General features: G+C 74.0%; 21 protein-coding genes (2 of these 21 running past the window's edge). 9 read left to right on the top strand and 12 right to left on the bottom strand.

The window, feature by feature from the left end; all coding sequences use genetic code 11:
• The 4 genes from AB0878_RS21750 to AB0878_RS21765 all read left to right on the top strand — a co-directional run.
• Window positions 1–23,786 carry the 3' portion of a type I polyketide synthase gene (locus AB0878_RS21750; RefSeq protein WP_366582064.1) on the top strand. The gene continues 3,619 nt to the left of window position 1, outside the view, so 23,786 of the gene's 27,405 nt are visible here — the last part of the coding sequence; its start codon lies beyond the left edge, outside the window; the stop codon is at window positions 23,784–23,786.
• 30 nt (window positions 23,787–23,816) lie between these two features.
• Complete coding sequence (locus tag AB0878_RS21755; RefSeq protein WP_366582065.1) at window positions 23,817–33,449, top strand: type I polyketide synthase; 9,633 nt, start codon at window positions 23,817–23,819, stop codon at window positions 33,447–33,449.
• A gap of 32 nt (window positions 33,450–33,481) precedes the next feature.
• On the top strand, window positions 33,482–40,558 hold the full coding sequence (locus AB0878_RS21760; protein ID WP_366582066.1) for an SDR family NAD(P)-dependent oxidoreductase: 7,077 nt from the start codon (window positions 33,482–33,484) through the stop codon (window positions 40,556–40,558).
• 148 nt (window positions 40,559–40,706) lie between these two features.
• Entirely contained in the window at window positions 40,707–41,171 is a 465-nt protein-coding gene (locus tag AB0878_RS21765) for a hypothetical protein (protein WP_366582067.1), read from the top strand.
• Window positions 41,172–41,222: 51 nt separating this feature from the next.
• On the opposite strand, the gene AB0878_RS21770 is transcribed toward AB0878_RS21765, so the two are convergent.
• Genes AB0878_RS21770 through AB0878_RS21785 form a run of 4 tightly spaced genes read right to left on the bottom strand, consistent with a single transcriptional unit; the run spans window position 41,223 to window position 45,115 of the window.
• Window positions 41,223–41,405 (bottom strand): (4Fe-4S)-binding protein, encoded by a 183-nt coding sequence (locus AB0878_RS21770; protein ID WP_366582068.1) that lies wholly within the window; start codon window positions 41,403–41,405, stop codon window positions 41,223–41,225.
• Window positions 41,406–41,419: 14 nt separating this feature from the next.
• Complete coding sequence (locus AB0878_RS21775; protein WP_366582069.1) at window positions 41,420–42,589, bottom strand: cytochrome P450; 1,170 nt, start codon at window positions 42,587–42,589, stop codon at window positions 41,420–41,422.
• A gap of 27 nt (window positions 42,590–42,616) precedes the next feature.
• Window positions 42,617–43,675, bottom strand: a complete 1,059-nt coding sequence (locus AB0878_RS21780) for a DegT/DnrJ/EryC1/StrS family aminotransferase (protein WP_366582070.1) — start codon at window positions 43,673–43,675, stop codon at window positions 42,617–42,619.
• A 27-nt stretch (window positions 43,676–43,702) separates the two neighbouring features.
• Window positions 43,703–45,115, bottom strand: a complete 1,413-nt coding sequence (locus AB0878_RS21785; RefSeq protein ID WP_366582071.1) for a glycosyltransferase — start codon at window positions 45,113–45,115, stop codon at window positions 43,703–43,705.
• A 223-nt stretch (window positions 45,116–45,338) separates the two neighbouring features.
• Here AB0878_RS21785 and AB0878_RS21790 point away from each other — a divergent pair, with 223 nt between their 5' ends.
• Complete coding sequence (locus AB0878_RS21790; protein ID WP_366582072.1) at window positions 45,339–46,745, top strand: class I adenylate-forming enzyme family protein; 1,407 nt, start codon at window positions 45,339–45,341, stop codon at window positions 46,743–46,745.
• Window positions 46,742–47,707: an ACP S-malonyltransferase gene (locus AB0878_RS21795; RefSeq protein ID WP_366582073.1), complete on the top strand. Its 966-nt coding sequence runs from the start codon at window positions 46,742–46,744 to the stop codon at window positions 47,705–47,707. The genes AB0878_RS21790 and AB0878_RS21795 overlap by 4 nt, the downstream gene beginning before the upstream one ends.
• A 99-nt stretch (window positions 47,708–47,806) precedes the next feature.
• Here AB0878_RS21795 and AB0878_RS21800 read toward each other — a convergent pair whose 3' ends face one another.
• Window positions 47,807–49,459, bottom strand: a complete 1,653-nt coding sequence (locus AB0878_RS21800) for an NAD(P)/FAD-dependent oxidoreductase (RefSeq protein ID WP_366582074.1) — start codon at window positions 49,457–49,459, stop codon at window positions 47,807–47,809.
• A gap of 174 nt (window positions 49,460–49,633) precedes the next feature.
• Here AB0878_RS21800 and AB0878_RS21805 point away from each other — a divergent pair, with 174 nt between their 5' ends.
• The 3 genes from AB0878_RS21805 to AB0878_RS21815 are packed head-to-tail and all read left to right on the top strand — an operon-like array spanning window position 49,634 to window position 107,005.
• Window positions 49,634–80,782 carry a type I polyketide synthase gene (locus tag AB0878_RS21805; protein ID WP_366582075.1) on the top strand — a complete coding sequence of 10,383 codons (31,149 nt, stop codon included), beginning with the start codon at window positions 49,634–49,636 and terminating at the stop codon, window positions 80,780–80,782.
• 15 nt (window positions 80,783–80,797) lie between these two features.
• Complete coding sequence (locus AB0878_RS21810; RefSeq protein WP_366582076.1) at window positions 80,798–86,206, top strand: acyltransferase domain-containing protein; 5,409 nt, start codon at window positions 80,798–80,800, stop codon at window positions 86,204–86,206.
• Between the two features lie 54 nt (window positions 86,207–86,260).
• Complete coding sequence (locus AB0878_RS21815; RefSeq protein ID WP_366582077.1) at window positions 86,261–107,005, top strand: SDR family NAD(P)-dependent oxidoreductase; 20,745 nt, start codon at window positions 86,261–86,263, stop codon at window positions 107,003–107,005.
• 783 nt (window positions 107,006–107,788) lie between these two features.
• Here AB0878_RS21815 and AB0878_RS21820 read toward each other — a convergent pair.
• The 7 genes from AB0878_RS21820 to AB0878_RS21850 all read right to left on the bottom strand — a co-directional run.
• Entirely contained in the window at window positions 107,789–108,622 is an 834-nt protein-coding gene (locus AB0878_RS21820) for an ABC transporter permease (protein ID WP_366582078.1), read from the bottom strand.
• 17 nt (window positions 108,623–108,639) lie between these two features.
• Entirely contained in the window at window positions 108,640–109,590 is a 951-nt protein-coding gene (locus AB0878_RS21825) for an ATP-binding cassette domain-containing protein (protein WP_366582079.1), read from the bottom strand.
• Between the two features lie 162 nt (window positions 109,591–109,752).
• Window positions 109,753–110,853 carry a serine hydrolase domain-containing protein gene (locus AB0878_RS21830; RefSeq protein WP_366582080.1) on the bottom strand — a complete coding sequence of 367 codons (1,101 nt, stop codon included), beginning with the start codon at window positions 110,851–110,853 and terminating at the stop codon, window positions 109,753–109,755.
• Window positions 110,850–112,433 (bottom strand): ABC transporter ATP-binding protein, encoded by a 1,584-nt coding sequence (locus AB0878_RS21835; protein WP_366582081.1) that lies wholly within the window; start codon window positions 112,431–112,433, stop codon window positions 110,850–110,852. The genes AB0878_RS21830 and AB0878_RS21835 overlap by 4 nt, the downstream gene beginning before the upstream one ends.
• Window positions 112,430–113,329 (bottom strand): ABC transporter permease, encoded by a 900-nt coding sequence (locus AB0878_RS21840; protein ID WP_366582082.1) that lies wholly within the window; start codon window positions 113,327–113,329, stop codon window positions 112,430–112,432. Before AB0878_RS21840 ends, AB0878_RS21835 begins: the two co-directional genes overlap by 4 nt.
• Entirely contained in the window at window positions 113,326–114,282 is a 957-nt protein-coding gene (locus AB0878_RS21845) for an ABC transporter permease (protein WP_366582083.1), read from the bottom strand. The genes AB0878_RS21840 and AB0878_RS21845 overlap by 4 nt, the downstream gene beginning before the upstream one ends.
• Window positions 114,279–115,343 carry the 3' portion of an ABC transporter substrate-binding protein gene (locus tag AB0878_RS21850; protein ID WP_366582084.1) on the bottom strand. 531 nt of this gene lie beyond the right edge of the window, so only the last 1,065 of its 1,596 coding nucleotides appear in the window; its start codon lies beyond the right edge, outside the window; it ends in the stop codon at window positions 114,279–114,281. Before AB0878_RS21850 ends, AB0878_RS21845 begins: the two co-directional genes overlap by 4 nt.

Genomic DNA, 115,343 nt, shown 5'->3' on the forward strand with positions numbered 1-115,343 from the left:
TGGACGAATCGAATGTCGTGCTCGTGCCGATCGAGGGCACCGGCGACCCGATCGGCGACGCCCACTCGCTGACCGCCCACGCCCTGCGGCTGCTCCAGGACGCGGCTTCGGGCGACCAGCGTCTGGTCTTCGTGACGCGCGGTGCCGTTTCGGTGGCGGGGGAGCCGGTCACCGACCCGGCGGCCGCGGCCGTGCGGGGACTGGTGCGCGCGGCCGAGAGCGAGCTGCCGGGCCGCTTCGGCCTGCTGGACCTGGACGCGGACGGTGAGCCGCCCGCCGAGGTCTACTCCGGTGACGAGCCGGACCTGGCCGTGCGCGAGGGCGTCACCTACGCCGCTCGGCTGAGCCGCGCCGCGCTGCCGGTCGCCCCCGACGTGCTCACGTGGGATCCCGAGGGCACCGTGGTCGTCACCGGCGGCACCGGGGGACTGGGCGCGGTGTTCGCTCATCACCTCGTGGCCGAGTACGGCGTGCGGCACCTGCTGCTGCTCAGCCGTCGTGGCCCGGACGCCCCCGGCGCGGCAGAACTGGTCGCGGACCTGACCGAGGAGGGCGCGGAAGTCACTGTCCTCGCCTGCGACGCGGCGGATCGCGAGGCCCTCGCCGCGGCCCTGGCGTCGGTCGAACGCCCGGTGCGCGCCGTCGTGCACACCGCGGGCGTGCTGGACGACGGTGTCCTCGCGTCGCTCACACCCGAGCGCCTCGACACCGTGCTGCGCCCGAAGGCCGACGCAGCCTGGAACCTGCACGAGCTCACGAGCGACCTCACCGCGTTCGTCACGTTCTCCTCGTTCGCCGGCGTCTTCGGCGCGCCGGGCCAGGGCAACTACGCGGCCGCCAACGCTTTCCTCGACGCGCTCGCCGAGTACCGCCGGGCCCAGGGCCTGCCGGCCGTGTCACTGGCGTGGGGTCCGTGGGCGAGCACCGGCGGCATGACCGGCACGCTGTCCGAAGAGGACCTCAGCCGCATGGCCCGCGCCGGGACGCCCGCGCTGCCGGTGGCGCAGGGCGTGGCCCTGTTCGACGCCGCGCTCACCGCCGGCGACGCCGTGCTCGTGCCCGTCCGCCTCGACCTGCCCGTGCTGCGCTCGCAGGGCGCGGTGCCCCCGTTGCTGCGGGGGCTGATCCGCGGCCCGGCCCGGCGGTCCGTCGTCGCGGGGTCGGCCGCGGTCGGCCTGGCGGAGCGGCTGAGCGGGCTCGGCGAGGCCGAACGCGCCGACGTCGTGCTGGAGCTCGTCCGCGCCCAGGTGGCCGCGGTCCTCGGCCACGGCGGCGCCGACGCGATCGACCCGGCCCGCGCGTTCTCCGACCTCGGCTTCGACTCGCTGACCGCGGTCGAGCTGCGCAACCGCGTGGGGTCCGTGACGGGCCTGCGGCTGGCGGCCACGGTCGTGTTCGACTACCCGACGGCGGCCGCGCTGGCCGCGCACGTCGTGGAGGAGCTGCTCGGTTCGGCCCCGGCGGCGACCGTGGGCACCACTCGCGCCGCGGCGGCCGACGACCCGATCGTGATCGTCGGCATGAGCTGCCGGTACCCGGGCGGGGTGACCTCGCCCGAGGAGCTGTGGCGGCTCGTCACGTCCGGCACCGACGCGATCACCGGCTTCCCGGACAACCGGGGCTGGGACCTGGCCGGGCTGTACGACCCGGACCCCGACAGGACCGGCACCACCTACGCGCGCGGCGGCGGCTTCCTGCACGACGCGCCCGAGTTCGACCCGGCGTTCTTCGGCATGAGCCCGCGCGAGGCCCTGGCCACGGATTCGCAGCAGCGCCTGCTGCTCGAGACGTCGTGGGAGGCGATCGAGCGGGCCGGCATCGACCCGGTGTCGTTGCGCGGCAGCCAGACCGGCGTGTTCGCCGGCGTGATGTACAACGACTACGGCGCGGTCCTCGCGGGTGGTGACTTCGAAGGTTTCCAGGGCAGCGGCACCTCGCCCAGCGTGGCGTCCGGCCGGGTTTCCTACACGCTCGGGCTCGAAGGCCCGGCCGTCACGGTGGACACGGCCTGCTCGTCGTCGCTCGTCGCGATGCACTGGGCCATGCACGCGCTGCGGTCGGGCGAGTGCTCGCTCGCGCTGGCCGGTGGCGTCACGGTGATGTCCACGCCGGCGTCGCTGCTGGAGTTCTCGCGCCAGCGCGGCCTTTCGCCCGACGGGCGCTGCAAGGCGTTCGCCGAGTCCGCCGACGGCGTCGGCTGGGCCGAGGGGGCCGGCATGCTCGTGCTGGAGCGGCTTTCCGACGCGAAACGCCACGGCCACCCCGTGCTCGCCCTCGTGCGGGGCAGCGCGGTGAACCAGGACGGTGCGTCCAACGGCCTGACCGCCCCGAACGGCCCTTCACAGCAACGCGTGATCCGCGCGGCCCTCGCGAACGCGGGCCTGGACACCGGCGACGTCGACGTCGTCGAGGCCCACGGCACCGGCACCACGCTGGGCGACCCGATCGAGGCGCAGGCCCTGCTGGCCACCTACGGACGCGACCGCGAGACGCCGCTGCTGCTCGGGTCGGTGAAGTCCAACGTCGGCCACACACAGGCGGCCGCGGGTGTCGCCGGCGTGATCAAGATGGTCGAGGCCATGCGCCACGGCACGGTCCCGCGAACGCTGCACGTCGACACACCGTCGTCCCATGTGGACTGGGAAGCCGGCGCGGTCGAGCTGGTGCGCGAGGACACGGCGTGGCCCGAGTCCGCCCGGCCGCGGCGGGCCGGGGTGTCGTCCTTCGGCATCAGCGGCACCAACGCGCACCTCATCCTGGAGCAGCCGGCCGCGCCGAAGGCGATCGAGGCGCCGACCACCGACCGGGTGCTGCCGTGGCTGGTCTCCGGCCGCAGCGGAAAGGCGCTGTGCGCGCAAGCCGCCCGGCTGCGGTCCACTGTGGACGGGGCGCACGTCGCCGACGTCGCGCATTCGCTGGTCACCACGCGGTCGGACTTCGAGCACCGCGCCGCCGTGCTCGCCACCGACGCGGAGACCGCGGCCCGCGCACTCGAAGCGCTCGCCGACGGGCGTTCGGACTCCGCGCTCGTCACCGGCGAGACCGGGGCGGCCGGACGGCTGGCGTTCCTCTTCACCGGCCAGGGCAGCCAGCGCGCCGGGATGGGCCGCGACCTGGCCGAGCGGTTCCCGGTGTTCGCACAGGCGCTGAACGAGGTCTGCGGTGCGTTCGACGAGTACCTGGACCGGCCGCTGCGTGAAGTCCTGGCGGCCGGCGACGGCTCGCTCGACGAGACCGGCTGGACGCAGCCCGCGCTGTTCGCGTTCGAGGTCGCGCTCTACCGCCTGGTGCGCTCGTGGGGCGTGAAGCCCGCGTTCCTCGCCGGGCACTCGATCGGCGAGCTGGCCGCCGCGCACGTCGCCGGCGTGTTCTCCCTCGCCGACGCCGCGGCGCTCGTCTCCGCCCGGGCCCGGCTCATGCAGGCGCTGCCCACCGGCGGGGTGATGGCCGCGCTGCAGGCGACCGAGGACGAGGTGACGCCGCTGCTCACCGACGGTGTGGCGATCGCGGCCGTCAACGGTCCCGCGTCCGTCGTGATCTCCGGCGACGACGAGGCCATGACGCCGATCGTCGAGCACTTCGCCGCGCTCGACCGCAAGACCAAGCGCCTGCGGGTGAGCCATGCGTTCCACTCGCCGCGGATGGACCCGATGCTGGCGGAGTTCCGCGCCGTCGCGGCGAACCTGACCTACTCGCCACCGCAGCTGCCGGTGGTCTCCAACCTCACCGGCACCGTCGCGACGGCGGAGCAGCTGTGCTCGCCGGACTACTGGGTGGACCACGTCCGCGGCACCGTCCGCTTCGCCGACGGCGTCCGCGCGCTGGCGGCCGAAGGCGTCGGCACGTTCCTGGAGCTCGGCCCGGACGGCGTCCTCTCCGCGATGACCCAGGAAACCCTGCCCGACGTCGAAGTCGTCGCGACCCAGCGCGCGGACCGGGACGAGGAGCTCACGCTCGTCACCGCGCTCGCCCGGTTGCACACGCGCGGCATCGCCGTGGCGTGGCCGGAGTTCTTCACCGGCGTCGGCGGCCGGCGGATCGATCTGCCCACGTATGCGTTCCAGCACGAGTTCTTCTGGCCCGACACACCCTCGGCTTCGGTGCCGGCGGACCCGGCCGACGAGCGGCTCTGGGACGCCGTGGAACGCGGCGACGCCGGCGCGCTGGCCGGGATCCTGGGTCTGCAGGACGAGCAGCACGCCTCGCTCTACGCGTTGCTGCCCGCCCTCTCGTCGTGGCGCCAGACGCGGCACGAGAAATCGCTGCTGGACTCGTGGCGCTACCGCGTCGAATGGCTGCACCTGCAGCCCTCGGCGCTGCCCGCGCTCGAGGGCACCTGGCTGGTCGTCAGCCCCGCCGACGCGCCGCAGGACGTGGTCGACGCGCTGACCGAGCACGGCGCCGAGGTGCGCACCGGCACCGTCGAGAACCTGGGCGACCTCGACGGGGTCACCGGGATCGTGTCCACGCTGGCCTCGGCCGAGGACGACGCGCTGGCGTTGACGGTCGCGCTCGTCCACGCGCTGGAGGACCACGGCCCGCTGCCGATCTGGACCCTGACCCGCGGCGCGGTCGCCACCACGCCGGACGAGACCGTGACCAGCGCCGCGCAGGCCGCGGTGTGGGGGCTGGGCCGTGTGGTCGCGCTGGAACAGCCCCACCGCTGGGGCGGTCTGGTCGACCTGCCGTCCACTCTGGACCCGGCCGCCGCCCGCCGGCTCGTCGCGGTCCTGGCCGATGCGGAGAGCGAGGACCAGCTCGCGATCCGAGCGAACGGGGTCGCCGGCCGGCGGCTCGTGCGGCACGCGGCGCAGGACCTGCCGCCGGAAGGCGCGTTCACCGCGTCCGGCAGCGTGCTGGTCACCGGCGGCACGGGCGCGCTGGGCGCGGAGGTCGCGCGCTGGCTGGCCCGCAGCTGCGCCGAGCACGTGGTCCTCACCAGCCGTCGCGGCGCCGAGGCACCGGGCGCGGCCGAGCTGGCCGCGGAGCTGGAGGAGCTTGGCGCGCGCGTCACCGTGGCCGCGTGCGACGTCGCCGACCGCGACGCCCTCGCCGGCGTGCTCGCGGAGCTGCCGGACCTGACGGGCGTGGTCCACGCGGCCGGTGTCGGCCAGGCGACGCCGCTGAACGAGATCGATCAGGCCTACTTCGACCAGGTCCTGTCGGCGAAGATCGCCGGCGCCGTCAACCTGGACGCCCTGCTCGGCGACCGTCCGCTCGACTTCTTCGTGCTGTTCTCTTCGATCGCCGGAGTGTGGGGCAGCGCGGGCCAGAGCGCGTACGGCGCGGGCAACGCCTACCTCGACGCGCTGGCCGAGCAGCGCCACGCCCGCGGCCTGGCCGCGACGGCCGTCGCGTGGGGTCCGTGGGCCGAAAAGGGAATGGCGACCGACGACGCGGTCGCGGGTGACCTGCGCCGCCGCGGCCTCGGGATGATGGCGCCCGCCCCGGCCATGGCCGAGCTGCGCCGCGCGGTCGTCGCGGGCGGGCCGGTCGTGACCGTCGCCGACGTCGACTGGGATCGGTACGTGCCGGTGTTCTCGGCGATGCGGCCGAGCCCGCTGCTCGCGGGCCTGGCGGCCGTGCGGGCCGACGAGCCGGAGGCCGAGGCCGGCGAGTTCGCCGCCCGCCTGAGCGCGCTCGGCGAGCCCGAGCAGCTGCGGCTGCTCCTCGACCTGGTGCGAGGCGAGGCGGCGGCCGTGCTCGGCCACGCGTCCTCGGACGAGGTGGGGGAGCGCCGGGCCTTCCGCGAGGCCGGCTTCGACTCGCTCACGGCGGTCGAGCTGCGCAAGCGGCTCGGCGCGCTGACCGGCCTGACGCTGCCCGCGACCCTGGCCTTCGACTACCCCAACCCGACGGCGCTGGCGGAGTTCCTGCGCGCCGAGGTGCTGGGCACCGCCGCCACGGCGAACGTCGTGGCCGCCGCGGGCGCGAGTGACGAGCCGATCGCGATCATCGGCATGGCCTGCCGGTTCCCCGGCGGCGCCGACACGCCGGAGGAGTTCTGGCGGCTGGTCGCCGACGGCGTCGACGCGATTTCCGAGTTCCCCGCCGACCGCGGCTGGGAGATCGACGGCCTCTACGACCCGGACCCCGACCACCTCGGCACCACCTACTCGACGCAGGGCGGTTTCCTGCACGACGCCGGCCGGTTCGACCCCGCGTTCTTCGGGATCTCGCCGCGCGAGGCGCTGTCGATGGACCCGCAGCAGCGGCTGCTGCTGGAGACCTCGTGGGAGGCCTTCGAACGCGCCGGCATCGACCCGGCGACCCTGCACGGCAGCCCGACCGGCACGTTCATCGGCTCGACCTTCCAGGACTACGGCGCCGGGGCCGGCGACGCGGGTGAAGGCCACGTCGTCACCGGCACCCAGCCGAGTGTCCTTTCCGGACGGTTGTCGTACACCTTCGGGCTGGAAGGACCCTCGGTCACCGTCGACACCGCCTGCTCGTCTTCGCTGGTCGCGCTGCACCTGGCGTGCCAGTCGCTGCGCGGCGGGGAGAGCACGCTGGCGCTGGCCGGCGGCGCGACCGTGATGGCCAACCCGGGCCCGTTCGTCGCCTTCAGCCGCCAGCGCGCGCTGGCGCTCGACGGGCGCTGCAAGGCGTTCGGCGACGGCGCCGACGGCATGACGCTCGCCGAGGGCGTCGGCATGCTGCTCGTGGAGCGATTGTCGGACGCGCAGCGCAACGGGCATCCGATCCTCGCCGTGGTGCGCGGTTCCGCCGTGAACCAGGACGGCGCGTCCAACGGCCTCTCGGCTCCCAACGGCCCCGCGCAGCAGCGCGTGATCCGCCAGGCGCTGGCCAACTCCGGCGTGCGCACCGAAGACGTGCAGGTCGTGGAGGCGCACGGCACCGGCACCGCGCTCGGCGACCCGATCGAGGCGCAGGCGCTGCAGGCCACCTACGGCCGGGACCGCGACCCGGAGCAGCCGCTGCTGCTCGGCTCGGTGAAGTCGAACATCGGCCACACGCAGTCGGCGGCCGGCATGGCGAGCGTGATCAAGATGATCATGGCGATGCGGCACGAGGTCCTGCCGCGGACGCTGCACGCCGGTGACCGGTCGGCCCACATCGACTGGACGCCCGGCACGGTGCAGCTGCTGACCGAGGCCGCCGCGTGGCCGCGCGGCGGCCGGCCGCGGATCGCGGCGATCTCGTCGTTCGGCATCAGCGGCACCAACGCGCACACGATCCTCGCCGAGCCGCCCGCGACGGAGGTCCCCGACCACGCGGACGAGCCCGAACGCCTGGTTCCGCTCGTGGTGTCGGCGCGAAGTGACGCGGCGCTGCGCGAGCAGGTCGTGAACGTCGCTTCGACGCTCGAAACCGCCGACCCGCGTGACGTCGCCGCCTCCCTGCTGACCACGCGGGCCCGGTTCGAGCACCGCGCCGTGGTGCTCGGCACGGGCCGGGACGAGCTGCTCGCCGGCCTGCGGGGCGACCTGCCCACCGCGGTGCGCGGGGTGGCCGACGTCGAGGGCAAGCGGGTGTTCGTGTTCCCGGGCCAGGGTTCTCAGTGGGCGGGCATGGGTGCGCAGCTGCTCGCCGAGTCGCCGGTGTTCGCGGAGCGGTTGCACGAGTGCGCTGCGGCCCTTTCGTCTTTTGTGGATTGGTCGTTGCTGGATGTGCTGCGGCAGGTCGAGGGTGCGCCGACGTTGGAGCGCGTGGATGTGGTGCAGCCGGCGTCGTGGGCGGTCATGGTGTCGCTGGCTGCGTTGTGGCAGGCCCACGGCGTGGAGCCCGACGCTGTGGTCGGTCACTCGCAGGGCGAGATCGCCGCCGCGTGCGTGGCCGGTGCACTGTCGCTCGAAGACGCGGCCCGCGTGGTGGCGCTGCGCAGCCAGGCCATCGCGCGGACACTCGCGGGCCACGGCGGGATGATGTCCGTGGGCCTGCCCGTGTCCGAAGTGGAGCCGCGCCTGCCCGAAGGCGTTTCGATCGCCGCGGTCAACGGGCCGACGTCCGTCGTGGTGGCTGGCGACCCGGACGCGCTCGACCGCCTGCACGCCGAGCTGACGGCCGAGGAAGTCCGCGCCCGCAAGATCGCCGTGGACTACGCGTCGCACTCCGCGCACGTCGAGGCGATCGAGACCGACCTCGCCGAGGCGCTGGCCCCGATCACGCCGCGGGTTTCCGCCGTCCCGTTCTACTCGACGGTGACCGGCGGCTGGCTCGACACGACGGAGATGGACGCGAGCTACTGGTACCGCAACCTGCGGGGCCGCGTCGGCTTCGAGCCCGCCATCCGCGCGCTCGCCGAGGACCAGCACCGCGTGTTCGTGGAGATCAGCTCGCACCCCGTGCTGACCATGCCGGTGCAGGAGACCCTGGAAGGCGCGGGCCGCACGGCCGTGACCGGGACGTTGCGCCGCGACCAGGGCGGGCTGCAGCGCTTCCTGACCTCGGCCGCGGAGGTCTTCGTCCGTGGCGTGCCGGTGGACTTCACGCCGTACACCGGCGGCGGCCGGCCCATCGAGCTGCCGACCTACGCCTTCCAGCACCAGCACTTCTGGGCCGTCCCGGCCGAGCCGGAGCCCGTGGTGCACGCCGACCCGGCCGACGCCGAGTTCTGGGCGGCCGTGGAGGGTCAGGACCTCGACTCGCTCACGGCGAGCCTCGACGTCGACGGCGCCTCGCTGGCCGCCGTGCTGCCCGCGTTGTCGAACTGGCGCCGGCGCCGGCAGGACGCGTCCACAGTGGACTCCTGGCGGTACCGGCCGGTCTGGAAGCCGCTGACCGGGCTGCCGAGCGGCATCCTGTCCGGCACCTGGCTGCTGGTCACGACCGAGGACCACGAGAGCGCCGAGATCGCCCGGGGCCTGCACGCCGCCGGCGCGCGGGTGCGGACGCTGGTGCTCGACGAGTCCTGCAGCGACCGCTCCGTGCTCGCCGGACGGCTGCCGGTGGACGAGGAGATCACCGGCGTCGTCTCGCTGCTGGCGCTCGCCGAAGCGCCCCACGGCGAGTTCCCGGAGCTCGCGAGTGGCCTCGCGCTCACCGTCGCGCTGGTCCAGGCGCTCGGGGACGCCGGGCTCGACGCTCCGCTGTGGACGGTCACCACCGGTGCCGTCGCCACCAACCGCGCCGACACCGTGACCCACCCGGCCCAGGCGCAGGTGCACGGCGTCGGCTGGACCGCCGCGCTGGAGCACCCGGATCGCTGGGGCGGTGTGGTCGACGTTCCGGAGCAGCCGGACGAACGCGCGGTCGCGCGCCTGGTGACCGTGCTGTCCGGCGCGACCGGGGAGGACCAGCTGGCCGTGCGCGCGTCGGGGGTCTTCGCCCGCCGAGTCGTGCGGGCTCCGGCCGGGACGACCGAACGCGCGTGGACGCCGGCCGGCACCACGCTCGTCACCGGCGCGACCGGGACGCTCGGCCCGCACCTGGCCCGCTGGCTCGCCCGCGAGGGCGCGCCGCACGTCGTGCTCACCAGCCGCCGCGGCCTCGACGAGCCCGGCGCGCGCGAGCTGGTCGCGGAGCTGGCCGAGCTGGGCACCGAGGCCGACGTCGTGGCCTGCGACATCAGCGACCGCGCTCAGGTCGAGGCAATGCTCGCCGGGCTGCGCGACGCGGGCCGCGAGATCCGCAACGTGCTGCACACGGCCGCGTTCATCGGCCTGCAGACGCTGGCCGAGACGTCGATCGAGGCGTTCGCGGAGGTCATCCGCGCGAAGGTCGTGGGCGCGCGGCTGCTCGACGAGCTGCTGCCCGAGGACCTCGACTCGTTCGTGCTCTACTCGTCCACCGCCGGTATGTGGGGCAGTGGCCAGCACGCCGCCTACGTGGCGGGCAACGCGTTCCTCGCCGCGCTCGCCGAGCACCGCCGCGCCCGCGGCCTGCGGGCGACGTCGGTCTCGTGGGGCATCTGGGCCGACGACCTGCAGCTCGGCCGCGTCGACCCGGCGCAGATCCGCGGCAGCGGCCTGGTGTTCATGGACCCGAAGCTCGCGCTCTCGGGCCTGCGCACGGCGCTCGACGGCGACGACACCGTGGTCGCCGTGGCCGATGTGGACTGGGACCGCTACCACGCGGTGTTCACCGCGATGCGCCCGACGAACCTGTTCGCCGAGGTGCCCGAGGTCAAGCTGCTGCAGGCCGCCGAACAGGAGACCGCCGGCACGGTGGCGGAAGGCGAGTTCGCCGCGCAGCTGCGCGCGCTGAGCCCGGCCGAGCAGGAAGACCGGCTCCTGGCGCTGGTCCGCACCGAGGCGTCCGCCGTGCTGGGGCTGGCCGATCCGGCGGACCTGGCCGAGGAACGGGCGTTCCGCGACGTCGGCTTCGACTCGCTCACGGCCGTCGACCTGCGCAACCGCCTCGCGACCGCGACCGGGCTGACGCTGCCGACCACGATGGTGTTCGACTACCCGAACCCGTTGGCACTGGTGGAGTTCCTCCGCACCGAGGTCGCCGGTGCCACCGTGGCGACCGGCGGACCGGCGGCCGCGATCGCGACCGACGAGCCCATCGCCATCATCGGCATGAGCTGCCGCTACCCGGGCGGCGTCGGTTCACCCGAGCAGCTGTGGGAGCTGGTTTCCCAGGGCCGTGACGTGATCTCCGGCTTCCCCGCCGACCGCGGCTGGGACGCCGACGCGATCTTCGACCCGGACCCCGACGTCAACGGCAAGACCTACTCGACCCAGGGCGGGTTCCTGCACGACGTCGCCGACTTCGACGCGGGTTTCTTCGGGATCTCGCCGCGGGAGGCGCTGTCGATGGACCCGCAGCAGCGGCTGCTGCTGGAGACCGCGTGGGAGGCGTTCGAACGCGCCGGTCTCGACCCGTCGGCCCTGCGCGGCAGCCTCACCGGCACGTTCATCGGCGCCAGCTACCAGGACTACGGCGAGAGCGCCGCGGCCGGTGCCGAGAACTCCGAGGGCCACATGATCACCGGCGCGCTCTCCAGCGTGCTGTCCGGCCGGCTGTCCTACCTGTTCGGGCTCGAGGGCCCGGCGATCACGCTCGACACGGCCTGTTCGTCGTCGCTGGTCGCGCTGCACCTGGCGTGCCAGTCGCTGCGCGGCGGGGAGAGCTCGCTCGCGCTGGCGGGCGGGGTGTCGGTGATGTCGACGCCGAACGCGTTCATCGGGTTCAGCCGCCAGCGCGCGATGGCGCCCGACGGCCGTTGCAAGGCCTACTCCGACTCGGCCGACGGCATGAGCCTCGCCGAAGGCGTCGGCCTCGTGCTGGTGGAGCGGCTGTCCGACGCACGGCGCAACGGGCACCCGGTGCTCGCCGTGATCCGCGGCTCGGCGATCAACCAGGACGGCGCGTCCAACGGCCTGACCGCGCCCAACGGTCCCGCGCAGCAGCGCGTGATCCGCGCGGCGCTGGCGAACTCGGGCCTGACGGCCGGCGAGATCGACGCGGTCGAGGGCCACGGCACCGGCACGGCGCTCGGCGACCCGATCGAGGCCCAGGCGCTGCTCGCGACCTACGGCCAGGACCGCGAGCGGCCGCTGCTGCTGGGGTCGATCAAGTCGAACATCGGCCACACCCAGATGGCGTCCGGCGTCGCGAGCCTGATCAAGGTCGTGAAGGCGATGGAGCACGGCGTGCTCCCGCCGACTTTGCACGCCGACGAGCCTTCGTCCCATGTGGACTGGGGCACGGGTGCAGTGCAGCTGCTGACCGAGACGACGCCGTGGCCCGGCGGTGACCGGCCGCGCCGCGCCGCGGTGTCGTCGTTCGGGCTCAGCGGCACGAACGCGCACACCGTGGTGGAGCAGGCACCGCCGGTCGACGTGGTCGTGGAGCCGGGTGTCGAGCAGGCCGTTCCGGTCGTCCTTTCCGGACGGTCGCAAGACGCCCTGCGCGCCCAGGCTTCTCGGTTGCTGGACCGGCTCACGGACGAGCCCGGCCTGCGGCTCGCGGACGTCGCGTACTCGCTGGCCACCGCGCGCTCGGCGTTCGACCACCGCGCGGGCCTGGTCGCGGGCGACCGGGCCGAGCTGCTCGCCGGCCTCACCGCCGTGCGCGACGGAGCGCCTGCGGGGAACCTGGTGACCGGCCGCAGTGCCGGACGCGGGCGCACGGCGTTCCTGTTCACCGGACAGGGCAGCCAGCGCTTGGGCATGGGCCGTGAGCTGTACGAGCGGTTCCCGGTGTTCGCCGACGCCTTCGACGCCGCGTGCGCCTGCTTCGACGCGGAGCTGGACCGGCCGCTGCGCGAGGTCATCTGGGGCGCCGACACCGAGCTGCTCGACCGGACCGGCTCCACGCAGCCGGCGTTGTTCGCGGTCGAGGTCGCGCTCTACCGGCTCGCCGAGTCGTGGGGCGTGCGCGCGGACTATCTCGCCGGGCACTCGATCGGTGAGCTGGCGGCGGCCCACGTCGCCGGGGTGCTGACGCTGGAGGACGCGTGCAAGCTGGTCGCCGCGCGTGGCCGGCTGATGGAGGCGTTGCCCGCCGGAGGCGCGATGATCGCGCTGCAGGCGACCGAGGACGAAGTGACGCCGCTGCTCACCGAAGGCGTGTCCCTGGCCGCGATCAACGGGCCGCGCGCGGTGGTCATCGCCGGTGAGGAGGCCGAAGCCGGGGCCATCGCGCGGCACTTCGCCGAGCTGGACCGCAAGACCCGCCGCCTGCGCGTGAGCCACGCGTTCCACTCGCCGCGCATGGACGCCATGCTCGACGACTTCCGCCGCGTCGCCGGATCCGTGAGCTTCACGGCGCCGGTGATCCCGTTCGTCTCGAACGTGACCGGCAACATCGCGACCGAGGAGCAGGCGTGCTCGCCGGAGTACTGGGTGGACCACGTCCGCCGCGCCGTGCGGTTCGCCGACGGCGTGTCCTGGCTCGCGGGTCACGGCGTCACGACGTTCCTGGAGCTCGGGCCCGACGGGGTGCTGTCGGGGATGGCGCAGGAGTCGCTGACCGAAGCGGCGCTCGTGCTGCCCGTGCTGCGCCGCGACCGCGACGAGGTCGCGACCGCGCTCGGTGCGCTCGCCCGCCTGCACGTCCACGGCGTGCCGATCGGGTGGGACGGCGTGTTCGCCGGCAACGGCGCGCGGGTCGTCGACCTGCCCACCTACGCGTTCCAGCGCAAGCGTTACTGGCCGGAGCCCGCGGCTCTCGCTCCCGTCGCGGCCGATCCCGCCGACGCCGACTTCTGGTCCGCCGTCGAGCAGGAGGACGTGACGGCGCTGGCCGAGCAGCTCGGCCTCGACGGCGAGACGCTCCAGCCGATGGTGCCCGCGCTCTCGGCCTGGCGTCGTCGCCGCACCGAACGGGCCACGGTGGACGGCCGGCGTTACCGCGTGGACTGGAAACCGTTCCGGCCCGCCGAACGACGCCTGTCGGGCACGTGGCTCGTGGTGGTCCCGGCGGGGTCCGGCTGGACCCGCGGCGTCGTCGAAGCGCTGGGCACGGACACCGTTGTGGTACCGAGCATCGACGAGATCGGCGCCGGTCCCTACGCCGGCGTGATCTTGCTGCCGGAGCCCGGCGAGACCGGCGAAGGTCATACTCCCGCCGGGGTCCTCACCGCTGCGGCGCTGGTCCAGGCGCTCGGTGCCGCGAACGTCGATGCTCCACTGTGGATTTTCACCCGCGGCGGGATCTCCGTCGGCCGCGCCGACGCCGGCGTGAGCCCGGACCAGGCCGCGGTGTGGGGCCTCGGCCGGGCAATCGGCCTGGAACACCCCGACCGCTGGGGCGGCTTGATCGACCTGCCCGCGGAGCTGGACTCCGCTGTCGCCGCACGGCTCGTGGCCTCGCTTGCCGGGTCCGGCGACGAGGACCAGCTCGCGGTGCGCGCGTCGGGCGTTTTCGTCCGGCGGCTCGCGCACAGTGCCACCGACCCGAAGACGACGTTCACGCCGACCGGCACCGTCCTCGTCACGGGCGGCACCGGCGGTCTCGGCCGTCGCGTGGCCCGCCGGCTCGCCGCGGAAGGCGCAGAGCACCTGCTGCTGACGAGCCGCCGCGGCCCCGATGCGCCAGGTGCGGCCGAGCTCGCCGAGGAGCTGGCGGAGCTGGGTGCCCGCGTGACGATCGCCGCGTGCGACGTCGCCGACCGCGCCGCCCTTGCGGACCTGCTCGCCGAACACCCGGTGCGGTCCGTCTTCCACACCGCCGGCGTCGTCGACGACGGCGTGCTCGACACCCTGACCCCCGAACGGTTCGACACAGTCTTCGCCGCCAAGGCCACGGCCGTGCGGAACTTGCACGAGCTGGCCGGCGACGTCGACGCGTTCGTCCTGTTCTCCTCAGTCGCCGGCACGCTCGGTGCCGCGGGGCAGGGCAACTACGCCGCCGCCAACGCCTACCTCGACGCGTTCGCCGCCCAGCGCCGCGCCTCGGGCCGGCCGGCGACGTCGATCGCCTGGGGCCCCTGGGCCGACGACGGCATGGCCGGCGACGCGGAGATCGCGAACCGCGTGCGGCGCGGCGGCTTCGGCCTGCTCGACCCCGCCGCGGCGATCACCGCGATGTGGCATGCGATCGAGGCCGGCGACACCGCGCTCGCGGTGCTGGACGTCGACTGGCCGCGCTTCGCGACCGTGCGCCCGGACCCGGTGATTGCCGACCTGCCGGAGGTCCGTGCCCTGGCCCGGACCGACGTCGCGGAGCAGCAGGACGAGAACGCCCTGCGCCGCACGCTCGCCGGGTTGCCCGAAACCGAGCGCGTCCGCGCCGTGCTCGACCTGGTGCTGGTGCGGGTCGCGGCCGTGCTCGGTCACGACGGTACGGGCCAGGTCGAGGCCGACCAGCCGTTCGCGGACCTCGGTTTCGACTCGCTGACCACGGTCGAGCTGCGCAACTCGCTCGCCGCCGCGACCGGGCTGACGCTGCCGTCGACGATCGTGTTCGACCACCCCAGCCCCCGCGCGCTGGCCGCGTTCCTGCTCGGCGAGCTGCTGGGCACGCTCGACACCCCGGTGTCGTCGGCCCCGGCCGCACGCGCGGTGGACGACGACCCGATCGCCGTCGTCGGCATGGCCTGCCGGTACCCGGGCGGGATCCGCTCGCCCGAGGACCTGTGGCAGCTGCTGGTCGAGGGCCGTGACGCCGTGGCGCCGTTCCCGGCCGACCGCGGCTGGGACCTCGAAGCGCTGGCCGCCGGAGCCTCCGCCACGCTGCAAGGCGGGTTCCTCTCCGACGCGGCGGACTTCGACGCGGGCTTCTTCGGCATCTCCCCGCGCGAAGCCCTCGCGATGGACCCGCAGCAGCGGCTCCTGCTGGAAACCACGTGGGAGGCGCTGGAACACGCGGGCATCGACGCCGACGGGCTGCGCGGCAGCGACACCGGCGTGTTCGTGGGCACCAACGGCCAGGACTACGTGCAGCTGCTGCAGAACGCGTCCGCCGACATCCAGGGGCACATCGCCACCGGCACCACGGCGAGTGTGCTGTCCGGCCGCCTTTCCTACACACTCGGGCTGGAAGGCCCGGCCGTCACGGTCGACACGGCCTGCTCGTCTTCGCTGGTCGCCCTGCAGTGGGCGGCGCAGGCGCTGCGCAGCGGCACGTCGTCGCTCGCGCTCGCCGGCGGTGTGTCGGTGATGGCGAGTCCGGGCTCGTTCCTCGAGTTCAGCACGCAGAACGGTCTCGCCGCCGACGGCCGCATCAAGGCGTTCTCCGAGGACGCCGACGGCACGGCCTGGGCCGAAGGCGTCGGCGTGCTGGTGCTGGAGCGCCTGTCCGACGCGATGCGCCACGGCCACGAGGTCTGGGGCGTCGTGCGCGGTGGCGCGGTCAACCAGGACGGCGCGTCCAACGGCCTCACCGCACCCAACGGGCTCGCGCAGCAGCGGGTGATCCGCCAGGCACTGGCCGACGCCGGACTGTCCACTGCGGACATCGACGTCGTCGAGGCCCACGGCACCGGCACGAAGCTGGGCGACCCGATCGAGGCCGGCGCGGTCCTGGCGACCTACGGCCGCGACCGGACCACGCCGTTGCTGCTCGGCGCCGTGAAGTCGAACCTCGGTCACTCGCAAGCCGCCGCGGGCGTCGCCGGCGTGATCAAGGTGCTGCTCTCGATGCGCCACGGCGTGCTGCCGAAGACGCTGCACAGCGAGCGCCCGACCTCGCACGTCGACTGGACCGGCGGCACGATCTCGCTGCTGGACGACGTCACGCAGTGGCCGGAGACCGGCCGCCCGCGCCGCGCCGGGGTGTCCGCGTTCGGCGTGAGCGGCACCAACGCCCACGTGATTCTGGAGCAGGCGCCCGAGCTGGCGCCGGCCGAGCCCGCCGTGATCGAGCCGGTGGCTGTGCCGTGGCTGGTCTCGGGCCGCACCGAGCAGGCGCTCGACGCGCAGATCGCCCGGGTGACCGCGGCCGCCGGTGAGCTGTCGCCGGTGGACGTGGGCTACACGCTCGCGACCGGCCGCGCCGCGCTGCGCCACCGCGCGGTGCTGGTGTCCACTTCGGACGGTGTCGCCGAGGCGGGCCGGACGAAGGCCACGACCGGCCGCACCGCCGTGCTGTTCTCGGGTCAGGGCGCGCAGCGCGCCGGCATGGGCCGCGAGCTCTACGACCGGTTCCCGGTGTTCGCCGAGGCCTTCGACGAGGTGCTCGCGCACTTCGATCGCGAGCTCGACCGGCCGCTGCGCGACGTGGTCTTCACGGATTCGGAGCTGCTCGACGAGACCGCGTACACGCAGCCCGCGTTGTTCGCGATCGAGGTGGCGCTGTTCCGCCTGGCCGCCTCGCTCGGGATCCGGCCGGACTTCGTGGCCGGGCACTCGATCGGCGAGCTGGCCGCGGCGCACGTCGCCGGGGTGTTCTCGCTGGCGGACGCGTGCACGCTGGTCGCCGCTCGCGGCCGGCTGATGCAGGCGTTGCCGGCCGGGGGCGCCATGGTGTCCGTGCAGGCGACCGAGGCCGAGGTCACGCCGCTGCTCTCGGGTGACGTGGCGCTCGCCGCTGTCAACGGCCCGGACGCCGTGGTGCTCTCGGGTGCCGAGGACGCGGTGCTCGCGGTGGTGGCACGGCTGACGGGCCGCAAGACCAAGCGGCTCACCGTCAGCCACGCGTTCCACTCGCCGCTGATGGACCCGATGCTGGACGAGTTCCGGGCCGTGGTCGCCGGATTGACCCTGGCCGAGCCGGAGATCCCGGTCGTGTCCACCGTGACCGGTGCGGTCGCGGCCGCCGGGGAGCTCGCGTCGCCGGAATACTGGGTGCGCCAGGTGCGCGAGCCGGTGCGGTTCGCCGACGGCGTCGCGACGCTGACCGGCCAGGGCGTGACGACGTTCCTCGAGCTCGGTCCCGACGGGGTGCTCACCGCACTCGCGCAGGCCGGTCTCGGGCAGGACACCGAAGCCATCGCCGCGCTGCGCAAGGGCCGGGGTGAAGAAGCCGCGTGGGCCGGCGCCCTCGGCCGGCTGCACGGTCGCGGGGTCGCCGTGGACTGGGAGACCTACTTCGCCGGCACCGGCGCCCGCCGTGTCGTGCTGCCGACGTACGCGTTCCAGCGCGAGCGCTACTGGCCGGAGTTCGACGCGCAGGTCGCGCCGGATCCGGCGGACGCCGGGTTCTGGGCCGCGGTCGAAGACGCCGACCTCGAGACGCTGTCGGCGAGCCTCGACCTCGACGGCGACCAGCTCGCCGCCCTCGTGCCGGCGCTGGCGCGCTGGCGCCGCGGCCGGCAGGACGAGGCGCGGGTGCCGCAGTGGAAGTACGACGTGGTGTGGCGGCCGATCACGCCCGACGGCGGTGCGGAGGGGCGCTGGCTCGTGCTCGTCCCGGCGGAGCGCGACGAGTACGTGACCGCGATCCTGGCCGCCCTGGGTGACACGGCCGTGGCCGCCGAGCTCGACGCGCTGCCCGCGGAGACGGACTTCACCGGAGTGCTGTCGCTGCTGGACGTCGCGCCGGCCGGCCTGCTGGACCGCGTCGACGCTCCACTGTGGTGCGTCACGCGAGGTGCCGTGGCCGTCGGCGACGACGAAGACCTCGACCCGGCGCAGGCCGCGGTGTGGGGGCTCGGCCGGGTGGCCGCGCTCGACGCACCCGAACGCTGGGGTGGCCTCGTCGACCTGCCCGCCGAGCCCGACGACCGTGCCCTCGCCCGGCTGGCCGCAGCGCTGGCGGGCGGCGAAGACCAGGTCGCGGTCCGCTCCGGCGGCGTGTTCGCCCGCCGGATCGTCCGCGCGGTCGCGGGGGAGCGGTGGACGCCGCGGGGCACCGTCCTCGTCACCGGCGGGACGACCGGCACCGGCCTGGCCGTGGCCGGGTGGCTCGCCGAGCACGGCGCCGAGCGGCTCCTGCTCAGGGCACCGTCCCTTGTGGACGCTCCGGAGCTGGGCGTGCCGGCCGAGGTCGTCACCGAGCTGTCGGCCGAGCTGGTCGCGGACGTGACCGCCGTGGTCCACGCCGACGACGGCACCGGCCACGGCGACCCGGTCGCCGCGGTGCTCGGCGGCGCCGAAACCCTCGACACCCTGTTCGGCGACCGCGAGCTCGACGCGTTCCTCGTGTTCGGTTCCCTCGCCGGAGCCTGGGGCGCGGCCGGCCGCGCCGACGAAGCCGCGATCGGCGCGCAGCTGGCCGCGATCGCCGAACGCCGGCGCCTGCGTGGCCTGGCCGGGCAGGCGATCGCCTGGGGCGCCTGGGCCGGCACCGACGACGCTCTCGCCGGGCACCTGCGCCTGTCGGGTCTTCCCGCGATGCCAACCGCGGCCGCGGTGACGGCATTGAGCGCCCCGGCCGCGATCGTCGCGGACGTGGAGTGGGAGAAGTTCGCCCCGGCGTTCACCCGGACGCGCCCCACGAACCTGTTCACCGAGCTGCCCGAGTTCACCGAGGCGGTCACGCAGAAGACGGCTGGTCTCGCCGGGGAACTGCGCGAACTGCCGCAGGCGGACCGCATCCGGCGGCTGCTCGCCGCCGTGCGGGAGAAGGCGGCGCTGGTCCTCGGCCACGCGAGCGCCGACGCGGTGGCCGCCGACCTGCCGTTCAAGGACCTCGGATTCGACTCGCTCACCGCGGTCGACCTGCGCAACCAGCTCGGGGACGCCACCGGCTTGGCGCTCCCGGCCACCCTCGCATTCGACCACCCGACCCCGCAGGTGCTGGCGGCTTTCCTCGACGCCGAGCTGTTCGGCGCCGACGACAGCGGCGCCGGCGTGGTGACCACGGCGGCGGTCACCGACGACCCGATCGTGATCGTCGGCATGAGCTGCCGCTGCCCCGGTGGCGTCCGGTCGCCGGAAGACCTGTGGCGCCTCGTCTCCGACGGGGTCGACGCGGTCGGCGACATGCCCGCCGACCGCGGCTGGCCGATGGACGAGCTGTTCGCCGGCGGCCCGGAGACGCCGGGCACGAGCGTGACGCGCCAGGGCGGTTTCCTCTACGACGTCGCGGACTTCGACCCCGGCTTCTTCGGGATCTCGCCGCGCGAGGCCGTGGTGATGGACCCGCAGCAGCGCATCGTGCTCGAAGCCGCGTGGGAGGCGCTGGAACGCGCCGGGGTCGACCCGGCCGGCCTGCGCGGCACCGACGCGGGCGTGTTCGTCGGCGGCGGCAGCGGCGACTACCGGCCCGTGCTCGGCGAAGAGGGCGGGCACTGGCAGACGGCGCAGTCGTCGAGCCTGCTCTCCGGGCGCCTGGCCTACACGTTCGGCCTCCAGGGCCCGACCGTGTCGGTCGACACGGCGTGCTCGTCTTCGCTGGTCGCGATGCACCTCGCCGCCCAGGCCCTGCGCAGCGGTGAGTGCTCGGTCGCGCTGGCCGGCGGGGTCACGGTGATGTCGACGCCGGTGAACTTCGTCGAGTTCAGCGACCTCGGCGCCTTGTCGCCGGACGGACGGTGCAAGGCCTTCTCCGACGAGGCGAACGGCACCGGCTGGGCCGAGGGCGTCGGCATGCTGGTGCTGGAACGCCAGTCCGATGCCGTGCGCAACGGCCACCGGATCCTCGCCGTGGTGCGGGGTTCGGCCATCAACTCCGACGGCGCCTCCAACGGCCTGACCGCGCCCAGCGGTCCGGCGCAGCAGAAGGTGATCCGCAAGGCGCTCGCCGGCGCCGGCCTGCAACCGTCCGAAGTGGACGCGGTCGAAGCCCACGGCACCGGCACGAAGCTGGGTGACCCGATCGAGGCCCAGGCGCTGCTCGCGATCTACGGAGGGGAGCGGGAACACCCGCTGCTGCTGGGGTCGGTGAAGTCGAACCTCGGCCACACGCAGTCGGCCTCGGGTGTCGCGGGCGTGATCAAGATGGTGCTCGCGATGCAGCACGGCGTGCTGCCGAAGACCCTGCACGCCGACGCGCCGACGTCCCAGGTGGACTGGAGCGCGGGGGCGATCGAGCTGGTCGGCGAGTCCCGGGCCTGGCCCGAGGTGGGCCGGGTGCGGCGCGCGGCGGTGTCGTCGTTCGGCGCCAGCGGCACGAACTCGCACGTGATCCTGGAGCAGGCGCCCGAACAGCCCGCGGTCTCGGCCGAGGAGTCCGCCGGGCCGGTGCTGGTGCCGGTCTCGGGCCGTACACCAGCGGCGCTGAAGGCGCAGGCCCAGCGGCTGCGCGACCGCCTGCTCGACGAGCCGGGCCTCTCGCCCGCCGAAGTCGCGTACGCGCTGGCCACCACCCGTGCGACGTTCGAGCACCGCGCGACGGTGCTGGCGTCGGACACCGCCGAGCTGCTGGCCGGGCTGACCGCGCTCGCCGAGGGCGCGCCGTCCCCGTCGGTGAGCGAGGGCCGGGCGCGGTCACTGGGCCGCACCGCGTTCCTGTTCACCGGCCAGGGCGCGCAGCGCGCGGGCATGGGCCGCGAGCTCTACGACCGGTTCCCGGTGTTCGCCGAGGCCTTCGACGAGGTCGTGGCCGCGCTGGACGAGCACCTCGAGCGCCCGCTGCGGGAGATCGTGTTCGCCGAGCCCGGCACGGCCGAGGCCGAGCTGCTCGACCGCACGGGCTACACGCAGCCCGCGCTGTTCGCGGTGGAGGTCGCGCTGGTGCGGCTGGTCACCTCGCTCGGCATCCGGCCGGACGTGGTGGCCGGGCACTCGATCGGCGAGCTGGCCGCGGCCCACGTGGCCGGCGTCTTCTCCCTCGCCGACGCCGCCCGCCTGGTCGCCGCCCGCGCGACGCTGATGGACGCGCTGCCGGGGGCCGAGTCGGCGATGGTGTCGATCGAGGCCCGCGAGGACGAGGTCACGCCGCTGCTCACGCCGGGGATCTCGGTGGCGGCGGTCAACGGCCCGGCCGCGGTGGTGGTGGCCGGGGACGAATCGGAGGCCGAAGCGCTCGCCGCGAGGTTCGCGGCCGAGGGCCGGAAGACTAGGCGTTTGCGGGTCTCCCATGCGTTTCACTCACCTCATATGGACGCGATGCTGGACGACTATCGCCGGGTGGCCCGGAGCGTGGCTTACGCCGCTCCGGTGGTGCCGCTCGTGTCCACGGTCACCGGCGCGCCGGCCGGCGACGAGGTGCTCACCCCGGAGTACTGGGTGCGCCACGTCCGCGACGCGGTCCGCTTCGCCGACGGTGTTGCCGGCCTGGCCGAGGCCGGTGCCGATGTGTTCGTGGAGATCGGTCCCGACGGGGTCCTCTCCGCGATGGCGGCGGCGACCCTCGACGACCGCGCGACGCTCGTTCCGGTGCTGCGCAAGGACCGCGGTGAACCGGGCGCGCTGCTCGGGGCGCTGGCCCGGCTGCACGTCGCCGGCCTGAGCCCCGACTGGCGGGCCTTGCTCGGCCGCCACCGCGTGGTGGACCTGCCGACGTACGCCTTCCAGCACGAGCGGTTCTGGCCCGAGAGCCAGGCCCTCGGCGCCGCCCCCGCCGCCGAGTCCTCGCGTGACGACGCTTTCTGGTCGGCCGTGCGGGAGGAGGACTTCGAGCACCTCAGCAGCACGCTCGACGTCGACGCCGGTGCGCTGGGCCAGGTCCTGCCCGCGCTGCTCGGCTGGCGCAAGACCGTCGCCGACCGGTCCACAGTGGACTCCTGGCGCCACCGCGTCACCTGGTCGCCGCTGACCGGCGCGGCCGAGGCCGCTCCGGCGGGCACCTGGCTCGCGGTCGTCCCCGAGACGCACGACGGCGACGCCTGGACGGACGCTGCGGTCGCCGCGCTGGGCACCGACGTGGTTCGCCTGGCTGTCGGCGGCCAGGACCGGGCCGCGCTCGCCGAGGAGCTGCGCGCGGCGGGTCCGGTGACCGGAGTCGTCTCGCTGCTCGCCCTCGACGAACGCACGACGTCCGGCGTGCCGCACGGGCTCGCGGCCACCACGACCCTGCTGCAGGCGCTGGGCGACGCGGGGACCACCGCGCCGCTGTGGGCGGTGACGCGGGGTGCGGTGCCGGCGGGCGGCACGGACGTGACCAGCCCGCTGCAGGCCGCCTGCTGGGGGCTCGGCCGCGTCGCCGCGCTGGAACACCCCGACCGCTGGGGCGGGCTCGTCGACCTGCCGGAGACGCTCGACGAGCGTTCGGCCGCCCGCTTCGCCGGTGTCCTCGCCGGCCCGGCGGGGGAGGACCAGCTCGCCGTGCGTCCGTCCGCGGTGTTCGGGGCGCGCCTGGCTCCGGCTCCGGCCGGCGGCGAAGCCCGGACTTGGGATCCGACGGGCACGGTGCTCATCACCGGTGGCACCGGCGGACTCGGGGCGCTGGTCGCGCGCCGGCTCGCCGAGGCCGGGGCCGGGCACCTGCTGCTCGCCAGCCGGCGCGGTGCGGCCGCGCCCGGGGCGGCCGAGCTGGCTGCCGAGCTCGAAGACCGGGGTGCCCGCGTGACGATCGCCGCCTGCGACGTCGCCGACCGGGCCTCGCTCACCGAGCTGCTGGCGGGGATCCCGGCCGACGTGCCGCTCACCGCCGTGGTCCACACCGCCGGTGTGCTCCACGACGGTGTGCTCGACGGACTCACGCCGGACCGGTTCGAAGCCGTGTTCCGCGCCAAGGTCGGTTCGGCGCTCCTGCTCGACGAGCTGACCCGCGACCACGACCTCGCGGTGTTCGCGCTGTTCGCCTCGGCGTCGGCCGTGGTCGGCAACCCGGGGCAGGCCAACTACTCCGCCGCCAACGCGGTGCTCGACGCCCTCGCCGAACGGCGCCGGGCCGAAGGGCTCGCGGCCACGTCGATCGCGTGGGGCGCCTGGGGCGGAGCCGGGATGGCGACCGGGGCGGCGGCCGAGGTTGCCGCGCGCCGCAGCGGGATCGCCGCGATGGACCCGGATCTGGCCGTGCTCGCCCTGCGGCAGCTCGTCACCGAACCACGTCCGACGGCGGTGGTGGTCCAGGTCGACGCCGGGGGCTTCAGCGGCGGACCCGCGCGGCCCAATCCATTGCTGCGCGACCTGCCGGGTTACGTCGAACCGGCAGCGGCCGCGCCGGCCGAGGAGACGTCCGCGTTCCGCGAGCGCCTCGCCGGCCTGCCCGCCGACGAGCGCGAAGAGGCCGTGCTGGACCTCGTGCGGGTGCGGGCCGCGGAGGTGCTCGGGTACGCCGACCTCGACGTGGTGGGACCGGACAAGCCGTTCCGGGACCTCGGGTTCGACTCGCTCGGCGTGGTGGAACTGCGCAACCGCCTCACGGCGGCGACCGGGCTGACGATGCCCTCCACGCTCGTGTTCGACCACCCGACGCCCGAGGCGCTGGCCGCGTACCTCCTGGAGCAGCTGGCTCCGGAAGCGGCCGAGGCCGGCGACGAGGAGACCCGGGTGCGGGCGCTGCTCTCGGCGGTGCCGCTGGCCAAGCTGCGCGAAAGCGGCGTGCTGGACACCTTGCTGCGCCTGGCCGAAGGCGGCGAGGCGGACGCGGGTGCGGACATCGACGACATGGGCGTGGACGACCTCGTGCGGGCCGCGCTGACCGGGCAAGAGCCGACCGAGTGACCCAGCCGAGCGAGTGACGGAGCTGAAGAGATGACCACGCCCAGCGAAAAGGTTGTCGAGGCGCTGCGGGCTTCCGTGAAGGAGGCCGACCGCCTCCGCCGGCAGAACCGGGAGCTGCTGGCCGCGGCGGCCGAGCCGATCGCGATCGTGAGCATGAGCTGCCGGTTCCCCGGTGGCGTCCGGTCGCCCGAGGACCTGTGGCGGCTCGTTGCCGAGGGCCGCGACGCGGTCGGCGGCTATCCGGCCGACCGCGGCTGGGACCTGCGCGCGTTGCAGACGAGCGAGGTCGACGCGCGCGGCAAGGAAGTGAGCCGGCGCGGCGGGTTCCTCGACTGCGTCGCCGACTTCGACCCGGGCTTCTTCGGCATCTCGCCGCGTGAGGCGCTCTCGATGGACCCGCAGCAGCGGCTTCTGCTGGAGACGTCGTGGGAAGCGGTGGAACGCGCGGGCATCGACCCGGTGTCGTTGCGCGGCAGCCGGACCGGAGTGTTCGTCGGGACCAACGGCCAGGATTACGCGTACCTCATGGTGCGCTCACTGGACGACGCCGACGGCAGCGTGGGCACCGGCATCGCCGCGAGCGCCACGTCGGGCCGGATCTCCTACACGTTCGGGCTGGAAGGCCCGGCCGTCACGGTGGACACGGCGTGCTCGTCCTCGCTGGTGTCGCTGCACCTGGCGGCGCAGGCGCTGCGCTCGGGCGAGTGCACGCTGGCGCTGGCCGGTGGCGTGAACGTGATGTCCACGCCGGGTTCGTTGCTGGAGTTCAGCCGCCAGGGCGGCCTGGCGCCGGACGGGCGCTGCAAGGCGTTCTCCGACGACGCCGACGGCACCGGTTGGGCCGAGGGCGTCGGCGTCCTGGTGCTGGAGAAGCTGTCGGACGCGAAGCGCAACGGACATCCGGTGCTCGCGCTCGTCCGCGGCTCGGCGGTGAACTCCGACGGCGCGTCCAACGGGTTCACCGCGCCCAACGGGCGTTCGCAGCAGCGCGTGATCCGCCAGGCGCTGGCGGCGGCGCGGCTGGAACCGTCCGAAGTGGACGTGGTCGAGGCCCACGGCACCGGCACACCGCTGGGCGACCCGGTGGAGGCCGGGAGCCTGCTGGAGACCTACGGCCGGGAGCGCGAGCACCCGCTGCTGCTGGGGTCGGTGAAGTCGAACTTCGGGCACACGCAGGCCGCCGCCGGGGTCGCGGGGGTGATCAAGCTGGTCGAGGCGATGCGCCACGGAGTGGTGCCGAAGACCCTGCACGTGGGCACGCCGTCGTCCCATGTGGACTGGAGCTCCGGCGCGGTGACCCTGCTGGCCGAGCAGGTGGCGTGGCCGCAGACCGGCCGCCCGCGGCGCGCGGCCGTGTCGTCGTTCGGGGTGAGCGGCACCAACGCGCACACGATCCTGGAGCAGGCGCCGGCGAGCGACCCGGTCGAGACCGAGCCGGCCGGGGGAGTAGTGCCGTGGGTGCTGTCGGCCAAGACCCCGGAGGCGTTGCGCGGGCAGGTCCGCGCCCTGGTGGGCCACGACCTGGGTTCCGCGGTCGACGTCGGGTTCTCGCTGCTCACGGGCCGTTCCGCGTTCGAGCACCGGCTGGCCGCCGTCGGGTCCGACACCACGGCGCTGCGGGAGGACCTGGCGCGCTGGCTGAGCGACGGTTCGGCGCCGGGCGTCACGACCGGGCTCGCGGGGCGGCGGGTCAAGCTCGCCGTGGTCTTCTCCGGCCAAGGGGCGCAGCGGCTCGGGATGGGGCGCGAGCTCTACGGGCGGTTCCCGGCGTTCGCGGAGGCGTTCGACGCGGTCGCGGCGGAGCTGGACCCGAAGCTGGACCGGCCCGTGCGCGACATCGTGTGGGGTGCGGACGCCGGGCTGCTCGACCGCACCGGGTGGACGCAGCCGGCGTTGTTCGCCGTCGAGGTCGCGTTGCTGCGGCTGGCCGAGTCTTTCGGTGTCCGGCCTGACGTGCTGGGCGGGCATTCCGTCGGCGAGATCGCCGCCGCGCACGGCGCCGGCGTGCTGTCGCTGCCCGACGCCTGCACCCTTGTCGCCGCCCGCGCGCGGTTGATGGACGCGTTGCCCGAGGGCGGCGCGATGGTGTCGGTCCGCGCGACCGAGGCCGAGGTGACCCCGGAGCTCACCGACGGCGTCTCGATCGCGGCCGTGAACGGGCCGGACTCGGTGGTGCTCGCGGGCGCCGAGGCCGACGTCACGCGGATCGCGGAGACGTTCGCCGCGCGCGGGCGCCGGACCAAGCGGCTCAGCGTGTCGCACGCGTTCCACTCGCCGCTGATGGACCCGATGCTGGCCGGCTTCCGCGCCGCGCTCGACGGGATTTCCTTCGCCGCGCCGAAGATCCCGCTCGTGTCCGCACTGACCGGCGCTCTCGCGGGTGACGAGATCCGCACCGCCGACTACTGGGTGCGCCACGTCCGCGAGCCGGTGCGGTTCGCCGACGCCGTGGTCGCCGCGCACGAGGCCGGAGCGGGGGCGTTCCTGGAGCTCGGCCCCGACGCCGTGCTCACCGCGATGGCGCGCGAGAGCGTCGGCGACGCGATCCCGGTCGTGCCCGCGCTGCGCCGCAACCTCGGCGAGGAAGAGACGTGCGTGGCCGCGCTGGCCGCACTCCACGTCGCCGGCGCGCGCGTGGACTTGGGCGGGTTGCTGGCCGGAGCCCAGCGGGTGGACCTGCCGACGTACGCCTTCCAGCACGAGCGGTTCTGGCCCGAGTCCGACGTCGAGAAGTCCACCGTGGACTCCTGGCGGTTCCGCGAGGTCTGGCGCCCGGTCACCGCGATCCCGGGCGCGCCGCGTCGGTGGCTCGCCGTCGTGCCCCCGGACGCCGGCGCGTGGGTGGACCTGGTGCTCGAGGCCGCGGGCGACGTGGTCCGCGTCGAACCGGATGAGCTCGGTGAGACGGATCGTGACGCCGTGCTGTCCTTCCTGCCGGACGCCCCGGCGACGGCCGCATTGCTGCGCCGCGTCGACCTGCCGGTGTGGGTTGTCACGCGGGGCGCCGTCGCGGCCCAAGCCGACGCCGAGGTGACGGATCCGGCCGCGGCCGCCCTGTGGGGTCTGGGCCGGGTCGCCGCGCTGGAGCAGCCGCGCGGGTGGGGCGGTCTCCTCGACGTGCCCGCCGAGCTCGACGACCGGACGACCGGGCTGCTGGCGCAGGCGCTGCGCCAGTCCGAAGAGGACGAACTGGCGGTCCGCCCGTCCGGGATCTTCGGCCGCCGCCTCGTCCCCGCGCCGGCCACCACGGCCGAGGAATGGCAGCCGCACGGCACCGTGCTCATCACCGGCGGCACGGGCGCCCTCGGCGCGCACGTCGCGCGGTGGCTGGCCGAACACGGCGCCGAGCACCTCGTGCTCACCAGCCGCCGCGGGCCGGACGCCCCCGGCGCGGCCGACCTCGCCGCGAAGCTGGAGGCACTCGGTGCGCGCGTCACGCTCGCCGCGTGCGACGTCGCCGACCGCGACGCCGTGGCCGCGCTAATCGAACCCCTGCCGCTGACCGCGGTCGTGCATGCGGCCGGTGTCCTCGACGACGGCGTGCTGGAAGCCCTGACGCCCGAACGGTTCGAGACCGTGTTCCGGGCCAAGGCGACCTCCGCGCTGGTGCTCGACGAGCTGACCCGCGGCAAGGACCTCGAAGTCTTCGCCTTGTTCTCCTCGGTCGCCGGCACCCTCGGCAACCCCGGCCAGGGCGGGTACGCCGCCGCCAATGCCGTGCTCGACGCTCTCGCCCGGCGGCGCCGCGCCGCGGGACTGCCCGCGACCGCCGTCGCGTGGGGTGCCTGGGCCGGCGACGGAATGGCGAGCCAGGGCGTGGCCGCGGACCGGCACACCGACTCGACCGCCCTCGACCCCGCGCCGGCCGTCACCGCCCTCGCGCACGCGGTCACCGAACCCGAAGCCACCGTGGTGGTCGCCGACCTGCGGCAGCCCCGGTTGCTGTCGGCGCTGCTTTCGGCACGGCCCGGCCCGCTGCTCGACGAGCTGCCCGGCGCCCGCGACCTGCGCCGGGAGCAGACGTCCGAACCGGACTTCGGCCGCACGCTGCGCGCACTGTCCGAAGCGGACCGTCCGGCCGCCGTCCTCGAGCTGGTCCGCACCCGTGCCGCCGCCGTGCTCGGCCACTCCGGAGCGGGCGCGATCGGCGCCGACAAGGCCTTCCGTGACCTCGGGTTCGACTCGCTCAGCGCCATCGACCTCAGCAACGCCCTCGGCGCGGCCACGGGGCTCACGCTGCCCTCGACGCTGGTGTTCGACCATCCGACCCCCCACGACCTCGCCGCGCACCTGCTCGCCGAGCTGACCGGCGGCGACGCGGCCGGCAGCGAGATCGTCGCGGCCACCGCGGCCGGCACCGAACCCGTCGCGATCATCGGCATGGCCTGCCGGTTCCCGGGCGGCGTCCGGTCGCCCGGGGACCTGTGGTCGCTGCTGACCGCCGGCGAGCACGCCATCACCGACTTCCCCGACGACCGCGGCTGGGACCTCGCCGCGCTGGCCGGCGACGGCCGGGGCCGCAGCGCCACCGCGCGCGGCGGGTTCCTCGACGACGCCACCGGCTTCGACGCCGGCTTCTTCGGCATCTCCCCGCGCGAGGCCCTCGCGATGGACCCGCAGCAGCGCCAGCTGCTCGAAACCTCCTGGGAGACCTTCGAACGCGCGGGGCTCGACCCCGCCACCCTGCGCGGCAGCCGCACCGGCGTGTTCGTCGGCACCAACGGCCAGGACTACGCGAACCTCGTCACGATGGCCCGCGAGGACATGGAAGGCCACGCCAGCACCGGCCTCGCCGCGAGCGTGGTGTCCGGCCGGCTGTCCTACACCTTCGGGCTCGAAGGCCCGTCGCTCACGATCGACACGGCGTGCTCGTCCTCACTGGTCGCGCTGCACTCGGCCGCGCAGGCCCTGCGCAGCGGCGAATGCACCCTCGCGCTGGCCGGCGGCGTCACGGTGATGTCCACGGCCATCGGGTTCGCCGGCTTCACGCGCCAGGGCGGGCTCGCCGAGGACGGCCTGTGCAAGGCGTTCGCCGACGGCGCGGACGGCACCGGCTGGTCCGAGGGTGTCGGCATGCTGCTGGTCGAACGGCTGTCGGATGCGAAGAAGAACGGCCACCCGGTCCTCGCCGTCGTGCGCGGGTCGGCGGTGAACTCCGACGGCGCGTCCAACGGCCTGACCGCGCCCAACGGCCCCTCGCAGCAACGCGTGATCCGCCAGGCCCTCGCGAACGGTGGACTGTCCACTCAGGACGTCGACGCCGTCGAGGCCCACGGCACCGGCACGGTGCTCGGCGACCCGATCGAGGCGCAGGCCGTGCTCGCGACGTACGGGCAGGACCGCGCGACGCCGGTCTACCTGGGCGGCATCAAGTCCAACCTCGGCCACACCCAGGCCGCGGCCGGTGTCGCCGGGATCATCAAGATGGTCCTCGCCCTGCGCCACGGCGTGCTGCCGAAGACGTTGCACGTCGACGCGCCCTCGTCGCACGTGGACTGGGCGGCCGGGTCGGTCGAGCTGCTCACACGGCAGCGGCCGTGGCCCGAGGTGGGCCGGCCGCGCCGCGCCGGGGTGTCGTCGTTCGGGCTGAGCGGCACCAACGCGCACATCGTGCTGGAGCAGGCGGAAGAGGTTTCGACGCAAGAACAGCGCGCCGAGGACGTCGTGCCGTGGACGGTGTCGGCGAAAACGGCGGCGGCGCTCGACGAGCAGGTCGGGCGGCTGCGCGCCTTCGCGGCCCGGGACGGCGCGCCGAGCGCCCTCGACATCGGCGCCACTCTCGCGGCCCGCCCGCACTTCGGCCACCGCGCCCTGCTGCTCGCCGGACCCGACGGGATCACCGAAGCCGGCCGCGGGCTCGCCACCGAGCAGTCGACGGCCGTGCTGTTCTCCGGCCAGGGTTCGCAGCGCCCGGGCATGGGCCGTGAGCTGCACGAGCGCTTCCCGGTGTTCGCCGCCGCGTTCGACGCGGTGACGGCCGAGCTGGACCGCCACCTGGGCCGCCCGCTGCGTGAGATCGTCTTCGCCGCTGACGGCACACCCGAGGCCGGCCTGCTGGCCACCACGGGCTACACGCAGCCGGCGCTGTTCGCGTTCGAGGTCGCGCTCTACCGGCTGCTGGAGTCGTTCGGGCTGCGGGCCGCGCAGTTCGCCGGGCACTCGATCGGCGAGCTGACCGCCGCGCACCTGTCCGGCGTGCTGACGCTGGAAGACGCTGCGACGCTCGTCGCCGCGCGCGCCGGGCTCATGCAGGCGCTGCCCGCCGGTGGCGCGATGGTCGCCGTCGAGGCGACGCCCGACGAAGTGACGGCGGAGCTCACGGCCGAGGTGTCGATCGCCGCGGTGAACGCGCCCGCTTCGGTGGTCGTCGCCGGGGCCGAGCAAGCCGTGCTGGCGCTGGCCGACCGGTTCGCCGAACGGGGCCGCCGGACCAACCGGCTCACCGTTTCCCACGCGTTCCACTCGCCGCTGGTCGAACCGATGCTCGACGAGTTCGCCGCGGTCGTGCGCGGACTTTCGTTGTCCGCGCCCGAAATCCCGATCGTCTCGACGCTCACCGGCGAGCCCGCCACCGCCGAGCAGCTGACCGATCCGGCCTACTGGGTGCGCCACGTCCGCGAGGCCGTGCGCTTCGGCGACGGCGTGCGCTCGCTGCGTGCCGCGGGCACGACCACGTTCGTCGAGGTCGGCCCCGGCAGCGTCCTGGCCGCGCTCGCCCAGCAGAACGTGAACGACGTGACCGTCGTCGCGACCCAGCGCAAGGATCGCGACGAGGCGACCGCGCTGCTCACGGCGCTGGGCCGGCTGCACGTCGCGGGGGTGGCCGTGGACTGGTCACCGATGCTGGCCGGCGGCCGGCACACCGAGGTGCCCACCTACGCGTTCCAGCACCAGCGCTACTGGCCGACGCTCGCCCCGCTCGTCGCGGACGCCGCGGGCCTCGGGCTGGCCGTCGCCGGGCATCCGCTGCTCGCGGCGGAGGTCCCGCTCGCGGGCTCGGCCGACGCGGTGTTCAGCGGGGTGCTCTCGGCGCAGACCGTGCCGTGGCTGGCCGACCGGCTCGTCGACGGCGAGACGGTGTTCCCCGAGTCCGGCTTGCTCGACCTGTTCGCGTGGGCGGGCGAGAAGACCGGCTGCGACCGCGTCGACGAGCTGACCGTGGCTGCCCCGCTCGTCGTGGACACCGCCGTGGCGGTGCAGGTCCGCGTGGGCGAGCCGGCGTCCGGCCGCCGCCCTGTCACGCTCTACGGCCGTCCGGCCGACGACCCGGAAGCCGCCTGGACGGTGCACGCGCGCGGTCACGTCGCCGACGGTGCCGTGCACAGGGGCTCGCTCGGCGAGTGGCCGCCCGCCGACGCCGCGGCCGTCGACCTCACGGGGTTCCACGAACCGCACGAGGGCGACCGCGTGGAGCACGGGCCCGCGTTCCAGGGCATCACGGCCGTCTGGTGCCGCCGCGACGAGGTCTACGCCGAGGTCACGCTGCCCGAAGAGGTCCCGGATGCCGCGGAGTTCGGCCTGCACCCGGCGCTCGCCGACGCGGTGTCGCGGCTCGCCGCGTTCGCGGACCTCGACGTGGAGCCGGACCCGGTGCCGCACGTCTGGCGCGGCTTCACCCTGCACGCCGCCGGGGCGTCGGCGGTGCGGGCGCGGCTGATCCGCACGGGACCGGAGTCCGTGGCGCTGGCGCTGTTCGACGTCGAAGGCCGGCTTGTCGCTTCCGTCGACACCTGCGTGTACCGGGCGCTGCCGGAGCCCGAGCACCACACGCACGACACCCGGCACGACTCGCTGTTCCACCTCACCTGGACCCCGGTGCGCGGCGAGCACACCGAGGGCGACCGCTGCACGGTGCTGGGGGCCGACGGTCTCTGCCTCGCCGGCGTGCTGAGCGCCGGCTCCGCCACCGCACTGTCCGAAGTGGACGAAGTACCCGAGGTGCTGCTCGTGCCGATGGCCGGCCTCGGCCCGGACCCGCTCGCCGCCACGCGTGAACTCGGCGGACGCGCGTTGAAACTCGTGCAGGAGCTCTCGGCCGAAAAGTACGCCCGCACCACCGTGGTTTTCGTGACGCGCAACGGCGTCGCCGCCGAGGACGGCGACCCCATCGAGGACCCGGCCGCCGCCGCGCTGTGGGGCCTCGTGCGCGCCGCGCAGCTGGAGAATCCGGGCCGGTTCATGCTCGTGGACGTTGACGCCGACCCCGCTTCGGTCGCCGAGGTCGCGAGCGCACCGAAGCTGCTGGCCGTGGGGGAGACGCAGCTCGTGATCCGCGGCGGCGAGGTCCTCGCGGGCCGGCTCGCGCGCCTCGGGGAGACCGCGACGTGGGGCCGGCCCTGGGACCCGGACGGCTCCGTGCTCGTCACCGGCGGCACCGGCGGTCTCGGGCGCGAGCTGGCGCGCCACCTCGTGCGCGAACGAGGCGTACGGCACCTGGTCCTGGCGAGCCGCCGTGGTCTCGAAGCCCCCGGCGCGCCCGAGCTCGAGGACGAGCTGACCCACCTCGGCGCGACGGTGCGCTTCGTCGCGGCGGACGTCGCCGAGCGGCGCGAAGTCGCCCGCGCGCTGGCGGAGGTCGACCCGGCCCACCCGCTCACCGCCGTCGTCCACACCGCCGGGATCCTCGACGACGGCGTGCTCGGCTCGCTGACACCCGAGCGTGTCGCCGCGGTGCTGGCGCCGAAGTCCGACGCGGCCTGGCACCTGCACGAGCTGACGTACGGCGCGGACCTGGCGGCATTCGTCGTCTACTCCTCGATCGCCGGCACGATGGGCAGCCCCGGTCAGGCCAACTACTGCGCCGCCAACGCCGCCCTCGACTCGCTCGCGGCCCGCCGCGTGGCCCACGGCCTGCCTGCGACGTCGCTCGCGTGGGGTCCGTGGACCGAGACCGGCGGCATGACGGGCACGCTCGGCGAGACCGACCGGCGCCGCATGCGCTCGACCGGCCTGCCGCCGCTGGAGGTCGCCGAAGGGCTCGCGCTGTTCGACGCGGCCGTCGCCTCGGGGGCCGGCCGGATCGTGCCGCTGGCCGTCGGGCGGGGCGGGTTCGCGAGTGTCGAAGGCGACGTCCCGGCCGTGTTCCGCGGGTTGATCCGCGGCACCCGACGGCGGGCGGCGGCCGCGCGGGCGGTGCCGCGCGAGTCGCTGGCCGAACAGCTCACCGGGCTGCGAGAGAACGAGCAGATCCGACTGCTGGTGGACCTCGTCCGCACCGCGGCGGCGGCCGTGCTCGGTCACGACAGCGCCGAGGCGATCGACGCCGGGCAGGAGTTCCGCGAGCTGGGCTTCGACTCGCTCACCGCGGTGGAGCTGCGCAACCGCCTCACGGAGGTGGCCGGCACCCCGCTGCCGTCGACGCTCGTCTTCGACTACCCGACTCCGGTGGTACTCGCCGAGCACCTGCGCGAGGAGCTCACCGACGGCGCGGCGCCCGAGGCGGCGCTGGACGCCGAGCTGGACCGGCTCGAAGCGAGCCTGCGCGCGGCGGCGCCCGACGGCGTGACGCGCGGCGGCATCGCCGCCCGGCTGCGCCGGATGCTCTCGGCGCTCACGGAGACCGAAGAGGCGGAAACCGGCGTCGCCGACCGGCTCAGCGACGCGAGCGCCGACGAGGTCCTCGACTTCATCGACCACGAACTGGGCCGGCTGACCGACCGCTGACCCGCGCGAACGCCCACAGGAAGGTGCGCACCATGCCGGAGGACCGCAAGCTCGTCGACTACCTGAAGTGGGTCACGGCCGACCTGCACCAGACGCGGCAGCGGCTGGCCGACGCCGAGGCCGGCCGGGGCGAGCCGATCGCGATCGTCGGCATGGCCTGCCGGTTCCCCGGCGGTGTCCGCTCGCCGGAGGACCTGTGGCGCCTGGTGGCCGACGGCGCCGACGGCATCGGCGAGTTCCCGGCCGACCGCGAGTGGAACCTGGCCGTGCTCGCCGGCGACGGCCGCGGCCACAGCGCCACCGACGTCGGCGGGTTCCTCTACGACGCGGCCGAGTTCGACGCGGCGTTCTTCGGCATCTCGCCCCGCGAGGCCACCGCGATGGACCCGCAGCAGCGCCTGTTGCTGGAGACGAGCTGGCAGGCGTTCGAACGAGCCGGCCTCGACCCGGAGACGTTGCGCGGCAGCCGCACCGGCGTGTTCGTGGGCACCAACGGGCAGGACTACGCCGAGCTCGCGCTGGGCGCCGGCGAGGACGTGGAAGGCCACGCCGGCACCGGGCTCGCCGCGAGTGTCGTGTCGGGCCGGATCTCCTACGTCTTCGGGCTCGAAGGCCCGGCGATGACGATCGACACGGCGTGCTCGTCCTCGCTGGTCGCGCTGCACCTGGCCGGGCAGGCGCTGCGCAGCGGCGAGTGCACGCTCGCGCTGGCGGGCGGCGTCACCGTGATGTCGACGGCCATGGGCTTCGCCGGCTTCACCCGCCAGGGCGGGCTCGCCGAGGACGGGCGCTGCAAGGCCTTCTCCGACGACGCGGACGGAACCGGCTGGTCCGAGGGCGTCGGCATGCTGGTCGTCGAGAAGCTCTCCGACGCCAGGAAGAACGGCCACCCGATCCTCGCCGTCGTCCGGGGTTCCGCGGTGAACTCCGACGGCGCGTCCAACGGCCTCACCGCGCCGAACGGGCCGTCGCAGCGGCGCGTGATCCGGCAGGCGCTGGCCAGCGGCGGCCTGTCTGCTCAGGACGTCGACGTCGTCGAAGCGCACGGCACCGGCACCGTCCTCGGTGACCCGATCGAGGCGCAGGCCGTGCTCGCGACCTACGGGCAGGAGCGGGAGACGCCCGTCTACCTCGGAGCCGTGAAGTCGAACCTCGGGCACACGCAGGCCGCCGCCGGCGTCGCCGGGATCGTGAAGATGGTCATGGCGCTGCGGCACGCGACCTTGCCGAAGACGCTCAACGTCAGCACGCCGTCGTCCCATGTGGACTGGTCGGCCGGTGCCGTCGAGCTGCTCACCGAGCAGCGGCCGTGGCCCGAGGTCGAGCGCCCGCGCCGGGCCGGGGTGTCGTCGTTCGGCATCAGCGGCACCAACGCGCACGTGATCCTGGAGCAGGCACCGGATCCCGAACCCGCCGAGGTGCCGGCGCGACCCGCGCCCGCCGCGGTGCCCTGGGTGCTGTCGGGCCGGACACCCGCCGCGCTGAAAGCGCAGGCGAAGCGGTTGCACGGCGTTGCCGGGGACGCCGATCTGCTGGATCTGGCCCATTCGCTCGTGACCACGCGGTCGGCGTTCGCGCACCGCGGCGTGGTCGTCGGGGCGGAGCGGGCCGATCTGACCGGCGGCCTGGCCGCCATCGAGGAGGGGCGGCCGGCTCCCGAGGTCGTCGAGGGTGTGGCCGACGTGTCGGGCAAGACCGTGTTCGTGTTCCCGGGCCAGGGCGTGCCGTGGACGGGGATGGGCGGGCGGCTGCTGGACGAGAGCCCGGTGTTCGCCGCGAAGATCGCCGAGTGCGCCGAAGCGCTGCGCCCGTACGTGGAGTGGGACTTGGCCGAGGTGCTGCGCGGCGGGCCGGACGCGCCGTCGCTGGAGCGCGTCGACGTGGTGCAGCCGGCGTCGTTCGCGCTCACCGTCGCGCTGGCCGCGGTGTGGCGCTCCTCCGGGATCGAGCCCGACGCCGTGGTCGGGCACTCGCAGGGTGAGGTCGCGGCCGCCGTCGTCGCGGGCGCGCTGAGCATCGCCGAGGGCGCGCGCGTGGTGGCGCTGCGGGCGAAGGTGCTCACGCGCACGATCGCCGGCCGCGGTGGCATGCTCGCGATTCCCCTGCCGCTCGACGAGGTCGAGGAGCTGCTGGCCGGCACGCCGATCGCGGTCGCCGCGGTGAACAGCTCCGGGTCCGTGTCGGTGTCCGGTGAGCTCGGGGCCCTCAACCGGCTGTTCGACGACCTCACGGCGCGCGACGTGCGCGTGCGCCGGATCTCGATGGGCTACGCGTCGCACTCGCCCGAGGTCGAGGTGCTGCGCGACGAGCTGCTCGCCGAGCTGGGCGAGGTCACCGCGAGCACCCCCGAGATCCCGATCTACTCGACGCTGACCGGCGCGAAGCTCGACGAGCCGATGACCGCGGACTACTGGTACCGCAACCTGCGCGGCGTCGTGAGGTTCGAGGACGCCGTGCGCGCGCTGCTCGCGGACGGCTACCGCGCCTTCGTCGAGACCAGCGGCCATCCGGTGCTGACCGCCAACGTCACCGGCGTCGTCGAGGACACCGAGACCACCCGCACTCTTGTCACCGGCACGCTGCGCCGTGACGACGGCGGCCTGGTCCGCGCGCTCAAGTCGCTCGCCGCCGCGTACACGCGGGGCCTGCCCGTGGACTGGCGGCCGTTGGTCGACGGCGCCCGCACGATCGAGCTGCCGACGTATGCGTTCCAGCGCGAGCGCTACTGGCCGCGCAAGGCCGCGATGACCGGCGACGTGACCTCGGCCGGGCTGTTCCCCGGCGCGCACCCGCTGCTCGGTGCGACGGTGGCGCTGGCCGGGTCCGACGGTGTCGTGTGCACCGGCCGGATCTCCGCGCGCACGCACCCGTGGCTCGCCGACCACACGCTCGGCGGCGTGATCCTCTTCCCGGGCACGGGTTTCCTGGAGCTCGCCGTGCGGGCCGGCGACCACGTCGGCGCCGGGCGCGTCGAGGACCTCACGCTGGCGGTGCCGCTGGTGCTCGGCCCGGAGGACGCCGTGACGATCCAGGTGAGCGTCGGCGCGGAGGACGAGCAGGGCGGGCGCCCGGTGACCGTCCACTCGCGACCGGCCGACGACCCGGACGCGGCCTGGACCGAGCACGCGAGCGGCCTGCTCACCGAGGACGCACCGGCCGCAGCCTTCGACGCCTCGGTGTGGCCGCCTGAAGGCGCTGAATCCGTCGATGTGACCGGCTTTTACGAGAACTCCTCTTACGGTCCGCTGTTCCAGGGCCTGCAGGCTGTGTGGCGCCGGGGCGACGAGGTGTTCGCCGACGTCGTCCTGCCCGGCCGGGGCGACGGCGCCGACGCGTACGGCGTGCACCCGGCCCTGCTCGACTCCGCGCTGCACGCCGCCACCTTCGTCGGCTCGGGTGCTGCGCGCGGCCGGATCCCGTTCGCGTGGAGCGGTGTCACGCTGCACGCGGGCGGCGCGTCTGCGCTGCGCGTGCGGCTGGCCGGCGACGACACCGGCACGATCAGTGTGGTCGCTGCCGACGTGACGGGCCGTCCGGTGCTGGCTGTCGAAGGTCTCGCGTTGCGGGCGGCTTCGGCGGTCCCGGCCGCGAAGCCGGACGTCGCGGGCGAATCGCTGTTCCGGCTCGACTGGGTGCCGGCCGAGGTGCCGGCGGTCGCGGGCGGGCGCCGCTGGGCCGTGGTCGGGGCCGACCCGTTCGGCGTCGCCGACGAGGTGGTGGTCGCCGGGGAGATCGTGTCGGGCTATGCCGAGACGCTCGCGGGCACCGTCGCCGGGACGAGCGCGCCGGATGTCTGCCTCGTGCCGTTGACCGGCGCCGAAGGGCCGGCGGCCGTGCACGAGCTGACCGCCCGGGCCCTCACGGTGCTGCAGGACTGGGCGGCCGACGACCGGTTCACCGACACGCGGCTGGTGTTCGTCTCGCGCGGCGCGGTCGCCGCGGCCGCAGGCGAAGCCGTGCCCGACCCGGCCGCCGCCGCGGTCTGGGGCCTGGTGCGCTCCGCGCAGGCGGAGAACCCCGGCCGGTTCCTGCTCGCCGACATCGACAGCGCGACGACCTCGCTCAGTGCTCTCGCCGGCGCCGTCGGGCTGCTCGACAGCGGCGAGACGCAGGTCGTGCTCCGTGACGGCGCCGTCCGCGTGGGTCGCCTCGCGCGCCTGGCGACGGGCACAAGCCTCGTGCCGCCGTCGGGTGGGGTGCCGTGGCGGCTCGCCACCACCGGCAAGGGCAGCCTCGACACCCTGGTCCTCGAACCCCGGCCCGAGTTCCTCGACGAGCCGGCCGGGCGCGACGTCCGCGTGCGCGTGACGGCCGCGGGCATGAACTTCCGCGACGTGCTCAACGCACTCGGCATGTACCCCGGCGAAGCGGGCGCGTTCGGCGCCGAGGCCGCCGGCGTCGTCGACGCGATCGGTCCGGCCGTGACCGACCTCGAGGTGGGCGACCGCGTCTTCGGCATGCTCGGCGGCGGTTTCGGCACCCACGCCGTGGCCGACGAGCGCTTCCTGGCCCGCACACCCGACGCCTGGTCCGAAGTGGACGCCGCGTCGGTCGCGCTGGTGTTCCTCACCGCCTACTACGCCCTGGTGGACCTCGCGAACCTGAGGCCGGGGGAGTCCGTCCTGATCCACGCCGGCGCGGGCGGCGTCGGCATGGCCGCGATCCAGCTGGCGCAGTACCTGGGTGCCGAGGTGTTCGCGACGGCGAGCGAGTCCAAACAGGACACGCTCCGGGAGCTCGGGATCGCCGAGGACCACCTCGCCTCCTCGCGCACCACCGAGTTCGAGGAGAAGTTCGCGCGCGCCACCGGCGGCCGCGGCGTGGACGCCGTGCTCAACGCCCTCACCGGCGAGTTCCTCGACGCGTCACTGCGGCTGCTCGCCGACGGCGGCCGGTTCCTGGAAATGGGCAAGAAGGACCTGCGCGACCCCGCGACGCTGGGTGACATCGCGTACCACCCGTTCGACCTCGGCCAGGTCGACCCGCACCGCGTGCAGGAGATGCTGCAGAGCCTGCTCGCGCTGTTCGCCGAGGGCGCGCTCGAGCCGCTGCCGGTCCGGACCTGGGACGTGCGCGACGCGCGGGAAGCGTTCCGGTTCATGAGCCAGGCCAGGCACATCGGGAAGCTCGTGCTCACCGCGCCGCCCGCGTGGAACCCCGAAGGGACGGTCCTGATCACCGGCGGCACGGGCGTGCTGGGCGGCCACGTGGCCCGCCACCTGGTGCGTGAACGCGGCGTGCGGAACTTGCTGCTCGTCAGCCGCAGCGGCGCGGCCGCGAACGGCGCCGACGAGCTGCGGCAGGAGCTCACGGGCGCGGGCGCGGCCGTGCGGATCGCCTCGTGCGACACCTCCGATCGGGCCGCACTTGCCGAGCTGCTGGCCAGTGTGCCGGTCGACCATCCGCTCACCGCGGTGGTCCACACCGCCGGGATCCTCGACGACGGGGTGATCCCGTCGCTCACGCCGGATCGCCTGAGCGCCGTGCTGCGGCCGAAGGCCGACGCCGCGTGGCACCTGCACGAGCTCACCCGCGAGAGCGACCTGGCCGCGTTCGTCCTGTTCTCGTCGTTCGCCGGCGTGAGCGGCGGGCCGGGCCAGGGCAACTACGCGGCGGCCAACGTCTTCCTCGACGCCCTCGCCCAGCACCGCGCGGCCCTCGGCCTGCCCGCGACTTCACTGGCCTGGAGCCTGTGGGCCGAGTCGAGCGGCATCACCGGCAAGCTGTCCCGCGCGGATGTCGAGCGCATCGACGCCGCCGGGCTGCCGACGATCGGCACCGGACAGGGACTCGCGATGTTCGACGCCGCCCTCGCGGCACGCGAACCGCTGATCGCGGCCCTGCGCGTCGCCGGTGGCGGCAAGCCGCAGGGCGAGGTGCCGGCGTTGCTGCGGGGACTGGTGAAGACGCCGCGCAAAGCGGCGGCGAAGGCCTCGTCCTCGGCGTCGTCGGTCCGCGACCGCCTGGGCGGACTGGACGCGGCCGCCCAGCGGCAGCTGCTGCAGGACCTGGTGTGCGACTTCGCCGCGGCGCTGCTCGGGCACCGCGACGCGAGCTCCGTCGACCCCGAACGCGACTTCCTCGAGGCCGGGTTCGACTCGCTCATCGCGGTGGAGCTGCGCACGAAACTCGGCGAGGCGACGGGCCTGCGGCTGCCGTCCACGGCGGTGTTCGACAACAAGACCCCGGCCCGGCTGGCCGAATGGCTGCGCGACGAGCTGGCCGGCTCCGTCGCGGCCGCCAACGCGCCTACGCCCGGCACTGCGGCCCCGGTCGCCGGCGACACGCTGGACCGGCTGTTCTTCCGCGCCGCCAACGGCGGCAAGCTCACCGAAGCGCTCGGCATGCTCAAGGCCGTCGCGGCTATCCGCGACACCTTCGAGACACCGGCGGAGCTCGAGGACCTGCCCGAGGCCGTCACCCTCGCCGACGGGCCGGCCTCGCCGCGGCTGATCTGCGTCAGCTCCCCGGTGGTCACCGGCGGCGTGCACCAGTACGCGCGGATCGCGGCGCACTTCCGCGGCAAGCGCCACGTGTCCGCGCTGCCGCTCGTCGGCTTCGCGCTCGGCGAGCCGCTGCCGGCTTCGGCGACGGCGGCCGCGCGCGTGGTCGCGGAAAGCGTGCTGCACGCCAGCGACGGGGACCCGTTCATCCTGGTCGGGCACTCGTCCGCCGGCTCGCTGGCCTACGCCGCCGCGGGCGTGCTGGAGCAGACGTGGGGCGTGCGCCCGGACGGCGTGGCGCTGCTGGACACGCTGAGCATGCAGCACCGCGCGGGCGAGAACGTCGACTTCGTGGAGACCACGCGGTTCTACCTCGCGGAGATCGAGAACCCGACCGTGACGCTCAACAGCGCCCGGCTCTCGGCCATGGGCCACTGGTTCAGCAAGATGGCCGACCTCGAGACGCCGACGACGACCGCGCCGACGCTGCTCGTGCAGTGCGCCGTGGACCTCTTCGGTGACGAGATCGAGCACGACCAGGACGACCTGCTCTCCCGGGTCCCGGCCGACGTCGTGACGACGGTCGCCGCCGACCACTTCTCCCTCGCCAAGGAGGACTCCGCCCTGACCGCGCAGGCGGTCGAGGAGTGGCTCAGCACGCTCTGAGCCGCGCCACCCCAGCTCGGGCCTGGTCATCGCCGTTTCGACCCCGGCGGCGACCAGGCCCGGCCCAGTTCCGGGCTTTTCGCGTCGCGGGGTTTTCCCCGGCGGAAGAACGGGTAGAGATCACGGACACGCGACGACGGGAGGCCTCATGACCAGTGCCGTGGCGGTGCTGCCCGGGTGGCTGCGGATCCGGTCGGCTCAGGCGCCCGGCTGGGTGCGCGCGCCGTGGCCCGCCGAGGACGACCGGTCGCTGGCCCTGGTCTTCCGCGTCGCCCGCGGTGCGGGGATCTCCCGGCGCTCGGCCGCGCGCCTGTGCCGCCGGCTGGTCCGGGAAGGCCACCTCGCCGAAGGCCGCGATCGGCTGCTCGCCGCGTTGCACGACACCCTGCGGCCGCGCGTGCCGGCGGAACGCCTGGCCAAGGCGACGGCCGACGCCTTGCTGCTCGACGCGTTCCAGACCCTGCCCCACGGTCGCCGCGGCCTGCTCTGGTCCGCGTTGCGGGAGCGGCGCACCGCGGCGGAGCTGGCCGTCGAGTCCGGGCTGCCCGCGCAACGCGTGCACGAACAGCTCCGCGACGCGCTGCGCGAGCTCGCCGCCTGCCGGCCCGCCTGATCGCACGAAAGAGCCGCCCCACGGCGTGTGGGGCGGCTCTTCGGAAGAGCTTCAGTCCTTGAGGGACAGTGCTCCGGACGGGCAGGTCTGCACCGCGTCGCGCACTTCGACGCCCGACCCGGGTTCCGCGACGACGGTGACGATCCCTTCGTCGTCCTGGTCGAACACGTCGGGCGCGTTCAGCACGCACTGGCCGGCGCCGACACAGCGGCCGCGGTCCACCTCCAGCTCCATCACGGTCTCCTTCCTCACCAGCGCACCGGCAGGCCGTGCAGGCCGAAGAGCACGCCGTCGTACTTGAAGGGCAGCTCGGCCACCGGCGCGTCGAGCGCGAGCGTGGGGATGCGCTCGAACAGCGTCCGGTACGCGATCTCCAGCTCCGCCCGCACGAGGTTCTGCCCGAGGCACTGGTGCACGCCGTAGCCGAACGCCACGTGGTGGCGCGCAGAGCGGTTGGGGTCGAACTCGGCCGGGTTCGAGAACGGGCAGCCGTCGTGGTTGGCGGCGGCGATGAGCGGCACGATGCCCTCGCCCTTGCGGATCAGCTGGCCGCCGATCTCGACGTCCTCGGTCGCCACGCGCAGCGCGACCAGGTCCGCCACCGAGTGCAGCCGCAGCATCTCCTCGACCACGCGGTCGTCGCCGATCCAGTCCGGGTTCAGCAGCAGCGTGACCACGCCGAGGGCGATGTTGTTGGCCGTGGTCTCGTGCCCGGCGATGAGCAGCAGCATCGACACCCCGGACATCTCGGCCGGGCTGATCGCTTCGCTGGCCAGCAGCTGCGTGATCAGGTCCTCGCCGGGGCGCTTCTTCTTGATCGTGATGAGCCGGCCCAGGTAACGCAGGATCTCCTTGCCCGCCTTCTCCTTCTCCTCATCGGTGGAGAAGAACGAGACCAGCGTGCGCGTCTTCGACTCGAAGAACTCGTGGTCGGCATACGGCACCCCGAGCAGCGCCGAGATCACCAGGGACGGCACCGGCAGCGCGAACTCGGCCACCAGGTCCGCGGAGTTCCCGCCGGCGAGCATGGCGTCGATGCGACCGTCGACGATCTCCTGGATGGCCGGGCGCAGCTCGCGGATCTTGCGCACGGTGAACTCGGGGATCAGCGTCTTGCGGAACCGGCCGTGCTCGGGCGGGTCGAGGGCGACGAACCAGCCGGGCACGTCGGGCACCCCGCCCGTGCGCCCGATGCGAGGGAAGCCTTCGTGGCCCGGGTTGGAGCTGATCCGCGGGTCCGTGAGCACGGCGCGCACCTCTTCGTGGCGCGTCACGAGCCACACGGTGTTCCCGCCGGGCAGCTGCGACCGCACCAGCCCGGGCTGCTCGCGCAGCCGCGCGTATTCCGGCGGCGGGAACGGCGCTCCCTCCCGGCGGGCGGGGAACTCGACGAGGGTCGTCGACTCGGCGCTCGGCATGGCAGGTGTCTCCCTTCGGACGGGCGCTCAGCCCGCCTGGTAGAACTCGCGGACCTTGCCCGTGATGTGGTCCTGGTCGGCCTCGGTCAGCCCGGTGTGCGTGGGCAGGTAGAAGCCGTCTTCGGCGAAGGTGTTCGCCTTGAGCTGGGGCCAGACCGGGTCGAGGTACAGGGGCTGACGGCTCATCGGCTTGAAGAACAGCCGCGTCTCGATCCCGTTGTCGGCCAGGAACGCGCGCAGCTCCTCGCGGCGGGTGGCGCGCAGGTCGTACATCCACAGCACGTCGCGCGGGGGCATCAGCGTGATGCCGTCGATGCCCGCGAGGCCGGCGTCGTAGCGGGCCTCGATCTTGGCGCGCTCGGCGAGGATTTCGTCCAGGCGCTCGGTCTGGGCGAGCGCGACGGCGGCCTGCATGGCCGTCATGCGGAAGTTGTAGGCGAGCTTCTTGTGCAGGAAGCTGTGGTCGCTCGTGAACGCCATCGCGCGCAGGTGCGCCATCTGGCCGGCCAGGTACGCGTCTTCGGTGAGGCAGATCCCGCCCTCGCCGGAGGTGATGATCTTGTTGGCGAACAAGGAGAAGCACGCGATGTCGCCCACCGGCTTCACGCCGTGGGCCTCGGCGGAGTCCTCCACCACGCGCAGGCCGTACTGGTGCGCCAGGTCCATGATCGGGCCCATCGCGCAGGCGCGGCCGTAGATGTGCACCGGCATGATCACCTTGGTGCGCGGGGTGATCTTCTCCTCGATCAGGGCCGGGTCGATGTTGAGGTCGTCACCGCAGTCGACGAACACGGGCGTGGCGCCGGTGTAGGTCACGGCCCACGCGCTGGCGATCATCGTGAACTCCGGCACGATCACCTCGTCGCCGGGACCGACGCCCAGCGCCCGCAGCGCCAGCGTGAGCGCGGTGGTGCCCGACGAGCACGCGACACCGTGGGCGCTGCCGTTCCAGGCGGCGAATGCCTCCTCGAACCGCCGGACGAACGGGCCCTGGGAAGAGATCCAGCCGTCGCCGATGGTCTCGGTGACGTAGTCGAGCTCGTGGCCGGTCAGGTGCGGCCGGGACACCGGGTACTGGTACGCCATGGAGAGTCCTCGCTCGGGGTTCGGGGGTCAGGGGCGCGCGAGCAGCGCGAGCACGGCGTCGGCGGCGGCTTCGCGGCCGCCGGCTTCGCGTTGCGCGCGGGAGAAGTGCTCGGCGCGCGTGCGGTAGCGCGACTGCTCCAGCACGCGGGTCAGCTTGTCGGTGACGTCGTCGGGGTCGAAGGTGTCCGGCCGGTCGAGGGTGAGGCTCACGCCGGCGTCGGCGCCGCGGACGGCCTGGTCGTAGCAGTCCACCCAGAGCGGGCGGATGACGAGCGGCTTGCCGAAGTAGATGCCTTCGTGGAACCCGTTGCCGCCACCGTGGTTGAAGAACACCTTCACGCTGGGATGTGCCAGCACGTCGAACTGCGAGGGCACCCAGTCCTCGATGCGCAGCGTCGGCGGCAGGTCGGCGGGCAGGAAATGCTGCTGCTCGCTCGGCAGCTTCCACAGCACCGAATGCCCGCGCGAGCCGAGGCTGCGCGCCACCTCCACGAGCGAGGCGACCTGCTCACGGGTGAGCCGCGTGATCGTGCCGAATCCCATGTAGACGACGGAGTCCTGCGCGTCGAGCCACGCCGGGAGCTCCTCGGCGCCGGGCGCCTGCGGCAGCGGCGGCACGAGCGCGCCGACGAGCTTCATGTGCTCCGGCACGGGGAAGGGGTAGTCGAGGCCGGCGACGGAATAGCACAGCACGAGCTGTGCGTGGTCGATGCGGGACATCACGCCGCCGGCCTCGGGCGCGATGCCCAGCTCGGCGCGGACCTCCTTGTCCTTCGCCAGCTGCTTCGCCATCTCCGGCTTGAGGAACATCGCCAGCGTGCGCAGCTTGAACAGGCGGTTCTCCCAGCGCTGGCGCGCGGTCATGCGGTAAGGCAGGCCCGAGTGCGGCACGGGGAAGTCGCGGCCGGTGTAGCTCTTGGCGAACGGCGTGTAGGCCGTGAGCATGGTGCTCGCCATGAACGGCACGCTGAGCACGTAAGGGATCCCGCGTGTGATCGCCAGCTCGAACGCGAACTGCGACATGCTCTCGATCACCATCAGCGCCGGCTCGATCTTGTCGACCGCGGCCTCGAGCTTGCGGTACTTCGCCACCCGCAGCCCGGGGTCGAGCGTGTGCTCGATGACCGCGCGGTGGGCCCTGAACCGCGAGCGCTGCGTCACGGCGCGGTAGGTCTCGTCGCCCCACGTCACCGCCGACATCTCGGGGACGACGTCGCCGAGGGAGGCGAACTCGACGATGCTGCGCGCGCCGTGGCCGCCGAGCTCTTCGACGGCGCCGCGCCGGTTCTCGTCGGTGGCGAACCAGAGGTCGGGCACGCCGCGGCGGGCGAGCTCGCCGGCCAGCGTGAGCACCGGGTTCAGCAGCCCCGCCTCGGGTGAGCTGACGAACAGGATCGGCCGCCGGACGTCCGGGTCGGCGGGGTCGTCGGTCTCGTGCACGGGTTTCTCCTCGGCTCGGTGCTGCCCACGTCCGGACTCTGTGATCCCACGCGGGGGCCGGGAAAATCCCTAGAACCGGCGGCGAAACGCGTCCGGGAGCGCGGTTTCTGGGGGTTTCCCTTGATCGCCGCGCGGAAACTGGGCTTCGGGTGGGGCCGTCCGGTGACGGCGCCCGGGGGGAGCAACCCATTCCACGCAGGGTCGAGGAAGAGGTTCACCGAACATGGCGATGATCTGCGGGACGGACTCCGTCCGCACACTGACCGACCTCGAACGCGACGCCGTGAAGATGGCCGAAGAGCTGGCGTCGCGGGGGATCGGCCGTTCGGATCGGGTGCTGCTGAAGGCGGACAACTCGGTGGGCTACCTGACCGCGCTGCTCGCCTTGATGCACGTGGGCGCGTCGGTCGCGCTCATCGACCACCAGGAGAAGGCCGAGTCCACCGGCGAGCTGATGGACCGGGCCGGCGTGGTGCTGTGCGTGACGGACGAGAACGCCGAGCTGCCCGAGGACACCGACGTCAGCCGGATCACGATCTACGAGCTGGCCCTGGCCTCGGCCGGGCGCACGCCGAAGGCGACGCTCGACACCACCTCGTGGTCCGAGCTGCCCGACGGGTTGCTGATGTGGTCGTCCGGCTCGACCGGCAAGCCGAAGGCGATCGTGAAGTCCGGCGGCTCGTTCCTCGAGAACCTGCGCCGCAACATCGACGCGGTGGGGCACCGGGAAAGCGACGTACTGGCGCCGTTCCTGCCGTTCTCGCACCAGTACGGGCTGTCGATGCTGCTCATCGCGTGGCTCACGCGGTGCTCGCTCGTGGTGGCCCCCTACCGGCGGCTCGACCACGCGCTGAAGATGGCCGACCTGTGCGGGGCCACGGTGTTCGACGCGACGCCCGCGACCTACCGCAGCATGCTCAACATCGCCCGCAAGCGCCCGGCGCTGCACGCGACGCTGAACCGCGCGCGGATGCTGTGCGTCGGCGCGGCGCCGCTGATCCCGGGCCTGGTCGACTCCTACGTCGGCGAGTTCGGCAAGCCACTGCTCGACAGCTACGGCAGCACCGAGCTCGGCAACGTCTCGTTCGCCACGACCGACAACCCGGTGGCCACGGGCCGCCCGGTGCGCGGCGTCGAGCTGAAGATCGTGGACGACAACGGCGTCGAGCTGCCCGCGGGCGAGACCGGCGAGATCCTGGTGCGCACGCCCGACGTGATGGCCGGCTACCTCGACGAGTACGGCCAGGTCGACCCGGTGCTCGGCGACTGGTTCGCCAGCGGCGACTTCGGGATCCTCGACCGCGGCGGCAGCCTGCACGTGCTCGGCCGCAAGCGCGCCGTGCACCGCGGCGGCTACACGCTCTACCCGGACATGATCGAGCGGCGCGTGGCCGAGACCGGCTGCCTGACGAAGATCGTCGCGGTGCCGTGCGAGCGCTACGGCAGCCAGCTGATCGCGTTCGTGGAGGACGAGAAGGATCGCGACGCGGCGTTCTGGCGGGCGCGGATGGCGGAGGTGCTGCCCGCGTACGAGGTGCCGAGCCGGGTCGTGGTGATCGACGCGTTCCCGCTCAACCGCAACGGAAAGCCCGACAGCAAGCGGCTGCAGGAACTGGCGGTCACGGCATGAGCTCGCCCCACCCGGCGCCGTCCCCGCTTCCCGGCGGGGGCGGCGCCGCCGCGGTGTTCCCGGGGATGGCCGCGGCCTCGTACGCGGATCTCGGGCGGTTCCTCGTGCTGGACCGGTACGCCCGGCCACTCGTGCGGGCGGCCGACGAGGCGCTGGGCGATTCGCTGCTGACCGGATACCGCGCGGAGGAGTCGACGTACGGGCCGTTCTCCCAGGTCGCGTTCCTCGTGGCGTCCCTCGCCTGCGCCGAGCGGGCCACGGCCGAACTGGGCCTGCGTCCGGACGTCTGCGCGGGCGCGAGCTTCGGCCACCGCCCGGCCGCCGTGCTCGCCGGGGCACTGTCCTTTCCGGACGCCGTGCGGCTGACGGCGGACCTCGCGCGCTGCGAGGTCGCGTATTTCGGGGAGCTGGGCGAAGAACTCGTGACGCAGTGTTTCGTCCGCGTGCCCGACGGCGTCGTGTCGGCGTTGCTGGCGGACTTCGCGGAACGAGGGGAGTGGCTCGAGCTGTCGGTGGAGCTGGGCGACGGCTCGGTGATGTTGTCGCTGCCGGAGCGCCTGCTCGACGAGGTGATCGCCACGATGCGCGAGGCCGGCGCGTACGTGATGCAGACGATGCGCCCGGCCGTGCACGCCCGACGCTTCACGCCGCTGCGCGAGCTGGCCACCCCGTTCGTCGACCGGTGCGCCCTGACCGACCCGGCGCTGCCGCTGATCGCCGACCAGGACGGCCGCGTGCTCCGCACCGCCGCCGAGGTCCGCACGATGCTGCTCGACACCTTCGACCACCCCGTGGACTGGCCGGCGATGGTGACGTCGCTGGCGGCCGGGGGAGCGGCCACCGCGTACGTGACCGGCCCGGACCAGCTGTTCCACAAGCTGGCGGCGACGAAACGCGCGTTCGCGACCGTCGTGCCGGTGACGCCGAAGACCGCCCAGCGGCCGGTCACGCAGCCGGTCTGAAAACCACCGAAGGCCCGCCCGATCACCGGGGCGGGCCTTCGCTGTGTCCACCGAGACTTGTGTATAACGACCTATACAGCTCGCGATGGGTGCCGCAGCTCAGCCGGGGAGCTCGACCGGCGCCAGCTCGGCGAAGACATCGCCAGGACCGGGGTTGGCCGGGAAAGTCGTGCCACCCAGGTGGTCGAGCACGCCCCACACCGCGTTGAGCGCCGTGGTGACGGCGCCCTCGGCGAAGCCGGCCGTCCAGGAGATGTCGTCGCCGCAGAGGAAGAAGCCGCGGCGGTCCGGCGGCAGGTCGTGCTGGCGGAACTGGGTGAACAGGCGGCGCTGGTAGCGGTACTGGCCGGGCAGGTTGGCGCGGAAGGCACCCATGAAGTGCGGTTCGCGCTCCCAGCTGATGGTGACCGGGTCGCCGATCACGTGCGACGCGATGTCCACACCGGGGTAGATGGACTCGAGCCGGCGCAGGAGCACGGCCAGGCGCTCGTGGTCGTCGAGCGTCGCGAACTTCGCCGAGTCGTCGTTCCACGTGTAGGACAGGCACATCACGCCCTGGCGGTCGGGGCCGTGGTCGAACAGGTACACGCCGCGGGGCGAGCGATCGGTGAGCGTCATGCCCATCACGTCGTGGCCACCGTCCGGGTCGGCGTCGAGCCAGAACGGGCGGTCGGTGAGCACGAAGAGCTTCGACGAGCTCATGTAGTGCGTGCGCTCGACCGCGGTCCACTCGTCGGTGGTCAGCAGCGGTTCGTGGCAGTCGACGCGGCCCAGCAACGCCCACACGTGCGGGGTGAACACCACCGCGGGGTAGGCCTCCGACCGCCCGGTCGCGTCGGTGACCACGAGGTCGCGGCCCGCGCGGCGGATCTTCGCCACCGACGGGCGCGGGCTGCCGCGGTGCAGCGCGGCGAGCGAAGTGCCTTTCGGCCAGAACACCGTGTCCGGCGAATGCGTCCACAGCCCGCGCGGCACCTGCTGCGCGCCGCCGACGATGCTGACCTGGTCCACGTCGGCGTGGGTGTAGACCACGCGCAGGATCTCCAGGATCGAGTTCGGGAAGTCGGTGTCCCAGCCGCCGGTGCCGAAGCCGACCTGGCCGAACACCTCGCGGTGGCGGAACGAGTCGAACGCGCCGGAGCGGGCGAGGAAGCCGTAGAAGGACTCGTCGTCCAGCTCGGCGACCAGGCGGTTCCACACGGCCTTGATGAGGCCGACGTCGCGGCGCAGGATCGCGTTCTCCATGGTCGAGAGCTCGGCGCGATCCTGCAGCGCCTTGTCCCACGCGTCGGCGACCTCCTGGTACACCGTCGGCAGGTCGCGCGCGGTGCGGGCGCGGTGCACGGTGCCGCCCAGCTCGATCACGGTGCTGGGGGTCGTGGGGGCGAGCGGGTTCGGGAACGGCCCGGTCTCGAGCCCGAGCGCCTCGATGTAGTGGAACAGCGTGGTCGCCGACGGCGGGAAGCGCATCGCGCCGAGGTCGGCGACGGCGTGCTCGTGGTCGCCGAAGGTCACCGACCGCATGCGCCCGCCCAGCTCGCCCGCCTCGTAGACCACGGGCCGCAGCCCGAGGCGCATGAGCTCGTACGCCGCGACCAGCCCGGAGACCCCGCCGCCGACGACGGCCACGGGCGTGCCGTGCCGGTGGGCCGGCAGTTCGCCGAGGCCGGCCGGGTGGGTCACCCAGCGGTCGTAGCCGAAGGGGAAGTCGGGCACGAGCATCGTCATCCGCTCGGTCGCGGCCAGCGTCATTTCGGCACCTCATTCTCCGGGTGATCGCCTCCGATGGTGCGGGCGCGCGGTCCGGGAAAACCCGAGAGATCCCGGCGGGAAAGGGCCGTCGTCTAAGGGAAAGTACAGCGGGACCGTCCCTAACATCCGGGCACGATGGGTGTCCTCCTGCCTGCTTAGGGGTGGTTCTGCGTCATGACGAGCGAAGCCTTCGACGAGCACGTCGACCGACCGGCGCTCCTGGAGCGCATCGGGAGCGGAGCGCGTGAAGACGCGGTGCGGGTGCTGACCGGCCTGGTCCGGCAGCACCTGGCCGCGGCGCTGGACGGCGATGTGTCCGGAGTGGACGATCCGGGCCGCGGGTTCGCGGAGCTGGGCGTGAGCTCGCTGGCGGCTGTGGAGCTGCACCGCCGCCTGGTGGCCGACACCGGCCTCGCGCTGCCGGTGTCGCTCGTCTACGACCACCCGACGCCGCGCGCGCTCGCCGAGCACCTGGCCGGGCTGCTGCGCGGGGACAGCTCCGACGACACTGGCGAAGACGCCGGTCCGGCCGTGGTGCCCGCGGATCCGGACGACCCAGTCGTGATCGTCGGCGCGGCCTGCCGGCTTCCCGGCGGCATCAGCTCGCCGGCGCAGCTGTGGGACGCGCTGCTGGCCGGCACCGATGCGATCGGCGAGTTCCCCGACGACCGCGGCTGGGACGTCGCCGCCGTCTACGACCCGGACCCCGACCGGCCGGGCCGCACCTACGCGCGCCGCGGCGGGTTCCTGGCCGACGCCGCCGAGTTCGACGCCGGGTTCTTCGGCATCTCGCCGCGGGAGGCCGCGGCGATGGACCCGCAGCAGCGGCTGCTGCTGGAGACGTCGTGGGAGGTCCTGGAGCGCGCGGGCGTCGACCCGTTGAGCCTGCACGGCAGCGCGACCGGCGTGTTCGTCGGCGCGGAGAACCACGAGTACGGCCCCGGGCTGCAGGACGCGCGGGACGGCGCCGAGGGCCACCTGATCACGGGCACGGCCGGCAGTGTCGTCTCCGGGCGCATCGCCTACCACCTCGGGCTTCAGGGCCCGGCGCTCACGATCGACACCGCGTGCTCGGCTTCGCTGGTCGCCCTGCACGTCGCGGCGCGGTCCCTGCGGCAAGGCGAGTGCGAGCAGGCGCTGGTCGGCGGCGTGGCCGTGATGGCGACGCCGGGTTCGTTCCTCGCCTTCAGCCGCCAGCGGGGCCTTTCGGCCGACGGCCGGTGCAAGGCCTTCGGTGCCGGCGCGGACGGCACGGGCTGGAGCGAGGGCGCCGCGATGGTGCTCGTCGAACGCCTGTCGACCGCCCGCGCCCGCGGGCACCGCGTGCTCGCCGTGCTGCGCGGCTCGGCGGTGAACTCCGACGGTGCGAGCGCCGGGCTGACCGCGCCCAACGGCGTGGCCCAGCAGCGGGTGATCCGCCAGGCGCTGGCCGACGCGGGCCTGCGTCCGTCCGAAGTGGACGCCGTCGAGGCGCACGGCACGGGCACGCGCCTGGGCGACCCGATCGAGGCCGCGGCCTTGCAGGCGACCTACGGGCGGGACCGGGAACGGCCGTTGCTGCTGGGGTCGGTGAAGTCGAACCTGGGGCACACCCAGGCCGCGGCCGGTGTCGTCGGCGTGATCAAGCTGGTGGAGGCGCTGCGCCACGGCGTGCTGCCGCGCACCCTGCACGCCGACGAGCCGACGCCGCACGTCGACTGGGCGGCCGGCGGGCTGTCGCTGCTGACCGAGGACACGGACTGGCCGGAGACCGGCCGTCCCCGTCGCGCGGCGGTGTCGTCGTTCGGGTTCAGCGGGACCAACGCGCACGTCGTGCTGGAGCAGGCGCCGGACGAACTCACCGAACCCGTGGAGCCGGCGGAGGTCGCGGTGCCGCTGGTGCTTTCGGCGCGCACGCCGGAGGCGCTGCGGGCCCAGGCCGCGCAGCTGAGTGCGGTGGTGGACCACGGTTCGGCACTCGACGTCGCGTACAGCGCCGCCACCGAGCGTGCTGCGCTGGAGCACCGCGCGGTGATTCTCGGCGACCCGGCCGAAGGGCTGGCGGCGCTGGCGTCGGGGAGTTCGCACCCGGGTGTCGTGACCGGCACCGCGGGGCACGGGCGTCTCGCGTTCGTTTTCCCGGGCCAGGGCGCGCAGCGCGCCGGGATGGGCCGGGACCTGTACGAGCGGTTCCCGGCGTTCGCCGCGGCTTTCGACGCCGCGTGCGCCGAGCTCGATCTGCACCTCGACGTGCCGCTGCGCTCGGTCGTCTTCGCCGAACCCGGCACGCCCGAGGCGGCGCTGCTCGACCTGACCGGGTACACGCAGCCGGCGTTGTTCGCCTACCAGGTCGCCGCGTTCCGGCTGGTGGAGTCGTGGGGCCTGCGGCCCGACGTGGTCACCGGGCACTCGATCGGCGAGGTGGCCGCCGCGCACGTCGCGGGGATCTGGTCGCTCGCCGACGCGAGCGCGTTCGCCGCGCACCGCGGCCGGCTGATGCAGCAGCTGCCCGCCGGAGGGGCGATGCTCGCGGTCGGCGCCGACGAAGCCGACCTGGCCGACTTGCTGGCTGAGCACGACGACGTCTGCGTCGGCGCCATCAACGCGCCCGGCTCCGTCGTGCTTTCCGGCGCGGCGGAGGCGATTGCCGCGATCGAGGCCGTGGTGCGAGAGCGTGGGCTGCGCGCGAAACAGCTGACGGTGAGCCACGCGTTCCACTCGGCCCTGATGGAGCCGGCGCTCGACGAACTGAGCTGGGTCGCCGACGTGCTTGCCTACCGCGAGCCGCGGATCCCGATCGTCTCCACGCTCACCGGCGCGCGCCACGACCTCGGCTCGCCCGAGTACTGGGTGCGCCAGGCCCGTGAGGCCGTCCGGTTCGCCGACGCCGTGGCGACACTGCGCGAAGAAGGTGTGACGGCCGCCCTGGAGCTTGGCCCGGACGCCGTGTTGTCCGGTCCGCTCGCGCAGGGGCTGGCCGGGGAGAGCGAAGCCGTCGCCGTCCCATTGCAGCGCGAAGGCCACGATGCCTACGCGGCGCTCGCGGCGCTGCACGTCCACGGCAACGGTCCGAAGTGGACCGAGTTCTTCGCCGGCTTGGGCGCCCGGCACACGGACCTGCCGACGTATCCCTTCCAGCGCAAGCACTTCTGGCTCGACGCCGGGGCCCGCCGCGGCGGCTCGCTCGACCACCCCGTGCTCGACTCCGTGCTGGACCTCGCGGGTTCGGCCGGGCTCGTGGTCACCGGGTCGCTCTCGCGCACCACGCACCCGTGGCTGGCCGACCACGAGATCGGCGGCACGGCCATCGTGCCCGGGACCGGCCTGGTGGAGCTGGCGATCCGCGCCGCCGACGAGGCCGGCTGCGACCGTGTGGCGGAGCTGGTCCTGGAAGCGCCGCTGCTCGTGCCCGCGGACGGCCGCGTGGAACTGCAGCTCGCCCTCGGCGAGGCCGACGACACCGGCATCCGCACGCTGACCGTCCACTCGCGCCCGCAAGGCGGCGGCTGGACCCGCCACGCCACCGGGCTGGTCGCCTCGGGCTCCGCCGACTTCGCGTTCGCCGAGGAGTGGCCGCCCGACGGCGCGGAGCCGGTCGACGTCACCGGCGCCTACGACCGCCTCGCCGCCGCGGGGTACGGCTACGGCCCGGCGTTCCAGGGCCTCACCGCCGCGTGGCAGCGCGGCGACGACGTGTTCGCCGAGGTCGTCCTGCCGGAGGACGCGCAGGGCGACGCGTCGTTCGCCGTGCACCCGGCCCTGCTCGACGCCGCCCTGCACGCCACCGCGCTCACCTCGGGGGAGTCGCGCGCGACCCTGCCGTTCTCGTGGACCGACGTGACTCTGCACGCGAGTGGCGCGACCGCGCTGCGTGTACGGCTCACCCCGGCCGGACCGGACACCACGGTGCTGCACGCGACCGACCCCGAGGGCGCCCCGGTGTTCTCGGCCGGTTCGCTGGTGGTGCGCCCGGCGCCGGAGAACTTCGAGTCCGCTGTGCACGGTGCCGAGCTGCCGCTGTGGCAGCTCGACTGGGTGCCCACGCAGCCGGCCACGCCGTTCACCGGCACCGTCGGCGTCCTGGGCGCGGACCCGCTCGGCCTCGCCGTGCCGGGCAGCCACACCGCGAACACGCTGGCCGACCTCGCGCCCGCCGACATCGTGCTGTACCCGATCGAGAACACCGCGCCGGCCGCGGTGCTGGGTGTGGTGCAGGACTGGCTGGCCGACGAGCGGTTCGCCGATGCCCGCCTGGTCGTCGTGACGCGGGGCGCGGTCGCCGTCGACGACACCGAGGAGATCACCGATCTCACCACCGCCCCGGTGTGGGGCCTGGTGCGCTCGGCCGCCCTGGAGAATCCCGGCCGGTTCGCGCTGGTCGACACCGACGCGGCTGAGGTCACGGACGCGTTGGCGGTCGGCGAGACGCAGGTCGTCATGCGGGCCGGCGAGGTCCGCGTCGCCCGGCTCGCCCGGTTCTCCTCCTCGCTCGTCCCGCCGAGCGGCACGCCGTGGCGGCTCGACAGCCGGCGCAAAGGCAGCCTCGACGCGCTGGCCCTGCTGCCGTTCGCGGCCGCCGAGGCGCCGCTGGGCGCGCACGACGTCCGCGTCGCCGTCCGCGCGGCCGGCCTGAACTTCCGCGACGTCCTCAACGCACTCGGCATGTACCCCGGCGAGGCCGGTCCGCTCGGCGCCGAACTCGCCGGCGTCGTCACCGAAGTCGGTTCGGCGGTTCAGGACCTGGCCCCGGGCGACCGCGTGTTCGGCATGCTCGACGGCGGCTTCGGCCCGCTGGCCGTCGTCGACGAGCACTACCTCGCGCGTGTCCCGGACGCCTGGAGCGACGCCGACGCCGCCGGCGTGCCGCTGGTCTTCCTCACCGCGTACTACGCGCTGGTCGACCTCGCCGCGGCCCGGCCCGGCGAGGCGATCCTGATCCACGCCGGAGCCGGCGGCGTCGGCATGGCCGCGATCCAGCTCGCGCACCACCTCGGCCTCGAGGTCTACGCGACGGCCAGTGAGAGCAAACAGGCCGTGCTGCGCGAGCTGGGCGTCGCCGACGACCACATCGCCTCCTCGCGCACCCTGGACTTCGCCGGGCAGTTCGGCCCCGTCGACATCGTCCTCAACGCGCTCGCGGGCGAGTTCGTCGACGCCTCGCTCGGCTTGCTGCGCGAAGGCGGCCGGTTCCTGGAGATGGGCAAGACCGACTTGCGCGCGGGCGTGCCCGGCTATCGCGCGTTCGACCTCGTCGAGGCCGGCCCGGAACGCACGCGCGAACTGCTCGCCGCGTTGCTGGGGCTGTTCGAGGCCGGGACGCTCACCCCGTTGCCGACGAAGACCTGGGACGTGCGCCGCGCGCCGGAGGCGTTCCGGTACATGAGCCGGGCCAAGCACGTCGGCAAGCTCGTGCTCACGATGCCGCGCGCCTGGAACCCGGACGGCACCGTGCTCGTCACGGGCGGCACCGGCGGGCTCGGCCGTGCGCTGGCGAAGCACCTGGTCGCCACGCACGGTGTGCGGCACCTTCTGCTCGCCGGCCGCCGCGGTCCGGACGCGCCCGGCGTCGACGAGCTGCTGGCGGAGCTGCCCGGCACCGAAGTCACAGTCGCGGCCTGCGACACCGCCGACGCGGACGCGGTTCGCGCGCTCGTCGCGAGGGTCGACCCGGCGCACCCGCTCACGGCGGTCGTCCACGCCGCGGGCGTGCTCGACGACGGTGTGGTCGGCTCGCTCGACGCCGGCCGGCTCGACGCCGTCACCGCGCCGAAGCTGGGTGGCGCCTGGGCCCTGCACGAGGCGACGCGCGAGGTGGACCTCGCCGCCTTCGTGCTGTTCTCCTCGATCACCGGTGTGCTCGGTGGGCCTGGCCAGGCCAACTACGCCGCGGCCAACACCGGCCTCGACGCCCTCGCCCGCCACCGCCACGCCCGCGGCCTGCCCGCCACCGCGCTCGCCTGGGGCGCGTGGTCACCCGAGGCCGGCATGACGGCCGAACTGTCCGAAGCGGACCTCGCCCGCCTGGCCCGCGACGGCCAGCCGCCGTTGCCCCTGGCCGAAGGGCTTGCCCTCTTCGACGCCGCCATCGCCACCGACAGCCCGGTGGTCGTCCCCGCGCTGGTCGACACCACGGCGCTGCGCGCGCTGCCGGCGGTGCCGGAGGTGTTCCGCGGCCTCGTGCGCGGACCTCGCCGCGCCGCGGCGGCCGGCTCGGACACCCGGCTCACCGGACTGTCCACAGCGGACCGCGAGGCGGCGCTGCTCGACACCGTGCGCTCGGAGATCGCCGCCGTGCTCGGCCACGACTCGGCCGATGGCGTCGAGGTCTCCCGCCCGTTCCGCGACCTGGGTTTCGACTCGCTCACCTCGGTGGAGCTGCGCAACCGGCTCGCCGCCGCGACCGGCCTGCGCCTGGCGCCGACGCTCGTCTTCGACTACCCGACGCCGCTCGCGCTCGCCGCGTTCCTCGCGGGCGAGCTCGGCGGCACCACGTCCACCGCCGCGACGCGGACCACCCGCGTGACCGGCGACGACCCGCTCGCGATCGTCGGCATGAGCTGCCGTTTCCCCGGCGGTGCCGACACTCCCGACCAGCTGTGGCAGCTGCTGACCTCCGGCGGCGACGCGATCGGCCCCGTCCCGGCCGACCGCGGCTGGACCGGCCTCGGCGGCCTGCGCGGCGGGTTCCTCGCCGGCGCGGCCGACTTCGACGCCGAGTTCTTCCGCATGAGCCCGCGTGAAGCCCTGGCCGCCGACCCGCAGCAGCGCCTGCTCCTGGAAGCCGCGTGGGAGGCGTTCGAGCGCGCGGGCATCCGGCCCGGCACCGTCGCCGGCTCCGCGACGGGGGTGTTCATCGGCGCGTCGAGCGCGGACTACGCCCAGCTGCTCACCGGCGCCGCGCGGGCCGAAGGTTTCGTGCTCACCGGCAACACGGGCAGCGTGATGTCAGGCCGGCTGTCTTACACCTTCGGGCTGGAAGGCCCGTCGGTCACCGTCGACACCGCGTGCTCGTCGTCGCTCGTGGCGCTGCACTTGGCCGCGCAGTCGCTGCGGACCGGCGAAAGCTCGCTGGCGCTGGTCGGCGGCGTGACGGTGCTGGCCGACCCGTCGATCTTCGCCGAGTTCGGCAAGCAGGGTGGCCTCGCCGCCGACGGGCGCTGCAAGGCGTTCGGCGAAGGAGCCGACGGCACCGGCTGGTCCGAAGGCGTCGGCATGCTGCTCGTCGAGCGGCTGTCCGACGCCCGGCGCAACGGCCATGAGGTCCTCGCCCTGGTCCGCGGCACCGCGGTGAACCAGGACGGCGCGTCCAACGGCCTGACCGCCCCCAACGGTCCCGCTCAGCAACGTGTGATCCGCTCGGCGCTGGCGAATGCCGGACTGTCCACTTCGGACGTCGACGCGGTCGAGGCCCACGGCACGGGCACGGCGCTGGGCGACCCGATCGAGGCGCAGGCGCTGCTGGCCACGTACGGCCAGGACCGCGAAACGCCGCTGCTGCTGGGTTCGGTCAAGTCGAACCTCGGCCACACGCAGGCGGCCGCCGGGGTGGCCGGCGTGATCAAGATGGTCCTCGCGCTGCGGCACGGCGTGTTGCCGCGCACCCTGCACGCAGGGGAGCGGTCCTCGCGCATCGACTGGGCGGCCGGCGACGTCGAGCTGCTCACCGAGGACACGCCGTGGCCCGACGCCGGCCGCCCGCGCCGGGCCGGGGTGTCGTCGTTCGGCATCAGCGGCACCAACGCGCACGTGATCCTGGAGCAGGCGCCGCCGGTCGCCGCGCCGGTGGTCGTCGAGCCACGAGCGGGACTCGTCCCGTGGCCGCTCTCGGCGCGTACGCCCGAGGCGCTGACCGCGCAGGCCGCACGGCTGGGTGCCTTCGTCGAGGAGCACGACGCTCGGACCACCGACGTCGGCCACACGCTGGCCGCGCGCACGGCGTTCGACCACCGCTCGGTGCTGGTCGACGGGGCCGAGGTCGCCCGCGGTGAAGCGGCCGACCGGACGCCGGCGGTGCTGTTCGCCGGGCAGGGCGCGCAGCGGCTCGGCATGGGCCGTGAGCTGCACGCCCGGTTCCCGGTGTTCGCGGCGGCGTTCGACGAAGCTCTCGCGCTGCTGCCGGACGGCCTGCGTGAGGTCGTGTGGGGCACCGACGACGAGGCGCTGAACGACACCGGCTGGGCGCAGCCCGCGTTGTTCGCGCTGGAGGTCGCGCTGTTCCGGCTCGTCGAGTCGTGGGGGATCGCGCCGCAGTTCGTGGCCGGCCACTCGATCGGAGAGATCGCCGCCGCGCACGTCGCCGGGGTGCTGTCGCTCGCGGACGCGGCCCGGCTGGTCACCGCTCGCGCGAAGCTGATGCAGGCGTTGCCGCGCGGAGGCGAGATGGTGGCGCTGGAGGCCACCGACGACGAGGTCACGCCGCTGCTCACCGCGGACGTCTCGATCGCCGCCGTCAACGGGCCGCGGTCTGTGGTGGTCGCGGGCGACGAAGACGCGGTCGCTGCCGTCGTGGAGTGTTTCGCGGACCGCCGGACGAAGCGGCTGAGCGTGTCGCACGCGTTCCACTCGCCGTTGATGGACCCGATGCTGGACGAGTTCCGCGCCGAGGTCGAGCAGCTGAGCTTCGCCGAGCCGGCGATCCCGCTCGTGTCCACGTTGACCGGCGCGCTCGCGACGGCCGCCGAGCTCACCTCGCCCGAGCACTGGGTCCGGCACGTGCGCGAGACTGTGCGCTTCGCCGACGGGGTGACCGCGCTGGCGGCTCAGGGCGCCAACGCGTTCCTGGAGCTGGGGCCCGACGGCACACTGTCCGCCCTGGCGTCGGCTCTCGTGCCGGACGCCGTCGTCGTTCCGGCGCTGCGCCGCGAGCGTGCCGAGGAACTCTCCGCCGTCACGGCGCTGGCCACCCTGCACGTGGCGGGCGCCGACGTCGACTGGTCGCCGTTCTTCCCGGGTGCACACCGGATCGACCTGCCCACCTACGCGTTCCAGCACGAGCGCTACTGGCCCGAGCCGCCCGCCGGCAGCGACCCGGTCGCGCCGCTGCGGCACCGTGAATCGTGGGTCCGCATCGCCGCCGGTGAACGTAAGCCGGGCGACTGGCTCGTGGTGGCGGGGGCGGACAGCGAGCTGACTGACTTCGTCGCCGGAGCTCTCGATGCCGAGATCACGACCGTCGGCCAGCTGGCCGGCCGCGTCGGCGAGGTGGCGGGTGTGGTGTCCCTTATGGACACCGCCGGCACCGCCGAAGTGGTGCAGATCCTGGCCGAGACGGGCACCCGGGTCTGGGCGGTGACGCGGGAAGCCGTGAGCGCCGCCGACACCGTGGTGAATCCGCGCGCGGCCGGTGTGTGGGGCCTCGGGCGCGTGGCCGCGCTGGAGCACCCGCAGCTGTGGGGCGGTCTCGTCGACCTGCCCGCCACGCTCGACGCGACGATCGCCGATCGGCTTGCCGCCGTGCTGGGCGGGGCCGAGGACCAGGTCGCCGTCCGCGCCTCCGGGGTCTACGGCCGCCGGATCGTGCCGGTCGGCGCGGCCGCGGACGAGACGTGGGCGCCGTCGGGCACCGTGCTCGTCACCGGCGGCACGGGTGCCCTCGGCGCGCAGGTCGCGCGCCATCTCGCCGCGGCCGGCGCCGAGCGCCTGGTGCTCGTGAGCCGCCGCGGTGCCGAGGCGCCGGGCGCGGCCGAGCTGCGCGCGGACCTGGCGGAGTCGGGCGCCGACGTGGTGGTCGAGTCCTGTGACGTCGCCGACCGCGACGCTCTGGCCGGTCTGTTCGCGCGGCACGAGATCACCTCCGTCGTCCACACGGCCGGCGTGCTCGACGACGGCGTGCTCACCGCCCTCACCCCCGAGCGGCTCGACGCGGTGCTACGGCCCAAGGCCGAAGCCGCGCTGCTGCTCGACGAACTCGCCGGCGACGTCGAGAAATTCGTGCTCTTCTCCTCGGTCGCCGGAGCCCTCGGCAACCCGGGCCAGGCGAGCTACGCCGCGGCCAACGCCGTGCTCGACGCCCTGGCCCAGCGGCGCCACGCCGAAGGCCGCCCCGCGACGTCGATCGCCTGGGGTGCCTGGGCGGGTGACGGCATGGCCGCCGGGCTGCGCGCCGACCTCGCGCCGACGACCGCGCTCACCGCGTTGCTGCAGGCCGCCGCCGAGCCCGAGCCCGCGCTCGTCGTCGCGGACCTGGCCGACCCCGAAGTCCTGGCGCCGCTCGTCGCCGCGCGGGCGTCGCGGTCGCTGGCCGAGCTGCCCGGCGCGCGTGACCTGGCGGCCCCGCAGGCCACCGGCACCCTGCGGGCCCGTCTCCTGGAACTGTCCGAAGAGGACCGTGAAGCCACGACGCTGACGCTGGTCCGCGAGCACATCGCCGCGGTCCTCGGGCTGTCCGGCACGGCCGGCATCGGCGCCGACCGCGCGTTCCGCGACCTGGGCTTCGACTCGCTCACGGCCGTCGAACTGCGCAACCGCCTCGAGACCGCCACCGGTCTGGCGTTGAGCAGCACCGTGGTGTTCGACCACCCGAGTGCCGCCGCGCTGGCGACCCACCTGATCACCACGGCGTTGGGCGAAGATGCGGCCCTGCGCCCGGTGACCACGACGACGCGCGTGACCGACGACCCGATCGTGATCGTCGGCCTGGCCTGCCGGTTCCCCGGGGGCGCGGCCACCCCCGAGCAGTTCTGGGACCTCGTGGCCGGCGGCGAGCACGGGATCTCGGACTTCCCGGCCGACCGCGGCTGGGACCTCGACCGGCTCGCGGGCGACGGCCGAGGCCGCAGCGCCACCCAGCTCGGTGGGTTCCTCTCCGACGCCGCCGACTTCGACGCCGGCTTCTTCGGCATCTCCCCGCGTGAAGCCCTCGCGATGGACCCGCAGCAGCGCCTGCTGCTGGAGACGACGTGGGAGGCGTTCGAGCAGGCCGGCATCGACCCGGCAACGCTGCGCGGGTCGAGCACCGGCGTCTTCGTCGGCACCAACGGCCAGGACTACGGGGCCCTCATTGCCACCGCACGCGAGGATCTCGAAGGCCACTCGGGCACCGGCGTCGCCGCCAGTGTCGTGTCCGGCCGCATCTCCTACACGTTCGGCTTCGAAGGCCCGGCGCTGACCGTCGACACGGCGTGTTCGTCGTCGCTCGTCGCGATGCACCTCGCGGCGCAGTCGCTGCGCGGCGGCGAGAGCTCCCTCGCGCTCGTCGGCGGCGTGACGGTCATGTCGACGCCTGAGGGCTTCAGCGAGTTCACCCGCCACGGCGGCCTCGCCGCCGACGGCCGCTGCAAGGCCTTCTCCGACGACGCCGACGGCACCGCCTGGGGCGAGGGCGTCGGCCTGCTCGTCCTCGAACGCCTCTCCGACGCCCAGCGCAACGGCCACCGCGTCCTCGCCACCGTACGCGGCAGCGCGGTCAACCAGGACGGCGCGTCCAACGGCCTGACCGCCCCGAATGGCCCGTCGCAGCAACGCGTGATCCGCGCCGCCCTCGCCGACGCCGGACTGTCCACTTCGGACGTCGACGCCGTCGAGGCGCACGGCACCGGCACCGCGCTCGGTGACCCGATCGAAGCCCAGGCCCTGCTGGCCACGTACGGGCAGGACCGGGAAACGCCGCTGCTGCTGGGTTCGGTGAAGTCCAACATCGGGCACACCCAGGCCGCCGCGGGAGTCGCCGGCGTGATCAAGATGGTGCTCGCGATGCAGCGCGGCACCCTGCCGCCGACGCTCAACGTCGGCGCGCCCTCGACGCACGTCGACTGGAGCGCGGGCGCGGTCGAGCTGCTCACGGAGGCGGCCGTGTGGCCGGAGACGGACCGGCCGCGTCGCGCGGGCGTGTCGTCGTTCGGCATCAGCGGCACCAACGCGCACGTCGTCCTCGAAGGAGCCCTCGCCGAGGAGCCGGCGCCGGTCGAGGACCGCGACCTCGTGCCGTGGGTCGTTTCCGCGCGCAGCCCGGAAGCCCTCGACGCCCAGGTCGCACAGCTGACCGAACTGACCGGCGCGCACCGCCTCGATGTCGGCCACTCGCTGCTCGGCCGGACCACCTTCGAGCACCGCGCCGTGGTGCTGGCCGACGCGGACGCCGTCACCGAGGTCGCCCGCGGCTCCGCGGCCGACCGCACCCTGGCGATCCTGTTCGCCGGCCAGGGTTCCCAGCGGCTCGGCATGGGCAGGGAGCTGTCCGCCCGGTTCCCGGTGTTCGCGGCGGCCTTCGACGAAGCCCTCACCCTGCTGCCCGACGGGTTGCGCGAGGTCGTCTGGGGCGTGGACGAAGAAGCGCTGAACGCGACCGGTTCGACGCAGCCCGCGCTGTTCGCCCTGGAAGTCGCCCTCTTCCGGCTGGCCGAGTCGTGGGGGATCCGCCCCGCGTTCCTGGCCGGGCACTCGATCGGCGAGATCGCCGCGGCCCACGTCGCCGGCGTGTTCAGCCTCGAAGACGCCGCGAAGCTCGTCACCGCCCGGGGGCGGTTGATGCAGGCCCTGCCCGCCGGTGGCGTGATGCTGTCGCTGCGGGCGACCGAAGACGAGGTGACGCCGCACCTGACCGGCGACGTCACCATCGCCGCCGTCAACGGACCGGAGTCCGTGGTGCTCGCGGGCACCGAAGCCGCCGTGACCGCCGTCGCCGAGCAGTTCGGCGATCGCAAGGCCAAGCGGCTGAGTGTGTCCCACGCGTTCCACTCGCCGCTGATGGACCCGATGCTCGCCGAGTTCCGGGCCGTCGCGGAAACCCTGACCTACGGCGAACCGCGGATCCCGCTCGTCTCCACGCGCACCGGCGCGGCCGCGGGCCCGGGCGACTTCGTGACGCCCGAGTACTGGGTCGGCCACGTCCGCGAGGCGGTCCGGTTCGCCGACGGCGTCCGCACGCTCGCCGGCCTCGGCGCCGACACGTTCCTGGAGCTGGGCCCGGACGGCGTGCTGTCCGCGATGGCGCTCGGCTGCCTGGACGACGACGCCGTGGTGGTGCCGTTCCTGCGCCGCGACCGGGCGGAAGACCGCTCGGCGCTCACCGCGCTCGGCGCCCTGCACGTCGCCGGGGTCCGCGTGGACTGGACCCCGCACACCGGCGGCGGCCGCCGCGTCACCCTGCCCACCTACGCCTTCCAGCGCGAACGCTTCTGGCCGAACCTCGTCTCCGGAGCCGGCGACGTCGCGGCTGCCGGGCTCGTCGCGGCGGAGCACCCGCTGCTGGGCGCGGCCGTGCGGCTCGCCCACGGTGACGGCGCGCTGTTCACCAGCCGCCTCTCGCTGGCGACGCACCCGTGGCTGGCCGACCACGCCGTCGGCGGCGACGTCCTGTTCCCCGGCACCGGGTTCCTGGAGCTCGCACTGCGCGCCGGCGACCAGGTCGGCTGCGACCGCGTGGAGGAGCTCACGCTCGCCGTCCCGCTCGTGCTCCCGCGCACCGGCGCGGTGGCCGTGCAGATCTGGGTCGGCGACGCGGACGCCGACGGCCGCCGTGAGGTGACCGTCCACTCCAGCCCCGCCGGCGAGCCCGATCCCATGTGGACACTGCACGCCTCGGGCACCCTCGCGACCGGCGAGCACACGGCCGAGCTCGACAGTTCCACCTGGCCGCCGGCCGGCGCCGAACGCGTCGAGCTCGGGGAGTTCTACCCGGCACTGGCCGCCGAGGGCTTCGGCTACGGCGAGACCTTCCAGGGCCTGAAGTGGGTGTGGCAGCGCGGCGACGAGGCGTTCGTCGACCTCGCGCTGCCGGCGGGTGTCGAGGACGCCGACGCCTTCGGCCTGCACCCGGCCCTGCTCGACGCGGCCCTGCACGCGATCTCCTTCGCCGGCCTCGACGCCGCAGGCAAGCGTGTGCTGCCGTTCTCCTGGAACGACGTGTCGCTGCACGCCACCGGTGCGTCCGCGCTGCGGGTCCGCCTGACCCGGACCGCGCCCGACTCGGTCGCGCTCACTGCCGTCGACGTCGAGGGCGCCCCGGTGCTGTCCGTCGGCACGCTCGTGATGCGCGAGGCGACCGCGGCGAAGGCCCCGGAGGCCGAGTCGCTGTACCGCGTCGGCTGGGTGGCCGCGCCGCAGCTGCCGGCGGGCGAGGACCTGCGCTGGGCCGTGCTCGGCGCCGACTTCGACATCCCGCTGCCCGCCGTGGTGGCGGACCCTGCGGACGCCGACGTGGTCATCGTCCCCGTGCTCGGCGGTACGGACCTGCCCGGCGCGTTGCGCGAGGTGACGAGCCGCGTGCTCGGCCTCGTGCAGGAACACCCCGACGCCCGGCTGGTCTTCGTGACCCGCGGCGCGGTGTCCACCGTGGACGGTGCCGACGTCGACGACCTCGCCGCGGCGTCGGTGTGGGGCTTGATCCGGGCCGCGCAGACGGAGAACCCGGACCAGTACGTGCTGGTCGACGTGGACGACGACCCGGCCTCGCTCGCGCTGCTGCCCGGGATCGTGGAATCGGGCGAGCCGCAGGTCGTGGTGCGTGAAGGCACCGCGCACGTGGGCCGGCTGGCCAAGCTGTCCGCGGGCCCGGCCCTGCTGCCGCCCGCGGACGGCGCGCCGTGGCGGCTCGACAGCCGGGCCAAGGGCAGCCTCGACGACCTCGTGCTGGCCGCCGACCCGGAGCTCGCCGCACCGCTGACCGGTCGTCAGGTGCGCCTGCGCGTCGAGGCGGGCGGCATCAACTTCCGCGACGTGCTCAACGCGCTCGGCATGTACCCCGGCGAAGCCGGTCCGCTCGGCGCCGAAGCGACCGGTGTGGTGGTGGAGACCGGCCCGGACGTCGAGCACCTGGCCGCGGGCGACCGCGTGTTCGGCATGGTGCCCGACGGCTTCGGCTCCCTGGCCGTGGTGGACGAGCGCTACCAGACGAAGGTGCCCGACGGCTGGTCCGCCGAGACGGCCGCGAGCGTGCCACTGGTCTTCCTCACGGCCTACTACGCGCTGGTGGACCTGGCCGGGTTGCGGGCGGGGGAGTCGATCCTGATCCACGCCGGCGCGGGCGGCGTCGGCATGGCCGCCATCCAGCTCGCGCACCACCTCGGTGCCGAGGTCTACGCGACGGCGAGCGCGGGCAAGCAGCACATCCTGCGTGAGCTGGGCGTGGCCGAGGACCACATCGCGTCCTCGCGCACGCTCGACTTCGAGGAGAAGTTCCGCGCGGTCTCCGGCGGCCGCATCGATGTGGTGCTCAACGCCCTGGCCGGCGAGTTCGTCGACGCTTCCCTGCGCCTGCAGGGCGAAGGCGGGCGGTTCCTCGAGATGGGCAAGACCGACGTCCGCGAGGAGACTCCGGGCTACCGCGCGTTCGACCTCTTCGACGCCGGCCCCGACCGCACGCGCGAAATGCTGGCCGCCCTGGCCGGGCTGTTCGCCGAAGGCGTGCTCGAACCGCTGCCGGTGACCACGTGGGACGTGCGCCGGGCGCGCGACGCGTTCCGCTTCATGAGCATGGCCAAGCACATCGGCAAGCTCGTGCTCACCGCGCCGCGGCCGTGGGACCCGGACGGCGCCGTGCTCATCACCGGCGGCACGGGCGGGCTGGGCCGCCTGCTCGCGCGGCACCTGGTGACCGAACGCGGAATGCGGCACGTCGTGCTCGCCAGCCGCCGCGGCCCGGACGCCCCCGGCGCGGCCGAGCTGGTGGCCGAGCTCGGCGTCTCGGTCGTCGCGTGCGATACCAGCGACGCCGACGCGGTGCGCACGCTCGTCGACGGCTTCGACCGGCCGCTGACGGCCGTGATCCACACCGCCGGGGTGCTCGACGACGGCGTGCTCGATTCCCTGACCCCCGAACGGTTCGACCGCGTGCTGGCGCCGAAGGCCGACGCCGCCTGGCACCTGCACGAAGCCACCCGCGACCACGACCTCGCCGCCTTCGTGCTGTTCTCCTCGGTCGCCGGCGCGATGGGCAGCCCGGGCCAGGCCAACTACGCCGCTGCCAACGTGGCTCTCGACGCCCTCGCCGCCCACCGGCGCGCGTTGGGGCTGCCGGCCACCTCGTTCGCCTGGGGCCCGTGGGGGCAGGGCAGCGGCATGACGAGCGAGCTGACCGAAGCAGACCTCCAGCGCATGAGCGCCGCCGGCATGCAGCCGATCGACGCCGAGCTCGGCATGCGGATGTTCGACGACGGCGTCGCCTCGCTCGAACCCCAGGTCGTCGCCGCGCGCCTCGACACGCAGGCGCTGCGCCGGCAGCACGAAATCCCGGCGCTGCTTCGCGGGCTCGTCACCGGCGCGCGCCGCAGCGCGGCCAAGGCCGGATCCGGGAAGGCGAAGACGCTGGTGCACCAGCTCGTCGCGCTGCCCGAGGCGGAGCGGGCGCGGTTCGTGGCCGAGCTGGTCCGCGGTGAGGTTGCGGCTGTGCTGGGCCACCCGTCGGCCTCGACCATCGACCTGCGCAAGGAGTTCCGCGAGCAGGGCATCGACTCGCTCACCGCGGTCGAGCTGCGCAACCGGCTCATCGCGGCGACCGGCCTGCGCCTGACCTCGACCCTCGTCTTCGACTACCCGACGCCGGGCGTCCTCGCCGAGCACGTGCTGGGCGAGCTGCTCGGCGACGTGGCCGCGGAGGCCGACACCGCCACGGTCACCCGGGCGCACACCGGCGACGACCCGATCGTGATCGTCGGCATGGGCTGCCGGTACCCCGGCGGGGTGCGGTCGCCGGAGGACCTGTGGCGGCTCGTGGACACCGCGGGTGACGCCATCGGCGGGTTCCCGACCGACCGCAACTGGGACGTCGAGAAGCTCCTCGGCCTCAGCCAGACCCGCCACGGCGGGTTCCTGCAGGAGATGGCCGGCTTCGACGCCGCGTTCTTCGGGATCTCGCCGCGCGAAGCCCTCGCGATGGACCCGCAGCAGCGGCTCGTGCTCGAGACGTCGTGGGAAGCCCTGGAACGCGCGGGCATCGCGCCGAACTCCTTGCGCGGCCGGCGCGCCGGGGTGTTCGTCGGCGCCACGCACGGTGGCTACCAGGAGATGCTCGGCTCGGCCGCGGCGGAACTGGCCGGGCACCTGCTGACCGGCAACACCTCCAGCGTGATGTCCGGCCGCGTCGCCTACACCCTCGGCCTCGAAGGCCCGGCGGTCACGGTCGACACGGCGTGCTCGTCCTCGCTCGTCGCGCTGCACCTGGCAGCGCAGGCGATCCGCTCCGGCGAGTGCACGATGGCGCTCGCGGGCGGCGTCACGGTGATGGCCGGCCCCGACGGCTTCAGCGAGTTCAGCAAGCAGGGCGGCCTCGCGCCGGACGGGCGCTGCAAGGCGTTCGCCGACGGAGCGGACGGCACCGGCTGGGGCGAGGGCGTCGGCATGGTCGTGCTGGAACGCCTGTCCGAGGCGCGCCGCCACGGCCACGAGGTGCTCGCCGTGCTCCGCGGCTCCGCGGTCAACCAGGACGGCGCGTCCAACGGGCTGACCGCCCCCAACGGCCCGTCGCAGCAGCGCGTGATCCGCGCCGCGCTCGCCGACGCCGGACTGTCCACAGCGGACATCGACGCCGTCGAGGCCCACGGCACCGGCACCCGCCTCGGCGACCCGATCGAAGCCCAGGCACTGCAAGCGACCTACGGCCAGGACCGCGAAGAGCCGCTCTGGCTCGGGTCGATCAAGTCGAACATCGGCCACACGCAGTCGGCGGCCGGCATCGCCGGCGTGATCAAGATGGTCCAGGCCATGCGCGCCGGTGTGCTGCCGCAGACACTGCACGTGGACGCGCCTTCGTCTCATGTGGACTGGAGCGCCGGCGCCGTCACATTGCTGACGGACCGGCGGGACTGGCCGGAGACCGGGCGCCCGCGCCGGGCGGCGGTGTCGTCGTTCGGCATCAGCGGCACCAACGCCCACGCCGTGCTGGAGGCCGCGCCCGTCGCGAAGCCGGCGCCGGAGCGCGAGGAGACCACCCGGATCGTGCCGTGGGTCCTCTCGGCGCGGGACGACGCGGCGCTGGCCGAGCAGGCCGTGAACCTGGCCGCGCAGCTGGAGGAGCGGACCGAGCACCCGGCCGATGTCGCCCACTCGCTGCTCACGAGCCGCTCGGTGTTCACCCGGCGCGCGGTGTTCGTCGGCGACGACACCACGGATCTCGTCGCCGCGTTGCGGGGAGACGAGACGACCGGCGCCGTCGTGCGCGGGGTGGCCGACGTCGAGGGCAAGCGGGTGTTCGTGTTCCCGGGTCAGGGTTCTCAGTGGGCCGGGATGGGGGCGCAGCTGCTCGACGAGTCGCCGGTGTTCGCCGAGCGGTTGCACGAGTGCGCTGCGGCCCTTTCGTCTTTTGTGGATTGGTCGTTGCTGGATGTGCTGCGGCAGGTCGAGGGTGCGCCGACGTTGGAGCGCGTGGATGTGGTGCAGCCGGCGTCGTGGGCGGTCATGGTGTCGCTGGCCGAGTTGTGGCGCTCGCACGGGGTTTCGCCCGACGCGGTGGTGGGTCACTCGCAGGGTGAGATCGCGGCGGCTTGCGTGGCCGGGGCGCTGTCGCTGGCGGACGCGGCGCGGGTGGTCGCGTTGCGCAGCCAGGCCATCGCCCGCACGCTCGCGGGCCACGGCGGGATGATGTCCGTGTCGCTGCCCGTCGACGAGGTCGAGCCGCGGCTGCCCGGCGGCGTGTCGATCGCCGCGGTCAACGGGCCGCGTTCGGTCGTCGTCGCCGGTGATCCCGGCGGCCTGGACGAGCTGTTCGAGCAGCTCGGCGCCGAGGGCGTGCGGGTGCGCAAGATCGCCGTGGACTACGCGTCGCACTCCGCGCACGTCGGGGCCATCGAGGCCGAGCTGGCCGGCCTGCTCGCGCCGATCGAGCCCCGCGCGGCCGAGATCCCGTTCTACTCCAGCGCCGAGGGCGCCTGGCTCGACACGACCACGATGGATGCGGGCTACTGGTACCGCAACCTGCGCGGGCGCGTCGGCTTCGAGCCGGCGATCCGCGCGCTGGCCGAGCAGCACAGCGTGTTCGTCGAGATCAGCTCCCACCCGGTGCTGGTGATGGGCGTCCAGGAGACCCTGGAGGACACCTCGGCGCCGATCGTCGTGACCGGCACGCTGCGGCGCGACCAGGACACGATGGCACGCTTCCTCACGTCGGCGGCGGAGCTGTACGTCCGCGGCGTCGACGTCGACTGGGGCATCGAGGGCAGCCGCGTCGCACTGCCCACGTACGCCTTCCAGCACAGGCGTTTCTGGCCCGCGCCGTCCGTGACCGCGGGCGACGTGAGTGCCGCCGGCCTCGCCTCGGCCGAGCACCCGCTGCTCGGCGCCGCGATGACACTGGCCGAAGGCGACGACGTGGTCTTCAGCGGCCGTGTCTCCCTGGCCACGCACCCGTGGCTGGCCGACCACGCCGTGGGCGGCGCCGTGTTCTTCCCCGGCACCGGGTTCCTCGAGCTCGCCATCCGCGCGGGCGACCAGGCGGGCTGCGACCACGTCGAAGAGCTGACGATCGCGGCGCCGCTCGTGCTCGACCCGGCCCGCGCCGTGGTGCTGCAGGTCCGCGCGGGCTCGCCCGACGAGGCCGGCCGCCGTGAGCTCGGCATCCACGCCCGTCCGGCCGACGACGCCGACGCGCCGTGGACGAAACACGCCGGCGGTGTGCTGGCGAGCGGCTCGAAGACCGCGGCCTTCGACACGGCACCCTGGCCGCCGGTCGGCGCCGAACCGCTCGACCTCGCCGGCTACTACGAGCGCGCCGCGGCCGACGGCTTCGGCTACGGCCCGGTGTTCCAGGGCCTGACCGCCGCGTGGCAGCGCGGCGAGGAGGTGTTCGCCGAGGTCACGCTGGCCGACCAGCCGGGCGGCCAGGACACCGCCGCCGCGTTCGGCCTGCACCCCGCGCTGCTCGACGGCGCGCTGCACGCCATCAAGTTCGTGCCCGGCCCCGGCGGCGAGGGCAAGGCGCTGCTGCCGTTCACCTGGTCCGACGTGTCCCTGCACGCGGCCGGCGCGCAGACGCTGCGCGTACGCCTCACTCCGACCGGCGGCGACTCGGTCTCGCTGGCCGCGGTCGACGTTGAGGGCGCGCCCGTCGTGTCCGTCGAGTCGCTGCTGCTGCGGGCCGCCGGTGCCGCGCCGAAGCCGAGCCCGTACGACAGCCTGTTCCGTCTCCAGTGGACCACGGTCACCTCCGACGCCGCGTCCGGCACCTGCGTGGTCCTCGGCGACGATCGCCTGGCCGCGCCACTGCACGCGCTCACGGTGACCGACCTCGACGACGTCGACACCACCCCGGACGTCGTGCTCGTCCCGGTCCACAGCGGCGCGACCCCCGCGGCCGTGCACGAAGCCACCACGAACGCACTCGCGCTGCTGCAGCGCTGGCTCGCCGACGACCGCTTCGCCGACACCCGCCTGGTGTTCGTCACGCGCGGCGCCGTGGCCACCCGCGACGGCGAGGACGTCACTGACCTGGCCGGCGCGGCCGTCTGCGGACTGGTGCGCTCGGCGCAGTCGGAGAACCCCGGCCGTTTCACCCTCGTCGATCTCGACGGGACGGGCGCCGACGCACTGTCCACTGTGCTCGGTTCCGCCGAACCACAGCTCGCGGTGCGCGCCGGTGAGCTGCTCGCGGGCCGGCTCGCCCGGCTCGGCACCGGCTCCGCGCTCGTCCCGCCCGCCGGCGGCGAGCCGTGGCGTCTGGACACCCGTCAGAAGGGCAGCCTCGACAACCTGTTCCTGACCCCGAACCCCGAAGTCCTGGCCCCGCTGGGCGAACGTGAGGTGCGCGTGCGCCTCGCCGCGTCGGGCCTGAACTTCCGCGACGTGATCGACGCGCTCGGCATGAACCCCCGCAAGTCCGGCCTGCCCGGCCTCGAAGGCTCGGGTGTGGTCACCGACGTCGGCTCCGCCGTGACCGGGCTACGGCCAGGCGACCCTGTGTTCGGCGTCCTCAACGGCGGGTTCGCCGACGTCACCGTGGCCGACGAGCGTTACCTGGCGCGCGTCCCCGAGGGCTGGACCGCGCAGGAGGCGGCTTCGGTCGCCCTCGTCTACCTGACCGCGTACTACGCGTTCGTCGACCTCGCCGACGTGCAGCGCGGGCAGACGGTCCTCATCCACGCCGGCGCCGGCGGCGTCGGAATGGCCGCGATCCAGCTGGCGCACCACTTCGGCCTCGAGGTCTACGCCACCGCCAGCGAAGGCAAACAGCACCTGCTGCGCGAGCTCGGCGTCGCCGAGGATCACATCGCCTCGTCGCGCACGCTCGACTTCGAGGAGAAGTTCGGGCCGGTCGACGTGGTGCTCAACTCCCTGGCGCACGAGTTCGTGGACGCTTCGGTGCGGCTGCTGACCGACGGCGGCCGGTTCCTCGAGATGGGCAAGACCGACATCCGCGAGGCCGCGGACTTCCCGCGGATCCGCTACCGTGCGTTCGACCTCGTCGAAGCCGGCGCCGACCGCACGCAGGAGATGCTCACAGCGCTGCTGGAGCTGTTCGACGCCGGCGTGCTGAAGCCGCTGCCCGTGACCACGTGGGACATCCGCCGCGCCCGCGACGCGTTCCGGTTCATGAGCCAGGGCAAACACACCGGCAAGATCGTGCTCACCCAGCCGAAGGCGTGGGACGCCGAAGGCACCGTCCTCATCACCGGCGGTACCGGCGTGCTCGGCGGAGAGCTGGCCAAGCACCTGGTGGCCGAACGCGGGATGCGCCACTTGCTGCTGGTCAGCCGCCGTGGCGCGGACGCGCCCGGCGCGGCCGAACTCCACGCCGCCCTGACGGAGCTCGGCGCCGAGGTCACGCTCGCCGCGTGCGACACCGCGGACCGCGACGCCGTCGCTGCCCTGCTCGCATCGGTGCCGGCCGAGCACGCGCTGACCGCGATCGTCCACACGGCCGGTGTGCTCGCCGACGGCACTGTGGAATCCCTGACGCCCGAAAGGCTGGCGCAGGTGCTGCGGCCCAAGGTCGACGCCGCGTGGCACCTGCACGAGCTGACGCGCGACGACGATCTCGCGGACTTCGTGCTGTTCTCCTCGGTCGCCGGCGTGACCGGCAGCCCGGGCCAGGGCAACTACGCCGCGGCCAACGGCTACCTCGACGCGCTCGCCGCCCACCGCGCCGCACAAGGACTTCCGGCGACGTCGATCGCCTGGACGCTGTGGGCGCAGGCCAGCGGGATGACCGGTGAACTGAGCGACACCGACGTGGCGCGCATGAGCGCCGCGGGGCTGCCACCCATCGACACCGCCCACGGCCTGACGTTGTTCGACGGCGCGGTCGGCACCGACGAGGCGCTCGTCGTCGCCGCGAAGCTCGACACCGCGGCACTGCGCCGCCAGAACGAGGTCCCTGCGTTGCTGCGCGGCCTCGTCACGGGCGGCCGGCGCACGGCGGCCCAGGCTTCGGCGACGGGCGCGGCCAGCTCGCTCGGCCGTCGCGTCGGCGAGCTTCGGCCGGGCGAACGGCTCAAGTTCCTGGCCGAGCTCGTCCGCACGGAGGCGGCGGCGGTGCTCGGCCACGCGTCCGGACACGCCATCGACGTGCGCCGCGAGTTCCGTGAGCAGGGCTTCGACTCGCTCACCGCGGTCGAGCTGCGCAACCGGCTCACGGCTGCGACCGGCCTGCGGCTGCCGTCCACTTTGGTCTTCGACCACCCGACGCCGGAGCGGCTCGCCGAGCTGCTGCTGACCGACCTGGTGGGCGACGCGCAAGCGGCACCGGAAGCCGTCGCGGCGCCGGCGAAGGCGCTGGACGGCGACCCGATCGTGGTCGTCGGCATCGGCTGCCGTTACCCGGGCGGCGTGCGCTCGGCCGAAGACCTGTGGGCCCTGGTGGGCGCCGGGGTCGACGCGGTCACGGAGTTCCCGGCCGACCGCGGCTGGCGCATCCGCGACCTCTACGACCCGGACCCCGACCGCGCCGGCAAGACCTACGCCACGCACGGCGGGTTCATGGACCAGGCCACCGACTTCGACGCGGAGTTCTTCGGCATCTCGCCCCGCGAGGCCGTCGCGATGGACCCGCGCCAGCGGCTCCTGCTGGAGACGGCGTGGGAGACGTTCGAACACGCCGGCATCGACCCGGCGACGCTGCGCCGCAGCCGCACGGGCACGTTCGTCGGCGCCAGCGCCGACGACTACAGCTCATCCGCCTTCAAAGCTCCCGACGGGGCCGAAGGCCACCGCGTGACCGGCGCCGACTCGAGTGTGCTGTCCGGTCGGATCTCCTATGTCTTCGGGCTGGAAGGCCCGGCGGTGACGATCGACACGGCCTGCTCGTCTTCGCTGGTGTCGATGCACCTGGCGTGCCAGTCACTGCGCAGCGGCGAGAGCACGCTGGCGCTGGCCGGTGGTGTGCAGCTGGTCGCGACGCCGAGCACGTTCGTCGGCTTCAGCCGCCAGCGCATGATGGCGGCCGACGGGCGCGTCAAGGCGTTCGCCGAGGCCGCCGACGGCATGAGCATCGCCGAGGGCGTCGGGCTCGTGCTGCTGGAACGCCTGTCCGATGCGAAGCGCAACGGCCACGACATCCTGGCCGTCATCCGCGGCTCCGCCGTGAACCAGGACGGCGCCTCCAATGGCCTCTCCGCACCGAACGGGCCTTCGCAGCAACGCGTGATCCGGGCCGCGCTGGCCAACGCGGGACTGTCCACTCAGGACGTCGACGTGATGGAGGGCCACGGCACCGGCACCGCGCTGGGCGACCCGATCGAAGCCCAGGCGCTGCTCGCGACTTACGGGCAGGACCGTGAGACGCCGATGCTGCTGGGCTCGGTCAAGTCCAACATCGGTCACAGCCTCGCCGCCGCCGGCGTGGCGGGCGTGATCAAGATGATCATGGCGGTGCGCGAAGGCTCCGTGCCGAAGACGCTGCACGTGGACGCGCCTTCGTCGCACGTGGACTGGACGTCGGGCGCGATCGAGCTGGCCACCGAACCGCGGCCGTGGCCGGAGGTCGACCGCGTGCGGCGTGCGGCGGTGTCGTCGTTCGGCATCAGCGGCACCAACGCGCACCTCATCCTGGAACAGGCCCCGGCGGCCAAACGCCCGGAGCCGGCGACGCTGGCGCCGACCGTGGTGCCGTGGGTGTACTCCGCGAAGACGCCGGAGGCGCTGGACGCGCAGATCGCCCGGGTCGCCGGTGACCCGCTGGACGTCGGCCGCACGCTGGCCGGCCGCAGTGTTTTCGCGCAGCGCTCGGTCCTCGCCGACGGCGTGGAGCTCGCTCGCGGCGAAGCACAGGATCGGACGCTCGCGGTGCTGTTCGCCGGCCAGGGCGCGCAGCGGCTCGGCATGGGCCGCGGGCTCTACGCGCGCTTCCCGGTCTTCGCCGAGGCGTTCGACGAGGTCCTGGCGGTGCTGCCCGAAGGCCTGCGCGACGTCGTGTGGGGCGAGGACGCCGACCGGCTCGACGAGACCGGCTGGACACAGCCCGCGTTGTTCGCGCTGGAGGTGGCGCTGTTCCGGCTCGCCGAGTCGCTGGGTGTCACGCCGGAGTTCGTCGCGGGGCACTCGATCGGCGAGATCGCCGCGGCCCACGTCGCCGGGGTGTTCAGCCTCGAAGACGCCGCGAAGCTCGTCACTGCTCGTGGGCGGCTGATGCAGGCCCTGCCCGCCGGTGGCGTGATGCTCGCGCTGGAAGCCACCGAGGACGAGGTCACGCCGCACCTGACGGACGACGTGGCGATCGCCGCGATCAACGGACCGGCCGCGCTCGTCCTGGCGGGCACCGAGGCCGCGGTCGACGCCGTTGCCGCGCACTTCGCCGACCGCAAGACCAAGCGCCTGGCCGTCTCGCACGCGTTCCACTCGCCGCTGATGGAGCCGGTGCTCGCCGAGTTCCGCACGGTGGCGGAGTCACTGGAGTACTCGGCGCCGGCGATCCCGATGGTCTCCACCGTGACCGGCGCGCTCGCCGAACCGGCGAACGCCTGCTACTGGGTCGAGCACGTCCGCGCCACCGTCCGGTTCGCCGACGCCGTGCGGGCGCTCGCCGAGCAGGGCGCGACCGCGTTCCTGGAGTTCGGGCCCGACGGCACCCTCGCCGCGATGGCCCGCGCGAACGGCGCCGAGGTCGCGGTTCCGCTGCTGCGCAGGGACCGCGACGAGGAGCAGGCCGCGGTGACCGCGCTGGCCGAGGTGTTCGTGGCCGGCGTGGACGTGCGGTGGTCCGAGCTGTTCACCGGCACCGGGGCGGCCCGCGTGGTGCTGCCGCCGTATGCGTTCCAGCGCGAGCGGTTCTGGCCCGAGCGCGCCGACGAGCACGTGGCCGACGACGAGTTCTGGGCCGCCGTCGACCGCGGTGACGTCGCGGCGCTGGCCGCCTGGCGCAACCGCAGCCGCGCGGACTCCCTGCGGTACCGCGAAACCTGGGTCCCGGCAGCCGTCACGGGCAGCCTCACCGGCACCTGGCTCGCCGTCGTCCACGAGCACGACGAGTGGACCGAGCGGATCGTCGACGGTCTCGGCCTGACGCCGGTCGCCGCGGATGAGCTGGCCGACGTCGAGGATGTCACCGGCGTCGTGTCGCTGCTGCCGAGCGTCGAGCAGACGGCCGAGCTGGCCCGCACCGCGAACGCTCCCTTGTGGACGGTCACCCGGGACTACGGGGCCGACCTGGCCCAGGCCGCGGTGTGGGGGTTCGGCCGCGTCGCGGCGCTGGAACACCCGGCGACGTGGCGTGGTCTCGTCGACCTGCCGGCCGCGCTCGACGACGACGTGCTGGCCAGCCTGGCCGCCGTGCTGAGCGGTGCCGGGGACGAAGACGAGCTCGCCATCCGCGAGACCGGCGTGCTGGCCCGGCGCCTGGAACCGGCTCCGGCGCCGGACTGCGGCGAGTGGACGCCGTCCGGCACCGTCTTGGTGACCACCGCCGGCCCGCTCGGCGAAGAAGTCGCCCGCAGCCTCACCGAATGGGGCGCCGACGACGTGCTCCTGGTCAGCCCGGGTCGCGAGGCCATTGCCGAACTCCTCGCGAGCCACGACATCACCGCCGTGGTCCACACCGCGGGCTTCGACGGCGACGACTGGGCCACGACCGTCGAGCCCGCGCTCGTCCTCGACGAGCTGGCCACCGACCTCGACGCGTTCGTGCTCTTCGCCTCGGCTTCCGGCTCGGTCGGCACCCCGGCCCACGCCACCCAGGCGACGGCCGGCGCGGCTCTCCGCGCCCTCGCTGCCCGCCGCCGCGCGGAGGGCAAGCCCGCGACGGCCATCGGCTGGGGCGCGTGGGGCACCGAACCCGGCGCGCTCGACCCGCAGCTCGCCCTCACCGAACTGCGGCGGCTGGTCGCGGCGGACGAGACCTCGACTGTGGTCGCCGACCTGCGGCACCGGCCGTTCCTCGAGGCGGTGCTGGGCCTGCGCCCGTCGCCGCTGCTGTCCGGGCTGCCGGAGGCCCGGCAGGTGCTGGCCGACCAGCGCGCCGCGGCCGCCGCGGCGGGATCCGCGCTCACCGAACGGCTGCGCGGCCTGCCCGAGCAGGAGCGCCGCGCGGTGGTGCTGGACCTCGTGCGGCGGAACGTCGCCCGCGTCCTCGGCCACGCCGGGAGCAAGACGATCGCGCCGGACCGCGCGTTCCGCGACCTCGGGTTCGACTCGCTCACGGCCGTCGAGCTGCCCACACGCCTCAAGGCGGCGACGGGACTCGCCTTGCCGGCCACGCTCGTCTACGACCACCCGACGGCTTCGGTGCTCACCGACCACCTCCTCGCCGAGCTGCTCGGCGAGCGCAAGACCGGCACCGCGGCGCGGGGCACTCGTCCTTCGACCCAGGGGGCCGACCACGACGACCCCGTCGTGATCGTCGGCATGAGCTGCCGCCTGCCCGGCGACGTGACCTCGCCCGAGGAGTTCTGGGAGCTGGTGGCCGAAGGCCGGGACGGCATCACGCCGTTCCCGACCGACCGCGGCTGGGATCTCGACCTGCTGGCCCACGGCGACGGCGACGGCCGCGGCCGCAGCGACGCCCTGCACGGCGGTTTCCTGCACGACCTCCCGTTGTTCGACGCCGCGTTCTTCGGCATCTCGCCGCGCGAGGCGCTGGCGATGGACCCGCAGCAGCGGCAGCTGCTCGAAACCACCTGGGAAGCGTTCGAGCGCGCGGGCATCGACCCTGCCGCCGTGCGCGGCACCGACGCGGGCGTGTTCATCGGCACCAACGGCCAGGACTACGCCGACCTCGTCGCCCACGCCGCCGAAGACCTGGAAGGCCACGTCAGCACCGGGCTCGCGGCGAGCGTCGCGTCCGGCCGGCTGGCCTACACGTTCGGCTTCGAAGGCCCGGCGGTCACGGTGGACACGGCGTGCTCGTCCTCGCTGGTCGCGCTGCACTGGGCGAGCCAGTCGCTGCGCTCGGGCGAGTGCTCGCTGGCCGTCGTCGGCGGCGTCACCGTCATGACCACCGCCGACTCGTTCAGCGAGTTCACCCGCCAGGGCGGGCTCGCGCCCGACGGCCGGTGCAAGGCGTTCGCCGACGGCGCGGACGGCACCGGCTGGTCCGAAGGCGTCGCCGTGATCCTCGTCGAACGCCTTTCCGACGCCCGCCGCCACGGCCACGAGGTGCTGGCGGTCGTGCGGGGCAGCGCGGTGAACCAGGACGGTGCGTCCAACGGCCTGACCGCCCCGAACGGCCCCTCGCAGCAGCGCGTGATCCGGCAGGCACTGGCCAACGCCGGACTGTCCACTGCGGACGTCGACGCCGTCGAGGCCCACGGCACCGGCACGGTCCTCGGCGACCCGATCGAGGCGCAGGGCCTGCTCGCGACCTACGGCCAGGACCGCGAAACGCCGCTGCTGCTGGGTTCGGTGAAGTCGAACATCGGCCACACGCAGGCGGCCGCGGGCGTCTCGGGCGTGATCAAGATGGTGCTCGCGCTGAAGCACGACCTGCTGCCGAAGACGCTGCACCTGGCTGCACCGTCGTCCCGTGTCGACTGGAGCACCGGCGCGATCGACCTGCTCACCGAACCCCGGGCCTGGCCCGAAACCGGACGTCCGCGCCGGGCCGGCGTGTCGTCCTTCGGCGTGAGCGGCACGAACGCACACGTGATCATCGAGCAGGCGCCGCCGGCCGAGCCGGTCGAGGAACCGGCGGTGACGCCATCGGTGGTGGCCTGGCCGGTCTCCGGACGCGACGCCGAAGCACTCGACGAGCAACTGGCCCGCGTGCGTGCTTTCGCCGACACCCACCCGGAAACCCCCGCGATCGACGTCGCCCGGGCACTGGCCGCGCGCCCGCCGTTCGAGCACCGCGCAGTGCTGCTGGCCGACACGGACGGCGTCACCGAGGCCGCCCGCGGCGAGAGCGGTGAGCGGACGCTGGCGGTGCTCTTCGCCGGCCAGGGCTCGCAGCGGCTCGGCATGGGCCGCGACCTCTACGCGCGTTTCCCCGCGTTCGCGGAAGCGTTCGACGCCGTCGCCCGGCTGCTGGACGCTCAGCTGGCGCGGCCGTTGCGGGAGGTCGTGTGGGGCGAGGACGCCGAAACCCTCGACCGGACGGAGTGGGCGCAGCCCGCGTTGTTCGCGATCGAGGTGGCGCTGTACCGGCTCGTCGAGTCGTTCGGCGTGCGGCCCGACCTGCTGGCCGGGCACTCGATCGGCGAGATCGCGGCGGCCCACGTCGCCGGTGTCCTGACGCTGGAGGACGCCTGCGTGCTCGTGGCGGCCCGCGGCCGGCTCATGCAGGCGCTGCCCGCCGGCGGCGCGATGGTCTCCGTGCAGGCGAGCGAGGACGAGGTCGCGCCGCGCTTGGGCGAGAGCGTCTCGATCGCCGCCGTGAACGGCCCGGACGCCGTCGTGCTCGCCGGCCGCGAAGCCGAAGTCGCGCAGGTCGCGGCGGAGTTTTCCGCGCTGGGCCGAAAGACTAGGCGTTTGCCGGTCAGCCATGCGTTCCACTCAGTGCTGATGGAACCCGTGCTGGAGGAGTTCGCGCGAGTGGTGGAGACGCTGAGGTTCGCCGCGCCGCGGATCCCGATCGCCTCGACCGTGTCGGGGTCGATCGGGGACGCGGCCGAACGGATGGGCACGCCCGGCTACTGGGTGAGCCACGTCCGCGAGACCGTGCGCTTCGCCGACGGCGTCGCGGCCCTCGAAGCCGCCGGTGCGGACACCTTCCTCGAGCTCGGCCCCGACGGCGTCCTCACGGCGCTCGCGCTCGGCTCGGCCGATGGCGACGACGTGATCGCCACCCCGGCGCTGCGCAAGGACCGTGCCGAGGAACCGTCGCTGCTGGCCGCTCTGGCCCGCCTGCACACCGCGGGTGTGGACGTCGACTGGGCTCGCGCCGGCGACGGCACCGGCGCCGGCCACGTCGAACTGCCCACCTATCCCTTCCGCCACCAGCGGTTCTGGCCCGAGCGGGCCGCGGCGCCGGTGGCGGCGAGCTCGGCCGACGCCGTCGACGCGGAGTTCTGGGCCGCCGTCGAACAGGAAGACCTGGCGACGCTCGCGGCCAGCCTGGAGCTGGAACTGGAGGGCGCGGCACTGTCCACTGTGGTGCCCGCGCTGTCCACGTGGCGCCGCCGCCGGCAGGCCCGCTCGGCGCTGGACGCGCACCGTTACCGCGAGACCTGGTCCCCGGTGCGGCTCGGCTCGGCCACGCCGGGCCCCCGCCTGGTACTCGTCCCGGCCGGGGCCGACGCCTGGACCACCGAGGTCGTGGCCGCGCTCGGCGACGTCACCGTGGTCGAGATCGCGGACCCGAGCCGTGGCTGCCTGGCGGAGTCGCTGCGCGAGGCAGCGAAATCCTCGTACACCGCGGTGGTTTCGCTGCTGGCCACGGCCTCGCCGGGCCAGTCCGGCGCGGTCGACACGACTGCGTTGATCCAGGCCCTGGGCGACGCGCAGATCGGGGCTCCGCTGTGGGTCTTCACCCGGGCCGCGGTCGCCGCCGTGGCCGGCGACGTGGTCGAGGACCCGTACCGGACCGGCGTGTGGGGCCTGGCGCGGGTCGCCGCGCTGGAGTACCCGCAGCTGTGGGGCGGTGTGGCCGACCTGCCCGAGGACCTCGGCGCCGACGTCGTGCGCCGGATCGCCGACGTCGCCGGCACTTCCGGTGAGGACCAGCTGGCGGTGCGCTCGACCGGGATGTTCGGCCGCCGTCTGGTGCCGGCCCGGCCGGCCGAGGGGACGCCGTGGCAGCCGTCCGGGACGGTGCTCGTCACCGGCGGCACCGGTGCGCTGGGTGCGCACGTCGCCCGGCGGCTGGGCGCCACGGGCGCCGAGCACCTGCTGCTGGTGAGCCGCCGCGGCTTGGACGCGCCGGGCGCGGCCGAGCTGCGCGACGAACTGACGGCCGGCGGCACCCGCGTCACCGTGGCGGCCTGCGACGTCGCCGACCGCGCGGCGGTGGCGGCCCTGCTGGCGGGTGTTCCGCAGGAGCACCCGCTGACCGGGATCGTCCACACCGCCGGGGTGCTCGACGACGGCGTGCTCGACAGTCTCACGCCCGACCGGTTCGACTCCGTCTACCGCGCCAAGGTGACCTCGGCGCTGGTGCTCGACGAGCTGACCCGCGACGTCGACCTGGCCGCGTTCGTGCTGTTCTCGTCGGTCTCCAGTGCGGTCGGCAACCTCGGCCAGGCCAACTACGCGGCGGCCAACGCGGTCCTCGACGGACTCGCCGAACGCCGGCACACCGCCGGGCTCGCGGCGACCTCGATCTCCTGGGGCGCCTGGGCCGGCGGCGGCATGGCCACGACGGCGGAGCTCGACCGGATCGGCGCCGCGGCGCTGCCGCCCGAGCTGGCGCTCGACGCGCTCGCCCACGCGGTGACCGATCGCGCCCCGGCGCTCGTGGTCGCGGACCTGCAGCACCGCCCGTTCCTGATGGGGCTGCTGGAAGTCCGCCCGAACGCGGCGCTGGGCGACCTGCCTGCCGCCCGCGAAGTCCTCGACTCCGTGGCCGCGGGCAGGCGTGAGGCGGAATCAGCCGCGTCCGGCCTGCGGGAACGGCTGGCCACGCTGCCGGTCACCGACCGTGCGGGCGCCGCACTGGACGTGGTGCGGACGCAGGTGGCCGCGGTGCTCGGCCACGGGGACCCGAAGGCTGTCGCGGCCGGGAAACCGTTCCGGGACCTGGGTTTCGACTCGCTCACCGCGATCGAGGTCCGCAACCGCCTCGCCGCCGCGACCGGCCTCGGGCTCGCCGCGAGCCTCGTGTTCGACCACCCGACGCCTCGCGTGCTCGCCGAGCACCTGGCCGGGCTGCTGTGCGGCGACACCGACGAAGCAGCCGAACCGAGCGAGGAAGCCGAGATCACCCGCCTGCTGGCGACGATCCCGCCTGACCGCCTGCGCGACGCCGGCCTGTTGCGGCAGCTGCGCGAGCTGGCGGAGCAGCACCCGGAGGACCCTGCCGTGGACGATCGCGCCCCGGAGGCCTCGATCGACTCGATGGACGTGGACGACCTCGTGCAGGCGTTCCTCACCGATCCCGATCCGACCCGCGACTAGACGGAGCTGACACCCATGACCACGCCCAGCGAGAAGGTCGTCGAGGCCCTGCGGACGGCGGCGAAAGAGGTCGAGCGCCTGCGCCGCCGGAACAAGCAGCTCGAGGCGAAGGCGCACGAGCCGATCGCGATCGTGGGCGTGGGCTGCCGGTTCCCCGGCGGGGTGCGCTCCGCCGAGGACCTGTGGGCCGTGGCCGCCGAGGGCCGGGACGTGATCGGCGAGCTGCCGGCCGACCGCGGCTGGCCCGCCGAGCTCGACGGCGGCGAGTTCCCCGTGGCCTGCCGCGGCGGGTTCCTGGAGGGGATCGCCGACTTCGACGCCGCGTTCTTCGGGATCGCGCCGCGCGAGGCGCTCGCGATGGACCCGCAGCAGCGGTTGCTGCTGGAGACGTCGTGGGAGGCCATGGAACGCGCGGGTCTCGACCCGGCGCGGCTGCGCGGCTCGCGGACCGGCGTGTTCGTGGGCACCAACGGCCAGGACTACGGCTCGGTGCTCAGCGAGGCTCGTGAGGACCTGGAGGGCTATGTCAGCACGGGCGTCGCGGGCAGTGTGGCGTCCGGGCGGCTGGCCTACACCTTCGGCTTCGAAGGCCCGGCGGTCACGGTGGACACGGCGTGCTCGGCGTCGCTGGTCGCGCTGCACTGGGCCGCGCGGTCGCTGCGGACGGGGGAGTGTTCCCTCGCGCTGGCCGGCGGGATGAGCGTGATCACCACGGCCGCGCCACTGGTCGAGTTCAGCCGTATGCAGGCGCTCGCGCCGGACGGCCGGTGCAAGGCGTTCGCCGACGGCGCCGACGGGTTCGGCTGGGCCGAGGGCGCGGGGATGCTCGTGCTGGAACGGCTTTCCGACGCCCAGCGTCACGGCCACGAGGTCCTCGCGGTCCTGCGCGGCTCGGCGGTCAACCAGGACGGCGCGTCCAACGGCCTCACGGCGCCCAACGGTCCTTCGCAGCAGCGGGTGATCCGGCAGGCACTGGAGAACGCGCGACTGTCCACCGAGGACGTCGACGTGCTGGAGGCCCACGGCACCGGCACCGCGCTGGGCGACCCGATCGAAGCCGACGCGCTGCTGGCCACCTACGGCCGCGACCGGCCCGCCGAGCGGCCGCTGCTGCTCGGGTCGATCAAGTCGAACATCGGCCACACTCAGGCCGCGGCCGGGGTCGCCGGCGTGATCAAGATGGCGATGGCGCTCAAGCACGGTCTCGCCCCGAAGACGCTGCACGCCGAGACGCCGTCGCCGCACGTCGGCTGGTCCTCGGGCGCGGTGTCGCTGCTGACCGACGCGGTGCCGTTCCCCGAGACCGGACGCCCGCGCCGGGCGGCGGTGTCGTCGTTCGGCATGAGCGGCACCAACGCGCACGTGATCCTGGAGCAGGCCCCTGCCGTCGAGCCAGTGCCGTCTGCGGAACGGACCGGGGTCGTGCCGTGGCTGCTGTCGGCGCGGAGCAAGGCCGCGCTGCGCGGCCAGGCGCGGGCGCTGCTCGACGTCGACGCGGACCCGGCCGATGTTGCGTACTCGCTGGCCACCGGCCGGACGTTGCACGAGCACCGCGCGGTCGTCGCGGGCGAGAACCGCGAGGACCTGCTGGCCGGGGTCCGCTCGCTGGCCGACGGGACGCCCGGCCCCGGCGTGGTCGAGGGCGACGGCCGGATCCCCGACGAGCGCCGCACCGTGCTGGTGTTCCCCGGCCAAGGTTCCCAGTGGGCCGGCATGGGGGCGGAGCTGCTTGCCGCGTCGCCGGTGTTCGCGGCGCGGATCGACGAGTGCGAAGCCGCGCTCCGGCCGCTGGTGGACTGGTCGCTGCGGGACGTGCTCACCGGCGCGGAAGGCGCGCCGGGCCTGGACCGCGTCGACGTGGCGCAGCCCGCGCTGTGGGCGATGATGGTCGCGCTGGCCGAGGTCTGGCGTGCGGCGGGCGTGGTCCCGGCGGCGGTCGTCGGGCATTCGCAGGGCGAGATCGCGGCGGCGTGTGTCGCGGGTGGACTGTCCCTCGAGGACGGTGCCCGCGTGGTCGCGTTGCGCAGCCAGGCCATCGCGCGCGAGCTGTCCGGCCTCGGTGGGATGGCCTCGGTGACCGCGTCGCGTGAGGTCGTGGCCGAACGCCTGGAGAAGCACGACGGCGTGTCGATCGCCGCGGTCAACGGGCCCGGCTCGGTGGTCGTGTCCGGCGACGCCGGCGCGCTCGACGAGTTCCTCGAGGCGTGCGCAGCCGACGGCGTCCGGGCGAAGAAGGTGCCCGTGGACTACGCCTCGCACTCCCACCACGTCGAGCGCATCCGCGACGAACTGCTGCGGGACCTGGCCCCGGTCGCGCCGCGGACCTCGGCGGTCCCGTTCTTCTCGACCGTCACCGGCGCGTGGCAGGACACCGCCGGGCTCGACGCGCGGTACTGGTACGACAACCTCCGCGGCGTCGTGCAGCTGGAGACCGCGCTGCGGGCGCTGCTGGCCGAGGACCACGACGTGTTCGTGGAGGCGAGCGCCCACCCGGTGCTGGTCATGAGCATCCAAGACACCGCCGACACCGACGGTGTTGTCGCCGTCGGGTCGTTGCGCCGCCACGAGGGTGGCCTGGCGCGGCTGTACACGTCCTTCGCCGAGGCCCATGTGCGTGGCGTGCCGGTGGACTGGACATCGGCGATCGACGGTGGCCGACGGGTGGACCTGCCGACGTATGCGTTCCAGCGGCAGCGGTTCTGGCCGGAGGTGCTGCCCTCGGCCGCCGACGCCACCGGGCTCGGCGTCGCCGCCGCGGACCACCCGCTGCTCGGCGCGGCCGTGCCGCTCGCCGACGACCGGGGCGTGGTCCTGACCGGCCGCGTGTCGCTCGCGGCGCAGCCGTGGCTGGCCGACCACGCGGTGGCGGGCACGGTGCTGGTGCCGGACACGGCGTTCGTCGAGTGGGCCGTGCGGGCCGGCGCCGAGGCCGGGCTGCCGGGGCTCGCGGAGCTGACCGTGCACGAACCCCTCACGCTGGCCGGCACCGCGGCGGCGCAGGTCCAGGTCATCGCCGAACCGGACGGCGGGACGGGCACCGTCGCCGTCTACGCGCGATTCGACGACGGCCCGTGGACCTGCCACGCGAGCGGCACTTTGCGTCCGGCCGCGCCGATCCCCGCGCTGTCGTGGCCGCCGGAGAACGCCGTCGCCGAGGACCTCGACGCGTTCGCCGGCCGAGCCGTCCGCCACGGCTTCGAGGCCGGCCCGCTCTTCGCGGCGGTGACCGGCGTGTGGCCGGGCGACACCGACGTGTTCGCCGAGGTCACGCTCGCGGCCGACCTGGAGGAGGACGCCGGGCAGTGTCTCCTGCACCCCGCGCTTCTGCAGTCGCTGCTGGCTTGCGTCTCCGAGGACACCCTCGCGCTGCCGTCCGCTTGGCACGGCGTGACCGTGGCGGCCACCGGGGCCACGACCCTGCGGGTCCACTTGCGCCGGACGTCCGACGGCGTCGCGCTGACCGCGATCGACGGTTCCGGCCAGCCGGTGGTGGCGTGCGAGAACATCGAGCTTCGCCCGCTCGACCCGGCCAAGATCGCGGCGCCCGACGCCGAACTGCGCTCCGCGCTCTTCCGGCTGGACTGGGCTCCCGCGCCGGCCGGCCGGCCCGCGGACTACACGACGGTGGGCACCGGCCCGCTCGCCGAGAAGCTCGGCGCCATCGCGGCGACCGTGTCCGAAGTGGACCCGAGGCCGTTCGTCGTGCTGCCCCTCGTACCGGCGCAGGACGACCTGGTCACCAGCGTCCACGAGACGACGGCCGCGGCGCTGGAAGCCGTGCGCGCCTGGCTCGCCGACGACCGCTTCGACGACAGCCGCCTGGTCCTCCTGACCCGCAACGCGGTCGCGGCCGGACCCGGCGACACCGTGGCCGGGCTCGCCGGCGCGGGCGTATGGGGCCTCGTGCGGTCCGCCCAGACCGAGCACCCCGGCCGGTTCGTGCTGGTCGACGTGGACGACGACGAAACGTCCCTGGCCGCGCTCACCCCGGCGCTCGGCAGCGGTGAACCCCAGCTCGCGATCCGCGGCGGCGCGATCACCGTGCCTCGCCTCGCCCGCGCCGAACGCACCGCGGAGCCGGCCAGCTGGGGCACCGGCCCGGTGCTGCTGACCGGCGGCACCGGCACCCTGGGCGCGCTCGTCGCCCGGCACCTCGTCACCGAGCACGGCGTGACCGACCTGCTGCTCACCAGCCGCCGTGGTCTCGACGCCCCGGGCGCCCGCGAACTCGTCACCGACCTGACCGCGCTCGGCGCCACCGCCCGGGTCGAGGCCTGCGACGTCACCGACCGCGCGGCACTCGCGAAGCTGCTGGCCGGCGAGCCGCTCACGGCCGTCGTACACCTCGCCGGCGTCCTCGACGACGGCGCCCTCGAAGCCCAGACGCCGGACCGCCTCGGCCCGGTGCTGCGGCCCAAGGTCGACGTCGCTGTGGCACTCGACGAGCTGACGCGGGACAAGGAGCTCGCCGCGTTCGTGCTGTTCTCCTCCGCGGCGGGCGTGTTCGGCAACGCCGGCCAGGCCAACTACGCCGCCGCCAACACCTTCCTCGACGCCCTCGCCGCACACCGCCGGGCCGAAGGTCTCCCGGCCACGTCGCTGGCATGGGGCTTCTGGGCCGAGCGCAGCACGATGACCGGTGGTGTCGAGGACACCGATCTCGCCCGGTTCCGCCGCGGCGGGGTGCTGCCGCTGTCCGCCGAGCTCGGGCTGCGGCTGTTCGACGCCGCCGCCGAGGTCGACGCGGCACTGGTCGTACCGGTGCCGATGCGGCTCGGCGGCACGTCCCACGAGGAGATCCCGCCCGTGCTGCGCGGGCTCGTGCGCCCGCCGGCGCGGCGTGCGGCCGGGGCGGCCGCACCCGCGGAGGCGGGCGGCTCGGCCTTGGCGGAAAAGCTGGCCGGCCGCAGCGCGCGGGAGCAGCAGGCCATCCTGCTGGAGCTCGTGTCGCGGCACGCGGCGACCGTGCTGGGGCACGGCTCGCCGGAGGCGCTGGACGTCGAGCGCGGGTTCACCGATCTGGGCATGACGTCGCTGACGGCGGTCGAGCTGCGCAACCGGCTCACCGCCGAAACGGGCGTGAAACTGCCCGCCACCACCATTTTCGACCACCCGACACCCGTCGCGCTGGCCCGCAGGCTCGGCGCCGACCTCGGTGCCGGGGCCGACGACGAAGGAGCCGGGTCCGTGTTCGCGGAGCTCGAGCGGCTGGAGGCGGCCCTGGCCGCGGCCGCGCTCGAACCCGCGGTGCGGACGCGGCTCGGCAAACGGCTCTCCGCACTGCACTGGAAGGTCGAGGAGCACGACGGCGGGCAGGCAGCCGCGTTGAGCGGTGGCAGTGCCGCCACGGACGCCACCGCGCTCGCCGAGTCGACCGACGACGAGATGTTCGCGCTCATCGACGAGGAACTGGGGCTCGGCTGAGCAACCCGGTAGGTCGAGACGTCTTTCCCTGGAACACCGGGAGGTTTTCGCGCCATGACCAGCACCGAGGACAAGCTTCGGGAATACCTGAAGCGCGTCACCACCGACCTGCAGCAGACGCGTCAGCGGCTGCAGGCGGTCGAGGCGAAGGGCAGCGAGCCCATCGCGATCGTGAGCATGGCCTGCCGCTTCGGCGGCGGGGCCGACACGCCGGAGAAGCTGTGGCAGCTGCTCCTCGACGGCGGCGACGCGATGACCGGCTTCCCCGTCGACCGCGGCTGGGACGTCGACGGGCTGTACGACCCCGACCCCGACAAGCCCGGCAAGACCTACGTGCGCGAGGGCGGGTTCCTCACGGGCGCCGCCGAGTTCGATGCCGAGTTCTTCGGGATCTCGCCGCGTGAGGCGCAGGCGATGGACCCGCAGCAGCGGCTCCTGCTGGAGTCGGCCTGGGAGGCCTTCGAGCGCGCCGGTGTCGCGCCGAACTCGTTGCGCGGCAGCAGCACCGGCGTCTACGTCGGCGCCTTCAACACCAGTTACGCCTCCAGCATCAGCGGTGGTGAAGGCGGTGACGGGCACCTGCTCACGGGCAACGCGACCAGCGTCGTCTCCGGCCGCATCTCCTATCTGCTGGGCCTCGAAGGCCCGGCGGTCACCGTCGACACGGCGTGCTCGTCCTCGCTCGTCGCACTGCACTGGGCGGCGCAGGCACTGCGGGCGGGGGAGTGCTCGCTCGCCCTGGCCGGCGGCGTCACGGTGCTGCCGGTGCCGGACCTGTTCGTGGAGTTCGCCCGCCAGCGCGGCCTCGCACCCGACTCCCGGGTGAAGGCGTTCGCCGACGCCGCCGACGGCACGGCGTGGGGTGAAGGCGCCGGGATCCTCGTGCTGGAACGGCTTTCCGACGCGCGCCGGCTGGGGCACCCGGTGCTCGCCGTGGTCCGCGGCAGCGCGATCAACCAGGACGGTGCGTCGAGCGGTCTGTCGGCGCCCAACGGCCCGTCGCAGCAACGCGTGATCCACGCCGCGCTGGAGAACGCGCGGCTGTCCACCTCGGACGTCGACGCCGTCGAGGCCCACGGCACCGGCACGGCGCTGGGCGACCCGATCGAGGCGCAGGCCCTGCTCGCCACCTATGGCCGCCGGCGCGAGCGGCCGCTGCTGCTGGGCTCGGTGAAGTCGAACATCGGCCACACCAACGCCGCGGCCGGGGTCGCGGGCGTGATCAAGGTCGTGCAGGCGATCCAGCACGGCCTGCTGCCGAAGACGCTGAACGTCGACGCGCCCTCGTCACACGTCGACTGGACGGCGGGCGACGTCGAGCTGGTCACCGAGCACACGCCGTGGCCCGAGACCGGCCGCGCTCGCCGGGCGGGGGTGTCCGCGTTCGGCATCAGCGGGACCAACGCGCACGTGATCGTCGAGCAGGCGCCGCCGGCCGACGAGCCCGAGGAGAGCTACACCGGGCCGGCCACGGTCCCGTGGGTGCTGTCGGCTCGTACGCCCGAGGCGTTGCGGGCGCAGGCCGCACGGCTGCGCGACGGCCTGGCGGACGACGCCACGCTGGCCGACGTCGGGTTCACGCTGGCGACCGCACGGGCGCACCTGCCGCACCGGGCCGCGGTGCTCGCGACCGACCGCGAGGCCGCGCTGTCCGCGGTGGCGGCGCTGGCCGACGGGGAGCCCGCCGCGGTCGAAGGGTCCGTGCTGGCGGGCCGCCTCGCGGTGCTGTTCACCGGCCAGGGCGCCCAGCGGCTCGGCATGGGCCGTGAGCTGCACGCGAGTTTCCCCGTGTTCGCGGCCGCGTTCGACGAGGCCGTGTCCGCAGTGGACAGTCACCTCGACGGCTCGCTGCGCGAGGTGGTCTGGGGCGCCGACGAAGCCGCGATCGACGAGACCGGCTGGGCCCAGCCCGCCTTGTTCGCGCTCGAGGTCGCGGTGTTCCGGCTCGCCGAGTCGTGGGGCATCGTGCCGGACTTCGTGGCCGGCCACTCCATCGGCGAGATCGCCGCAGCTCACGTCACCGGCGTCCTGTCGCTGGGCGACGCCGCCGCGCTGGTCGCCGCCCGCGGCCGGCTCATGCAGGCTCTGCCCGCCGGTGGCGCGATGGTGTCGATCCAGGCGGCCGAGGACGAGGTCGCCCCGCTCCTGACCGGGGACCTGGCGCTCGCCGCCGTCAACGGGCCGGCTTCGGTGGTGGTCGCCGGTCCCGAGGGCGCCGCGCTCGCGCTGGCCGAGCGGTTCGCTGCAGATGGACGCAAGACCAAGCGCCTGGCCGTCTCGCACGCGTTCCACTCGCCGTTGATGGACCCGATGCTCGGCGACTTCCGCGCGGCGATCGAAGGCCTGAACTTCCACGCTCCCGAGATCCCGTTCGTCTCTACGCTGACCGGCGCGCTCGCCTCGGCCGACGAGCTCGCCACACCCGAGTACTGGGTGCGCCACGTGCGTGGCACCGTCCGGTTCGCCGACGGCGTCACCGCGCTGGGCGCGCTCGGCGTCCGCAAGTTCCTGGAGGCCGGGCCGGACGGGGTGCTGTCCGCGATGGCGCAGGACTCCGTGCCCGCCGGCGCGCTGCTGGTTCCGCTGCTGCGCAAGGACCGCGCGGAGGAGACCACCGCCCTCACGGCGCTGGCCACCCTCCACACCCGCGGCGTCCCGGTCGACTGGGCCGCGCTGTTCCCCGGCGCGCACCGCACCGACCTGCCGACGTACGCGTTCCAGCACGAACGCTTCTGGCTCAGCTCCGGGGACGGCGCGGGCGACGTGACCGCCGCCGGCCTGGAGGCGCCGGGGCACCCGCTGCTCGGGGCCGCGGTCGAGCTGGCCGACGGTGCGGGTCTGCTGTTCACCAGCCGGCTTTCGCTGCGTTCGCACCCGTGGCTGGCCGACCACGCGGTGGGCGGGCGCGCGATCTTCCCCGGCACCGCGTTCGTGGAGCTGGCCGTGCGCGCCGGCGACGAGGTCGGCTGCGACCGCGTCGAGGAGCTGACGCTCGCCGCGCCGCTCGTCGTGCCCGCGGAAGGCGCGGTGCGGCTGCAGCTGCGCGTCGGCGCCCCGGACGAGACGGGCCGCCGCGCGGTGAGCGTGCACAGCCGGGCCGATGGCGCCGTCGGCGAAGCCTGGACGCAGCACGCGTCGGGCTTCCTCGTCGAAGCCGCGGGCGCGCCCGCCGAGTTCGACACCACGGTGTGGCCGCCGGAAGGCGCCGAGTCCGTGCCCGTCGAAGGCTGCTACGAGTCCTTCGCCGAAGGCGGCTTCGCGTACGGGTCGGTGTTCCAGGGCCTGCGCAACGTCTGGCGGCTGGGCGAAGACGTGTACGCCGACGTCGCGCTGCCCGACGGGGTCGAGCCCGGCGAGTTCGGCCTGCACCCGGCGCTGCTCGACGCGGCCGCGCAGACCACGGCGTTCACCGGCGCGCCCCCGGGCATGCCGTTCTCGTGGGCCGACGTGACCCTGCACGCCTCCGGCGCGACCGCGCTGCGGGTGCGGCTGTCGCCGCGCGGTGAGAGCGTGGAGCTCGCCGTCGCCGACGGCACCGGCGCGCCGGTGGCGACTGTCTCGGCGCTCACGATGCGGGCGATCACGACCGGGCCCGAAACCGGCTCGGTTCACCGCGACTCGCTGTTCCGCCTCGACTGGCTGCCCCTGCGCTCGGCCCCGCCGGCGCCCGAGTCGTTCACGGTTCTGGGCGAGGGCACCCTGCTGCCCGAAGCCGCCGTGGCGGAGGGACTCGACGAGCTGGCCGCCGTGCCGTCCGTCGTGGTGCTGCCCGTGGCCGAATCCACGGGTGATGTCGTCGCCGAGACCCACGAGCGCACGTCCGAAGTGCTGGCCCTGCTGCAGAAGTGGCTCGGCGACGATCGGTTCGCCGACGCCCGCCTCGTGGTCGTCACCCGCGGTGCGACGACCGGCGCCGACCTGGCCGCCGCCGCCGTGCACGGCCTGGTGCGTGTGGCCCAGTCGGAGAATCCCGGCCGCTTCGGCCTGGTCGACCTGCCCGACGGCAGCACCGACGGGCTGGCCGCGGCGCTCGGCTCCGAAGAACCCCTGCTCGCGCTGCGCGGCGGCATCCCGCTCGCGGGCCGGCTCGTCCGCGCCGAAGCCGGTGCCGGTACGCACGACTGGGACGGCACCGTCCTCGTCACCGGCGGCACCGGCGGGCTCGGCAGCCTGCTGGCCCGCCACCTCGTGACCCGCCACGACGTCCGGGACCTGGTGCTCGTCAGCCGCCGCGGTGCCGAGGCCGACGGCGCCGCCGAACTCCGCGACGAGCTGACCGCGCTCGGCGCCGACGTCACGATCGAGGCCGCCGATCTGACCTCCCGCGAAGCCACGGCCGCCCTGCTGGCCAGGCTCGACCGTCCGCTGAGCGCCGTGGTCCACACCGCCGGCGTCCTCGACGACGGCGTGCTCGGCTCCCTGACGCCCGACCGCATGGCCACGGTGCTGCGCCCCAAGGTCGACGCGGCGTGGCACCTGAACGAGCTGATCGGCGACCGGACCGCGCTCGTCCTGTTCTCCTCGGTGTCCGGCACCTTCGGCGGCCCGGGCCAGGGCAACTACGCCGCCGGCAACGCCTTCCTCGACGCGCTCGCCCAGCACCGGCGCGCGGCCGGGCTGCCGGCCGTCTCCCTGGCGTGGGGGCCGTGGGCCAGCACCTCGGGCATGACCGCGACGCTCTCGGAAACCGACCTGCGCCGCATCTCCGGCTCCGGCATCCCGGAGCTGGCCGCCGAGGAGGGCATGGCGCTGTTCGACGCCGCCGTCACCTCCGGCGCGCCGGTGCTGCACCCGATCCGGCTCGACCTCCCGGCGCTGCGCGCGCAGGGCGAGCTGCCGCACCTGCTGCACGCGCTCGTCCGGCCGTCGTCGCGCCGCGCCGTGGCGACGTCGGCCGCGGCCGACGGACTCGCCGCGCGCCTGTCCGGACTGTCCACAGCGGACCGGCTGCGCGAGCTGGTCGACCTCGTGCGTACCCAGGTCGCGATCGTGCTCGGCCACGCCGGGTCCGCCGCGATCGACCCGGCGCGCGCGTTCAGCGACCTCGGCTTCGACTCCCTGACCGCGGTGGAGCTGCGCAACCGCCTCGGCGCCGCCACCGGCCTGCGGCTGCCCGCGACCGCCGTGTTCGACTACCCGACCCCGGCCGTGCTCGCCGAGCACCTGCACGACGAACTCGTCGGCAGCACACCGGAAGTGACCGCAGCGGCCGTCACGAGCCGCGCCGTGGCCGACGACCCCGTGGTGATCGTCGGCATGAGCTGCCGCTACCCGGGCGGCGTGCGCTCACCCGAGGACCTCTGGCGGCTCGTCGCCGAGGGCACCGACGCGATCACGACGTTCCCGGAGAACCGCGGCTGGGACCTCGACGCGCTCTACGACCCGGACCCCGACCACGCCGGCACCTCGTACACGCGTTCGGGCGGCTTCCTGCACGACGCCGGCGAGTTCGACCCCGCGTTCTTCGGCATGAGCCCCCGCGAGGCCCTCGCCACGGACTCGCAGCAGCGCCTGCTGCTGGAGGTCTCGTGGGAGGCGCTGGAGCGCTCGGGCATCGACCCGGCCGGTCTGCGTGGTTCGCCGACCGGGGTGTTCGCCGGCGTGATGTACAACGACTACGGCACCCTGCTCGGCGGCCGCGAGTTCGAAGGCTTCCGCGGCAACGGCAGCTCGCCGAGCGTCGTCTCCGGTCGCGTGTCCTACACGTTCGGCTTCGAAGGACCGGCCGTCACGGTCGACACCGCGTGCTCCTCCTCGCTGGTCGCGATGCACTGGGCGGCGCAGGCGCTGCGCAGCGGGGAATGTTCGCTCGCGCTGGCCGGCGGCGTGACCGTGCTGTCCACTCCGGACCTGTTCGTCGAGTTCTCCCGCCAGCGCGGCATGTCGGCCGACGGCCGGTGCAAGTCGTTCGCCGACGGGGCGGACGGGGTCGGCTGGGCCGAGGGCGTCGGCGTGGTCGTGCTCGAACGCCAGTCGGACGCCGTCCGCAACGGCCACCACATCCTCGCGGTGCTGCGCGGTTCGGCGGTCAACCAGGACGGTGCGTCCAACGGGCTGACCGCGCCGAACGGGCCTTCGCAGCAGCGCGTGATCCGCCAGGCCCTGGCGAGCGGGCGACTGTCCACTCAGGACGTCGATGTCGTGGAGGCCCACGGCACCGGCACGACCCTGGGCGACCCGATCGAGGCGCAGGCCCTGCTGGCCACGTACGGCCAGGGCCGCGAGACCCCGCTGCTGCTCGGCTCGATCAAGTCCAACCTCGGCCACACCCAGGCCGCGGCCGGGGTCGCCGGTGTGATCAAGATGGTGCAGGCGATGCGGGCCGGGCTCGTGCCCTCGACCCTGCACGTCGACGGCCCGTCGTCGCATGTGGACTGGACGGCCGGCGACGTCGAGCTGGTCGCCGAGACCACCGCGTGGCCCGAGGCGGACCGCCCGCGCCGCGCGGGGGTGTCGTCGTTCGGCATCAGCGGCACCAACGCGCACCTGATCCTGGAGCAGGCCGCCCCGGTCGCCGAGCCGGCCCCGTCGGCGGTCACCGGCCCGGTGCCGTGGGTGGTCTCCGGGCGCACGCCCGACGCGGTCCGCGCCCAGGCGGGCAAGCTGCTCGCCGCGGCGCAGGCCGAGCCGGAGCACTCGCTCGCCGACGTCGGGTTCAGCCTCGCCACCACCCGCGCGGGCCTGGAGCACCGCGCCGCCGTGGTCGGCCAGACCCGCGACGAACTGCTCGCCGGCCTCGGCGCGCTCGCGGCGGGTGAACCGCACGCCGACGCCGTGGAGGGGGTGGCCCGCACCGGCCGGCTCGCGATGCTGTTCACCGGCCAGGGCGCGCAGCGGCTCGGCATGGGCCGCGAGCTCTACCACCGGTTCGCAGTGTTCGCCGCCGCGTTCGACGAGACCCTCGCCGCGCTCGACGCGCACCTGGGCACACCGCTGAAGACCGTGATCTGGGGCGAGGACGCGGCCGCCGTCGACGAGACCGGCTGGACCCAGCCGGGCCTGTTCGCCGTCGAGGTCGCGGGTTACCGCCTCGCGGAGTCCTGGGGTGTGCGGCCCGACTTCGTCGCGGGCCACTCGATCGGCGAGATCGCGGCGGCCCACGTGGCCGGGGTCTTCACCCTCGAAGACGCGGCCGCGCTCGTGTGCGCCCGCGGCCGGTTGATGCAGGCGCTGCCCCGCGGAGGGGCGATGGTGTCGATCCGCGCGAGCGAGGAAGAGATCACGCCGCTGCTGACCGAAGGCGTGTCGATCGCCGCGATCAACGGACCCGCGTCGATCGTGGTTTCCGGCGTCGAGGCCGAGGTCACCGCAGTGGCCGAGCACTTCGCCGCGCAAGGCCGCCGCACGCGTGAGCTGCCGGTGAGCCACGCGTTCCACTCGCCGCTGATCCAGCCGATCCTGCGCGCCTTCCGTGGGATCGCCGAAGAACTCACTTACCACGAGCCGAAGATCCCGGTCGTCTCGACGCTGACCGGCGCCGCCGCCACGGCCGAGGAGCTGTGCTCGCCCGAGTACTGGGTTCGCCACGTCCGCGAGGCCGTCCGGTTCTCCGACGGCATCCGCACCCTCGCCGACCTCGGTGCCACCACGTTCTTCGAGGTCGGCCCGGACGGCGTGCTCTCGGCCATGGCCCGAGAGTCGCTGGAGGACGCCGACGCGGTGTTCGTCCCGCTGCTGCGCAAGGGCCGCGACGAGGTGCGCACCGCCGTGACCGCGATAGCGCGGCTGCACGTCGCCGGCACGCCGGTCGACTGGGCCGCCGTGTTCCCCGGCGCGCACGTCGTGGACCTGCCCACCTACGCCTTCCAGCACCAGTGGTTCTGGCCGGCCGCCACGCCGGGCCTCGGCGACGCGGCCGCCGTGGGCCTGCGCCCGGCCGAGCACCCGCTGCTCAACGGCACGGTCGAGCTGGCCGAAAACGACGGCGTGCTCTTCACCGGACGGCTTTCCCTCGCGTCGCACCCGTGGCTGGCCGAGCACGCGGTTCAGGGGACGGTTCTGCTGCCCGGCACCGCGTTCCTCGAACTGGCGTTCCGAGCCGGCGACGAGGTCGGCTGCGACCACGTGGACGAGCTCACGCTCGCGGCCCCGCTGGTGCTGCCCGAACGCGGCGCGGTCCAGCTGCAGGTCCACGTCGGCGCGCCCGGCGACGGCGAGGGGCGCGCGCTGTCCGTCCACTCGCGAGCCGAAGGTGAGCTCGACGCGTGGACGCTGCACGCCACCGGCGTGCTCAGCTCCGGCGCGGCCGACGACGGTGGCTACTCGAGCGCCGAATGGCCTCCGGCCGGCGCCGAGCCGATCGACCTCGGCGGCTGCTACGAGCGCTACGCCGAGGCCGGGTTCGCGTACGGAGCCTCGTTCCAGGGCCTGCACGCGGCGTGGCGACGTGGCGACGACGTGTTCGCCGAGGTCACGCTGCCGGGTGCCGAAGGCCGCGCCGAGGAGACGGCCGCGGAGTTCGGCCTGCACCCGGCCGTGCTCGACGCCCTCCTGCACGCCGCGGGCCACCTCGGCATCGGCGACGAAGGCGGCTCGCTGCCGTTCTCGTGGTCCGGTGTGTCGCTGCGCGCGTCCGGCGCCGCCACGGTCCGGGCGCGGCTGACGCGCACCGGTGACGACACGCTCTCACTCGACCTGACCGACGCGGCCGGGGCGCCCGTCGCGTCGGTCGGCGGCCTCGCGCTGCGCGCGGTTTCCGCGCTCGGCACCGCACCTGTCGCGGGATCGCGTGATCCGCTGTTCCGGCTGGCGTGGCCGCCGATCGCGGGCGAGCCGGCGGTGCCGGGCGACGTCGCCGTCGTCGGCCCGGACACGCTGGGTCTGGCGGCCGCGATCGAACACTGCACTGCGGTGACGTCGTACGCGCGGTTGTCCGATGTGGACGCCGTGCCCGCTGTCGTCGTGATCCCGGTCGACGCCGGCATCGCCACCGGCACCGTGCCAGAAGCCGCCCACGCCGAATCGGCCGAAGTACTGGCGCTGCTGCAGCAGTGGCTCGCCGAGGAGCGGTTCTCCGCGGCGCGCCTGGTTTTCGTGACGCGCGGCGCCACGACCGGCGAAGACGTGGCGGCCGGCGCCGTGTGGGGGCTGGTGCGCGCGGCCGACGTCGAGCACCCGGGCCGCTTCGGTCTGGTCGACCTCACCGACGACGACACCACGTTGCTTGCCGCCGCGCTGGGCACCACCGAACCGCAGGTGGCGATCCGCGCCGGCGCCGTGACCTCGGCCCGACTCGAACGCGCCGCGCCCGCCGACCCGGTGACCTGGAACCCCGGCGGTACGGTGCTGATCACCGGCGGCACGGGCGGCCTGGGCCGCATCATCGCCGAGCATCTCGTGACCCAGCACGGCGTGCGGAAGCTGCTGCTGCTCAGCCGCCGCGGTGGCGAGGCCGCCGGGGTCGTCGAACTGGTCGCGGAACTCGCGACGCACGGCGCCGACGCGACTGTGGTCGCCTGCGACGCCGCCGACCGCGAAGCCCTCGCCGCCGTGCTCGCCGAGCACCCGGTTTCGGCGGTGGTCCACGCCGCCGGTGTCCTCGACGACGGCGTGCTCGACGCGCTGACGCCCGAGCGCATGACGACCGTGCTGCGCCCCAAGGTCGACGCCGCGTGGAACCTCCACGAGCTCGCCGGAGACCTCGACGCGTTCGTGCTCTTCTCCTCGCTGTCCGGCACCTTCGGCGGGGCGGGGCAGGGCAACTACGCGGCCGGCAACGCGTTCCTCGACGCGCTGGCCGAACACCGCCGCGCGGCCGGGCTGCCCGCCGTGTCGCTGGCGTGGGGCCCGTGGGCCCAGGCGGCCGGCATGACCGGTGCGCTGACCGAGGCCGAGATGCGGCGCATGGCCCGCTCGGGCATGCCGGCGCTCACCCGCGAGCAGGGGCTGGCGCTGTTCGACGCCGGTGTCGCCGCGGACGACGCCGCCGTGGTCACCGCCCGGCTGGACCTGGCCGCCCTGCGGCAGGCCGGCGAGATCCCGCCGGTGCTTCGCGGGCTCGTCCGCACCCGGGCCCGCCGCGCAGCCGCCGGTGGGGCCGCGACCGCGGGTGCGCTGGCCCAGCGGCTCACCGGGCTCGACGGCGCCGCACGCAAGCGCGAACTGGTGGACCTCGTCCGCGGGCAGGTCGCCGTCGTGCTCGCCCACGCCGACGCGAGCGCCGTGGAGGCGACCCGCGCGTTCTCCGAGCTCGGCTTCGATTCGCTGACGGCGGTGGAGCTGCGCAACCGTGTCTCCGCCGTCACCGGACTGCGGCTGCCCGCCACGGCGGTGTTCGACCACCCGACGGTCGAGGCGCTCGCCGCGTTCGTGCTCGACGAGCTGTTCGGCACTGAACTCGACGAAGCCGTGCCCGCCGTGACCGGGCAGGTCGTGAGCGACGACCCGATCGTGATCGTCGGCATGAGCTGCCGCTACCCGGGTGGCGTGTCGTCGCCGGAAGACCTGTGGCGCCTGGTGTCCGAGGGCGTCGACGCGATCACGGAGTTCCCGAACGACCGCGGCTGGGACGTCGACTCGCTGTACGACGCCGACCCCGACCGGCCGGGCACCACGACCACGCGCTTCGGCGCGTTCCTGCACGACGCCCCCGCCTTCGACCCGGAGTTCTTCGGCCTGAGCCCCCGCGAGGCGCTGACCACCGACTCGCAGCAGCGCCTGCTGCTGGAAACCTCGTGGGAGGCCCTGGAACGCGCCGGGATCGACCCGGCGGGCCTGCGTGGTTCGCCGACGGGTGTGTTCGCCGGCGTGATGTACAGCGATTACTCGAGCCTGCTGTCCGACGCGGAGTACGAGGGTTACCAGGGCAGCGGCAGCGCGGGCAGCATCGCGTCCGGGCGCGTGTCCTACACGTTCGGCTTCGAAGGTCCCGCGATGACGATCGACACCGCGTGCTCGTCGTCGCTGGTCGGCCTGCACCTCGCGGCCCAGGCCCTGCGGGCGGGCGAGTGCTCGCTCGCGCTGGCCGGCGGCGTCACGGTGATGTCCACACCGGGCACGTTCATCGAGTTCTCCCGCCAGCGCGGCCTCGCCGCCGACGGCCGCTGCAAGTCCTTCGCCGAGGGCGCCGACGGCACCGGCTGGGGTGAAGGCGTGGGCATGCTGGTGCTCGAACGCCAGTCCGACGCGCTGCGCAACGGCCACCGCGTGCTCGCCGTGGTCCGCGGCTCCGCGATCAACTCCGACGGCGCGTCCAACGGCCTCACCGCACCCAACGGGCCCGCGCAGCAGCGCGTGATCCGCCAGGCGCTGGCCAGCGGCCGACTGTCCACCGCGGACGTCGACGCCGTCGAAGCGCACGGCACCGGTACGACGCTGGGCGACCCGATCGAGGCCCAGGCTCTGCTGGCGACCTACGGCCGCGACCGCGAAACCCCGCTGCTGCTGGGGTCGATCAAGTCGAACATCGGCCACACGCAGGCCGCGGCCGGCGTGGCGGGCGTGATCAAGATGGTGCAGGCGATGACCCACGGCGTGCTGCCGCGGACCCTGCACGTCGACGCGCCGTCGTCCCACGTGGACTGGAGTGAGGGCGCGGTCGAGCTGCTCACCGAGCCGCGCCCCTGGCCCGAGGTCGAGAGGCCGCGTCGCGCCGGCGTGTCGTCGTTCGGCATCAGCGGCACCAACGCGCACGTGATCCTGGAGCAGCCGGCCGCCGTCGCGGTGCCGAAGCCGGCGCCGTCCGCCGGGGTGGTGCCGTGGGTGCTGTCCGGCCGCACGCCGGAAGCCGTGCGCGCCCAGGCGGCGCGGCTCGCGGAGCACCTCGACGGCTCGGCCGAGGGCTCGTCGCCGGCCGACCTCGGCTGGTCGCTCGCCTCGACGCGGTCCGCGTTCGACCACCGCGCCGTGGTGCTCGCCGAGGACCACGACCAGGCCGTCGCCGCGCTCATCGCGCTGGCGGCGGGGGAGCCGGGCGCGGTCGAGGGCACGGTGCTCGGCGGCCGTACGGCGGCGTTGTTCACGGGTCAGGGCTCGCAGCGGCTCGGCATGGGCCGCGATCTCTACAACCGCTTCCCGGCGTTCGCGAAGGCTTTCGACGCGGCGGTCGCGGAGCTCGACCGGCAGCTGGAAAGCCCGCTGAGCGCGGTCGTCTGGGGCGAAGACCCTGACCAACTCGACCGCACCGGCTGGGCGCAGCCCGCGATCTTCGCACTGGAAGTGGCGCTGTTCCGGCTCGTCGAGTCGTGGGGCGTGAGTCCGGAGCTGGTGGCCGGGCACTCGATCGGCGAGATCGCGGCCGCCCACGTCGCCGGTGTCCTGTCGCTGGCCGACGCCGCGGTGCTCGTCGCCGCGCGCGGCCGGCTCATGCAGGGCCTGCCGCGTGGCGGCACGATGGTCTCGATTCAGGCCAGTGAGGACGAGGTCACGCCGCTGCTCACCGACCAGGTCTCGATCGCCGCGGTGAACGGGCCGAACTCCGTGGTCGTCGCCGGTGCCGAACGCGCCGTGCTCGCGATCGCCGACGAGTTCGCCGCGCGGCGGCGCAAAACCCGCCGGCTGCGGGTGTCGCACGCGTTCCACTCGCCGCTGATGGACCCGATGCTCGACTACTTCCGCGCGGTGGTGGGCGAACTGACCTTCCGCGCGCCGGAGATCCCGTTCGTCTCGACGGTGACGGGCGAGCTCGTGGCGGCCGAAGAGCTGACCGACCCCGAGTACTGGGTGCGGCACGTCCGCGAAACCGTGCGGTTCGCGGACGGCATCCGCACGCTGGCCGACCAGGGTGCCCGCGTGTTCGTCGAGCTGGGACCGGACGGCACGCTCTCCGCGATGGCGCAGGACAGCGTGTCCGAAGGGGCCGTGCTCGTTCCGCTGCTGCGCAAGGACCGCCCGGAGGACGTCTCGGTGCTCACCGCGCTGAGCCGCCTGCACGTCGGCGGCGTGGCCGTGGACTTCGCGTCGCTGTTCCCCGGTGCCCGTGTGGTGGACCTGCCGACGTACGCCTTCCAGCACCGGCGTTTCTGGCCCGCCGCGGCCACCGGGGGTTCGGGCGACGTCCGGGCCGCAGGCCTCACTTCGGCCGGCCACCCGCTGCTCGGCGCCGCCGTGCAGCTCGCCGACGGCGAGGGCGCGCTGTTCACCAGCCGGCTGTCGGTGCGGTCGCACCCGTGGCTGGCCGAGCACGCCGTGCACGGCGCGGTGCTCGTGCCGGGGACGGCGCTGCTGGAGCTGGTCGTCCGCGCCGGCGACGAGGTCGGCTGCGCGGTCGTCGAAGAGCTCACGCTCGCGGCACCGCTCGTGCTGCCCGCAGACGGCGCCGTGCAGGTGCAGCTGCGCACCGGCGCCGCCGACGAAACCGGACGGCGTACCGTGACCGTCCACTCGCGACCGGAGGGCCACGACGACTGGCGTCAGCACGCCACCGGTGTGCTCGCCGGGGGCCCGGTCACGGCGCCGTCGTTCGACGCCACCGAGTGGCCGCCCGCCGGAGCCGAGGTGATCGGCCTCGACGGGTTCTACGAGGAGTTCGGCGAGGCCGGCTTCGCCTACGGCCCGCTGTTCCAGGGTGTGCGCGCGGCCTGGCGGCTCGGTGCCGACGTGTTCGCCGAGGTGGTCCTGCCCGAGGACACCGCGGACGCCGCGGCCGCCTTCGGCCTGCACCCGGCGCTGCTGGACGCGTGCCTGCACCCGGCGGCGTTCGCCGGCCTGGACCGCGGGGTGGTCCCGTTTTCCTGGCGCGACACCACACTTCGGGCGGCCGGCGCGGCCGAGGTCCGCGTGCGGCTGAGTCGCGCGGCGGACGACGAGATCTCGCTGGAGCTCGCCGACGTGACCGGTGCGCCGGTCGCCTCCGTCGGCTCCCTCAAGCTGCGCGAAATCGGCACCGGCCTGAGCGCCGGGTCCGACGCGCTGTTCGAACCGGCCTGGGCGCCGCTCGGAGCCGAGAGCCCGCTGCCCGCCGCGGCCGTCATTCTCGACGACGACGGGCTGGGCCTGGCCGACGCGTTCGCCGCGGCGGGCGTGCCGACGGACGTGGTGGCCACGGCGGCCGGCCCGGTCGTCGCGCTCGTCGGACTGTCCACTCCGGACCTGCCGGTGCCCGCCGCCGTGCGGACGCTGACGGCCGATGTCCTGGCCCGTCTGCAGAGCTGGCTGACCGAGGACCACGCCGAGACCGACCGGCTCGTGTTCGTCACCCGCGGCGCCACGACCGGCGCCGACCCGGCGGCCGCCGCCGTGTGGGGCCTGGTGCGCTCGGCGCAGTCGGAGCACCCGGGCCGGTTCGGCCTGGTGGACCTCGACACCGACAGCGTGCTGGTGCCCCAGGCGGTCGCTTCGGGCGAACCGCAGGTCGCCGTGCGCGACGGTGCGTTGTTCGCACCGCGCCTGGCGCGTGCGGGTTCGGCGGGCGAGCCCGTGACCTGGAACCCGGACGGCACGGTCCTCGTGACCGGCGGCACCGGCGGGCTGGGCCGGATCTTCACCGAGTACCTCGTGACCGAACACGGCGTGCGCAACCTGCTGCTGCTCAGCCGCAGCGGCCCGGACGCCCCCGGGGTGGCGCGATTCGTCGAGACCCTCGCCGAAGCCGGCGCGAGTGCCGAGGTCGTGGCCTGCGACGTCGCCGACCGCGACGCGCTCGCCGCGGTCTTGGCCGAGCACCCGGTCTCCGCCGTGGTCCACACCGCCGGCGTCCTCGACGACGGCGTGCTCGAATCCCTGACCCCGGACCGCTTCGACACCGTGCTGCGGCCCAAGGTCGACGCGGCCTGGAACCTGCACGAGCTCACGAGCGACCTCGACGCGTTCGTGGTCTTCTCCTCCGTCGCCGGGCTCTTCGGCGGCGCCGGGCAAGGCAACTACGCGGCCGGCAACACGTTCCTCGACGCCCTCGCCGAACATCGGCGGGCCGCGGGGCAGCCGGCGGTGTCGCTGGCGTGGGGCCCGTGGGCGCAGGACTCCGGCATGACCGGCGTGCTCACGAGTGCCGACCTGCGGCGCATGCAGGACTCGGGCCTGCCGCCGCTCGAGCGTGAACAGGGCCTCGAGCTGTTCGACGAAGCCCTGGCCACCGGCCGGCCCGTCGTCGTGCCCGCGCGGCTCGACCTCGGCGCCTTCCGCGCGGCACCGGAGATCCCGCCGCTGGTGCGGGGTCTGGTGCGCACACCCGTGCGCCGCGCCGCCGCCGGTGCCGCGGCCGGGGCGACCCTGGTGCAGAAGCTGCTGGGCCTGCCTGAAGCCGACCGGCGCGAAGCTGTGCTCGACCTCGTGCGCCGCGAAGTCGCCGGGGTGCTCGCCTACGCCGACGCGGGTGCGGTCGAGCCGGCCCGGGCGTTCCAGAGCCTCGGGTTCGACTCACTCACCGCCGTCGAGCTGCGCAACCGGATCACCGCCGTGTCGGGGCTGCGGCTCCCGGCCACGCTGATCTTCGACTACCCGACCTCCTACGCCCTGGCCGAGCACCTTTGGACGGAGCTGTTCGGCGACCTGGCGGGCTCGGCGGACGGCACGTCGGTGCCGGCGGCGGCGATGCCGTCGCTGACCGACGACCCGATCGTGATCGTCGGCATGGCCTGCCGCTACCCGGGCGGGGTCGCCTCGCCCGAGGACCTGTGGCGGCTCGTGACCGAGGGCGCGGACGCGATCACCGAGTTCCCCGCCGACCGCGGCTGGGACGTCGAGTCGCTCTACGACCCGGACCCCGAGCACCTCGGCACGTCCTACACGCGCTCGGGCGGCTTCCTGCACGACGCGGCCGAGTTCGACCCCGGCTTCTTCGGGATGAGCCCGCGCGAGGCGATGACCACGGACACCCAGCAGCGCCAGCTGCTCGAAGTCTCGTGGGAGGCGCTGGAGCGTTCGGGGATCGACCCGGCCGGCCTGCGTGGTTCGCCGACCGGTGTGTTCGCCGGCGTGATGTACAACGACTACAGCTCGACGCTGTCGTCGTCGGAGTACGAGGGCTACCAGGGCCACGGGAGTGCCGGAAGCGTGGCCTCGGGCCGAGTCTCCTACACGTTCGGCTTCGAAGGCCCGGCGGTCACGGTCGACACGGCGTGCTCGTCGTCGCTGGTCGCGATGCACTGGGCGGCTCAGGCGCTGCGCAGCGGGGAGTGCTCGCTGGCACTGGCCGGTGGCGTCGCGGTGATGTCGACGCCGGCGGCGTTCGTCGAGTTCTCGCGCCAGCGCGGCCTTTCGCCGGACGGGCGCTGCAAGGCGTTCAGCGAGTCGGCCGACGGCGTCGGCTGGGCCGAGGGCGTCGGCGTGCTGGTGCTGGAGCGCCAGTCCGACGCCGTCCGCAACGGGCACCACGTGCTCGCCGTGCTGCGTGGCTCCGCGATCAACCAGGACGGTGCGTCCAATGGCCTCACCGCGCCCAACGGGCCTTCGCAGCAGCGCGTGATCCGGCAGGCGCTGGCCAGCGGCGGATTGTCCACCGCGGACGTCGACGTGGTGGAGGCCCACGGCACGGGCACGACACTCGGCGACCCGATCGAGGCGCAGGCGCTGCTGGCGACCTACGGGCAAGACCGCGAGACCCCTTTGCTGCTGGGGTCCGTGAAGTCGAACATCGGGCACACGCAGTCGGCCGCCGGTGTCGCGGGAGTGATCAAGATGGTGCTCGCAATGCAGGCCGGGCGGGTGCCGCACACGCTGCACGTGACCGAACCGTCGACGCACGTCGACTGGACCGCGGGCGCGGTGAGCCTGGTGACCGAGCCGACGGTGTGGCCCGAGACCGACCGTCCGCGCCGCGCGGGGATCTCGTCGTTCGGCATCAGCGGCACCAACGCGCACCTCATCGTCGAGCTGCCGCACGAAGTCCACGTGCCCGAGCTGGACGACGAGCCGGAACCGGCCGGCCACCACGCGGCCCGCGACGGACTGGTGCCCTGGGTCCTGTCGGCCCGGACGCCGGCCGCGCTGCGGGCACAGGCCGCGCGGCTGCACACGGCGCTGGCGGAGCAGGACACGCTCTCGCCCGCCGACGTCGGCTGGACGCTGCTGGCCGGGCGCTCGCTGTTCGAGCACCGCGCCGTCGTCCCGGCCGAGGACCGGGCCTCGGCGCTCGCCGAGCTGGCCGCCCTCGCGGCCGGTGAGGGCAACGCCGTGACGGGCTCGGTGCGTACCGGCAAGCTGGCCGTGCTGTTCCCGGGCCAGGGTGCGCAGCGGCTCGGTATGGGCCGCGAGCTGTACGACCGGTTCGCGGTGTTCGCGGCGGCGTTCGACGAGGTGGTGTCCGAAGTGGACCGGCACCTCGACGGCTCGCTGCGGGACGTGGTCTGGGGCTCTGACGACGCCGAGCTGAACCAGACCGGCTGGGCGCAGCCGGCGTTGTTCGCATTGGAAGTGGCGTTGTTCCGGCTCGCCGAGTCGTGGGGCGTCGCACCGGACCTGGTCGCGGGCCACTCGATCGGCGAGATCGCGGCCGCGCACGTGGCCGGGGTGCTGTCGCTGGCCGACGCCGCGGCGCTGGTCGCTGCACGCGGTCGGCTGATGCAGGCGCTGCCCGGAAGCAGGAAAGCGTCGCGCAGCGACTCCGTTGAGAGTGGCGGCGGGGGCATGGACGGAGGGGCGATGGTCGCGGTGCAGGCGGCCGAGGACGAGGTCGCGCCGCTGCTGTCCGACGGCGTGACGATCGCCGCGATCAACGGTCCGGACTCGGTCGTCGTCGCCGGTGCCGAGGCCGCCGTGACGGCGGTGGCCGAGCAGCTCGCCGAGCGCGGCCGCCGGACCCGGCGCCTGGCCGTGTCGCACGCGTTCCACTCGCCGTTGATGGACCCGATGCTCGACGAGTTCCGCGCGGTCGTGGAGACGTTGTCGTTCCGCCCGCCGAAGCTCGCGTTCGTCTCGACGCTCACGGGCACGCCGGTGACGGCCGACGAGCTGTGCTCCGCGGACTACTGGGTGCGCCATGTGCGCGAGGCCGTGCGGTTCGCCGACGGCGTGCGGGCGCTGGCGGACCAGGGCGCGCGGAAGTTCCTCGAGCTGGGTCCCGACGGCACGCTCACCGCAATGGCCGCGGCCTCCGTGCCGGAGGACGCCGTGACGGTGTCGTTCCTGCGCAAGGACCGGGGCGAGGAACAGGCTGCGGTGACCGCGCTCGGGGTGCTGCACGTCCACGGCACCGCAGTCGACTGGGCGCCGCTGTTCCGCGGCGCGCACCAGGTGGACCTGCCGACGTATGCCTTCCAGCACCAGCGGTTCTGGCCGGCCCCGGTGGCCGGTGCGTCCGGGGACGTGCGCGCGGCCGGGCTGGGGGCGCCGGACCACCCGTTGCTCGGTGCGGCGGTGGAGCTCGCCGGGTGTGAGGAGCTGCTGTTCACGAGCCGGCTTTCGCTGCGGTCGCACCCGTGGCTGGCCGACCACACCTTCGGTGACGCGGTGCTGGTGCCGGGCACGGGCCTGCTGGAGCTCGCCGTGCGGGCGGGTGCCGAGGTCGGGTGCGAGACCGTGGAGGAGCTCACGCTCGCGGCGCCGCTGATCCTGCCGGCGGAAGGCGCGCTGCAGGTGCAGCTGCGGGTCAGCGCTCCGGACGCGGCGGGCAGCCGGCCGGTGACCGTCCACTCGCGACCCGAAGGCGAGAGCGAGTGGGTGCAGCACGCGAGTGGCCTGCTTGCGGTGGCGCCGAAGCCGGCCGCGCCCGCGGTCGAGAGCTGGCCGCCGGCCGGGGCCGAGCCGATGGAGCTCGAGGGGTGTTACGAGGCCTTCGCGGACGCCGGGTTCGGGTACGGGCCGGTGTTCCAGGGGCTGCGGGCGGCGTGGCGGACCGAGGACGAGATCTTCGCCGAGGTCACGCTGCCCGACGGCGTCGACGGCCGTGGGTACGGGGTGCACCCGGCACTGTTGGACGCGTCGCTGCACGCCTCGCTGCTCGCGGGGTCCGAAGAGGACGGTGGTGGGCTGCCCTTCCTGTGGGAGGGCCTGACGGTCCACGCCGGTGGCGCTTCGGCGGTGCGGGTGCGGTTGACGCCGCGGGGCGCCGATGCGATGGCGGTGGCGTTGACCGATCCGGCCGGGAACCCGGTGGTGTCGATCGCGAACCTGCGGACGCGGGTCGTGGCGCCGAGCGGGATCGAGGACACGGCGTTGTTCCGGGTCGGCTGGGTGCCGGTGACGTCCGGTGGAGAGCTGCCGGCCGCGGTGTCGGTGTCGGTGTCGGATGCTGCTCTTGCTTCGTCGCTTTCGGACGCCGGAGTTGCTGTGGCGGACGACGCGCCGGTCGAGGTGGTGGCGATGCCGGACGGTTCCGTGGCCGATGTGACGAACGCGGTGCTGGAGCGACTGCAGCCGGCGTTGACCGGGGACACCCGGGTGGTGTTCGTGAGCCGTGGTGCGGTCGAGGGGGACAACCTCGCCGCAGCGGCCGCGCACGGGTTGGTGCGGTCGGCGATGGCGGAGAACCCGGGTCGCTTCGGGCTCGTGGATCTGGATTCCGGGCCGGTCTCCGCGGAGGCGTGGGGCCGGGTGCTGGACGGTGGCGAACCGCAGGTGATCGTGCGGGACGGGGCTGTGCTGGCGGCTCGGCTGGAGAGGCAGCCCGCGCCGGAGGAGCGCGTCTCGTGGCGTGGCCGGGTGCTGGTGACCGGCGGGACCGGTGGGCTCGGGAGTGCGGTGGCCCGGCATCTCGTGGTTGAGCACGGGGTGCGGTCGCTGGTGCTGGTGAGCCGGCGTGGTCCGGCTGCTCCCGGTGCTGATGCGCTCGTCGAGTCGCTTCGCGGGCTCGGGGCCGAGGTGTTGGTGGAGGCGTGTGATCCGGCGGATCGGTCGGCCTTGGCTGAGTTGCTCTCGCGGTATCCGGTGGATGGTGTCGTGCACGCCGCCGGGGTTGTCGATGACGGGGTGATCGCGTCGTTGACGCCGGAGCGGATGGAGAAGGTGTTGCGGGCCAAGGTGGACGCGGCGTGGAATCTGCATTCGCTGGTCGGTGAGGTGTCGGCGTTCGTGCTGTTCTCGTCGGTGGCCGGGGTGTTCGGCGGGGCCGGGCAGGGGAACTATGCGGCGGGGAACGCGTACCTGGATGCGTTGGCGCAGCTGCGGCGGCGCGAGGGGAAGCCGGCGGTGTCGTTGGCTTGGGGGCCGTGGAGTGAGGTCGGGATGGTCGGTGCGTTGGGTGCCGATGAGGCCGAGCGGATGAATCGGTCCGGGTTCCCGATGCTGGCGGTTGATGACGGGCTGGCGTTGATGGATGCGGGGTTGTCGGTGTCGTCTGCTGCGGTCGTTGCGGCGCGGATTGAGTTCGGGGTGTTCAGGGCTGGTGGGGATGTGCCGGCGTTGATGCGTGGGCTCGTCCGGGTGCCGGTGAAGCGGGCGGCTGTGGTGGCTGGTGGTGGGCGGCTTGCTGAGCGGTTGAGTGGGCTCGGTGAAGCGGAGCAGACGGAGGTGTTGCTCGAGGTGGTGTGTCGGCAGGCTGCGGAGGTGTTGGGGCATGCCGATGCGGGGGAGATTTCGGGGAAGAGTGAGTTTCAGAGTCTGGGGTTCGATTCGCTGACTGCGGTCGAGTATCGGAATCGGCTCGGGGCTGTGGTGGAGATGAGGTTGCCGGCGACGTTGTTGTTCGATTATCCGACGCCGGTGGAATTGGTGGGGTATTTGCGGGAGCGGTTGGTTCCGGAGGAGGCCGGGGCTGGTGCGTTGCTGGCGGAGTTGGATCGGATTGCGGTGGTGATGGGGGAGATGGTGGTTGAGCCGGGGATGGTTGAGGAGGTTGCCGGGAGGATTGAGGTGTTGAGGAGTCGGTGGGGGAAGGTGGCTGGGGATGCTGGGGGTGCTGGGGGTTCTGGTTCGGAGTTTGATTTTGAGGGGGCTTCGGATGATGAGGTGTTTGATATGTTGGATAATGAGTTGGGGTTGAGTTAGGTCCATTTGGGGAGGGAGTGCCTCGGGTTGGGGTGCTTCCTCCTTCTTTTGTCCGGCTCGGCGCGCGGGGCGCGCCATTGCCGGATGTCGGTGGTGGAGGTGGGCACCCCGATTTTTGATTGTCACGACAGTAGAGATCGGCTTGTCAAGGCGGGAAAGAGTACCTTGACAAGCCGATCTCTACTGTGTTGGGGAAAAGAATCGGGGGGCCGGGAGGGGGAAGGTTGCGGGGAGGGGTTGGGGGAGCGTTTGTTGCGTTGCCGGGTGGTGGTTGGGTGGGGGCAAGGGCGCGCTTGGCTGGGTGGGTGGTGGGTTTGTGGTGGCGGGTGGTGGTTGTGGAGTGGCAAGGGCGCGCGCGAGGCGGCGGGGTGGTGGGTTTGTGGTGGCGGGTGGCGGGTGGTTTGAGTGACTCGCTGACTGGCGATCCTGATCCGGTGGCTCACCTGACGTGGCACGCCGTTCGATCCATGTGATGTGCCCGAGCGCGCTTGACTCGCCAGCTCAGGCACTGAGTCAAGCGCCGGCCCGGCTAAGCACATTCGATCTACCCGACCATGCCGATTCATCCAGCGTGCCGGGCCCCCGATTCGTTGGCCCCGTCGGCCATCCCGCGTGGCTCCGCGGCCATGCATGCCCGAGGTGTGCCTTGGGTGGGCGTGAAAGAGCCCCGGCCCAGGTGAAGGGGGTGGTCACCTGGGACGGGGCTCCGAGCGCGCGGAGTGGAGCGGAGGGAGGGGCACCGCGCGCGGTCACGGCGGCGTGGGGAAGGGCGCGGCCGTGAGGTCAGAAGGGGCGGCGGAAGAAGTGGTTGGCGGCGAAGGCGCCGACGGCGGCCAGGGCGGCGCTGATGAGCAGGGTGGTGCCGGCGGCGGAGAAGCCGCCGCCGGGCATGCCGAGGGCGATGGAGCGGATGGTGTCGACCGCGTAGGTCAGGGGGTTGGCCTGGGCGACGGCGCGGAGCCAGTCGGGGAGGGCTGCGAGGGGCACGTAGGCACTGGAGACGAACATGAGCGGGAAGACCGCGACGATGCTGATGTTCTGCATGGTCTGGGCCCGCCGCAGCCAGGCGCCGAGGGCGAGGAAGACCCAGCTGAGGCCGTAGCTGACGACCAGGGCCAGGGCGACCGAGACGACGCCGCCCAGGAAGCCGCCGCCGGGGCGGTAGCCGAAGACGGCGACGGCGGCGACGAGGAGGGCCACGAGTTGCAGGGCGCAGTAAGCCAGATCGGCGAAGCTGCGGGCGACCAAGGGTGTCGAGCGGTGGATGGGCATGGAGCGCAGGCGGGCGAGGAAGCCGTTCTTCAAATCCTCCACCAGGCCGACGCCGGATTGCATGGCTTGCTGCACCGCGTTGTTCAGCAGAATCGCGGGCATCAGGTAGTCGATGTAGGTGATGCCGGGCGGGAAGCTCGACGTGGTGGCCATGACGGCGAACACCTGCGTGAACATGAACAGCAGCACGGCCGGCTGCAGCAGGCTGAACAGGATCATCTGCGGATCGCGCACGGACGTCATCAGGGAGCGGCTGGTCAGCACCGCCACCTGGGTGGTGAACGAGCTGCCCCGCGGGCGGGGCGGCGCGGCCGTGGGTGCGCCGCGGGTGAGGGTCGACGTCATCGGGTACTCCAGGAAGCTCAGGCGACGCGCGAAGCGTGCTGGTCGGCCAGGGTCAGGTAGACGTCGTCGAGCGTGGGTTCCGCGAGGGCCACGTCGTCGGCTTCGATGCCGGCGCCGTCGAGGGCGCGGAAGACGGTGGCGATCTCGCGGGACGACCCGATGGGCGCGACGATGACACCCGGCTCGGAGACGGCGGGGTGCAGGCCCACGCCACGCAGAGCGGCGCAGGCGAGGTCGGTGCTGCGGAGCCAGTCGAGGCGCACGGTGACCGTGCGCTGCCCTACCTGGGCCTTCAGCTCGGCCGCGGTCCCGGACGCGACGACGGCGCCCGCCGAGAGCACCGTGATGATGTCGGCGAGGCGGTCGGCCTCGTCGAGGTACTGGGTCGTGAGCAGCACCGTCGCGCCCTCGCCGACCAGGCCCTCGACGATCTGCCACAGGTTGAGCCGGCTCGTCGGGTCCAGGCCCGTGGTCGGCTCGTCGAGGAAGATCACCTCCGGCCGGCCGACGAGGCTCGCGGCGAGGTCGAGCCGCCGGCGCATGCCGCCGGAGTAGGTGCGCGCCGCGCGGTCGGCGGCCTTGGTGAGGCTGAACGCCTCGAGCAGCTCGTCGGCGCGCGCCCGCGCCTGCGTGCGGGTCGAACCCAGCAACCGGGCCAGCAGCACGAGGTTCGCGCGGCCCGTGAGCTCTTGGTCCACCGAGGCGAACTGCCCCGTGAGGCCGATGCGGGAGCGGACCTCACCGCCTTCGCGCGCGACGTCGAACCCGGCGACGCGCGCGGTGCCGGAGCTGGCCGGCAGCATGGTGGTGAGGATGTTGACCAACGTGGTCTTGCCCGCGCCGTTGTGGCCCAGCAGGCCCAGCACGGTGCCGCGCTCGACGCTCAGGCTCACCGAGGACAACGCGTCGACCGACCCGAACGTCCTGGTGATGCCGGTGGCCTCGATCATCGGGTCGCCGGTGCTCATTCGTGCCCTCCGGGGCTCGCCTCGGGCCGGCAGCGAGCTTCTCGGTCCTTCCGGACAGCCGCCGGCGGTGCTTCGACGAGCCGAGTCTCACCCGGGGACGACGAGGGGTCCACCGCGCCGTATCAGCAAAACTCTCGGTGGACCGCTAGAGAAAGACCCCGGTCAGGCGGCCTCGTGCAGGGCCGCCAGCAACCTCGCGGCGCGCGTGTCCACGTCCTCGGCCTGCAGTTCGTTGGTGGTGAAGGAGAACGAGACACCGCGGTTGGGCCACGCGCCGTGCCGGCCGCCGCCCGCGCCCGAGTGGCCGAAGGCGCCCGGGTCGGCGCCGTCCGGGCCGTAGGTGCCGATCGGGTCGGCCAGCTCGAAGCCGAGACCGAAACGCAGCGGCCGGTCGTTGATCGCGTCGACGCCCTCGCTCCACGTGCGGGTCGCCTGCGTCAGCACGGCCGACGGGACGAGCGAACCCGCCAGCAGCAGGTCGTAGAGCCGCGCCATGCTCGTGGCCGTGCCGACGCCGCTGCCGGCCGCGAGCTCGGCGCCGCGGTACCCGGGCGAGTTCATGGTGTCGGTGGAGTCCAGCAGGCCGCGGTACATGCGCTCGACGACGCGGCGGCGCTCGTCATCCTGAAGGAACGTGCTGATCCGGTAGCCGGGCGCGCGTTGCAGCGTCGCGACCGGGATCGACGGCGGGGTGCCGAGCCGCAGATCCAGCCCGTGCGGAGCGGCGAGCAGCTCGTGCAGCAGCTCGCCGACGCGTTGGCCGGTGACGCGGCGGATCAGCTCCGTGGCGAGGTAACCGTAGGTCAGGGCGTGGTACGCGACCCGGGAGCCGGGTGTCCACAACGGACTCTGTGTGGCGAGGGCGGCCGCGCTGGCGGCGTTGTCGGTCATCGGCACGTCGGCGTCCACATAGGGCAGCCCGACGGTGTGCGCGAGCACCTGCGACACGGCCACGTCGGCCTTGCCCGCCGCCGCGAACTCCGGCCAGTACCGCGCCACCCGTTCGCTCGGGCCGAGCTGGCCGCGGGCGGTGAGCATCGCGACGAGCGTGGCCACGATCCCCTTGGTACCGCTGAAGAGCACCACGCGCGTGTCCCGGGTCCACGGCACACCGGGCGCCGCCGATCCGGCACACAGCTCGACCACGAGACGGCCCCGCCGGAAGACGCTGAACGCGACGCCGCCCGAGGCCGCGGCGGCGACCTCGTCGAACGCTTCGCGCACCGTCTCGAACCCCGGCCGCACCTCGCCGTGGCCGGTCATAGGCGCGGCGTGGTGGCCAGCAGTTCGCCGGTGTAGGGGTGGGCGGGCGCGGTCAGCACGGCTTCGACCGTACCCTCTTCCACGATCTCCCCGCCGCGCAGAACGGCGATCCGGTCGGCCACCTCGGGCGCGAGCGCGATGTTGTGCGTCACGAACAGCACGGCCATCCCCAGCTCACGGCGCAGCTCGCCGAGCAGCTCCACGATGGTCGCCTGCACCGACACGTCCAGCGCGGAGGTCACCTCGTCGCACACCAGCACGTCGGGCGTCGTGACCAGCGCCCGCGCGATGGCCGCGCGCTGGCGCTCCCCGCCGCTGAGCTGGTCGGGCAGGCGGTTCGCGAGCGACCGGCCCAGCCGCACGCGGTCCAGCACCTCGGCCACGCGTTCGCGCCGCTGCGGGCGCGACAGCGAGGTCAGGTGCACCAGCGGCACCTCGATCGACTGCGCGAGCGTGCGGCGCGGGTTGAGCGAGGAGAACGGGCTCTGGAACACGTACTGGATCCGCCGCCGCTCGTCGTTGCTGCGCTGGCGCGTGCCGGGCGCGAGCGGGGTCCCGTCGAGCGCGACGGTGCCGGTGAAGCCACGGGTGAGGCCCGCGACGCACTGCGACAGCGTGGTCTTGCCGGACCCGGACTCGCCCAGCAGCATCACGCACTCGCCGCGCGTCACCTCCAGATTCACCCCGCGCAGCACCTCCTGGCGCCCGTAGGAGACCCGGATGCCGCGCGCGGCCAGCACCGCGTCCGACGGCGGGGGAGCGGCACCCGGTTCCGCGCCCAGATCGGGCACGGCGCCCAGCAGTTCGCGGGTGTACGCGTGTTCTGGTCGCTTCAGCACGTCCTCGGCCGGCCCGGTCTCCACCACGCGACCCCGGTACATCACCGAGACGCGGTCGGCGAGCTGCGCGACCACGGCCAGGTCGTGGGTGATGTAGAGCGCGGCCACGCCGTGCTCGGCCGTCAGCCGCCGCACGGTCTCCAGCACGAGCGCCTGCGTCATCACGTCGAGCCCGGTGGTCGGCTCGTCGAGCACCACGACACTCGGCCGGCACGCGAACGCCATCGCGATCCCCACGCGCTGCTGCTGCCCGCCCGAGAGCTGGTGCGGGTACCGCCGCCGGTAGGCCGGATCGGCGGGCAGACCCACCTCGGTGAGCACCTCGGCCACGCGCTCCTCGACCGGGCCGGGGTAGCCGTGGGTCTGGAGTACCTCGGCGATCTGCAGCCCGATCCGCAACGACGGGTTCAGCGACAGAGCCGGGTCCTGCGGCACGTAGGAAACGGTCGCGCCGCGCAGTTTTCGCCGCTCCGGCGTCGCGAGCGAGAGCACGTCGACGGGTTCGCCGGCGCGCGGGTGCAGCGTCACCTCGCCACCGTCCTCGACGAGGCCGCGGCGGAAGTGGCCGAGCGCGGCCAGCCCCGCCGTGGTCTTGCCCGACCCGGACTCGCCGACGAGCGCCAGCACCTCGCCGGGCGCGATGCGGTAGGAGACGTCGTGCAGCACCGGCCGGCCCGCGGCCGTCTTCACGCGCAGGCCGGTCACTTCCAGCGCGAGCGGGGGACTGTCCACGGCGGTCACGAGCGTTCCTCCCGGGTGCGCCCGGCCGCGGCCGAGGCGAGCGAGTCGGCCACGAGGTTCGTGCCGACGGCGAGCAGCGCGATCGCCACCACCGGGAGCAGCACGCCCCACGGCTGCACGACCAGCGCGATCCGGTTCTCGTTGATCATCAGGCCCCAGTCGGCCGTGGGTGGCTGGATGCCGAGCCCGAGGAACGACAGCGACGCGATGTAGCCGATGGAGTAGGTCAGCCGCAGGCCGAGCTCCACCATGAGCGGGCCGGTGATGTTGGGCAGGATCTCGCGCAGCAGGATCCGGCTGCGGGGCACGCCGTACATCTCCGCGGCCCGGATGTAGTCCTCGCCGCGCACCGCCACCGTGGTCTGGCGCGCGACGCGGGCGGTGCGCGGCGCGTGGGTCAGGCCGATCACCAGCACGAGGAGCCAGCCCTTCGGCCCGATCACCGCGATCGCGAGCAACGCGATCACCAGCTGCGGGAAGGACAGCAGCACGTCGTTGCCGCGCATCAGAAGGCTGTCGAGCCACCCGCCGCCGTAGCCGGCGACCATGCCGAGCAACGCGCCCAGCACGATCCCGAGCACGGTGGCGAGCACCGCGTAGAGCAGCAGCGTGGTGCCGCCGGCGAGGAAACGGGTGAGCACGTCGCGGCCGAGACCGTCGGTGCCCGCGAGCCCGTCCGGTTTGAACGGTTTGCCCGCGAAGTCCGTGGTGGTGTGGCCGGTGAGCACCGGCCCGAGCCACGGGCCGAGCAGCGCCACCAGCACCACGACCCCGGCCAGCACCGTGCCGGCCTTCGCCTGCGGAAACCGCCACGCCGTGCGGAGGAGCCCGCGGGCCTTGGCAGGTGCTTCGCCGGCCGTGGTGGCCGGCGCGAGCTCGTCGTCGACGGCGGTCATCGGCTCGCCTCCGTCCGCAGCTTGGGGTTCGCCAGGATGCCGACCACGTCGGCGAGCAGGTTCACCACGATGTACACCGCGGCGATGATCAGCGTCACGGCCTGGACCACGGCGACGTCGCGTTTGCTCACCGCGTCGATCAGCGACTGCCCGATGCCGGGGTAGCGGAACAGGAACTCGACCACCACGACCCCGCCCGCGAGCCACGCGAGCTGCAGCGCCACGACCTGCGCGACGGGACCCACCGCGTGTGGCAAGGCGTGCCGCAGCAGCATGGTCCGCTCGCGGACGCCCTTGAGCCGGGCCATCTCGACGTACCCGGAGTCGAGGACCTCGTTCATGGTCGCCCGCATCATCCGCGTGATGTACGGCGTCACCACCAGCACGAGCGTCGCCACCGGCAGCACGAGCTGGCTCGGCTGCTGCCACACCGGTTCACCCGGCGCGGTGAGCGTGACCGAGGGCAGGACCTTGAACACCGTGGTCGCGAACAGCACGATCAGCGCCACGCCGATCACGAACTCCGGCAGCGCGGCGATCACCAGGCTGATGCCGGACACGGTCTGGTCCGCGGCCCGGCCGCGCCGCATCGAGCTCCACGTGCCCAGCGCGAGCCCGAGCGGCGTCGCGATCACCGCGGCGAGCACGAGCAGCACGAGCGAGGCCACGATCCGGTCGCCCAGCAACGTCGTCACCGGGCCCTGCGTGGACGTCGAGGTGCCGAGATCGCCGGTGAACAGCCCGCCGAGCCAGGTGAGGTAGCGCTGCCAGACCGGCTCGTCGAGGTGCAGCTGGTGCTGCAGCGCGGCGATCCGCTCCGGTGTCGCCTGCTGGCCGAGGATGGCGCGCGCCGGGTCACCCGGCAGCAGCAGTGTCGCCACGAAGACGAGCAAGGTGACCAGCCAGAGCACCACGAGGCTCACGAGCAGCCGTTTCACGATCATCCGGGTCATGCCGCACCTCCCTGTGCTGTGCCGAGCCACGCTTCGCGGAACTGGTAGCCGGACAGCGAGATCCCCGTCCGGTCCGGCACGAGTCCCGCCACGTAGACCTGGTGGGCGTCCACCTGGTCCACGAAGCCCCACACGATGAGGCCGCCGCGTTCGTACTCGATCCGCTGCGCCTGGTGCAGCAGCGCCGTGCGCGCCGCGGTGTCCACAGTGGCGCTCGCGCGCGTGACGAGGTCGGTGAACTGCGGGTCCTGCCAATGGGTTTCGTTGTACGGCGACTTCGGCAGCGAACCGTTCGCGACCTGGGGCAGGTAGTTGCGCGTATACCAGAAGTCCTGTGCGAAGTCCCAGGACAGGTAGTTCTCGCCGTAGAACGTGGTGGTGTCGACCTTCCGGATGCGCACGGTGACGCCCGCCGCCTTGGCCTGCTGCTGGAACACCTGCGCCGCCTCGACCGCGCCGGCCTGGATGGGCGCGGTGACGAGCTCGATGTCGAGGTTCTCGTGCCCGGCTTCGGCCAGCAGCCGCTTCGCCGCCGGGATGTCCTGTTTGCGTTGCGGCAGCTGCGAGTCGTACGCCGGGTCGAACGGCGCGTAGAGGTCGTTGCCGGGCCGGCCCTGGCCGCTGAGGACCTGGTTGATCATCTGGTCGCGGTCCACGACCAGCCGCAGCGCCTGGCGGACGCGCACGTCGTCGAACGGCGGCCGGTCCACGCGCATCGTGAACGGCAGCCAGGTGCCCGTGGCCGAGCGCAGCACGCGCATCCGCGGGTCGCTGCGCAGCACGTCGATGAGCGCCACCGGCACCTGGTCGATGGCGTCCACCTGGGACGAGAGCAGCGCGTTGATCCGGGCGTCGTCCTCGGCGAAGTTGATCAGCACGAGCTCGTCGAGGTAGGGCTGGCCGGGCCGCCAGTAGTGGTCGTTGCGCACGAACGTGCTCTGCAGCCCCGCGGTGAACTCCTTCAGCCGGAACGGGCCGGTGCCGATCGGGCGCTTCACGTCGAAGTCGGCAGGCACGATGCCGAGGGAGTATTGGCCGAGCAGGTCGTCGAAGCCGGAATC

Source organism: Amycolatopsis sp. NPDC047767 (genome assembly GCF_040704195.1).
Lineage (GTDB): Bacteria > Actinomycetota > Actinomycetes > Mycobacteriales > Pseudonocardiaceae > Amycolatopsis.

Excerpts from the sequence above, each read along its gene's own strand:
- AB0878_RS21755 (WP_366582065.1), top strand. The coding sequence starts at position 23,817 with ATGACCACGCCCAGCGAAAAGGTTGTCGAGGCGCTGCGGGCTTCCGTG.
- AB0878_RS21760 (WP_366582066.1), top strand. The coding sequence starts at position 33,482 with ATGCCGGAGGACCGCAAGCTCGTCGACTACCTGAAGTGGGTCACGGCC.
- AB0878_RS21765 (WP_366582067.1), top strand. The coding sequence starts at position 40,707 with ATGACCAGTGCCGTGGCGGTGCTGCCCGGGTGGCTGCGGATCCGGTCG.
- AB0878_RS21770 (WP_366582068.1), bottom strand. The coding sequence starts at position 41,405 with ATGGAGCTGGAGGTGGACCGCGGCCGCTGTGTCGGCGCCGGCCAGTGC.
- AB0878_RS21775 (WP_366582069.1), bottom strand. The coding sequence starts at position 42,589 with ATGCCGAGCGCCGAGTCGACGACCCTCGTCGAGTTCCCCGCCCGCCGG.
- AB0878_RS21780 (WP_366582070.1), bottom strand. The coding sequence starts at position 43,675 with ATGGCGTACCAGTACCCGGTGTCCCGGCCGCACCTGACCGGCCACGAG.
- AB0878_RS21790 (WP_366582072.1), top strand. The coding sequence starts at position 45,339 with ATGGCGATGATCTGCGGGACGGACTCCGTCCGCACACTGACCGACCTC.
- AB0878_RS21795 (WP_366582073.1), top strand. The coding sequence starts at position 46,742 with ATGAGCTCGCCCCACCCGGCGCCGTCCCCGCTTCCCGGCGGGGGCGGC.
- AB0878_RS21800 (WP_366582074.1), bottom strand. The coding sequence starts at position 49,459 with ATGACGCTGGCCGCGACCGAGCGGATGACGATGCTCGTGCCCGACTTC.
- AB0878_RS21805 (WP_366582075.1), top strand. The coding sequence starts at position 49,634 with ATGACGAGCGAAGCCTTCGACGAGCACGTCGACCGACCGGCGCTCCTG.
- AB0878_RS21810 (WP_366582076.1), top strand. The coding sequence starts at position 80,798 with ATGACCACGCCCAGCGAGAAGGTCGTCGAGGCCCTGCGGACGGCGGCG.
- AB0878_RS21815 (WP_366582077.1), top strand. The coding sequence starts at position 86,261 with ATGACCAGCACCGAGGACAAGCTTCGGGAATACCTGAAGCGCGTCACC.
- AB0878_RS21820 (WP_366582078.1), bottom strand. The coding sequence starts at position 108,622 with ATGACGTCGACCCTCACCCGCGGCGCACCCACGGCCGCGCCGCCCCGC.
- AB0878_RS21825 (WP_366582079.1), bottom strand. The coding sequence starts at position 109,590 with ATGAGCACCGGCGACCCGATGATCGAGGCCACCGGCATCACCAGGACG.
- AB0878_RS21830 (WP_366582080.1), bottom strand. The coding sequence starts at position 110,853 with ATGACCGGCCACGGCGAGGTGCGGCCGGGGTTCGAGACGGTGCGCGAA.
- AB0878_RS21840 (WP_366582082.1), bottom strand. The coding sequence starts at position 113,329 with ATGACCGCCGTCGACGACGAGCTCGCGCCGGCCACCACGGCCGGCGAA.
- AB0878_RS21845 (WP_366582083.1), bottom strand. The coding sequence starts at position 114,282 with ATGACCCGGATGATCGTGAAACGGCTGCTCGTGAGCCTCGTGGTGCTC.